93 protein-coding genes, 1 tRNA gene and 4 pseudogenes (2 of these 98 cut by a window edge) are annotated in these 115,343 nt (G+C 71.3%); 62 read left to right on the plus strand and 36 right to left on the minus strand.

The features are described from left to right. The 6 genes and pseudogenes from O7604_RS19590 to O7604_RS19615 form a co-directional block, all read left to right on the plus strand. On the plus strand, positions 1–2,400 hold the 3' portion of the coding sequence (locus tag O7604_RS19590) for a DNRLRE domain-containing protein (protein WP_281577301.1). Its footprint begins 6,732 nt before the window's first position; only the last 2,400 of its 9,132 coding nucleotides appear in the window; its start codon lies off the left edge, out of view; the stop codon is at positions 2,398–2,400. Positions 2,401–2,466: 66 nt separating this feature from the next. Then, positions 2,467–2,820, plus strand: coding sequence for a hypothetical protein (locus O7604_RS19595; RefSeq protein ID WP_269705178.1), 354 nt, complete (start codon positions 2,467–2,469; stop codon positions 2,818–2,820). A gap of 95 nt (positions 2,821–2,915) precedes the next feature. Continuing rightward, entirely contained in the window at positions 2,916–3,110 is a 195-nt protein-coding gene (locus O7604_RS19600; protein WP_269705179.1) for a hypothetical protein, read from the plus strand. A gap of 47 nt (positions 3,111–3,157) precedes the next feature. Further along, positions 3,158–3,349 (plus strand): annotated as a pseudogene (locus O7604_RS19605) (HAD family hydrolase); the annotation flags it as partial. 443 nt (positions 3,350–3,792) lie between these two features. Beyond that, positions 3,793–5,634: a BTAD domain-containing putative transcriptional regulator gene (locus O7604_RS19610; RefSeq protein ID WP_281577302.1), complete on the plus strand. Its 1,842-nt coding sequence runs from the start codon at positions 3,793–3,795 to the stop codon at positions 5,632–5,634. Positions 5,635–5,706: 72 nt separating this feature from the next. After that, positions 5,707–6,408, plus strand: coding sequence for a hypothetical protein (locus O7604_RS19615; protein WP_281577303.1), 702 nt, complete (start codon positions 5,707–5,709; stop codon positions 6,406–6,408). A gap of 12 nt (positions 6,409–6,420) precedes the next feature. On the opposite strand, the gene O7604_RS19620 is transcribed toward O7604_RS19615, so the two are convergent. From O7604_RS19620 to O7604_RS19630, 3 genes are all read right to left on the minus strand, one after another. After that, positions 6,421–6,702, minus strand: coding sequence for a hypothetical protein (locus O7604_RS19620; protein WP_281577304.1), 282 nt, complete (start codon positions 6,700–6,702; stop codon positions 6,421–6,423). Between the two features lie 70 nt (positions 6,703–6,772). Continuing rightward, complete coding sequence (locus O7604_RS19625) at positions 6,773–7,048, minus strand: hypothetical protein (protein ID WP_269705184.1); 276 nt, start codon at positions 7,046–7,048, stop codon at positions 6,773–6,775. Between the two features lie 47 nt (positions 7,049–7,095). Further along, positions 7,096–7,527 carry a hypothetical protein gene (locus O7604_RS19630; protein WP_269705185.1) on the minus strand — a complete coding sequence of 144 codons (432 nt, stop codon included), beginning with the start codon at positions 7,525–7,527 and terminating at the stop codon, positions 7,096–7,098. A 397-nt stretch (positions 7,528–7,924) separates the two neighbouring features. Between O7604_RS19630 and O7604_RS19635 the strand changes: the two genes are divergently transcribed. From O7604_RS19635 to ugpC, 4 genes are read left to right on the plus strand one after another with little or no spacing between them, the layout of a single operon-like run. Further along, positions 7,925–9,208 (plus strand): ABC transporter substrate-binding protein, encoded by a 1,284-nt coding sequence (locus O7604_RS19635; protein ID WP_281577305.1) that lies wholly within the window; start codon positions 7,925–7,927, stop codon positions 9,206–9,208. After that, positions 9,205–10,206, plus strand: a complete 1,002-nt coding sequence (locus O7604_RS19640) for a sugar ABC transporter permease (protein ID WP_269705187.1) — start codon at positions 9,205–9,207, stop codon at positions 10,204–10,206. Before O7604_RS19635 ends, O7604_RS19640 begins: the two co-directional genes overlap by 4 nt. Before the next feature lies 1 nt (position 10,207). Then, entirely contained in the window at positions 10,208–11,044 is an 837-nt protein-coding gene (locus tag O7604_RS19645; RefSeq protein ID WP_026268483.1) for a carbohydrate ABC transporter permease, read from the plus strand. Between the two features lie 9 nt (positions 11,045–11,053). Further along, positions 11,054–12,262 carry a sn-glycerol-3-phosphate ABC transporter ATP-binding protein UgpC gene (ugpC, locus tag O7604_RS19650; RefSeq protein WP_269705190.1) on the plus strand — a complete coding sequence of 403 codons (1,209 nt, stop codon included), beginning with the start codon at positions 11,054–11,056 and terminating at the stop codon, positions 12,260–12,262. 94 nt (positions 12,263–12,356) lie between these two features. On the opposite strand, the gene O7604_RS19655 is transcribed toward ugpC, so the two are convergent. Next, positions 12,357–13,460, minus strand: coding sequence for a winged helix DNA-binding domain-containing protein (locus O7604_RS19655; protein ID WP_281577306.1), 1,104 nt, complete (start codon positions 13,458–13,460; stop codon positions 12,357–12,359). Positions 13,461–13,663: 203 nt separating this feature from the next. Continuing rightward, complete coding sequence (locus O7604_RS19660; protein ID WP_281577307.1) at positions 13,664–14,155, minus strand: GNAT family N-acetyltransferase; 492 nt, start codon at positions 14,153–14,155, stop codon at positions 13,664–13,666. Positions 14,156–14,240: 85 nt separating this feature from the next. On the opposite strand from O7604_RS19660, the gene wrbA reads away from it, so the two are divergent. Further along, positions 14,241–14,858: an NAD(P)H:quinone oxidoreductase gene (gene wrbA / locus O7604_RS19665; RefSeq protein WP_281577308.1), complete on the plus strand. Its 618-nt coding sequence runs from the start codon at positions 14,241–14,243 to the stop codon at positions 14,856–14,858. Positions 14,859–14,924: 66 nt separating this feature from the next. Here the strand turns inward: wrbA and O7604_RS19670 are convergent, their stop codons facing one another. Next, positions 14,925–16,844, minus strand: coding sequence for a chorismate-binding protein (locus tag O7604_RS19670; RefSeq protein WP_281577309.1), 1,920 nt, complete (start codon positions 16,842–16,844; stop codon positions 14,925–14,927). A gap of 259 nt (positions 16,845–17,103) precedes the next feature. On the opposite strand from O7604_RS19670, the gene O7604_RS19675 reads away from it, so the two are divergent. The 3 genes from O7604_RS19675 to O7604_RS19685 all read left to right on the plus strand — a co-directional run bounded on the left by O7604_RS19675 (position 17,104) and on the right by O7604_RS19685 (position 21,591). Beyond that, positions 17,104–18,474: a gluconokinase gene (locus O7604_RS19675; RefSeq protein ID WP_269705194.1), complete on the plus strand. Its 1,371-nt coding sequence runs from the start codon at positions 17,104–17,106 to the stop codon at positions 18,472–18,474. Positions 18,475–18,595: 121 nt separating this feature from the next. Then, positions 18,596–21,172 (plus strand): nitrate- and nitrite sensing domain-containing protein, encoded by a 2,577-nt coding sequence (locus tag O7604_RS19680; protein ID WP_281577310.1) that lies wholly within the window; start codon positions 18,596–18,598, stop codon positions 21,170–21,172. 5 nt (positions 21,173–21,177) lie between these two features. Further along, the gene (locus tag O7604_RS19685; protein ID WP_196806755.1) at positions 21,178–21,591 is read left to right on the plus strand and encodes a roadblock/LC7 domain-containing protein; all 414 of its coding nucleotides are present in this window, start codon (positions 21,178–21,180) and stop codon (positions 21,589–21,591) included. Positions 21,592–21,637: 46 nt separating this feature from the next. Here the strand turns inward: O7604_RS19685 and O7604_RS19690 are convergent, their stop codons facing one another. Further along, positions 21,638–23,131, minus strand: coding sequence for a GH1 family beta-glucosidase (locus tag O7604_RS19690; RefSeq protein WP_281577311.1), 1,494 nt, complete (start codon positions 23,129–23,131; stop codon positions 21,638–21,640). A gap of 851 nt (positions 23,132–23,982) precedes the next feature. On the opposite strand from O7604_RS19690, the gene O7604_RS19695 reads away from it, so the two are divergent. Further along, positions 23,983–26,880, plus strand: coding sequence for a glycoside hydrolase family 48 protein (locus O7604_RS19695; protein WP_281579985.1), 2,898 nt, complete (start codon positions 23,983–23,985; stop codon positions 26,878–26,880). 288 nt (positions 26,881–27,168) lie between these two features. On the opposite strand, the gene O7604_RS19700 is transcribed toward O7604_RS19695, so the two are convergent. Beyond that, entirely contained in the window at positions 27,169–27,858 is a 690-nt protein-coding gene (locus O7604_RS19700) for a DUF3159 domain-containing protein (RefSeq protein ID WP_281577312.1), read from the minus strand. 92 nt (positions 27,859–27,950) lie between these two features. Between O7604_RS19700 and O7604_RS19705 the strand changes: the two genes are divergently transcribed. Together O7604_RS19705 and O7604_RS19710 are read left to right on the plus strand one after the other, a co-directional pair. Continuing rightward, entirely contained in the window at positions 27,951–28,832 is an 882-nt protein-coding gene (locus tag O7604_RS19705; protein ID WP_269705198.1) for a phosphatase PAP2 family protein, read from the plus strand. Positions 28,833–28,838: 6 nt separating this feature from the next. Then, positions 28,839–29,510, plus strand: coding sequence for a maleylpyruvate isomerase N-terminal domain-containing protein (locus O7604_RS19710; RefSeq protein ID WP_281577313.1), 672 nt, complete (start codon positions 28,839–28,841; stop codon positions 29,508–29,510). A gap of 2 nt (positions 29,511–29,512) precedes the next feature. Here O7604_RS19710 and O7604_RS19715 read toward each other — a convergent pair whose 3' ends face one another. Further along, complete coding sequence (locus tag O7604_RS19715) at positions 29,513–30,352, minus strand: DUF1028 domain-containing protein (protein WP_281577314.1); 840 nt, start codon at positions 30,350–30,352, stop codon at positions 29,513–29,515. A gap of 53 nt (positions 30,353–30,405) precedes the next feature. After that, a complete protein-coding gene (locus O7604_RS19720) occupies positions 30,406–31,617 on the minus strand; it encodes a low temperature requirement protein A (protein ID WP_281577315.1) in 1,212 nt (403 codons plus the stop codon). Between the two features lie 144 nt (positions 31,618–31,761). Here O7604_RS19720 and O7604_RS19725 point away from each other — a divergent pair, with 144 nt between their 5' ends. Further along, positions 31,762–32,736 (plus strand): LLM class F420-dependent oxidoreductase, encoded by a 975-nt coding sequence (locus tag O7604_RS19725; RefSeq protein WP_269707066.1) that lies wholly within the window; start codon positions 31,762–31,764, stop codon positions 32,734–32,736. 1 nt (position 32,737) lies between these two features. Beyond that, entirely contained in the window at positions 32,738–33,538 is an 801-nt protein-coding gene (locus tag O7604_RS19730; protein WP_281577316.1) for an SDR family oxidoreductase, read from the plus strand. 28 nt (positions 33,539–33,566) lie between these two features. On the opposite strand, the gene O7604_RS19735 is transcribed toward O7604_RS19730, so the two are convergent. From O7604_RS19735 to O7604_RS19760, 6 genes and pseudogenes are all read right to left on the minus strand, one after another. Then, the gene (locus O7604_RS19735; protein WP_281577317.1) at positions 33,567–35,852 is read right to left on the minus strand and encodes a transglutaminase domain-containing protein; all 2,286 of its coding nucleotides are present in this window, start codon (positions 35,850–35,852) and stop codon (positions 33,567–33,569) included. Beyond that, positions 35,846–37,000 carry a DUF58 domain-containing protein gene (locus O7604_RS19740; protein WP_281577318.1) on the minus strand — a complete coding sequence of 385 codons (1,155 nt, stop codon included), beginning with the start codon at positions 36,998–37,000 and terminating at the stop codon, positions 35,846–35,848. Before O7604_RS19740 ends, O7604_RS19735 begins: the two co-directional genes overlap by 7 nt. A gap of 2 nt (positions 37,001–37,002) precedes the next feature. Then, positions 37,003–37,998, minus strand: coding sequence for a MoxR family ATPase (locus tag O7604_RS19745; RefSeq protein WP_269705207.1), 996 nt, complete (start codon positions 37,996–37,998; stop codon positions 37,003–37,005). A 24-nt stretch (positions 37,999–38,022) separates the two neighbouring features. After that, the gene (locus O7604_RS19750) at positions 38,023–40,587 is read right to left on the minus strand and encodes a fibronectin type III domain-containing protein (protein WP_281579986.1); all 2,565 of its coding nucleotides are present in this window, start codon (positions 40,585–40,587) and stop codon (positions 38,023–38,025) included. A gap of 206 nt (positions 40,588–40,793) precedes the next feature. Continuing rightward, positions 40,794–41,234: pseudogene (locus tag O7604_RS29595) on the minus strand (fibronectin type III domain-containing protein); the annotation flags it as partial. Between the two features lie 2,628 nt (positions 41,235–43,862). Continuing rightward, a pseudogene (locus O7604_RS19760) lies at positions 43,863–44,318 on the minus strand (tetratricopeptide repeat protein); the annotation flags it as partial. A 200-nt stretch (positions 44,319–44,518) separates the two neighbouring features. Between O7604_RS19760 and O7604_RS19765 the strand changes: the two are divergent. Next, positions 44,519–44,602: transfer RNA gene (locus O7604_RS19765), tRNA-Leu, on the plus strand. A gap of 536 nt (positions 44,603–45,138) precedes the next feature. Here the strand turns inward: O7604_RS19765 and O7604_RS19770 are convergent. Then, entirely contained in the window at positions 45,139–45,897 is a 759-nt protein-coding gene (locus tag O7604_RS19770; protein WP_281577319.1) for a recombinase family protein, read from the minus strand. Positions 45,898–46,376: 479 nt separating this feature from the next. On the opposite strand from O7604_RS19770, the gene O7604_RS19775 reads away from it, so the two are divergent. Continuing rightward, the gene (locus O7604_RS19775; protein WP_281577320.1) at positions 46,377–47,756 is read left to right on the plus strand and encodes an aspartate aminotransferase family protein; all 1,380 of its coding nucleotides are present in this window, start codon (positions 46,377–46,379) and stop codon (positions 47,754–47,756) included. A 103-nt stretch (positions 47,757–47,859) separates the two neighbouring features. Here the strand turns inward: O7604_RS19775 and O7604_RS19780 are convergent, their stop codons facing one another. Together O7604_RS19780 and O7604_RS19785 are read right to left on the minus strand one after the other, a co-directional pair. Continuing rightward, complete coding sequence (locus O7604_RS19780) at positions 47,860–48,720, minus strand: ester cyclase family protein (RefSeq protein ID WP_281577321.1); 861 nt, start codon at positions 48,718–48,720, stop codon at positions 47,860–47,862. Between the two features lie 236 nt (positions 48,721–48,956). Next, positions 48,957–49,397, minus strand: a complete 441-nt coding sequence (locus O7604_RS19785; RefSeq protein ID WP_281577322.1) for a MerR family transcriptional regulator — start codon at positions 49,395–49,397, stop codon at positions 48,957–48,959. A gap of 78 nt (positions 49,398–49,475) precedes the next feature. On the opposite strand from O7604_RS19785, the gene O7604_RS19790 reads away from it, so the two are divergent. The 4 genes from O7604_RS19790 (at position 49,476) to O7604_RS19805 (ending at position 54,639) form a co-directional block, all read left to right on the plus strand. After that, positions 49,476–50,423 carry an NAD(P)/FAD-dependent oxidoreductase gene (locus O7604_RS19790; RefSeq protein ID WP_281577323.1) on the plus strand — a complete coding sequence of 316 codons (948 nt, stop codon included), beginning with the start codon at positions 49,476–49,478 and terminating at the stop codon, positions 50,421–50,423. A 5-nt stretch (positions 50,424–50,428) separates the two neighbouring features. Next, positions 50,429–51,937, plus strand: a complete 1,509-nt coding sequence (locus O7604_RS19795) for an MDR family MFS transporter (RefSeq protein ID WP_281577324.1) — start codon at positions 50,429–50,431, stop codon at positions 51,935–51,937. Positions 51,938–52,138: 201 nt separating this feature from the next. Next, a complete protein-coding gene (locus O7604_RS19800) occupies positions 52,139–54,112 on the plus strand; it encodes an enoyl-CoA hydratase-related protein (protein ID WP_281577325.1) in 1,974 nt (657 codons plus the stop codon). Positions 54,113–54,183: 71 nt separating this feature from the next. Further along, complete coding sequence (locus O7604_RS19805) at positions 54,184–54,639, plus strand: hypothetical protein (protein WP_281577326.1); 456 nt, start codon at positions 54,184–54,186, stop codon at positions 54,637–54,639. Here O7604_RS19805 and O7604_RS19810 read toward each other — a convergent pair. Together O7604_RS19810 and O7604_RS19815 are read right to left on the minus strand one after the other, a co-directional pair. After that, entirely contained in the window at positions 54,636–55,559 is a 924-nt protein-coding gene (locus tag O7604_RS19810; RefSeq protein ID WP_281577327.1) for an alpha/beta hydrolase, read from the minus strand. The two genes, O7604_RS19805 and O7604_RS19810, sit on opposite strands and share 4 nt — an antisense overlap. Positions 55,560–55,705: 146 nt before the next feature. Next, positions 55,706–56,416, minus strand: a complete 711-nt coding sequence (locus tag O7604_RS19815; protein ID WP_281577328.1) for a response regulator transcription factor — start codon at positions 56,414–56,416, stop codon at positions 55,706–55,708. A 433-nt stretch (positions 56,417–56,849) separates the two neighbouring features. On the opposite strand from O7604_RS19815, the gene O7604_RS19820 reads away from it, so the two are divergent. Continuing rightward, complete coding sequence (locus O7604_RS19820; RefSeq protein ID WP_281577329.1) at positions 56,850–58,493, plus strand: AMP-binding protein; 1,644 nt, start codon at positions 56,850–56,852, stop codon at positions 58,491–58,493. 53 nt (positions 58,494–58,546) lie between these two features. Here O7604_RS19820 and O7604_RS19825 read toward each other — a convergent pair whose 3' ends face one another. Next, entirely contained in the window at positions 58,547–58,972 is a 426-nt protein-coding gene (locus O7604_RS19825) for an SCP2 sterol-binding domain-containing protein (RefSeq protein WP_281577330.1), read from the minus strand. Between the two features lie 210 nt (positions 58,973–59,182). Between O7604_RS19825 and O7604_RS19830 the strand changes: the two genes are divergently transcribed. The 3 genes from O7604_RS19830 to O7604_RS19840 are packed head-to-tail and all read left to right on the plus strand — an operon-like array spanning position 59,183 to position 61,711. Next, positions 59,183–60,190: an ATP-binding cassette domain-containing protein gene (locus O7604_RS19830; protein ID WP_281577331.1), complete on the plus strand. Its 1,008-nt coding sequence runs from the start codon at positions 59,183–59,185 to the stop codon at positions 60,188–60,190. Then, entirely contained in the window at positions 60,187–60,969 is a 783-nt protein-coding gene (locus O7604_RS19835; protein WP_281577332.1) for an ABC transporter permease, read from the plus strand. Before O7604_RS19830 ends, O7604_RS19835 begins: the two co-directional genes overlap by 4 nt. Before the next feature lie 25 nt (positions 60,970–60,994). Then, positions 60,995–61,711: an alpha/beta fold hydrolase gene (locus O7604_RS19840; protein ID WP_281577333.1), complete on the plus strand. Its 717-nt coding sequence runs from the start codon at positions 60,995–60,997 to the stop codon at positions 61,709–61,711. Between the two features lie 16 nt (positions 61,712–61,727). Here O7604_RS19840 and O7604_RS19845 read toward each other — a convergent pair whose 3' ends face one another. Then, on the minus strand, positions 61,728–62,594 hold the full coding sequence (locus tag O7604_RS19845) for a hypothetical protein (RefSeq protein ID WP_281577334.1): 867 nt from the start codon (positions 62,592–62,594) through the stop codon (positions 61,728–61,730). Between the two features lie 260 nt (positions 62,595–62,854). Here O7604_RS19845 and O7604_RS19850 point away from each other — a divergent pair, with 260 nt between their 5' ends. Then, positions 62,855–70,858: a non-ribosomal peptide synthetase gene (locus tag O7604_RS19850; RefSeq protein WP_281577335.1), complete on the plus strand. Its 8,004-nt coding sequence runs from the start codon at positions 62,855–62,857 to the stop codon at positions 70,856–70,858. 57 nt (positions 70,859–70,915) lie between these two features. Here the strand turns inward: O7604_RS19850 and O7604_RS19855 are convergent, their stop codons facing one another. Continuing rightward, on the minus strand, positions 70,916–72,034 hold the full coding sequence (locus O7604_RS19855; RefSeq protein WP_281577336.1) for a hypothetical protein: 1,119 nt from the start codon (positions 72,032–72,034) through the stop codon (positions 70,916–70,918). A 361-nt stretch (positions 72,035–72,395) separates the two neighbouring features. On the opposite strand from O7604_RS19855, the gene O7604_RS19860 reads away from it, so the two are divergent. From O7604_RS19860 to O7604_RS19870, 3 genes are all read left to right on the plus strand, one after another. After that, positions 72,396–72,818, plus strand: a complete 423-nt coding sequence (locus O7604_RS19860; protein WP_281577337.1) for a hypothetical protein — start codon at positions 72,396–72,398, stop codon at positions 72,816–72,818. Positions 72,819–72,890: 72 nt separating this feature from the next. After that, complete coding sequence (locus tag O7604_RS19865; protein WP_281579988.1) at positions 72,891–73,247, plus strand: BlaI/MecI/CopY family transcriptional regulator; 357 nt, start codon at positions 72,891–72,893, stop codon at positions 73,245–73,247. Between the two features lie 105 nt (positions 73,248–73,352). Beyond that, positions 73,353–74,189 carry a M56 family metallopeptidase gene (locus tag O7604_RS19870; protein WP_281577338.1) on the plus strand — a complete coding sequence of 279 codons (837 nt, stop codon included), beginning with the start codon at positions 73,353–73,355 and terminating at the stop codon, positions 74,187–74,189. Positions 74,190–74,240: 51 nt separating this feature from the next. On the opposite strand, the gene O7604_RS19875 is transcribed toward O7604_RS19870, so the two are convergent. The 4 genes from O7604_RS19875 to O7604_RS19890 form a co-directional block, all read right to left on the minus strand. Next, positions 74,241–75,737: an NAD(P)/FAD-dependent oxidoreductase gene (locus tag O7604_RS19875; protein WP_281577339.1), complete on the minus strand. Its 1,497-nt coding sequence runs from the start codon at positions 75,735–75,737 to the stop codon at positions 74,241–74,243. Positions 75,738–75,764: 27 nt separating this feature from the next. Then, complete coding sequence (locus tag O7604_RS19880) at positions 75,765–76,547, minus strand: class I SAM-dependent methyltransferase (protein WP_281577340.1); 783 nt, start codon at positions 76,545–76,547, stop codon at positions 75,765–75,767. Positions 76,548–76,625: 78 nt separating this feature from the next. Beyond that, entirely contained in the window at positions 76,626–77,198 is a 573-nt protein-coding gene (locus tag O7604_RS19885) for a class I SAM-dependent methyltransferase (protein WP_281577341.1), read from the minus strand. A gap of 219 nt (positions 77,199–77,417) precedes the next feature. Continuing rightward, positions 77,418–78,659 (minus strand): cytochrome P450, encoded by a 1,242-nt coding sequence (locus O7604_RS19890; RefSeq protein WP_281577342.1) that lies wholly within the window; start codon positions 78,657–78,659, stop codon positions 77,418–77,420. Positions 78,660–78,783: 124 nt separating this feature from the next. Between O7604_RS19890 and O7604_RS19895 the strand changes: the two genes are divergently transcribed. From O7604_RS19895 to O7604_RS19905, 3 genes are all read left to right on the plus strand, one after another. Further along, positions 78,784–79,872 carry a hypothetical protein gene (locus O7604_RS19895; protein WP_281577343.1) on the plus strand — a complete coding sequence of 363 codons (1,089 nt, stop codon included), beginning with the start codon at positions 78,784–78,786 and terminating at the stop codon, positions 79,870–79,872. Between the two features lie 51 nt (positions 79,873–79,923). Next, on the plus strand, positions 79,924–81,144 hold the full coding sequence (locus tag O7604_RS19900; protein ID WP_281577344.1) for an NAD(P)/FAD-dependent oxidoreductase: 1,221 nt from the start codon (positions 79,924–79,926) through the stop codon (positions 81,142–81,144). A gap of 336 nt (positions 81,145–81,480) precedes the next feature. Further along, positions 81,481–82,331, plus strand: a protein-coding gene (locus O7604_RS19905; protein WP_281577345.1) for an IS5 family transposase whose coding sequence is annotated in 2 segments (ribosomal slippage) — positions 81,481–81,816 and positions 81,819–82,331 — 849 coding nt in all. Because the reading frame shifts where the segments join, the coding sequence is not laid out codon by codon here. A gap of 17 nt (positions 82,332–82,348) precedes the next feature. Here the strand turns inward: O7604_RS19905 and O7604_RS19910 are convergent. Next, positions 82,349–83,593, minus strand: a complete 1,245-nt coding sequence (locus O7604_RS19910; protein ID WP_281577346.1) for a cytochrome P450 — start codon at positions 83,591–83,593, stop codon at positions 82,349–82,351. Between the two features lie 28 nt (positions 83,594–83,621). Then, on the minus strand, positions 83,622–84,866 hold the full coding sequence (locus tag O7604_RS19915) for an NAD(P)/FAD-dependent oxidoreductase (protein ID WP_281577347.1): 1,245 nt from the start codon (positions 84,864–84,866) through the stop codon (positions 83,622–83,624). Positions 84,867–85,148: 282 nt separating this feature from the next. On the opposite strand from O7604_RS19915, the gene O7604_RS19920 reads away from it, so the two are divergent. From O7604_RS19920 to O7604_RS20005, 18 genes are read left to right on the plus strand one after another with little or no spacing between them, the layout of a single operon-like run. Continuing rightward, positions 85,149–85,580 (plus strand): SCP2 sterol-binding domain-containing protein, encoded by a 432-nt coding sequence (locus tag O7604_RS19920; protein WP_203174977.1) that lies wholly within the window; start codon positions 85,149–85,151, stop codon positions 85,578–85,580. Positions 85,581–85,615: 35 nt separating this feature from the next. Continuing rightward, positions 85,616–86,422, plus strand: coding sequence for a hypothetical protein (locus tag O7604_RS19925; RefSeq protein ID WP_281577348.1), 807 nt, complete (start codon positions 85,616–85,618; stop codon positions 86,420–86,422). A 40-nt stretch (positions 86,423–86,462) separates the two neighbouring features. Further along, a complete protein-coding gene (locus tag O7604_RS19930; protein WP_281577349.1) occupies positions 86,463–87,437 on the plus strand; it encodes an LLM class F420-dependent oxidoreductase in 975 nt (324 codons plus the stop codon). After that, on the plus strand, positions 87,434–87,703 hold the full coding sequence (locus O7604_RS19935; protein ID WP_281577350.1) for an acyl carrier protein: 270 nt from the start codon (positions 87,434–87,436) through the stop codon (positions 87,701–87,703). Before O7604_RS19930 ends, O7604_RS19935 begins: the two co-directional genes overlap by 4 nt. A 35-nt stretch (positions 87,704–87,738) precedes the next feature. Continuing rightward, complete coding sequence (locus tag O7604_RS19940) at positions 87,739–88,992, plus strand: beta-ketoacyl-[acyl-carrier-protein] synthase family protein (RefSeq protein ID WP_281577351.1); 1,254 nt, start codon at positions 87,739–87,741, stop codon at positions 88,990–88,992. A 16-nt stretch (positions 88,993–89,008) separates the two neighbouring features. Continuing rightward, positions 89,009–90,151 (plus strand): beta-ketoacyl-[acyl-carrier-protein] synthase family protein, encoded by a 1,143-nt coding sequence (locus O7604_RS19945; RefSeq protein WP_281577352.1) that lies wholly within the window; start codon positions 89,009–89,011, stop codon positions 90,149–90,151. Next, on the plus strand, positions 90,152–91,174 hold the full coding sequence (locus O7604_RS19950; RefSeq protein ID WP_281577353.1) for a beta-ketoacyl synthase N-terminal-like domain-containing protein: 1,023 nt from the start codon (positions 90,152–90,154) through the stop codon (positions 91,172–91,174). After that, complete coding sequence (locus O7604_RS19955; protein WP_281577354.1) at positions 91,171–92,046, plus strand: alpha/beta hydrolase; 876 nt, start codon at positions 91,171–91,173, stop codon at positions 92,044–92,046. The genes O7604_RS19950 and O7604_RS19955 overlap by 4 nt, the downstream gene beginning before the upstream one ends. Continuing rightward, positions 92,043–93,017, plus strand: a complete 975-nt coding sequence (locus O7604_RS19960; RefSeq protein ID WP_281577355.1) for a thioesterase — start codon at positions 92,043–92,045, stop codon at positions 93,015–93,017. Before O7604_RS19955 ends, O7604_RS19960 begins: the two co-directional genes overlap by 4 nt. Next, positions 93,014–94,192: a beta-ketoacyl synthase N-terminal-like domain-containing protein gene (locus tag O7604_RS19965; protein ID WP_281577356.1), complete on the plus strand. Its 1,179-nt coding sequence runs from the start codon at positions 93,014–93,016 to the stop codon at positions 94,190–94,192. The genes O7604_RS19960 and O7604_RS19965 overlap by 4 nt, the downstream gene beginning before the upstream one ends. Beyond that, a complete protein-coding gene (locus tag O7604_RS19970; protein WP_281577357.1) occupies positions 94,189–95,193 on the plus strand; it encodes a beta-ketoacyl synthase N-terminal-like domain-containing protein in 1,005 nt (334 codons plus the stop codon). Before O7604_RS19965 ends, O7604_RS19970 begins: the two co-directional genes overlap by 4 nt. Position 95,194: 1 nt before the next feature. After that, positions 95,195–96,067 carry an SDR family oxidoreductase gene (locus tag O7604_RS19975; RefSeq protein ID WP_281577358.1) on the plus strand — a complete coding sequence of 291 codons (873 nt, stop codon included), beginning with the start codon at positions 95,195–95,197 and terminating at the stop codon, positions 96,065–96,067. A 37-nt stretch (positions 96,068–96,104) separates the two neighbouring features. Continuing rightward, on the plus strand, positions 96,105–97,283 hold the full coding sequence (locus O7604_RS19980; protein WP_281577359.1) for a beta-ketoacyl synthase N-terminal-like domain-containing protein: 1,179 nt from the start codon (positions 96,105–96,107) through the stop codon (positions 97,281–97,283). Then, on the plus strand, positions 97,280–97,543 hold the full coding sequence (locus O7604_RS19985; protein WP_281577360.1) for an acyl carrier protein: 264 nt from the start codon (positions 97,280–97,282) through the stop codon (positions 97,541–97,543). Before O7604_RS19980 ends, O7604_RS19985 begins: the two co-directional genes overlap by 4 nt. 32 nt (positions 97,544–97,575) lie before the next feature. After that, the gene (locus tag O7604_RS19990; RefSeq protein WP_281577361.1) at positions 97,576–97,956 is read left to right on the plus strand and encodes a MaoC/PaaZ C-terminal domain-containing protein; all 381 of its coding nucleotides are present in this window, start codon (positions 97,576–97,578) and stop codon (positions 97,954–97,956) included. Further along, entirely contained in the window at positions 97,953–98,480 is a 528-nt protein-coding gene (locus O7604_RS19995) for a 3-hydroxyacyl-ACP dehydratase FabZ family protein (protein ID WP_281577362.1), read from the plus strand. Before O7604_RS19990 ends, O7604_RS19995 begins: the two co-directional genes overlap by 4 nt. Then, entirely contained in the window at positions 98,477–99,223 is a 747-nt protein-coding gene (fabG, locus tag O7604_RS20000) for a 3-oxoacyl-[acyl-carrier-protein] reductase (RefSeq protein ID WP_281577363.1), read from the plus strand. The genes O7604_RS19995 and fabG overlap by 4 nt, the downstream gene beginning before the upstream one ends. A gap of 27 nt (positions 99,224–99,250) precedes the next feature. Beyond that, a complete protein-coding gene (locus O7604_RS20005) occupies positions 99,251–99,976 on the plus strand; it encodes a DsbA family protein (RefSeq protein WP_281577364.1) in 726 nt (241 codons plus the stop codon). 949 nt (positions 99,977–100,925) lie between these two features. On the opposite strand, the gene O7604_RS20010 is transcribed toward O7604_RS20005, so the two are convergent. Together O7604_RS20010 and O7604_RS20015 are read right to left on the minus strand one after the other, a co-directional pair. Further along, a protein-coding gene (locus tag O7604_RS20010) for an IS5 family transposase (RefSeq protein ID WP_281577345.1) occupies positions 100,926–101,776 on the minus strand; the annotation gives its coding sequence in 2 pieces (ribosomal slippage) (positions 100,926–101,438 and positions 101,441–101,776; 849 coding nt in all). Positions 101,777–101,817: 41 nt separating this feature from the next. Then, positions 101,818–102,795 carry a YafY family protein gene (locus tag O7604_RS20015; RefSeq protein ID WP_281577365.1) on the minus strand — a complete coding sequence of 326 codons (978 nt, stop codon included), beginning with the start codon at positions 102,793–102,795 and terminating at the stop codon, positions 101,818–101,820. Positions 102,796–102,858: 63 nt separating this feature from the next. Between O7604_RS20015 and O7604_RS20020 the strand changes: the two genes are divergently transcribed. From O7604_RS20020 to O7604_RS20035, 4 genes and pseudogenes are all read left to right on the plus strand, one after another. Continuing rightward, positions 102,859–104,043 (plus strand): epoxide hydrolase family protein, encoded by a 1,185-nt coding sequence (locus O7604_RS20020; protein ID WP_281577366.1) that lies wholly within the window; start codon positions 102,859–102,861, stop codon positions 104,041–104,043. A 62-nt stretch (positions 104,044–104,105) separates the two neighbouring features. After that, positions 104,106–104,948: an NAD(P)H-binding protein gene (locus O7604_RS20025; RefSeq protein WP_281577367.1), complete on the plus strand. Its 843-nt coding sequence runs from the start codon at positions 104,106–104,108 to the stop codon at positions 104,946–104,948. A 55-nt stretch (positions 104,949–105,003) separates the two neighbouring features. Continuing rightward, positions 105,004–105,303 carry a hypothetical protein gene (locus O7604_RS20030; protein ID WP_281577368.1) on the plus strand — a complete coding sequence of 100 codons (300 nt, stop codon included), beginning with the start codon at positions 105,004–105,006 and terminating at the stop codon, positions 105,301–105,303. Beyond that, positions 105,224–105,985: pseudogene (locus O7604_RS20035) on the plus strand (winged helix DNA-binding domain-containing protein); the annotation flags it as partial. The gene O7604_RS20030 and the pseudogene O7604_RS20035, both read left to right, overlap by 80 nt. A gap of 262 nt (positions 105,986–106,247) precedes the next feature. On the opposite strand, the gene O7604_RS20040 reads toward O7604_RS20035, so the two are convergent. From O7604_RS20040 to O7604_RS20055, 4 genes are all read right to left on the minus strand, one after another. Beyond that, entirely contained in the window at positions 106,248–107,690 is a 1,443-nt protein-coding gene (locus O7604_RS20040) for a GH1 family beta-glucosidase (protein WP_281577369.1), read from the minus strand. Continuing rightward, complete coding sequence (locus O7604_RS20045) at positions 107,687–108,466, minus strand: carbohydrate ABC transporter permease (protein WP_269707068.1); 780 nt, start codon at positions 108,464–108,466, stop codon at positions 107,687–107,689. The genes O7604_RS20040 and O7604_RS20045 overlap by 4 nt, the downstream gene beginning before the upstream one ends. A 130-nt stretch (positions 108,467–108,596) precedes the next feature. After that, positions 108,597–109,529 carry a sugar ABC transporter permease gene (locus tag O7604_RS20050; protein WP_030500465.1) on the minus strand — a complete coding sequence of 311 codons (933 nt, stop codon included), beginning with the start codon at positions 109,527–109,529 and terminating at the stop codon, positions 108,597–108,599. A 64-nt stretch (positions 109,530–109,593) separates the two neighbouring features. Then, positions 109,594–110,865, minus strand: a complete 1,272-nt coding sequence (locus O7604_RS20055; RefSeq protein ID WP_281577370.1) for an ABC transporter substrate-binding protein — start codon at positions 110,863–110,865, stop codon at positions 109,594–109,596. A 206-nt stretch (positions 110,866–111,071) separates the two neighbouring features. On the opposite strand from O7604_RS20055, the gene O7604_RS20060 reads away from it, so the two are divergent. The 4 genes from O7604_RS20060 to O7604_RS20075 form a co-directional block, all read left to right on the plus strand. Next, positions 111,072–112,145 (plus strand): LacI family DNA-binding transcriptional regulator, encoded by a 1,074-nt coding sequence (locus O7604_RS20060; protein WP_281577371.1) that lies wholly within the window; start codon positions 111,072–111,074, stop codon positions 112,143–112,145. 564 nt (positions 112,146–112,709) lie between these two features. Beyond that, entirely contained in the window at positions 112,710–113,936 is a 1,227-nt protein-coding gene (istA, locus tag O7604_RS20065; protein ID WP_269704654.1) for an IS21 family transposase, read from the plus strand. Further along, a complete protein-coding gene (gene istB / locus O7604_RS20070; RefSeq protein WP_242796383.1) occupies positions 113,936–114,724 on the plus strand; it encodes an IS21-like element helper ATPase IstB in 789 nt (262 codons plus the stop codon). Before istA ends, istB begins: the two co-directional genes overlap by 1 nt. A gap of 285 nt (positions 114,725–115,009) precedes the next feature. After that, a protein-coding gene (locus O7604_RS20075; RefSeq protein ID WP_281577372.1) for a hypothetical protein crosses the window boundary here: on the plus strand, positions 115,010–115,343 show its 5' portion. It continues 1,280 nt past the right edge of the window; only the first 334 of its 1,614 coding nucleotides appear in the window; it begins with the start codon at positions 115,010–115,012; its stop codon lies beyond the right edge, outside the window.

Raw genomic sequence — 115,343 nt, forward strand, 5'->3', positions numbered from 1 at the left:
ACCAACGCCGACTCGCCGACGGCCGGCAACCAGCAGATCTCGTCGTTCACCTACACCAACCGCGGGCAGCTGCTCAAGCAGACCAAGCCCAACGGCAACACGGTGGACTTCGAGTACTACCTCGACGGCGCCACCAAGCGTCAGCTGGAGAAGACGTCCGGCGGCGCGACGGTCGCCGAGCACAACCTCCAGTACCAGGCCAACGGGCACCCGTCGCGGGACGTGCTGAAGCTGATGAACGCCGACAACTCGTCGGACTACATCGACAACACGTACGTCTTCAGCTACGACCCGCAGGACCGGATCGCCAAGCTGGACAAGACCGGTGACAGCACCTCGACGGAGACCTACACCTACGACGCCAACGGCAACACGGTGTCGCAGACCGTCGGGGGGACGACAAGCACCAGCAAGTACGACCGCAACCGGCTGCACTCGACCACCACGGCGGGTGTGACCTCGACGTACAACTACGACCCGCTGGGGCGCCTCGACACGGTGTCGGTCGGCGGCCAGCGGGCGCAGAAGTACTACTACGACGGCTTCGACCGGACCGCGAAGACCACCGCGGGCATCGGCGCCAACGCCAAGTCGACCACCTACGTGTACGACCCGTTCGACCGGACGGTGTCGCAGACGACGGCCGGCAAGACCACCCTGTTCACGTACCTGGGGATGGACAACCAGGTGCTGCGCGAGGAGGTCGCGGGCAAGGCGACGAAGTCGTACCAGTACGCGCCGTGGGGTCAGCAGCTGACCCAGATCAAGCACAAGGACGACGGCGCGCGGGAGTACTCGCAGTTCATCTACCGGCCGCGCGGCGACGTCATCGGCATCACGAAGGAGGACGGCAAGACCCGGGCGACGTACGGGTACACGGCCTACGGCAAGGACGACTCTTCGCAGTTCACCGGTGTGGACAAGCCGGGTGCTCAGCCGGAGGGTGAGGAGCCGTACAACGCGTTCCGGTTCAACGCCTCCCGGTGGGACGCGGGCTCGGGCACGTACGACATGGGGTTCCGCAACTACGACCCGGGCCTGAACCGGTTCCTGACGCGGGACACCTACGGCGGGGCGATGGCGGACATGGGTCTGGCCATGGATCCGTTCACCGGTAACAGGTACGCGTTCGCCGGCGGGAACCCGATCAGCTTCATCGAGCTGGACGGGCACCTGTTCGGGATGTCGTGGTCGGACATCGGCCACGCCACGCTGGACGTGGTCGGCATGGTGCCGGTGGTCGGTGAGGTAGCCGACGTCGCCAACGGCATCTGGTACGCGGCCGAGGGCAACTACGTCGACGCGGCGTTGTCGATGGCCTCGGCGATTCCGCTGGCGGGCAACGCGGTGACTGCGGCGAAGCTCGCAAAGACCGGCAAGAAGATCGCCGACGGCATCGACACCGCCAACGACGTCAAGAAGGGCGTCGAGGCGACCACCGACGCCTCGAAGGCGCTGCCCACCAACACACCGAAGCCGAAGACCGAGACCCCGGCGAAGCCGACCAAGTGCAACAGCTTCGTCCCGGGCACCAAGGTGCTCCTGGCCGACGGCTCGACCAAGGCGATCGAGGACGTCAAGGTCGGGGACCGGGTCCTCGCCTCCGACGTCGAGTCGGGCGACCGGCAGGTCCGTCCGGTCACCCAGCTCATCCGGGGTGACGGGGTCAAGAAGCTGGTCACCATCGTCGTGGACACCGACGGCAACTCGGGTGACGACACCAGCACGATCGTGGCCACTGACGGTCACCGGTTCTACCTGCCGGACTCCGGGGTCTGGGTGACCGCCGGCCAGCTCAAGGCCGGCGCCTGGCTTCAGACGTCGTCGGGCACCTGGGTCCAGATCGCTGCCATCCGGCACAAGACCCAGGTCCAGCGAGTACACAACTTCACCGTCGACGGACAGCACACCTACTACGTCCTCGCTGGCGAAACCCCCGTACTCGCCCACAACGACGCCTGCCCGGTCGGCAATGAGGTTCGCTACAACAGCGACGAGTTGAGTTCCGCGGCGTACAACGCCCGGGTCGATGCGAACTCCGCACACTTCCCGAGTGGACCGCGCACCTCGTCACCAGGAGGAAACGTTGCCGTAGCCAAGGTTGAGGGACACGACGGGCTCATCGTGGGATTCAGTAAGGGCGACGGATACCACGCCGAAGACCACATCATGGACCAGATCGACGCTCTGAAGGCGAACAACAAGGGAATCGGTAGGATTACCGACCTCTACAGTGAGCGTCAGCCGTGTTCGGTGTGCGCCGGGAAGCTGCCCGGCCATCTGGCGGACAATGCGAGAATTACCTGGTCCGTGCCATGGACCAACAACGGACTGATGAATTCGGTTTCCAATGAGATGCTTGCGAGAATGATCCGGCTGGCCGGCGGAGGTAGAGGCTAGCTGACAGGAGGTGGGGCGGTCGCCCCGCCCCACCTCCTGCCTCCGTCTTGCGGCTACAATAGGGCAATGTCTGGCTTTGATGAGTTCTCTGAATCGGTGGACCGAGAGCTCCGTGCCGCAGGTTTGCGCTCAGCCGACCTGGAAACAGGGGAAGGCGGCTATGCGATCCAGGCCGGCGAGGTGAGTAATACGGGTGAGCCTTGTCTGATCGTGATCTGGTCCGCGTCTGCGGAGTTGACAGATCGAGCGTTCGAGGAAATGCGGAGCGGCCAGCAGGGTGCCGGAACTGTCTTGCACGTGGGTCGAATCAAGCACTCGATGGCGGACGCCGTCTCGGAAATCCTCGTATCGGCCGGGATGGTCGCCCGGATCAGTTCTGACGACCTGGCCCCGGCAGTTGTCGAGGTCCTGCCCTCCTGACCTCACGAACCGCCACCGAGGCGTTTGCCCGGAATGGCTGATGGCTCACTGCGCCATGGCCCGCAGAACTCGTCGTGTTGATCTAGGGTGATGCGATGACCGCCGGGCGCGTGACGACGGTACTGTTCGACTTCACCTGGACTCCGTTCGCCAGAGAATCGGAACGTTGGGTGGGCAACGCGGAGGCATCGATCGACCAGACATTGACTGCCGGCGAGGCGCACCGTATTGTCGGCGACTTCGCGGGATCGGGCGATCCTCACCGTGCTGGAACAGATTCCTGGGGTTGACCAGGCGCTGGCGTCGGTCCTGCACGCGACACGCCGAAGCAATCGAGCCGTACGCCGACACCGTCGCCACCCTGTCCGCACTGCGTGACAGCGGTGTTCGCATCGGCGTCGTCAGCAACGTCGGCCGGGACATCCGCAAATGCTTTGCCCGGCACGGACTCGACGGTTATGTCGATGCGTTCGTCCTGTCGTACGAGGTCGGTCTCGTCAAACCGGACCCTCGGATCTGGGGCGTCGCCCTCGAAGCCCTCCATGCCGCACCGGGCCAGACCCTGATGGCCGATGATCATCCCACCTTCCCGGTGCTCGTCCATGCGGCAGAGCCTCGAAGGCATGCGCGAGACGCGTGTCGGTGAGGAGCTGTCAGGGCGGGCTGGGTGACCCGATCCGCGTCGGCGCGACCTGTGCGCGGTGCTGAGGCGTACCAGGCGGGCGGTATGTACGCTGCGGGATGCCGGTACCGCGACGGCACCCGGGCCTCCGCAGACCGGAACGGACGGCCTCGGCCTCCCGTCACCCGGCGTGATCAACCCGAAGCGTCCTCAGCGGGATTTCTGTTACCTCGACACACCGCCAACCACATTGACATTCATCACGCTTAGTTGTCCGGTTCGACCCTTGTTGGCCGCGATCCGCACCCCTAGCGTGGGCTGCGCGTCTAGGGTTCACGGGGAGCGGCGCGATGGAACTTCAGATTCGGCTTCTGGGCACAGTGGAGCTGTGCGTCGACGGCGAGACCGTCACGCCCGGCGCGGCGAAGAGACGGGCCGTCCTGGCCGGGCTGGCGATCGAGGCGAACCACTCGGTCTCCCTGCCCCGGCTGGCCCGGATGGTCTGGTCCGACCACCCGCCGACGTCCGCCACCGCGAACCTCCGTACCCACGCCGCCGGCCTGCGGCGCACGGTTGGTGACCGGCTGGTCGCCCGGCCGCAGGCCTACGAGTTGCGGCTGGCACCGCACGAGCTGGACGTGACCGAGTTCCAGCGCCTGGCGGCGCAGGGGAGGTCGCTGCTCGCATCGGCCGATCCCGCCGGCGCGATCGAGACGCTGAGTTCCGCCCTGGCCTGGTGGCGGGGCCCGTCCGGTGACGGCCTGCCCCGGGGCACCGCGCTGGACAACCGGTGGGCCGCCCTCGACGAGCAGCGGCTCCAGGTCTTCGAGGAACTGGCCGAGGCGCGACTTGCCGCCGGTGAACACGCCCACCTCCTTCCCGACCTGCGCGCGCACCTGGCCGCGCACCCGCTGCGGGAGCGGGCCTGGGGCCACCTGATGCTCGCCCTCTACCGCTGTGGGGACGTGCCGGCCGCGCTCACCGTCTACCGGGACGCCCGCGCCGTCCTCGACGAGCAGCTCGGCCTGGAACCCGGCGCGGAACTGGCCCGGCTGCACCGGTCGATGCTCGACCGCGCGCCGGAGCTGTCGTACGTCGAGCCGGGAAGCGCGATCGTGACCGCCTCGGTGCCGGTCGCGGACCTTCGTCCCGCCGTCGGCTGGGCGGTGCCGCGGGAACTGCCGGCGGACCCGCTCACCTACGTCGCGCGTACCGGGGAGACCGCCGACGTGGTGGCGGCGCTGACCGCGGAGACCCCGGCCGCGGTGGTCGTCACCGGCGCCCCGGGCAGCGGCAAGACCACCCTCGCGGTACGCGCCGGGCATGCCGTCTCCGCCCTGTTCCCCGAGGGGCAGGTCTTCGTGGACCTCGGCTACCGGACCTCGGTGACGGCGGGGGAGGTGCTGGCCCGGGTGCTGCGTGCGCTCGGCGTACCGGCCGCGGACGTCCCCGAGAAGACCGACGAGCGGGCCGGCTGGTTCCGGTCGCTGGTGGCCGGCCGCCGGCTGCTGCTCGTCGTCGACGGGGTCACCCGGGCGGCTCAGGTGCGCCCGCTGCTGCCCGCCGGCCCCGGCCCGGCGCTGATCACCGTCGCTCAGCGGCACCTGGGCAGCCTGGACGGCGTACGCCGGGTGGCGCTGCGCCCGGTCGGGGGCGCGCAGGCCCGCGACCTGCTGGCGACCCTCGCCGGGCCGGAGCGGCTGGCCGCAGAGCCGGCGGCCACCGTCGACCTGCTGCGGATCTGTGGCGGATCGCTGCTCGCCCTGCGCATCGCCGGCGCCCGGCTGGGGCGGCGGTCCGGCGCGTCGGTGTCCACCCTCGTCGCCGAGCTGGGTGACGGGCGGGCCCGGCTGGACCTGCTGGCCTACGAGGACCTGTCGGTACGGGCGAGCCTGGCCACCGGCGTGGCGGTGGTCCGCTCCGACGACGAGCTGGCCGGCCGGATGCTCGAACTGCTCGCCGCGCGGCCGGGCACACCGGTGCACACCGCCGCGGATCAGCTCGGCGTCTCCCCGCAGCGGGTGCACCGTGCCCTGGACGACCTTGTGGACGCGCACCTGGCGCAGCGGGACCGGCACGGCGCCTACCGGCTGCCGACGCTGGTGAGCGACTACGCCGCCGAACTGGCCGCGGTGGGCCACGTGTCCGTCCGCGAGGCGGCCGAGCAGCGGTTCGACCCGCGCGCCGCCTGAGGACCGGGACCGGCGCGAAATCGGGGTGGGACGCCTCTGGTGCGCGAGCCGGTCACGGGCTGACACTGAGTCATGACTCCTCAGCGCGTACCGCTGCTCGCCGGCCTGGTCGTGCTGTTCGCGGCGGCCTGCACGGCGACCGGCCACGACGGTGCGTCCACGGCGCCCACCCCGACGGCCGCGGCGGCGTCCGCGCCGGCCGGGACCGAGGCGCCGCAAGCCACGCCCACCCCACCCGTGCCGACGGAAGCCGAGCCGACCGCCGGATCCTGGCGCGTCACCTGGGGCTGGGGAGTGCCCGGCGGCCCGGCCCGGGTGACCCATCGGGTACGGGTGCCGGTCACCCCGCCGCCCGGGGAACCACTGCCCGTCCTGGTGGCTGTCGACGTCGGCGACCATCCGGCGGAGGGGTACAGCCGGATCACGTTCGCCTTCCGTGGCCCCACCCCGTCCTACGAGGTCTCCTACGTGCCGCAGGTGGTGACCGAGGGGCGCGGGGCGCCGGTCGCGCTGCCCGGCACCGCGTACCTGTCGGTGCGGTTCGATCCGGCCCAGGCGCACGACGCCCGTGGCCGCGGGACGGCGGAGCTGCCGCCCGCGGCCATCCGCTTCCCCACGCTGCGCGGATGGGCGGTGGCCGGCGACTTCGAGGGGCACCTGGGCTTCGGGCTGGGCCTGCGGCCGCCCGAGGGCGGCCGGCTGCCCGTACGGCTGGGGGAGGGCGACCGCCCGGACGGCACCCACGTCGTCTCGGTCGACGTTCGGCGCAGCTGACGCGGGCCCGCGTCAGCGGTCGATGATGGTGTTGTTCTCGTCGATGCCGTGGGTGCGCCAGTAGACGTCCCACTCGTCGTCGACGTGCTTCGGCACCTTGCCCTCCGGGTAGCGCACGTACGGCGGCGCCGGTTCCTCCCCGTCCGGTACGCAGGAGCTGCCGCCCTGCGGGCCGACCGCGATCACTGGGTACTCGTCGCTGCCGCAGATGCTCTGCCGCAGGGAACACCCGGTGGTCGCCATCAGCCCGGTCAGCCCGAGCACGGCAAGAACGATCATGATTCGAGTTCGCACGGGAGAATTCTCGTCGCCGCGGGCGCGCCCGCCATCGGTACGCGTACTCAGTTCCCGTGCCGTCGCCGGCTCAGGTCAGCTCGCCCCGCACGATCGCCACCGCCACCCGGCAGAACTCGTCCATGTCCGGGTTGAACCCGGCGGCGATGTCCGGGTGCAGGCCGGAGCGGGTCTCGTCGAGCAGCCGACGGCAGACGTCCTCCACCGGCTCGCCCGCGTACCCCGCGCGGACCCGGTCGGCGGCCGCCTGCAGGGCCGAGGTCAGCTGATCCTCCAGCGGGCCGCGCAGCTTCTGCTGCACCGGGTCGAGCCCGCTCGGATCGAGCGTGACATGTGGCTCCGACATCGGCACTCCCTTCCTCGGCGTCCGCGGTACCCCACCGCGGACGTCGGTCAAACCATCGTCGGTACGGCCGACACCCGGACCAGATACGAGAACTCCTCCGCCGGCTCCTCGGCGTACGACAGCCGGCGGATCTGCCGGTCGTCGGACCAGAGCGCGACGTCGACAAGCACCCCGAGGTGGGCGAGACCGATGGAGGAGACCCGCTTCTTGTCCTGGAGCACCGCGCACACGCCGCCCAGCAGCGTGCTGGCGTCGGAGGTGCGGTGCCCGGGCGGACAGCGCAGGGTCAGGTCCACCTCGACCGGCCCGGTCAGCGGGGTCCACCCGGTGCGCTGGGCCGCCGTGCAGGCGGCCTGGAGCAGGGTACGGACCCTCGTGGCCTGCCGGTGCCCGGCGGCGAAGATGGACAGGGCCTCGGTCTTGACCGGGGGCAGGCCGCTCACCTCGAACGTCAGGGCGAGAGCGCGGGTGTCCTGCACGACGGCACCTCCTCGGGGGAATCCTGCCCAACCGGGGAACGCGCGCACGGCACTTCCCTGCAGAACCAACCGATCGGGCGGGCGATGGGGGACGGCCGGAGGCGCATCGGCGTCGACGGCGACGCGCCGGCTACGGAGCCAGCCCCACGCTAGTGCAGACCGCTGACGCTGGGTAGCCTCCCCGTTTCACTACGTGGGACGAGCTGTCGGTCGTCCCGGTCGGGTTGGTGCCGTCGCCGTCACATGTCCGTGATGTTTCGCTCCGTCGCAGGTCGGGCACGTTCAGCCGCACGACACGCCCGGGGCGTCGGGCGATCGGGCCGATGCCCCGGTCGTCTCGCCGTGCGCCGGGGCGCGGGTCACTCCCCGGTTCTTCGCCGAAGAGAGGGGGAGGGTGATGACGACAGTCCCCGACACGGCCGCACGGCGGCCGGCCGGACGCGCGGCGGCGGCAGCCGCCGCGCTGGCGTTGGTGGCCCCACTGGCCGCCTGCGGATCCGGCGGCGACGGCGGCGTCCCCACGATCAACCTGTACTACCCGCCGGAGCAGAACCTGCAGAAGGTCGTCGACACCTGCAACACGGCGGCGCAGGGGCGGTACCGGATCGACTACCGGGTGCTGCCGCGCGAGGCCGACGAGCAGCGGGTGCAGATGGTGCGGCGGCTCGCCGCGCAGGACAGCGGGATGGACGTGCTCGGCCTGGACGTCACGTGGACCCAGGAGTTCGCCAGCGCGAAGTGGATCCGGGAGTGGACCGGCCAGGACAAGGCCGAGGTCGAGCAGGGCACGCTGACCGGCCCGCTGGACACCGCCCGGTACGAGGACAAGCTCTACGCCGCGCCCAAGAACACCAACGTGCAGCTGCTCTGGTACCGGTCCGACCTGGTGTCGCAGCCGCCGGAGACCTGGGACGAGATGATCTCCGCCGCCCAGCAGCTCAAGGAGCAGGGCAAGCCGTACCAGGTGCTCACCATGGGCGCCCAGTACGAGGGCCTGGTGGTCCTCTACAACACGCTCGCCGAGAGCGCCGGGGGCAAGATCCTCAGTGACGACGGCAAGAAGGCGGAGATGGACGCCGGCGCGGTACGCGCGCTCGACCAGCTCCAGAAGTTCGCCACCTCGGGCGTGACCTCGCCGTCGTTCAGCAACGCGCTGGAGGACCCGGTGCGGCTGGAGTTCCAGTCCGGCAAGGGCGCGTTCCAGGTGAACTGGCCGTTCGTGTATCCGGCGCTCCAGGAGGCCAACCCCGACCTGGCGAAGAACGTGAAGTGGGCCCGGGTGCCGGGCATCGACCCGGGCACACCCAGCAAGGTCACCATCGGCGGGGTCAACCTGGCGGTCAGCAGCTACTCCAAGCACCCGGAGGAGGCGTTCGAGGTGGCGCGCTGCCTGCGCAACGCCGAGAACCAGAAGTTCTCCGCCGTCAACGACGGCGTGCCGCCGACCATCGAGGCCGTCTACGACGACCCGGAGATGACCGAGGCGTACCCGATGAAGGAGACCATCCTCGAGGAGCTGAAGGAGCCGGCGGTCCGGCCGCTGACCCCGGCGTACCAGAGCATCTCCACGGTGATGTCGGCGATCCTGTCGCCGCCGTCGGCGATCCGGCCCGAGCAGACCGCTGACGAACTGCGCAAGGCGATCTCCGACGCGTTGGAGTCCAAGGGAGTTCTGCCATGAGCGTGAACGCCACCCCGGCCGGCGCGCAGGCCGCCGCCGAGGCCGAGGCCGAGCAGCCGGGCGGCCGGCACGCCGCCGTGCCGGAACAACGGTCCCGGCGCGGCTCCCGCGCCCCGCTGAGTGAGAACAAGCGCGCCGAGCGGCGCCTCGGCCTGCTGCTGTGCGCACCGGCCGCGCTGGTCATGGTGCTGGTCACCGCGTACCCGATCCTGTACTCGGTCTGGCTGTCGCTGCAGCGGTTCGACCTGCGCTTCCCCGACGAGCGGGAGTTCGTCGGGCTGGAGAACTACGTCACCGTGCTGACGAACGACTTCTGGTGGACCGCGTTCGGGGTCACCGCGCTGATCACCGTGGTCACCGTCGCGATCGAGCTGGTGCTCGGCATGGGACTGGCGCTGATCATGCACCGGACGCTCGTCGGCCGGGGCATCGTGCGGACCGCGGCGCTGATCCCGTACGGCATCGTCACCGTCGTCGCGGCGTTCTCCTGGCGGTACGCCTGGACGCCGGGCACCGGCTACCTGGCGAACCTGTTCGACGGCAGCGCCCCGCTGACCGAGCGGGCCAGCTCGCTGGCGATCATCATGCTGGCGGAGATCTGGAAGACCACCCCGTTCATGGCGCTGCTGCTGATGGCCGGGCTGGCGCTGGTGCCGGAGGACCTGCTCAAGGCGGCCTCTACCGACGGCGCGACGGCGTGGCAGCGGTTCACCAAGGTGATGCTGCCGGTGATGAAGCCGGCGATCCTCGTCGCGCTGCTGTTCCGCACGCTCGACGCGTTCCGGGTCTTCGACAACATCTTCGTGCTCACCAACGGCGGCAACGAGACGTCGTCGGTGTCGATGCTCGCCTACAACAACCTGATCCGGGGCCTGAACCTCGGCATCGGCTCCACGATGTCGGTGCTGATCTTCATCACCGTGGCGATCATCGCCTTCGTGTTCGTGAAGCTGTTCGGCACCGCTGCCCCGGGCAGCGACGATGGGGAGAGGCGCTGACATGGCAGTGGAAACCACCACGCGGGCGAAGGTGCGCTGGGGCCTGCTGGACGTCGTGGTCGTCGTCTTCGCGCTGGTCCCCGTGCTCTGGATCGCCTCGCTGTCGTTCAAGACCCCGGCCACGCTCACCGACGGCAAGTTCTGGCCGCGCGAGTGGACCCTGGACAACTACCGGACCATCTTCGACACCGACCAGTTCGTGCGCGCCCTGGTCAACTCCATCGGCATCGCGCTGATCGCCACCACCATCGCGGTGGTGCTCGGGGCGATGGCCGCGTACGCGATCTCCCGGCTGGACTTCCCGGGCAAGAAGCTGCTTGTCGGCGTCTCGCTGCTGATCGCGATGTTCCCGCAGGTGTCGCTGGTGTCGCCGCTGTTCGAGATCGAACGGCAGCTCGGCCTGTTCGACACCTGGCCCGGTCTGATCCTGCCGTACATCACGTTCGCGCTGCCGCTGGCGATCTACACGCTGTCGGCCTTCTTCAAGCAGATCCCGTGGGACCTGGAGAAGGCGGCGAAGATGGACGGCGCCACGCAGGCCCAGGCGTTCCGGCGGGTGATCGCGCCGCTGGCCGCGCCGGGCGTGTTCACCACGGCCATCCTGGTCTTCATCTTCTGCTGGAACGACTTCCTGTTCGCGATCACGCTCACCTCGACCGAGCGGTCCCGCACGGTCCCGGTGGCGCTGCAGTTCTTCACCGGCGAGTCGCAGTTCGAGGACCCCACCGGGGCGATCTGCGCCGCCGCCGTGGTGATCACCGTGCCGATCATCCTGTTCGTGCTCTTCTTCCAGCGCCGCATCGTCTCCGGTCTGACCTCCGGCGCAGTCAAGGGATAGGTGGTAGCAATGGCCGACATCGTGCTGGACAAGGTGAGCAAGCGGTTCCCGGACGGGACCACCGCCGTACAGGACGTCGACCTGGAGATCGCCGACGGCGAGTTCGTCATCCTGGTCGGCCCGTCCGGCTGCGGGAAGTCCACCACGCTCAACATGATCGCCGGGCTGGAGGACATCAGCTCCGGTGAGCTGCGCATCGGCGGCGAGCGGGTCAACGACAAGGCGCCGCGGGACCGCGACATCGCGATGGTCTTCCAGTCGTACGCGCTCTACCCGAACATGACGGTGCGGGAGAACATGGCGTTCCCGCTGCGGCTGGCGAAGCTGGACAAGGAGACCATCAACCAGAAGGTCGACGAGGCGGCGAAGGTGCTGGAGCTGACCGCGCTGCTGGACCGCAAGCCGGCGAACCTGTCCGGCGGCCAGCGGCAGCGGGTGGCGATGGGACGGGCGATCGTCCGCCAGCCCAAGGCGTTCCTGATGGACGAGCCGCTGTCGAACCTGGACGCCAAGCTGCGGGTGCAGATGCGCACTGTGGTGTCCCGGCTGCAGAAGCAGCTCGGCACCACCACCGTCTACGTCACCCACGACCAGACCGAGGCGATGACGCTCGGCGACCGGGTGGTCATCATGCGGGGCGGCGCGGTGCAGCAGGTCGGCCCGCCGCAGGAGCTGTACGACCACCCGCGCAACCTGTTCGTCGCCGGGTTCATCGGCTCGCCCTCGATGAACTTCGTGCACGCCGTCGTGGAGGACGGCCGGCTGCGGACCGCGCTCGGCGACGTGCCGGTCGGCGACCGGATCCGCCGCGAGCTGGAAGGCGGCGACGCGCCCCGGGAGCTGATCCTCGGCATCCGCCCGGAGCACTTCGAGGACGCGGCCCTGATCGACGACGAGACCCGCCGCCGGGGCATGGAGTTCGAGGCGCCCGTCGACATCGTCGAGTCGATGGGCTCGGACAAGTACGTCTACTTCACCGTCGAGGGGGAGCGGGCCACCGCCGCCGAGCTGGAGGAACTGGCCGCCGACACCGGTGCCGCGGACTTCGCCGGCGGCGGGTCGAACCTGGTCACCCGGCTGTCGGCGGAGTCGCCGGTACGCGAGGGCGAGTCGCGCCGGGTGTGGTTCAACCTGGAGAAGATCCACCTGTTCGACCCGGGCAGCGGCCGCAACCTGACGCTGCACGAGGGCCGGTCGGCCGGAGCGCTCGCCGACTGAGCGCGCCCTCCGGAGGGGAGTGGAACGCCGTGGGTGCCTCAGTGCGGTTCTGACACCCATGGCGTTCCACTCCACGCTCCGCACCCGTCCGGAGCTACCAGGAGTGGCGCAACTCCAGCCCGAGGAAGCGGGCGTAAACCGTCAGCGCGGCGTCCACCCGCTCACGCAACGCGGCGTCGAACGGCACGAGCTGCTGCACCCTGACGGTCACCGCCCGCGCGCCCGGCGTCCGCGTCCAGGTGCCCACCACCCGGCCACCGCGCACCACCGTGGACCGGAACATCCCGTTGTTGCCGGGGACCACGGCGGCGGCGTGCGCCGGGTCGAGCATCAGCGACCGGTCCTTGACGCCGAGCAGGTATTCGTCGAAGCCGGGCAGCGTGTGCACGTCGTCGACTGGTGCCCGGGGCGCGTCCAGCAGCGCGGCGTCGGCCACCGCGGCCTCGCCGTCGACCTCGACCGGGGCAAGCAGGTCACCGGCCAGCGTGATCGCCCGCGTCGCGTCGGTGACGGTCAGGCCGGTCCACCGGGCCAGCTCGTGCCGGGACACCGGGCCGTGCCCGCGCACGTAGCGGTGCGCCAGCAACGCCAGCGCCTCGTCGCGCTCGAGGCGGCGCGGCTCGGGCGCCCACTCGTCGAGCAGGGCGAACGTCTGCTCGGTGCCGACGTGCGGGGCGATGCAGGTGACGCCGCGCTGGCTGGCGTACCAGAGCAGGTGGTAGCCGCGCTGGCCGTCCGTGGCCAGCCCGGCGGCGCGCAACGCGGCCACGCACTCGGCGCGGGTCAGCCGCCCGCCGCCGGTCAGCGCCGCACCCAGTACGTCGCAGGCCCGCTCGCCGTCGGCGACTGTCAGCTCGAGTTGCCGCCACCGCCCGGCGATGCCGGCGAGCGTCCGTACCCCGGTCAGCTCCAGCATCCACCGCGCGTCGCGTGACGGGACGAGATGCACGGTGCCGCGCATCGGCCAGGTGCGCAGCGCCTCACGCCGTTCCAGCGCCGCGCGGATGTCGTCCTGGGTGGTGCCGGGAAGGCGGACGCCGAGCGACCACAGCCCGCTCGCCGCGTCCTGCGCCTGCATCGCGCCGAACCACTCGACCACGTCGGCGACGCCCTGCGGACGGGTGGTGGGGTGCGGGCGCAGCAGCAGGCCGGTCATGCGCAGCGCGAGCGCCTCGGCGCGGCTGAGGCGTACGGTCACGGGCGTCAGCGTAGGCCTGGGGTACGACACCCCGGCCCCTGATCGCGCTGCGCCGGCGACGTTGCCGACCCCAGCGCGATCCCCCGTTCAGGTTCCCGGCGCGGGGGCGGCCGGTGCGGCCGGCGCCGGTCCGCTCAGCATCCCGCGCGAGCTGAGCGGAGACAGCGGTTACGCACGGAACTTGCGCAAATCTTGAGCCACGCTCAGCCCAGGCGCCGGTGCATGACCAGCAGGTCGACGTACCCCTCGGCCGGGTGCCGGAAGCCCTCCGGCACCCGGCCGACCACCTCGAAACCCAGCGACCGCCACAGCGCGACGGCCCGGGTGTTCGTCGCCACCACGGCGTTGAACTGCATGGCCCGGTAGCCGTCGGCCCGGGCCGCGTTGAGCACGTGCGCGGCCAGCGCCCGGCCGACGCCGCGCCCGGCGGCGGCCGGGGCGACCATGAACGAGGCGTTCGCCACGTGGTCGCCCGGACCGGCCTGGTTCGGCGCCAGCTTGGCCGAGCCGAGCACCGTGCCGTCCGGCGCCACCGCGACCACCGTCCGCGCCGGCGGGCCCGGCATCCACAGCTCGCGGGCCCGCTCCTCCGGGACGTCGCGGGGCCAGGTGTACGTCTCGCCGGCCGCCACGATCTCGCGCAGGAACGGCCAGATCAGCGGCCAGTCGGCGGGCGTGGCGGTGCGGATCTCCACCCGCAGAGCATGCCACGCCCGGCGTTTGACGGAACAAGTAACGGGTAGTCGCCGGAGCTGACCCGAAACGAGGAGGGAACGTCTGATGGATGGCCAGGTCAAGGTCGCGGTGATCTACTACAGCGCGACCGGCATCACCTACCAGATGGCGCAGGCGGCGGTCGAGGCGGCGGGGGAGGCCGGCGCCGAGGTGCGTCTGCGCAAGGTGCGTGAGCTGGCGCCCGACGAGGCGATCCGCTCCAACTCCGGCTGGCAGGCGCACCGGCTGGAGACCCAGGACGTGATGGAGGCGCAGCCGGACGACCTGTCCTGGGCCGACGTGATCATCATGGGCTCGCCGACCCGGTACGGCATGATCGCCGCCCAGCTCAAGCAGTTCATCGACACCACCGGACCGCTCTGGGCCGCCGGCGCGCTCGCGGACAAGATCTACAGCGGGTTCACCTCGACCGCCACGTCGCACGGCGGCCAGGAGGCGACGCTGCTGTCGCTGTACACGGTCTTCTACCACTGGGGCGGCATCGTGGTGACCCCCGGCTACACCGACCCGAGCCAGTTCGTCGCCGGCAACCCGTACGGCGCCTCGCACACGAGCAACAACGGCGAGGTCGCCCCGGACCACGTGGCGCTGGCCGCCACCGCGCTGACCGCCAAGCGGGCCGTGCTGATGGGTGCCGCGCTGAAGCGGGGCATGGCCGGCTGACCCGACTGGCGACCGGTGGCCGGACGGGGGCTCTCGAACCCGTCCGGACCACCGGTCGCCAGTGCCCTACCCGCGTTCGGCCGCTCCATGCGCGCTCAGCGCCGGCCGGTCGAGCAGATGTCCGAGCAGATCCGCCAGGACCCGCGTGCCGTCCTGACTCAGCACCGACTCCGGGTGGAACTGCACCCCGGCGAAGCCCGCGCCGCGCAGCGCGTGCACCGCGCCGTCGGCCGGGTCGCGGGACACCTCGACCGGGCCGTACGGGCCGGGAACCCGGTCGGCGTCGGCGAGGGCGGTGAAGCTGGCGTAGAACCCGACCCGCCGGGTCGTCCCGAACACCGGCACGTCCCGCGGCAACCCCTGGTACGGCGCGTCGCGGCGGTGCAGCGGCAGGCCCAGCAGCCCGGCCAGCAACTGGTGGCCCAGGCACACCGCGAGCGTCGGCCGGCCGGACGCGAGCAGCTCGGTCAGCAGCGCCCGCAGCGCCACCATCTTCGGCGCGGTCGCGTCCCGTGGGTCACCCGGGCCGGGGCCGACCACCACCAGGTCGTAGCCGTCCAGCGGGCCCGGGTCCGGCCAGTCCCGCCGGGTCACCGCCAGGCCCAGCGCGCCGAGCTGGTGGGCGAGCATGCCGGTGAACGTGTCCTCGCCGTCGACGATCAGCGCCCGGCGCCCGGCCAGCCCGCGCAGCGCGAGCGCCCCCGGCTCCCGCTGCTCCAGCCAGAACCGGGCCAGCGGGACGTTGCGGGCGGCCAGCGCCGCGCGTACCTCCGGGTCGTCGGCGTACCGGACGGCCGCCCCGGCGCCGGCGTGCGGCGCGTCCGGGCCGAGACCGAGCGCGGCCAGCACCCCGGCGGCCTTCGCGTGCGTCTCGGCCACCTCCCCGGCGGTGGTCGAGTGCCGGACCAGCGTCGCGCCGACCGGCACTCGCAGCGCGCCGGTGGGGGAGATCTCGGCGGTACGGATCAGGATCGGCGCGTCGAGCGTCTGCCGGCCCTGGTCGTCGCGGCCGAGCAGCGCGAGCACCCCGGCGTAGTAGCGCCGCCCGGTGCGCTCGTGCCGGGCGATCACCCGGCAGGCGTTCTCCATCGGGCTGCCGGTGACGGTGGGCGCGAACATGGTCTCCCGCAGCACGTCGCGCACGTCCCGGGAGCAGCGCCCGGCCAGCAGGTACTCGGTGTGCGCCAGATGCGCCATCTCCTTCAGGTACGGCCCGACCACCTGACCGCCGTGCTCGGCGACCACGGCCATCATCTTCAGCTCCTCGTCCAGCACCATGTACAGCTCCTCCACCTCCTTCGGGTCCTGCAGGAAGCGCAGCAGCTCGGCCCGGTCGACGGTCGCGCCGCTGTGCCGGAACGTGCCGCTGATCGGGTTCATCTCGACCAGCCCGTCGGCGACGCTGACGTGCCGCTCCGGGCTGGCGCCGACCAGGATCCGGGTGCCGGTGTGCACCAGGAACGTCCAGTACGCGCCCCGCTCGCGCATCAGCAGCCGGCGCAGCGCGGCGAGGGCCGCGGCCAGCGGGTCGCCCTGCACCGTGGCCCGCATGGTGCGGTGGATGACGAAGTTCGCCCCCTCGCCCCGGCCGATCTCGTCGGTCAGCACCCGTTCCACGATCGCCGCGTACTCGTCGTCGGCGATGTCGAAACCGGCGTCGCGGGTACGCACCTCGGCGTCGGGCAGGTCGTCGAGCAGGTCGGCCAGGGGTATCCGCCGATGCTCCTCGACCGCCAGGAACTCCAGCGGCAGCCCGTCGTCGACGCACTCGAAACCGCGTTCGGTGACCTGCCGGAACGGCACCAGGGCCAGCGTGCGCGGACCGGCGCCGTGCTCGGGCAGCGGCAGGTCGGCGAGCCGGCCGGCGGTGCGTACCGGGCCGGTGAACAGGTCGACGTGGTCGGCGCCCTCGCGGCGGACGAGCGCGAACGGGCCGGGGTCGCGGCCGGCCGCGACGGCGGCGAGCGGGTCGGACAGGCGGGTCATCGGGTCTCCTCGGTGTGCCGGTGGCCGCCGGTGAAGGCGACCCGGGATGCCGGGAGAGACCGGCGGCCGCCTCGTCGGGCGGCCGCGTGGGGAAGCTACGCGCGGGGATGGGCCGCCGGGTCGGCGGGCCACCAGCAGGACAGGTGCGCGGGCATGACGGTGACTGTACGCGATCGGCAGGCACCGTGGAACCCGATCGCGCGGCACCGGCTACGGATCTTGGCGTGACCACCGGTCACGGCGGGTAGGTTGACCGGCGATGGACATTCTCGCTCTGGATCTGGGCACCTCCTCGGTGCGCGGCCTGGTGCTCGACGCGGACGCCGCACCGCGCCCGGGCGCGCTGGCCCGGCGCCGGGTGCACCTGGTCACCGGGGACGACGGCAGCGGGACGCTCGACGGCCCGGCCTACCTGGCGTGCCTGGTGGAGTGCCTGGACGAGCTGGCCGCCGGCGGGCACCTGTCCGACGTCGGCCTGGTGGCCACCTCCGCGCAGTGGCACTCGGTGCTGCCGGTGGCGCCCGACGGCACGCCGTCGGGGCCGGTGCTGACCTGGCTGGACACCCGGCCGGAGCCACTCGCCGGGATGACCGGGCCGGCCGACCCGGCGGACTTCCACAGGCGTACCGGAACGTGGTGGCACCGCTGCTACTGGTCGGTGCGGCTGCCCTGGCTGCGGGAGCGCGCCGACCGGTCCGCCCGCTTCACCGGGCTCGCCGAGTACGCGCTCGGCACGCTGCTCGACGAGGCGCCGATGTCCATGTCGCTGGCCTCCGGCACCGGGCTGCTCGACCTGTGCCGGTTGGACTGGGATCCCGAGGCGTGCGAGCTGGCCGGCGTCCGCCCGGACCGGTTGCCGCCGCTGGCCCCGGTCGGCTGGCACGGCCGGCTGAACGCGGCGTACGCGCGGCGCTGGCCGCAGCTGGCCGGCGCGCGGTGGGCGCCGCCGGTCGGCGACGGCGCGGCCGCCAACGTCGGGTCGGGATGCGTCGACCCGACCCGCGCGGCGGTGACCGTCGGCACCTCCGCGGCGGTCCGCATGATCGAGGCCGTGCCGGTCGGCGCGGAGCCGCCGCCGCTGCCGGAGCAGCTCTGGCGTTACCGGGTCGACCACGAGCACGTGGTGACCGGCGCGGCGTACTCCAGCGGCGGCAACCTGTTCGCCTGGGCGGCCCGCGAGCTGCGGCTGCCGGCGGGCAGGGAGCTGGAGATGGCGCTCGATCGCGTCTCCGGCTCGGTGCGGGCCAACCCCCGCTTCGGCGGCGACCGGCCACCCGGAACCGCCCCGGCGGGCTCGGGGGAGCTGCGCGGACTGAGCTTCGGCACCACCGCCGTGGACATCCTCGCCGGCCTGATGACCGGCCTGTGCCGGCTCGTCGCCGACGACCTGACCCTGCTGGAGGCCGGCATCGGCGAGCCGATGGAGGTGATCCTCGGCGGTGGGGCGCTGACCGCCTCGCCGTGGTGGCGCGGGGCGTTCCTCGACGTGCTCGCGCCCCGCCGGGTGTGCTGGCAACGCAACCCGGAGATCGGCGCGACCGGCGCGGCGCTCGTCGCGCTCGGCCGGGTGGCGGAGGCGGGCGACATCGCCGGGGTCGGCCGGACGGACGAGGCCGCCTCGCACGCGTGACCGTCCACCCGAGGCGCTGACCGTCCTGGTCACACCGTCCGGGCGGCCGTTGACACGGACCGACGGCCTGATTGGATGGACTCCGCTCCCCGACGTGGTGGGGCGGGACGAGGAGGCAACCGTGGGCGCAGGTCCCGACCCGGTTCGCGGTGCGGCCCCTCAGCCGCACCGGCGGCGCTCCGGGTTCCGGCTGCGGGACTGGCGGATGGGCACCAAGCTCGCCACGGTGCTGGTGATCCCCTCACTGGCGTTCCTGGTGCTGGCCGGCATCCAGACCCGGGGGCTGGTCGGGCAGACCACCACGCTGAGCGCCTTCGCCGAGCAGGTCGGCATCGGGCGGCAGATCGCGACCGCCGTCGACCGGCTGCAGCACGAGCGGGACCGCACCGCCGGGGAACTGGCCGCGTTGCGCCGGGCCGGCACCGGCGCGGACCGGGACGCCGCCGTCGCCGCGCTCCGGCCGCTGCAGGAGGCCACCGACCGTGCGGTGGCCGAGCTGCGCGCCGCGGCGGCACCGCTGGCCGACGCCGACGCCGCCTGGCGCGTCTCCTACTCCGAAGCGATCGAGGCGTACGACCAGGTGGTGAACATCCGGGCGGCGGTGGCGCCGGCGGTGCTCTCCGCCGACACCGTGCTGAGCAACTACCACAGGTCGATCGCGTCGCTGCTGAACCTGCTGGCCGAGCCGTCGCCCGGCGGTGGCCGGCAGGAGCTGACCGAGGCGGTGCTGCGGTACGTGCAGCTCTCCCGGGTCAAGGAGCTGTCCTCGCGCGTCCGTGCGGAGCTCTACGCCGCCGCGCGGGCCGGCCGGTACGAGCCGGACGCGCAGGTGACGCTCAGCGACCTGCGGGCCCAGCAGCTCACCGCGCTCGGCGCGTTCCGGGTCGCCGCGACCTCCGACCAGATCCGCCGGTACGACCGGACCTCGGTCGACCCGGCCTTCGTCGCCGCCACCCAGCTGGAGGAGCGGACGCTGCCCGCCGGCGATGCCCGGCCGGCCCTGCTCGACGCGACCCAGTGGTGGGCGGCGAGTGAGCAGCGGCAGGAATTGTTCCGCCAGATGGAGAGCGAGATCGTCGCCGACGCGGTCCGCCAGGCCGACGACGCCAGCGCCCGCCAGCTGCGTGACACGCTGCTGGTGGGCGGCGCGATCGCCACCGTGCTCCTGTCCGCGGTGCTGATCTCGCTGCTGGTCGGCCGGTCGGTGGCCCGCTCCATGCGGCAGCTGCGCGGGCAGGCGCTGCGGATCGCGCAGGTGGACCTGCCGTTGACGCTGCAACGGCTGCGGACGGTGGACCGTCCGATCGGCGCGATCGACGTACCGCCCGCGGTGATCGACTCGCAGGACGAGATCGGCGAGCTGGCCGAGGCGTTCGTGGCGGTGCACCGCAGCGCCGTCGACGTGGCGGTCGAGCAGGCGATGATGCGGCGCAACGTCAACGCCATGTTCGTCAACCTGGCCCGGCGCAGCCAAGTGCTCGTCGAACGGCAGCTGGAGCTGCTCGACGACCTCGAACGCGAGGAGAGCGACCCGGACCAGCTGGAGAACCTGTTCAAGCTCGACCACCTGGCCGCCCGGATGCGCCGTAACGACGAGAGCCTGCTGGTGCTCGCCGGCACCGAGTCGACCCGGCGGTGGAACCGCCCGGTGGGCCTGGGCGCCGTGCTGCTGGCCGCGAGCGCGGAGATCGAGCAGTACCAGCGGGTACGCCACGAGAACCGGACCGACCTGCACGTCGTCGGGCACGCGGTGGGCGACCTGGTGCACCTGTTCGCGGAGCTGCTGGAGAACGCCACCGCCTTCTCCCGTCCGGAGACCGCGGTACGCGTGGTCGTCGAGCCGGACGGCCGGGGTGCGCTCGTGCAGATCGTCGACGAGGGGCTGGGCATGAGCCCGTCGGCGCTGGCCGAGGCGAACGCCGTGCTCGCCGAGCCGCCGGCCGCCGACGTGTCGGCCTCGGAACGGATGGGCCTGTTCGTGGTGAGCCACCTCAGCGCCCGCCACGGCGTACGGGTGCGGTTGAGCGCCGGCCGGGAGGGCCTGGTGGCCCGGGTGCGGATCCCTGTCGAGCTGCTCGCCGAGGCGCCCGCGCCGGAGGTGGGCCAGCCGGCGCCGGTCCGGCTGGCGCGCGGTACGGCGCAGCCGGCGCTCACCGGCCCGGTCTCCGCGTCCGGGGCGCTGGCCGGGGCGACCGCCGAGCTGCCGGTGGCCGGATGGCGGCCGGCGCCGGGCCGGCCCGCGGCGCTGCCGGTGTCCCCGCTGACCGGCCGTCCGCTGGGTGACGGGACGGATGCCGGAGCCGGTGCGCCGGTGCCGGCCGCCGCGCCGGTGACGGTGCCGCGTCCCCGTCCGGGCCGGGCCGAGGACGTGCTCACGCCGGACGCCGGGGCGGCGGGCGGCGGCTGGTTCAGCCGGCAGGGGCCGGCCACGTCGTCGCTGGGTGTGACGCCGGCACCGGCGGCGACGCCGGTGACCGGAGGGACGAACGAGCGGGGCCTGCCGGTACGCGTGCCGATGGCCCAGCTCACCTCGGTCGCCCCGGCCGACCGCCCGGACCGACCGGTGGTGCGGCACGAGCCGGACCCGGAGGCGGTCGGCGGCATGCTGTCGCGCCTCTACAGCGGCGTACGGCGGGCCGAGGCCGAGGAGACCACCGAGATGTACCTGCCGCGCGACGAAGGAGGACGACGACAGTGACGACGTTGAGCCAGGAGGCACGCGACCTGAGCTGGCTGGTGAACGCGTTCGCCGAGCGCGTTCCGGGGGTGGCGCACGCGGTGGTGGTGTCCTCCGACGGCCTCCTGGTGGCGATCTCGGCGCACCTGCCGCGCGACCACGCGGACAAGCTCGCCGCGGTGACCTCCGGCCTGATGAGCATCACCGCCGGGGCGGCCCAGATGTTCGACGGTGACGTCGTCAAGCAGACGGTGGTCGAGATGGGGCGCGGCTACTTCCTGGTGATGCAGATCCGCGACGGCTCGATCCTGGCCACGCTGGCCGGGGCGGACGCCGACATCGGTGTGGTCGGCTACGAGATGGCGCGGCTGGCCAAGCAGGCGGGCGAGATGCTCACCCCGGCGCTGCGCGCCGAACTGCAGCAGGCGCTGCCGCGCTGATCCGCCGGCGTCCGGCCGGCCCACCACCGGCCGGACGCTCACCGGTTCACAGCCCGTTGCGGCGGATCACGTCGCGGTACCAGTGGGCGCTGCGCTTGAGCACCCGCCGCTGGCTCGCGTAGTCGACGTAGACCAGGCCCCAGCGCTGCTCGTATCCCTCGGCCCACTCGAAGTTGTCCAGCAGCGACCAGACGTGGTAGCTCTCCAGCGGCACCCCGTCGCCGATCGCCCGGTGGGCGGCGGCGAAGTGGTCGCGCAGGAAGGAGACCCGCCCGGGATCGTCGACGTTGCCGTCCGCCCCGGGCACGTCGGGGCAGGGCAGCCCGTTCTCGGTGATGGTGATCGGCACCCGGCCGTAGTCGCGGGTGACCCGGGTGAGGATGTCGTACATGCCCTCCGGGTAGATCTGCTGCCACTCCGCCTCGGAGGTCGGCCACTTGCGGACCGTGCTGCCGTCGCCGGTGACGTAGATCGGCGTGTAGTACTGCACGGCGAGCAGGTCGACCGGGCTGGAAATGATCTTCAGGTCGCCGTCGCGGACGCCGCGGACCATCCGGCTGTCCGGGCCGAGGTCGTCCAGCACGTCCTGCGGGTACGCGCCCTTGAAGATCGAGTCGAGGTAGAGGCGGTTCTCGTAGCCGTCGTAGAGCCGGGTCGCGGCTGCCGACTCGGCGGAGTCGTCGGCCGGGTAGCAGGGGTGCAGGTTGAGCGCCGGGCCGATCCGGCCGGTGAGGCCGGAGGCGCGCAGCGCCTGCACGGCGAGGCCGTGGGCGAGCTGGAGGTGGTGGGCGACCAGGTATGCCGCGTCCTCGTCCTGGAAGCCCGGGGCGTGGTGGCCCCAGATGTAGCCGTTCTGCACCACGGTCTTCGGCTCGTTGACTGTCAGCCAGACCGGCACCTGGTCACCGAGGGCGCGGAAGACCGCGTCGGCGTACTCGGCGAAGCGCTCGGCGGTGTCCCGGTTCTCCCAGCCGCCGTCGTCCTGAAGGGCCTGGGGGAGGTCCCAGTGGAACAGCGTGGCCATCGGCGCGATGCCGCGCTCGTGCAGCCCGTCCACCAGCCGGCGGTAGAAGTCGAGGCCCCGCTGGTTGGGACGGCCGGAGCCGTCGGCCTGGATGCGGGGCCAGGAGATGGAGAACCGGTAGCTGCGCAGCCCCAGGTCGCGCATCAGGTCCAGGTCCTGCGCGTACCGGTGGTAGTGGTCGGCCGCGACGTCGCCGGTGTCGCCGTTGCGGATCCGGCCCGGCGTGTGGCTGAAGGTGTCCCAGACGGACTCACCCCGCCCGTCCTCCTTCGCGGCCCCCTCGATCTGGTACGCCGAGGTCGCCGCCCCCCAGCCGAAGCCCTCGGGGAAGCGCAGCCCGCGGTCCGGCTCCGGGTCGGTGACGCGCTCGGGCGGGCTGTCGCAGCCGCCGAGGGCGGCGGTGGACGCGGCGATGCCCGCCGCGGTGGCGCCGGCGAGCCCGGTCCGGGCCGCGCCGGCCGCGGTCGCGGACAGGGCGGCGCGGCGGAGCAGGCGCCGTCGGGTGAGTAACGACATGAGGTTTCTCCTCGGAGTGACGGGCCGCCCTGGGCCGGGAGCGCTCCCATTCTAGCCAGGAAGCGGCCGGCCCCGATCCGGCGGTCGCGGCGAGGTGCGCGCGGCCGGCGGGCGGCCGGAAAGTGGGTGGGCGGGGGCGTCGCTCGGGAACACCGGGGGCGGCGTGAGCGGCGAGGGGTGGGGTGGATAGCGAGAAAGGCCGTCCGGGTGGCGTGTCACGCCTGTCCCGTCGGCCTCTTTTGCCGTCGACAACGGGGGTTTAGTGTGGGGACGGGGGAGGGCAACCCCCGTCCCCAACGATGGTGCACACACGCACGAAGTGGAATTGGCGTCCGTCGTGCGCGTCGCGCGGGAGCCGGGCCACGCGAGTGGCTCTGGTTCCACCTCCCTCCGTCTGGCGGGTGGCGGCCGGCGGCGGCGTCCGGGCTGGTCCGCCGTCGGCCTCTGGGCCGACGCGCCGGGCGCGGGTGCACCCGGCGATCCAGTACTTGTATCACCGTCGATGGAAGCGCTCCCATCGGCGATGCTGCGACTGTAACGCCCGTCACGGGTTTGGAAAAGCCCCTAAACGAGATCGAAACATGGAAGCGCGTATCTGCGCTGGCCGTTGTGGTGGGAGCGCTTCCATGTCACACTCTCGTCACGCCACGCGGAGCCAGTGAACGCGAGCGCGGGCCGCCGAGGGCACCCGGTGACGAACCGGTGCGGCGTCCCCATCCCCGGCACGGCCGGGACGACCACCTTTCCGGACGCCTCCGTCCCCCCGCGTACGCCCGTCGTCGCGTGGAGGCGCCCCGCCGGGACCCCGAGGTCCCGGCCCGGTCCGAGGAGACACCGCCCACATGAGACTTCTGGCCAGACGTCGCCGTACGGCGATGGTCGCCGCCACCGCCCTCGTCATAGGCGGGGTGGCCCTGCCCGCGGGCGCCGCCCAGGCCGCGCCCGCCTGTGACGTGACCTATGCGACGAGCGACTGGAACAACGGGTTCACCGCCACCGTCACCATCAAGAACCTGGGCGACGCGCTGAACAACTGGTCGCTGAAGTTCGCCTTCCCGAACAGCAGCCAGCGCGTGGTTCAGGGCTGGTCGGCCCGGTGGAGCCAGTCCGGCAGCGAGGTCACCGCGACGAACGAGTCGTGGAACGGCAGCCTGCCCACCGGCGCGTCCACCAGCATCGGCTTCAACGGCAGCTACAGCGGCAGCAACCCGAAGCCCACCGCGTTCACCCTCAACGGGGTCGCCTGCAACGGCGCGCAGACCAACCAGCCGCCGACGGTCTCCCTGAGCGTGCCGTCCGGCCCGTTCGAGGCGCCGGCGGACGTCCCGCTGACCGCGACCGCCGGCGACGCCGACGGCACCATCAGCAAGGTCGAGTTCTACCGCAACGGCCTGCTCGTCAACACCGACACCACCGCGCCGTACGGCTACGACCTGCTCGACCTGCCGGCCGGCAGCTACACGGTGCAGGCCAAGGCGTACGACAACGCGGGCGGCACCGCCGTCTCGGAGAAGTCGTTCACCGTCACCGCGGCGACCGGGCCCAGGCTGGTCGCCAGCCCGTCGGCGGTCACCGTGTCAGAGGGCGGCAGCGCCACGGTCCGGTACACGCTCAGCGCGGCGCCCACCGCCAACGTACCGGTGAGCCTCGCCGTCACCGGTGACAGCGACATCACCGTCTCGCCGTCCACGCTGACGCTCACCCCGAGCAACTGGAGCACCGGCGTCACCGCCACGGTGTCCGCCGCGGAGGACTCCGACACGGTCGGCGGCACCGCCACGATCACCGCGTCGGCCACCGGCTACGCCCCGATCTCGGTCGTCGCCACCGAGGCGGACAACGACACCCCCGGCGGCGACAACGACTACATCAAGAAGTTCCTCGACCAGTACGGCAAGATCAAGAACTCGGGCTACTTCAGCCCCGAGGGCGTGCCGTACCACTCGATCGAGACGCTGATCGTCGAGGCGCCCGACCACGGCCACGAGACCACCTCGGAGGCGTTCAGCTTCTGGCTCTGGCTGGAGGCGCAGTACGGCCGGGTCACCCAGAACTGGGCCCCGTTCAACAACGCCTGGACCGTGATGGAGAAGTACATCATCCCGTCGCACGCCGACCAGGCCACCGCCGGCTCGCCCGGCACCCCGCAGTACGCCGCCGAGCACAACCTGCCCAGCCAGTACCCGTCGACGCTGGACGCCAACGTCCCGGTCGGCCAGGACCCGCTGCGCTCGGAGCTGCAGTCCACCTACGGCACCGGTGACATCTACGGCATGCACTGGCTGCTCGACGTGGACAACACCTACGGCTACGGCCGCTGCGGCGACGGCACCACCCGGCCCGCGTACATCAACACCTTCCAGCGGGGCACCCAGGAGTCGGTGTGGGAGACCGTGCCGCAGCCGTCCTGCGACACGTTCAAGCACGGCGGCCCGAACGGCTACCTGGACCTGTTCGTCAAGGAGTCCAGCGCCCCGGCCAAGCAGTGGAAGTACACGAACGCCCCGGACGCCGACGCGCGTGCCGTCCAGGCCGCCTACTGGGCGCTGACCTGGGCCAAGGCGCAGGGCAAGCAGGCCGACGTGGCGGCCACCGTGGCCAAGGCCGCCAAGATGGGCGACTACCTGCGCTACGCGCTGTTCGACAAGTACTTCAAGAAGATCGGCAACTGTGTCGGCGCGACCACCTGCCCGGCCGCCAGCGGTCGTGACTCGGCGCACTACCTGCTGTCCTGGTACTACGCCTGGGGCGGCGCGTACGACGCCTCGCAGAACTGGTCGTGGCGGATCGGCTCCAGCCACAGCCACTTCGGCTACCAGAACCCGTTCGCGGCCTGGGTGATGACCAACGTCTCGGAGCTGAAGCCGAAGTCGCCGACCGCGGCCTCCGACTGGCAGAAGAGCCTCGACCGGCAGCTGGAGTTCTACACCTGGCTCCAGTCGGCCGAGGGCGGCATCGCCGGTGGCGCCACGAACAGCTGGGACGGCAGCTACGCCCAGCCGCCGGCCGGCACCGCCACCTTCTACGGCATGTTCTACGACGTCGACCCGGTCTACAACGACCCGCCGTCGAACCAGTGGTTCGGCATGCAGGCCTGGTCGATGCAGCGCATCGCCGAGCTGTACCTGGAGACCGGCAACGCGAAGGCCAAGGCGCTGCTGGACAAGTGGGTGCCGTGGGCGATCGCCAACACCACGCTCGGCACCAACTGGTCGATCCCGTCGGACATGAAGTGGACGGGCCAGCCGGCCAACTGGAACCCGAGCAGCCCGCAGCCGAACACCAACCTGCACGTCGAGGTGACGGTCAAGGGCCAGGACGTCGGCGTCGCCGGCGCCTACGCCCGCACGCTCATCGCGTACGCGGCGAAGTCCGGCAACACCGCGGCGAAGGACACCGCCAAGGGCCTGCTGGACGCGCTCTCGGCGTCCGCCGACAGCAAGGGCGTCTCGACGCCGGAGAAGCGCGGCGACTACAAGCGTTTCGACGACGTCTACAACGCCGCCGACGGCCAGGGTCTCTACGTCCCCAACGGCTGGACCGGGAAGATGCCCAACGGCGACGCGATCGCCCCGGGCAAGAGCTTCCTGGACATCCGCTCGTTCTACAAGAACGACCCGGACTGGCCGAAGGTGCAGGCGTACCTGGACGGCGGTCCCGAGCCGGTCTTCAACTACCACCGGTTCTGGGCGCAGGCGGACATCGCCATGGCGTACGCCGACTACGGCACCTACTTCCCGCAGGGGTGAGGTGACCCCTCCTCCGTGGGCGGGCGCGAGCCCGCCCGCGGAGGAGGCCGACCCGGCCGATGGGGGAACGGAGCGGCCGGGTCGGCGAACGGCCTGACGCCCACGGTCAGGCCGGGTGGGCCGGCCGTCCGGCCGACGCAGCGGACCGGCCGGCCCACCACTCCGCCCGGCGACGACCCATGGCGCGAAAAGGCACGCAAAAATCAGCGGTCCACGGGATCACATCCGGGCCCTGGACGGAGTAACGTATTTGACGGAGAGGCCGCTCCCCCCGTGGCGGCCTCTCCATTATTCTGTGCGCGCCGCCACACCGTCCGCGCCCGCCGCGTCCACCGGGTGCCGCAGCCCCGGATGACCGGCCGGCAGCGAGCGCCGGATCACCATCCAGCTCCCCGCCAGCGCCGCCGCGATCAGCGGCCAGGTCAGCGCCGCCCGCGCCACGGTGAGCGCGACCACCTGCCCGTACAGCCACAGCGGGATGAACACCGCGACCCGCAGCACGTAGGTGGCGGCCCACACCCAGCTGCCCCGGCCGTACGCCCGCAGCAGCGCCGGGTCGCGCCGCCACCGGGTCCGCTGGCCCAGCGCCGTGCCGACCACCACACCCAGCAGCGGCCACCGCACCACGATGCTCACCACCCAGGCCAGCGCGCTCGCCGTGTTCGCGGCGATCTGGAGCAGGAAGAAGTCGGCCGCCCGGCCGGTGCGCAACGCGATGAGCGCCGCCACGCAGACCGCGAGCAGCCCGACCAGTACCGAGCGGGGACGGTCGCCGCGCCGCCACCGCCAGCCGGCCACCGCCGTACCGGTCAGCACCGCCGCGAGCACTCCGCCGCCCAGCCCGCCGAGCACCCAGCCGAGCCCGAACGCCAGCGGCGGGAGCGTCGCGTCCACCGCCCCGCGCCGGCCGCCGAGCAGGTCGGCCAGCGACTCCGGCCGCGGCCCGTCCGCCGGTTGCCGCTGCGGCGTGCCGGTCACGCGCCACCTCCTCGAATCGCCCGCCTCACCGTACGCCGCCACCGATGGCGCTCCGCCGCGCGCGTCAGCGGTCCTACCGTTAAGTTGTCCGGGTGCGGGAGACGGCGAGGGGTTGGACGGCGGTCTGGTTGGTCGTACTGGCACTGTTCCAGACAGCCGTGTTCGGGCTGGTGTGGCGCTTCGCCGTACACACCGAACTGGGCCAGTGGCTGGACACGGTGGCGCTCACCGGCAACCGGATCGGCCAGGACCGCATCGACGGTCCGGTGGACACCCTCCTCAACGCCATGTCGGTGGTGTCGCTGCTGGCCGCGACCGCGGTGATCGGCTTCATCGCGCTGATCCGGGGGCGCAAGGCGCTCGCCGTCACCGCGACGCTGCTGATCGGCGGCGCGAACGTGACCACCCAGGTGCTCAAGCACTACCTGGTCCGCCCCGACTTCGGCATCGATCCGGAACGGGCCGCCGCCGGCAACAGCCTGCCCAGCGGGCACACCGCCGTGGCGGCCTCGGTCGCGATCGCGCTGATCCTGGTGCTGCCGCGCAAGCTGCGGGTGACCGGAGCGTTCCTCGGCGCCGGGTACGCCGCCGCCGCCGGTGTCGCCACGCTCTCCGCCGGCTGGCACCGGCCCAGCGACGCGGTCGCCGCGTACCTGGTGGTCGGCGCGTGGGCCGCCGTCGCCGGGCTGGTGCTGCTGTTCTTCCAGCGGGAGCAGGCCGTGGTGGAGCCGGGCGACGCGCACCGGATGGCCGGCGCCGTGCTCGCCGGCCTCGGCGTCGTCGCCCTGCTGGCCTCCGCGGTGGCGCTGTCCTGGCTGGTCGACCGTTCCACCATCCCCGTCGAGGCGCTCGGCCGCCGTCCGCTGTTCATCGGGTACGCGGGCAGCGCGGCCGGCATCGGCGGCACGATCGCGGTGGTCGCCGCGCTGGTGCTGGTCGTGGTGCACCGGCTGGTGCCCCGCTGGAAGGGCTGACCGCCGGTGGAGCACGTGCGGGAGGCGTTCCGGGCCGAGTGCGAGCGCCTGGAGCGGGTGCTGCGCGACCTGGACGACGCGGCGCTGGACCGGCCCACCCCGTGCCCGCCCTGGCGGGTACGCGACCTGGTCGCGCACGTGAGCACCGGAGCCGGGCGCCTGGCCGGGATGCTCGCCGAGCCCGCGCCGCCGCGGGCCGAGGTCGACGCGGCCGCCTACTTCGGCGCGGCCAAGTTCAGCCCGCCGGTCGACCGGGACCGCGTCGAGTCCGCCCGGCGGGCGGCCCGGGAGCACCCGGGCGCGGCCGAGGTGGCCGACGAGTTCGCCCGGGCCTGGTGCGCCACCGACGAGGCGGTCGCCGGCGCGCCGCCCGGCCGGGTGGTACGCACCCGGCACGGTGACGCGATGGCGCTGCCGGAGTTCCTGCGTACCCGCGTGGTGGAGGTCGCGGTGCACGGCCTGGACCTGGCCGACGCGCTGGACCGGGCACCGTGGCTGACCCCGGCCGCGGCGGACGTGGTGGTGGGTGTGCTCACCGGCGGCGTGCCGGTGCCGCCGGTCCTGCACTGGGACGCGCTCACCGTGCTGCGCAAGGCCACCGGGCGGCTGCCGCTGACCGGTGGCGAGCGGGCCGAGCTGAGGCGGGCGGGCATCGGCCGGCTGGCCTTCGGCGGCTGACCTCAGCGTCCCGCGCACCGCCGCAGGTGCGCCAGCACGATCGGGTCGATCCGGCCGGGTACGAACCGTTCCTCCAGGTTCTCCAGGCCGGTCCAGGCCGCCAGCGCCTCGTCCAGTCCGTCCGGGCCGACCGGGTGACCGGTGGCGGCGAGCAGTTCCGCGACCTCGGCCGCGAGCGGACCGGCCAGGTCCCGCAGCGTGGCCGGCTCGGGGCGGCCGAACAGCATGTGGTGGATGCCGAGCAGGCGGCCCAGCTCGGCGACCGGGTCCGGATGGTCGTCCACGCGCAGGTCCACCAGTTCGTCGCCGGTGCCGGCGTAGCCGCCGTGGCGCTGCACGACGAGCATCGCGGCGCTCTGCCGGCCGCGCCGGTCACCGCCGGCCGCGTCGCCGGCGGTGAGCGCGGCCAGCAGGCGCTGCGGGAACGGCAGGTCGTCGCGGGCCAGCCAGGCGTCGCGCAGCGCGTCGATCACCTGCGGGCCGGTCAGGATGTTGCCCTGCGCGGCCCAGCCGTCGCCCGCCTGCCCGCCCGCCCAGGGGTGGCAGCGCGGCCCGGTCCAGGTGGCCCCGTCGCCGGTCGCGCCGACCACGGCGAGCTGCCGGTCGTCGCGTCCCGGGTCGGCGGCCACCAGCCCGGCCACCGCGTCGGTGGCGGTCACCCCGGTCCGCAGCAGCGCGAGCGCCTGCGCCCGGTAGGCGAGGTTGGCGTGGGCCTGGGTGGCGACCGCCCCCACCAGCGCCTCGGCGGCCGGCACCAGCGCCCCGGCGGCGAGGAACCGGCTGGCCACCGCCACTCCGAACAGGCGCCCGTCGGCGGAGCGGGCGACGAGCGAGAAGGTCACGCGCGGATCGTAGCCCGGAGGGCGGGCGCGGGACCCCGCTCCGGCGGCACCGCTCAGAACGGCGGCGCGGCGTCCTCCGGCGGGCGGCCCCAGGCGCGGTGCGCGTCGGCGACCGCCACCGCCGTCAGGACCGCCGCGGCGAAGCCCGCCGCGGCGACCGGCGCGAGGCGCACCAGCAGCGGTACGGGCAGCAGCAGCGCGGCGATCCCCACCAGCCGGGACGGGGAGATCCGGCCGAACACCTCGTACTCGAAGCGGGCCCGGCCGGCCAGGAACACGGCCGGCCCGCCGAGGATCATGGCCAGCCAGGGCAGTTCGTTGTGCCCGACCGGGTGCTCGATGACCAGTTCGTAGCCGATCGCGGTGGCGACCACGCCGATCACCATGACCAGGTGGGTGTCGGCGGCGGACCGGCCGACGGTGGCCGGATGCGCGGCCCGGGTCACCGCCTCGCCCAGGATCTGCCCGGCCCGCTGCACGTAGATCCGCCACAGCAGCACCGAGGTGGCGAGCGCGACGGCGAACGCGGTGACCATGCCCCGGCTGGTCGGGGAGCGGGTGAACGACAGGCCGGCGAGCAGGATCGTCTCGCCGAGCGCGACCAGGAAGATCTGCTGGTAGCGCTCGGCCAGGTGCTCGCCGTGGACGTCCCACCGGGAGACCGTGGAGCGGCCCAGCCCCGGCACCGGCCAGCCGAACCGGGCGGCGAGGTACTCCAGCAGCAGCGCCGCGGCCCACAACACCACGCGGGCGCTGCCCGGTAGCAGCGCGCCGGCCAGCCAGAGCACGCCCGTGGCGCAGAACGTGATCAGCATGCGCAGCTTGAGCCGGCGGTACTGCTGCTTGTGCAGCACCAGCACGAGGATCGCCGGCCGGCTGACCTGTGCCACCACGTACGCGGCGGCGAACATCAGGCCGCCGTGGCTGAACGCGCGCGGGATCGCCACCCCCATCACCATGGCCGAGATCAGCGCGGTGATCACGATGACCTGCAACCACAGGTGGTGCGGGTCGTAGCGGCTGGTCGTCCACGCCGTGCCCTGCCAGACGGCCCAGAGCGCGACCAGCAACAGCAGTGTCTTGCCGCCGCCGGTCACCGCCTCCCAGCCGGTCTGCCCGCCCTCCAGCACCAGGTCCTCGAAGGCGCGCGCCGAGATCCGGGTCAGCGCGAACACGTACACCAGGTCGAAGAAGAGCTCCAGGAACGTGGCCCGGTCGGGCCCGCCGCCGGACGTGCGCAGCGCGGCCGGCTCGGCGGTCCTCACCGCCGCGCTCCGTCCCCGGTCCGACTCATGCGGCAGTCGTAACACTCTTTCCCGGCACCTCGGTGCGGATCACCCATATCTGCCTGGATCTTGCTCCGGGCGCTGCCCGACGGGCACCATCGACGGGTGACGAACCGATGGGGCATGACCGTGCCATTGGGCGGAATTCCGCTCGCCGACCACGCCGCTGTCTACGCGGCCCTGGACGACGCCGGGTTCACCGACGTGTGGTCGTCGGAGGTGGCCGGCGCCGACGCGTTCACCCCGCTGGCCCTGGCCGCCGCGTGGTCGCCGCGGCTGCGCCTCGGCACCGCGATCACACCGGTGTTCACCAGAGGACCCGGACTGCTCGCGATGAGCGCCGCCGCGCTGGCCGAGGCCGCGCCGGGCCGTTTCGCGCTCGGCGTCGGCGCCTCCTCGCCGGTGCTGGTACGCGACTGGAACGCGATCGCGTTCGACGAGCCGTTCAAGCGCACCCGGGACGTGCTGCGGTTCCTGCGGGCCGCGTTGCGCGGCGAGACCGTCGACGGGGAGTTCGACACGTTCACCGTCCGGCGGTTCACGCTGGAGCGCCCGCCCAGCGTGCCGCCGCCGGTCGTGCTGGCCGCGCTGCGCCCCGGCATGCTGCGCCTGGCCGCCGCCGAGGCCGACGGGGTGATCCTCAACTGGCTGGCCGCCGACGACGTGCCGACCGCGCTCGCCGAGGTGGGGGAGCGCCGGCCCGGCTTCGAGGTCGCCGCCCGCATCTTCGTCTGCCCCACCGAGGACGCCGCCTACGCCCGCGCACTGGGCCGCCGCATGATCACCGGCTACCTGACCGTGCCCGCGTACGCCGCCTTCCACAGGTGGCTGGGCCGCCAGGACTCACTCGGCCCGATGTGGGAGGCCTGGGCCGCGGGGGACCGGCGGGGCGCCTCCGCCGCCGTACCGGACGAGGTGGTCGACGCGCTGGTGCTGCACGGCTCGCCCGAGCAGTGCGTGGCATCCGTCCGCCGGTACGCCGACAACGGCGTCGACGTGCCGGTGGTCGCGGTGCTGCCCACCCCCGAGATCACCGAAGGTGGCGCGGCGGCCTGGATGGATCTGCTGCCCCGACTCGGCCCCGGAAAGGTGGCCTGAGATGAACCTGACCGACCGGGTGGTGGTGATCACCGGAGGGGCCGGCGGGATCGGCGCGGCACTGGGCCGCCGGTTCGCCGCCGAGGGCGCCGCCGCGATCGTCCTGGCCGACCTGGCCGCCGACGCGGCCCGCGCCGCCGCCGACGCGATCGGCCCGGTGGCCGGCGGCGTCGGACTGGACGTCACCGACGAGGCGGCGGTGCACGCGCTGGTCGACGAGACCGAGCGCCGTCACGGCCGGATCGACCTGTTCTGCGCCAACGCCGGCGTGGCCACCGGTGGTGGCATCGAGGCGCCCGACGCCGACTGGGACCGGGCCTGGAAGGTGAACGTGCTCGGGCACCTGCACAGCGCCCGCGCCGCGCTGCCCGGGATGCTCAGCCGGGGCCAGGGACACCTGCTGCTCACCTGCTCCGCGGCCGGACTGCTGACCGCCGTCGGCGACGCCCCGTACACCGCCACCAAGCACGCCGCCGTCGGTCTCGCCGAGTGGCTGGCGATCACCTACCGGGACGCCGGCATCCGGGTCAGCGCGCTGTGCCCGCAGGGCGTGGACACCCCGATGCTCGCCGACGGCCTCGCCGAGGGACACCTGGGCGCCCGGGTGATCGCGGCGTCCGGGACGATCCTCACCCCGGACCAGGTCGCCGACGCGGTGGTCGCCGGTCTGGCCGAGGAGCGGTTCCTGATCCTGCCGCACCCCGAGGTGGCCGACTACGCGCGGCGCCGCGCCGAGGACCCGGACGGCTGGCAGGCCGGGCTGCGCAAACTCGTCCGGAAGCTGCGGGCCGCCGACCGCTGAGCCCGCCCTCACGACGCGGACGGTCCGGTCAGCGTCGCCACCGGAGCGGCCCCGGATGGACCGTCCACAGCACCTGCCGCCACCGTGACCGGGCCGCGCGCAGCGCGTCGGCGAAGCCGGCGCTCAGCCGTGCGGCCCGGTCCGCCTGTTCCGGCGTGACGCTGCCCGGCGCGAAGCCCGCCTGGTTGAGCAGACCGGCCAGCTCGTCCACCGCCGCGCCATCCGGGTCGCCGCTCGCCGCGCCCTCTCCGGGCCGCGCGGCGCGCGCCTCGGCGAGCGTCCGGCGGGCCTGCTCGGCGACCTCCGCCGCCGCCAGGTCCGGCCCGATCGGATGCCCGGCCAGGCGCAGCGCGTCGGTCAGCTCCCGCCAGGCGCCCGCGACCCGCTCGCCCGGATCGCCCACTGCCAGACGGGAGCGGGTCAACCGGCGGCGCAACGCGACCAGCACCGCCAGCACCGCCCCGACCACCAGCAGCAGGCCACCGGCGCCGCCGCCGACCAGCACCGGCGTGCCGAGCCCGCCCTCGTTCCGCGCGGGCGCGGGCGCGGCGGCCGGGGGAGTGGCGCTCGGCTCCTCGGTGGGCGCCGGCACCTCCGACGGTGGCGGGTCCTCCGGCTGCGGCCGGAAGTCCTCCTCCACCGGGCGGGGCTCGGAGTCGGGACGTGGCATCGGGTCGAACGGCACCCAGCCGACGCCGTCGAACAGCACCTCCGGCCAGGCGTACGCGTCGGCGGCCCGCACCGGCCCGTCGCCCCTCGGCTCGAACCCGACCACCACCCGGGTCGGCAGGCCGGCGAGGCGGCCGAGCACCGCGAACGCGGCGGCGAACTGCTCCGAGGTGCCCCGCTGCCCACCGCCGTTACGCGGTCCGAACAGGAAGAACGCCAGGTTCGGGTACGCGTGCCCGCTCGGCGCGTCGGCGGTCACCCGGTAGTGCTCGGCCAGGAACGTGGCGATCGCGTCGGCGCGCGCGTACGGGGCGCCGTTCGACTCGGCGAGCTGGGCGGCGAGCCGGCGCAACGGCTCCGGTGCCCCGTCGGCCACCCGCAGCACCCGGGCGACCTCGTCACCGGCGGGCACGTTCGCCGTGCTCAGCAGGTTCACGTCCGGGCGCTCCCGCACCGAGGACACCGCGTACCGCAGCCCCGGCGCGAGCCCTTCCGGGCGGATCAGCGTCCCGGTCGCCGGGTCGTACGCCACCCGCGCACCCGTGACCTCGCGCGGCGTGGGCACCGCCGGCAGCAGCCGCCCGGTCAGGTCGCCGACGGTGATCTCCTGGCGCACCTCGTCGGTGGCCGCGTTCGGGGCGGGCTCGGCGGCGGGCAGGATCCGCCCCGCGTTGCGGTACGTGGCACCGACCCGCCAGGTCACGCCGTCGTAGTCGCTGAGCACCGCCAGCCGGATCCGCGGCGGCCCGCCGTCGCCCGCGCCCGCGACGGTACGCACGTCGAGCAGCCGCTGGTCCGGGTTCAACGCCCACCCGGAGATCCGGATCAGCGGGTTCTCGTCCAGCGACTCCACCCGGGGCGGTTCCACGTACCGGCGCGGGTCGACGGGCCGCTCGTCGACCTGGGCGGCCACCACCGGGGCGAGCAGCGCCGCCAGCGCCACCACCACTGCGAGCCCGGCCGCGCTCGCCGCGACCAGCCGCAGCCGCACCGCCGCGCGTACCGCCGGATTGAGACCGGCGACCGGATCGGGCGCCGGGCCGTCGCGGCGCCCGGGTGTCGCCAGGCCGGCCGCCGCGACCGCCGCGAACAGCACCGTCGGGCCGATCGCCGGATCCGCGTTCGGCCCGACCACGTAGAGCGCGCCGGCGTACAGCAGCGCCGGCGGCAGGTAACCCAGCAGCACCCGCCCGGCCCGCAGCGCCACCTCGGCGGCGGTCAGCCCGGTCAGCCACGCCGCCACCACCGGGACCAGCACCGTGTCCGGGGCCGGCTCGACCGGGATCATCGCGGTGAGCAGCCGGGGAATCGCGTTACGGGCCGCGTCGGCGGTCACCTCGCCGAGCCCGCCCGGCAGCGCCGCGTGCGCGGCGGCCAGCCGCAGCGACAGCAGCGTCCACCCGGCCATCGCGGCCACCGACAGCGGCGCCACCAGCCAGGACGGCAGCCGCCGGGCGGCCACGCCGACCAGCACCGACCCGACGGCCGCGCCGGTCATGAGCCGGGTCAGCAGCGGGTCCGCGTACACCCGGCCCAGCACCACACCGGAGAGCGCGACCAGCACGATCAGCGCGGCCGGCACCGGCACGGCCCGCAACACGCGGGCCACCCGCTCCGCCGGTTCGGCCCGGGGCGGCGTCACCACCGGCGGACCCCGTCCCACTCGGCGGCGAACGCCGCGCCGTCCGCCGCGTCCAGCACCGTGAGGCCCGCCGCGCCGGCCGGCGTCGGTCCGTCCGCGCCGAACATACCGACCACCACCGACGGGTACGCGCCGCGCAGCGCGCCGACGTGCCCCAGGTCGTCGCGGCCACCCGGCCCGGTCAGGAAGACGAGCGTGTCGCCGAGCCGGTCCCGGCGCAGCCGGCCCGTCGCGGCGGGCAGCACGTCCGGCCCGGCGTCCGTCAGCTCCACCGCTGCGAGCCGGTCCAGCGGCCCGGCCGCGCCCGCCGGTTCCACCTCGGCCGGTACGACGAGCAGCAGTTGCACCGGCAGGTCCTCCCGCACCGCGGCGGCCACCACCGACGCCGCCGCCTCGCACGCCGACTCGAACGACTCCGCGACTCCGCCGGCCCGGCCCGGATGCGCCGACGCCCGGTTGTCCAGCACCACCACCAGGCGCGGCAGGCTCGTGTCCACGTTCTCCCGCACCATCAGCTCACCCACCCGGGCGCTGGTGCGCCAGTGCACGCGGCGCAACTCGTCGCCCACCACGTACTCCCGCAACGAGTCGAACGTGATCGACCCGTGCGGCACGCTGTCGGTACGCCCGTCCAGGCTGCGTCCCGCGCCCGTGGGCACCGCGGAGAGCGGGTGGATGCGCGGGTGCACCCACACCGGCACCGTGCCGCCGTAGCCACGAGCCAGCGCCACCAGCCCCAGCGGATCCCGGCGCACCACGCGCAGCGGCCCGACCGGCACCACCCCGCGCCGGTGCGTCGGCACCTCGTACCGCACCACCGTGTCCGCGCCCGGCCGCAACCGCAGCAGCGGCACCGGCACCATCGCCCCGGCGCAGCGGTCCTCGGCCACCAGGTTCGCCGCCCGCAGCCGCCCGGTGTTGCGCACCGTCAGCTCCATCGCCGCCGGCTCACCCCGGGCCACCCGGTCCGGGTCAACCCGCCGCGCCACGCTCAGCCGGGGCCGCCAGGCCGCGTTCACCACGGCGTAGCCGACCGCCACCGCGGCCGCCGCGCCGAGCACCGTCAGTTCCGGGTACGCGTACCGGAACCCCACGCCGAGCAGCACCAGGGCGGCGACGAGCAGCCCGATGCCACGGGCGGTGATCCCCACGCTCAGCCGTGCACCGTGGCGGCCTGGCCCGACGGCAGCGGCACCGGCACCGACGCGACCGCCTGACGCAGCACCTCGGCGGGCGTCACGCCCCGCACCTGCGCGTCGGGGGTGAGCAGCAGCCGGTGCGCGAACACCGGCTCGACGAGCGCCTTCAGGTCCTCCGGCATGATCCAGCCCCGGCCGTCGATCAGCGCGTACGCGCACGCCGCGCGGGTCAGCGCGATCACCCCACGCGGGCTCACCCCGACCCGTACCTGCGGATGCGTACGCGTCGCCGCCGCCAGCCGCACCGCGTACGCGTAGAGCGGCTCGGCGATGTGCACCCGCCGGGCCATCTTCACCATCTCGCCCACGGTGGCGGTGTCGGTGACGGCGGTCAGCGAGTCGGGGGAGCGGACCGTGGCGCCGCGCAGCACCTCCACCTCGACCGCCTCGTCCGGATAGCCGACGGAGAGCTTCACCAGGAACCGGTCGAGCTGGGCCTCGGGCAGCCGGTAGGTGCCGTCCATCTCCACCGGGTTCTGCGTCGCCACCACCAGGAACGGCTGCGGCACCGGATGCCGGACGCCGTCCACGGTGACGGTCCGCTCCTCCATCACCTCCAGCAGCGCCGACTGGGTCTTGGGCGACGCCCTGTTGATCTCGTCGGCGATCACGATGTTGGCGAACACCGGCCCCGGGTGGAACTCGAAGCCCCGGCTGGCCTGGTTGAAGATGGTCACCCCGGACACGTCGGAGGGGAGCAGGTCCGGCGTGAACTGGATCCGCCGCCACTGCCCCTTCACCGTCGCCGCCACGGCCCGCGCCAGCGTCGTCTTGCCGACGCCCGGTACGTCCTCCAGCAACACGTGCCCCTGCGCGAACAAGGCGGTCAACGCCAGCCGCACCACCTGCGGCTTACCCAGCACGACCGCGTTGACGTTGTCGGCCAGGCGGGCGGCCAGGGCAGCGAAGCCCTGGACCTCCGGCTGGCTGAGCGGTTCGTGCGTGTTCACGGATGCGCCTCTCGGATGGTGCGGTCAGCAGGCGGGCAGGACGCCGAGGTCGTCGCCGCCCTCCAGGTTGAGCCAGGCCCACGGGATGTAGGTCTTGCCCTTGTAGTCCACCTGGACCCACCAGGTGCTCTGCTTGTTGTTGTTGTAGATCCAGGCGTCCACGTCCTCGCCCTTCACCTTGCAGTAGGTGCGCAGCCGGTGGCCGTCCGGCACCCAGCCCGCCTGCCTGTCGTTGTCCTGCCGGGGAACCTCGAAGATCTCGTTGCCGTTGCGGCCCGGCACGTCCTTGTCGCAGTACGTCCGCTGGTCACCCGACGGGCCGTTCTTGCAGGTGGCGACGCCGTACACCGGGTCGGTGGTCTGGGCGCGGGACGCGGTGCCCTTCCCGGCGGCGTTGCTCGCGGTCAGCGTCACCGTGTACGCCGTACCCGGCGTCAGCCCGGTCACCCGCAGACTGGAACAACTGCCGCTCGCCGTCTTCCCGCCGGTCGCCGCCGTGCAGGAGGCGCGGCCACCGCCCGCGTCCACAGTGAACGTCACCGTCACCGACGTGGCGTCCGCCGACGAGCCGGTCACCGTGATCCGGGGCTGCGCCACCGTCCGCGCGGTGGTGCTCGCCTCCGGTCCCGGCCCGGCCTCGTTCACCGCCTTGACCTTCACCGTCACGTTCTGCCCGTTGCCCAGGCCACCCACAGTGGCCTGGACGTCGGTCACCTCGACGGACTTCCCGGCGGCCTCCACCACGTACTTCGTCACCGGGCGGCCGTTGTCCACCGCCGGGGACCACTGCACCGCGATCGTGCCCGGCTGGTCGGCGACCGTGGACGCGCGCAGCTCCGTCGGCGCCTTCGGCGTGGTGAACGGCACCACCGTGTTGCTCACCGGCGACGCCTTCGACCCGGCGCCCTTTTCGCTGACCGCGGTCACCGTGAACGCGTACTGCGTGCCGTACTCCAGTTGCCCGGCCGGCACCACCAGCTCCGTCTTCGCCGACTCACCGGCCGGGGCGCTCGCGCCGGCCGAGGTCGCCGTCACCGCGTACTTCGCGATCGTGTTGCCCTGGCCGTCGGCCTCCGGCCAGCTCACCCGCACCGTGCCGTCCGGTCGCGCCTCGGCGGCCACCGACGCCGGCGGGTCCGGCACCTCAGCGGTCGGCACCACCGGGTTGCTGCGCCGCGACGGCCCCTCACCCTTGGCGTTCACCGCGTGCACCGAGAACGTGTACGTCTCACCGTTGGTCAGGCCGGTGATCTCCAGGGCACGCTGGTTCGCGCCGACCTGGTGGGTCTGACCGGCGCCCTCCACCACGTACCGGGTGATCTCGGCGCCGTTGGACGCGGCGGCCTGCCAGCTCACCCGCGCCGACGCGTCACCGGCGGCGGCGGTGACCGACTTCGGCGCACCCGGCTTGCCGACCTTGGGCTTCTTCGGCGGGGGCGGCGGCGGAGCGACCGGCGGCGGGTCGCCGCCGAGCACGTCGTTGGCGTACTTGTCGACCTCACGCACCTGGTTGCGGTCGTCGACCACCTGCGCGGTGGACGAGTCCGGCGGGTTGATGAACAGGTGGTTCTCGCGCACCTCCAGCTCGACCGGACCGGGGCGGCCGGAGCCCTTGACGGTCTGCACGAGCTGCCCCTCGCCGTCGAAGGCGTACACCGTGCCGGTGGTCTCGTCGGCGCAGTAGAACCGGCCCGCCCACGCCACCGCCGGGCTCAGCCGGGCACCCGTTCCGGGCACCGTGAACCGCTTGACCTCGCGGCTGTCCCGCACCACGTGCACCGACCGGTCACCGGAAACCGTGACCGGCACCTGCGGCCCGCTGGTCCGCGTCGGCAGGTTGCCCGGCGCGGACATGCTCAGCTGCGCCCGCCGGGTCTGCCCGCCGGTCACCGTCACCAGCGACGCCGAGGTACGGTCCAGCACCGCGACGCCGTCGTCCAGCGTGGACACCACGAGGTCGTGCGCCGGCTCGGCCACGTCGTACGTCTCGACCCGCTTCGGGCTCAACCCCGCGGGCGGCGCGTCACCGGGCGTCTCGGGCAGCTCAGCGGCGGTGACCGCCGAGACGGTGCCCTCGCTCGGCACCGCGACCCACAGCTTGCCGGTGCCGTCGAACGCGCCGCCGGTGATGCCCGGCGGGTAGCGGACCGGCTCGCCCACCGGAGTCAGCGCACGCGGGTCGAGCTGGCGGACGATGCCCTGCACCGCGTCCACCACGAACGCCGCGTCCTCGTGCAACGCCACGCTCACCCCGAGCCCCGGCGCGGTCGGCGTGGTCGCGGTGATCTGCAACGTCGCCAGGTCCAGCGAGCTGACCCGGCCGGTGTTGAGGTCCCGCAGGATCAGCAGCCGGTCGGTCTGGGCCACCTGCATCTGGTGCCGCCGCCCACCCGGCACCTCCATCCGGGTGTCCACCCGCGCCGTGACGCCGTTGACCCGGGCCAGCTCACTGCGGGTGGTGCTCCACAGCCAGGAGGACGCGTCGAAACTCGCCACCGCGTTGTCGGCCGCGCCCAGCCCGAGCACCGTGAGGCCCATCGCGGCCAGCAGAGCGGCCACCGTACCGATGGTGACCAGCCCACCCCGCATCCGCGATCGTGGACGAGCCTGCTCCGGCCCGGTGCCCGTGACGTCCTCGATGGTGGTCACTGCCGGCTGCCTCCCCGTGTCGGTGGGGGAGGGGCGATGCGCACGGCCGAACCTCCCCAGAGCCGGGAGCCATCATAGGTGCCGCCCGGAGCCGGTGAAACCCGCACCGTCCTCCTGTGGACACCGAGCGTGTCGCCCGTGGACCGTCAGTTCGGGGTGCCGCCGCCCTCCCGGTCCGTGCAGACCTGACCCGAGGTGGCGTACGAGTCGGTCGAGTAGACCGCCAGCACCGTGAAGCAGTAGTCCAGCTTCGCGCTCAGCCCGTTCACCGTGTACCGGGTCTGCCCGGCGTCCACAGTCGCCATCACCCCGAGCTTCTGCCCGGCCCGGCCGCCCGCCACCACGAACGGCACCCCGCCGTTCGTCGGGTCGGTCCAGGTCACCGTGACGGTCGTACTGTCGTCGCGCAACGCCAGGTCCCCCGGCGGCGGCCCGGCCACCTTCGGCGACGCGGCGCCGGACGCGGGCACGGGGGCGGGCGGCGGCGCCGCCTCCCGGTTCAGCAACACCGCGCCGACACCGACCGCCGCCACCACCGCGAGCACCGCACCCCCGACCACGAGGGCCAGCACCGTGCGGTTCCGGCCGCGCGCCGGTTCCTCCGTCCCGGGGTACGCGGCCGGCGGCTGGTGGAACATCGGCGGGGTCGCTGGCCAGGCGCTCTGCTCGGGCTGGGCCGGCGGCTCCGGTCGCGTGGACTCGGGGAAGTCCAGCAGGTCCTCGTAGATCGTCATCGGCCGGTTCGGCTCGGCCTCACCTGCCGCCTCGGCCGGTGCCGGCTCGCCTGCCGCGTCGACGGGTGCCGGCTCGTCCCCCTCCGGGTCGGAGTCGGTGGGCCGGTCGACCGGCTGGGACGGGGCGACGCTGCTCCACGGCGGCGCGACCATGCCCCACGGCGGTACGGAGGAGCCGCTCACCGGTGCGGCGCTGACCGGTGCCGCGGGTGGTCCGCTGACGGGCGGTGGATAGGTGCCGGGGGGAGCGCTGACCGGTGGGTGTCCCGCTGGTGGTCCGCTGGCCGTCGGAGGGTAGCCGGGTCCGGGCGGCGCGCTGACCGGCGGGCCGGGAGGGCCGCTGACGGGTGGCCCGCCGGCCAGCGACGGGTAGACGGGTGCCGGTGGTCCGCTGACCGGCGTCGGGTGGCCAGGTGCGGGCGATCCGCTGACCGGGGTCGGGTGACCGGATGCGGGTCCGCTCGCCGGTGGGGAGTAGCCCACCGCCGGTGCGGCAATGACCGGTGCGGCGGGGGGTCCACTGACCGGTGGTGGGTAGCCGGGTGCGGGTGGCCCGCTGACCGGTGGCTCTGGAGGCCCGCTGACGGACTGCCCGGAGGGCCCGCTGACCGGGTGCACAGGAGGCGCGCTGACCGGAGACGCCGAGGGCGATCCGATCGGCGGTGCGCTGACCGGCGTTGCGCCGGCGGGTGACTGGCCGGCCGGCGCGGCGCTGCTGGGCGGCGTGCTGACCTGGGGGGCGACGGGCGGTGGTGCGGCGTCTGCCGTCGGCGCACCGGTGGCGGGTGCGCTGGGGGCGCCTGCTGAGGGCGAGCTCGGCCGCGTCACGCTCGCGGCAGCATCGCCTCCACCCGTAGCCGACGGGCTCACCGGCGGTCCGTCGACCGGGGGTTCGCCGGCGGCGCCGGTCGCTGCGGGCTTCACCGGGGTGCTGGGGGCAGCCGCTGCGGCGTTGCGCGCTGCCTCCTCTTCCAGCAGCGGACCGATCTGCTGCACCTGGATGGTCGGCTTGTCCCAGCCCGGTCCACCGGGGACAGACGGTGTCGTACCCCGGCCGGATGCGCTCGGCTCGGCGCCGATGGCCCGGTCCACGGCGGGCCGCGGGGGAGCGGTTGCCTCGGCCGTCGGTGTCGCCTGCGGGGCGGGCGCCGGCCGGGGCGGAACAGGCACCGAAGTCGGCGTCGGTGCGGCGGCGGTCGGCGCCCGTTCGGCCGTCGGCTGGGAGGTGGGCGCCGGTGGGGCTGCCGAGGCCGCAGGGGTGACCGGTGGCGGGGCGGGCGGGGAAGACACGGGCGGTACGACCGGAACGGCCGGGGGTGGTGGCAGGACGCCGCTCGCCGGAGCCGGCACGCGCGGCGCCGGTGGCAGGACGGTCGGAGGTGGCGGCACGAGGCCCGTCGAGGGCGTCCGCGACGGTGGCGGGGTGATCCCGGCGGAGGGCGGCGCGGTGACCGGCGTCGCGGGCGGGGGTGGGATGACCGGCGGGGGCGGCAGCGGGGGCGTACCCGCGGTTCCGGGCATCCGCTGCTGCAGCGGCGGGGGCGTGCCGGCCGTTCCGGGCATCGGCGAGGGCGGTAGCGGTGGCTTGCCGGCGGTTCCGGGCGCCGGCGTCCCCGCCGCCGGAACCCTCGTCGGCGTCCCGGCGGTCGGTGCTGTCGTCGGAGTGCCAGGCGCCGTCGCGGAGGTTTCCGGTGTCGGGCCGGGCATCGACGTGCCGGTGGTTGCCGGGTGCGGGGGCGTGACGGGGGCGCGGGGCGGCACCGGGGTCACCCCGGGAGCGGCGGCCGGCCGGCCGTACGTTGCCGGTGGAGCCTGGGTGGCGCGTTGGGCCGGGGGAACCGGGATGACGCCTTGGGCCGGGGGCACCGGGCGGACCCCGGGAACCTGCGGGGCTGCCCCGGCAGTCGGCGGCTTCGCTGGGGCGGGTGCGACGGGCACTGCCGGGAACCGGGAGGTGGCCTCTTCCGTGATGGGCGCAAACCGGGAGGTGGGCTCCTCTGCGATGGGCGCGAACCGGGAGGTGGCTTCCTCCGTGACCGGCGCGAACCGCGTCGTCGCCTCCGAGGCGGGCGGCGATGGCGGTGCCCACGGACTCGCGGGTCCGTTCGGCCCGGCGGCGGGAGGCTGGTGCGGCGGGGCGGGCGCCACCGGAGGCGGCGGCGCCACGATCCGCGGGTCCGGCGCGGACTGAGGCGGCTGCCCGGCGTGGGGCGCATGCGGTGCCGGGCCCGGGCGGGGAGCCCACTGCGAACCGGGTACCGGCGCACTCGCGGCGGGTGGCCCCGGGGTGACCGGTCCGGGCGGGGCCGGAGTGTGCGGGTGCGGCGGCGTGACCGCCCGCAGCGAGACGGTGGGCTCGGACACTCCGTGCCCGGGGTACCCGGAGGAGGCGGGACCGGGCTGCCCGGGTCGGCCCGGATGCGGGTAGCCGGGAAGGGGCGGAGCGGGGACCGGGCCGGCAGCGGCGGCGGAGCCGCCGTGGGAGGGGCCATAGCCTGCGGGAGCGGCGGCGGAGCCGCCGAGGTACTGGCGGGCTGCGCGTACCGCGGGGTGGTCCGGACCGAGCACGGCGGCCCCGGCGGTCGCCACGCGGCTGTAGTTGCGGCGGGCCTCGTGCCGGTTGCCGAGCTCCTCGGACACCCCGGCGAGGTCGAAGCTGAGCGCGAGCATCAGCGGGTCGGTCTCGCCGCGGCGGCGCTCGCCGGCCGCGTAGGTCTCCTCGAGGACGCGGCGGGCGGCGGCCGGGTCGTCGGCCTCCCGGTGCAGCCGGGCCAGCAGGTGACCGGTGGCCAGGACGTCCTGGTGGTCCTCGCCGTACGCCGGGCGGGCCGCGACGATCGCGTCGGCGAGCAGGCGGCGGGCGCTTGTCAGATCACCCGCGGCGCGCAGCGCGAGAGCCTGGTGCTGAGTGGCGATCAACGGGGAGGGGTGGGACACGCAAGCAATGCTGCCCGGAATCGCCTGTTGCGCGCTACCCACCCGATCTTTATGGGTGCTGACCTGCGCAAACATGCCGCGCTGGAGCTGATGTGCATGATCGTTCCGGGCCGTGTACAGTAATGCCCCGTGCGGCCCGCCAGGCCGACCGATGCGGTGAGTAGCTCACATTGGTCGACCGGGTAGGCTGATACGTGCAGGTCCGGGTGGCGGAATGGCAGACGCGCTAGCTTGAGGTGCTAGTGCCCGTATAGGGCGTGGGGGTTCAAGTCCCCCCTCGGACACGACCCATAGGCCCACGGTGCGCGCTGAGATCGGTTTCAGCGTTCACCGTTTGCGCCTCCGGGTGGTACGACAGCCGTAGGCCCAGCTGGCGGTAGACCTCGGCTTTGTCGGCGGGGTCCGCGTCGCGGAGCACGATGACGATGTTCCCAAGGGCCTCGACCAGCGTGGTGATCTATGCCTGGGCCATCCGGCGTGGTGCGGCGGAGTTCCCTGCGTGCAGCTCCGTTTCGGCTCGGGTCCGTTCGGCCTGTGTCTGGGCTATCCACTTACTGACGACCGAGGGGTCGGCTCCGGCGTTGAGGGCCGCCCGATAGCGCTGAAGTTTCGTGTCGCACTCGGTGATGGTCGCGCTGGCGGCGGTGATGGTGGGGGATGGGTGGTCGCCTAGCTGGGCGTCTGCTATCGCGGTGATCGTGTTCTGGATGTGGTCGGGGTGGAACGCGGTGATGAGCCAGGTGTCGAGTGGGTCGGTGAGGGTTTCATCGCGGAGGTAGACGTTGCGGGGGTGGGTGACGTCGTTGGCGAGGGCGTATTCCTAGGGGAAGCGGCAGCGGTAGTAGGCGGCGCCGTGGTTGTACTGGCCCTGCATCCGGCGGTTGCAGGCGGCGCAGTAGATCAGGCCGGGGAAGACGTACGGGTTGCGGGCGCGGCGTTGCCGTTGCGGAAGGTCCAGACCCAACCGGTGTCGTGCGAGCAGTGCCTGCGCCTGTTCGAAGGTGGCCTCGTCGATGATCGGTGGGTGGGTGATTTCTTTGGAGACGAGGACCTCCTCGGTGCGTTGTTTGTTCCAGACCTGTCGTCTGGTGTAGCGGGGGTTGGTGAGGATGACCCGCACGGCGCTCTTGGACCAGGCGATGCCGCTGCGGTGGGGGTTGCGGGCCCGGTCGTGTGCGGAGGGGCAGGGCACGTGGTTGCTGGTGAGTGCTTGGGCGATGGCGTACAGGCCGCTGCCGGTGAGGAACTCGTGGAAGATCTGGCGGACGATCGGGGCGGTCCGCGGGTCCGGGGTGAGGCCGCGTAGGTGTTTGCCGTCGGCTGCCTTCGCCGGGTTAAGGTGGGGTCCGAAGTCCTGCAGGGTGTAGCCGTATGGGGGACGCCCGCCGAGGTAGCGGCCTTCGAGGAGGGTCTGGGCGGCCATGGCGGTCCGGACGCGCAGCTTGATGCGGTTGCGTTCACCTTTGCTCATGCCGCCGAAGACGGACATGACCAGCTCGTGGGCCTCGTTGTCCGGGTCGATCGGGCCGCCGATCTCCGGTACCCACAGTTCGACGCCGTACTGGGCGAACAGTGGCACGGTGAGACCGAACTGGTTGCCGTAGAACGCTCGGTGGGGTTCGCCGACGACGACGGCGGAGAATCCGCGGTAGGCCGACCAGCGCGTCGACTGGGAGCGCCGCGACGCTCAGCAGCAGCGCCAGTACGACGGTCATCCGAGTCCAACGGCGCGGACAGGGATATACGACGGTGCCAGCAGCCAAGCTATCCAGACGACGATGCCGGTGGCCGCGAAGACGGTGACCTTCGCCAGGGGCGTACCAACAGCGCCGGCGACAAGCCGACCACCGGGATGCTCGGCAACTCATCAGCCGCCACCGGGGGATGAGCTTCCTGGTGTACCGCCGTATCCAGGCACTCCTCGAGAACGGCGGGATCGGAGTCTCGGAGCACGCGGTCACCGGGCGCGTCCGCCACGGCCGTGGGCGGTCGACGTGCCCAAACAGGTGGCCCGATCGGCGCTGGGAACGGGTGTGGCGGGTCCGTAACGTCATCGTCATGAGCGTTGTGGTCAAGCCGAGCGCCCCCGATCCCGATCGAGGTCGTAACGTCATCGAGGACGATTCCGCCCACATCTTCCGTCCCTGGGTCATCCAGGGGGGCTTCCAGCCGCTGGCTATCGCCGGGGGCGAGGGGTCCTGGGTCTGGGACTATCAGGGCAACCGCTTCCTCGACTTCTCCTCACAACTGGTCGTCGCTAACCTCGGTCACGGGCATCCGAAGGTGGTCGCCGCCATCAAGGCGCAGGCTGAGCAGCTGTGCCTGATCGCCCCCATGTTCACCACCGAAGCCCGGACCGAGGCAGCCCGGCTGATCGCGGAACTCGCGCCCGACGGCCTCAACCGGGTCCTGTTCACCACCAGCGGCAGCGAGGCCATCGAGAACGCGATCCGGATGGCGCGTCTGCACACCGGCAAACACAAGATCCTCTCCGCGTACCACTCGTTCCACGGCTCGACGAACACCGCCATCCAGATCACCGGCGATCCCCGCCGCTGGAGCACGGACACCGCCAGCGCGGGCGTGGCGCGCTTCTTCGGACCGTATCTGTACCGATCGCCCTTCCACGCCGACACCCCGCAGCAGGAGTGCGACCGCGCCCTGGCACATCTGGAGCAGGTCATCGTCCAGGAGGGTGCGAAGACTGTTGCCGCGGTGGTGCTGGAGACGGTGCCCGGCACCTCCGGAGGGGTCCTCGTACCACCGGACGGTTACCTGGCCGGGGTACGGGACCTCTGCGACAGGTACGGCATCATGCTGATCTTCGACGAGATCATGGTCGGGTTCGGCCGTACCGGACGATGGTTCGCCTTCGACCACTGGGGCGTCCGCCCCGATCTGGTGACCTTCGCCAAGGGCGTCAACTCCGGGTACGTGCCACTGGCGGGCGTGATCGTCGGCGATCACATCGTGGACACCTTCCGGCAGCGGCCGTACCCCGGCGGCGGCACCTACTCCGGGCACCCGCTGGCGTGCGCGAGCGCGGTCGCGGCGATCACCGCGATGAAGGAGGAGGGCGTGGTGGAGCACGCGGCCTGGCTCGGGGAGAACGTGTTCGGCCCGCGACTGGCGGAGATCGCCGAGCGGCACCCGTCGGTAGGAGAGGTCCGCGGACTCGGCGCGATGTGGGCGATCGAGCTGGTCCGCAACCGGCAGACCCGCCGGATGTGGGTCGACTACGAGAAGCCCGACAGGCTGGCCCCGCACGCCATGCAGCTCTTCGGCGCCTGCCTGGCGCAGGGCCTGCTGCCCAACCTCTATTTGAACCGACTGCACGTCACGCCGCCCTGCACGATCAGCGCGGACGACGCCGAGGACGGGCTCGCCCGGATCGACCGGGCCCTCGCCATGGCGGACCAGCAGTACGAGCACGAGTGACCCGGGGCGCGACCGAGGGACGAGGGTTGTTCCGGGCCGCGCCGGGAATCGACACGGAGCAGGGGGAGCGCCACACAGCGCTCCCCCTGCTCCCTGACGAGGTCTAACGGGCCGGCGGGATGATGCCGAACTGCGCCACCGCCGAATAGTCGAAGACGTCCCAGTGCTCGGCGATCCGTCCGTCCTCGATCCGCAGTAGGTCCGCGGTGTGCAGCTTCAGCTCGCGTCCGGAGGTGGCCTCCCGGCCGCGCCAGCGGGAGAAGAGCGCCACGAAGTCTTCCTGGACCAGAATGTGATCGATGGTGCCGGTCAGGTCAGGGGCGGCGACGAAGAGCCCGGCGAAGAACTGTTTCATGCCGGCGAGTCCTCTGCCGGACTGGGCCGCGAACCGGTTGTGCTGGATGTAGTCCGCGCGGTAGTGCGCGTCCGCGTACTCCAGGTTCTGCTTCTGCATCACCTCTTCCCATACCTTGAGCACCAACCGCAGGTTGTCCTGCTCGGCCGGTGACGCGTGCCAGTCCGGCTCGCTGGCCGGCTGCTCCTGGTCCGGCGGGGTGATGCCGAACGGCACCAGGGCCGAATAGTCGAAGACGCTCCAGTGCTCGGCGATCCGGTTGTCCCGGATCCGGTAGAGGTTGGCGGTCTGCGAGTTGAGTTCCTTGCCGGTACCCGCCATGTGGCCGTGCCAGGCCACGAAGACCATGGCCCGGTCGTTCTGCACCACCATGTGCTCGATGGTGCCGGTGAGGTCTGGAAACATTGTCAGCATGGTGGACGCCCACTGACGTAGTCCCGAGATGCCGGGTGCGGCGCCGGGCTGGTGGTTGACGTAGTCGTCGGCGAAGAGCTGCTCGGCAAGATCGAACGCCTGGCCGTTGTATACCTCACGAAACAGTCGCTCAACGACGGCGGCGGTGGCCCCCGCATCGCCGCTGGGCAGCGGAGGGTCTTGTGTCGGGATCATGTCGTCCTCTCTATTCGTCGGGCCGCACCGGGAACTGACGATCCGGCTCGGCGCGACGACGTCAGCGCCCGCCGCACCACTGGTCGCCGCGCGATGGCGGTCCGTGCCATTGGGCAATGGTGCGGCGCGGCTGCCGGGACCGGCAGCGCCCTTCGACCCCTGAACGTGAGGTACCCGATCGGCCAGCACCGTGCGTTGACCGTGGGAAGGCGGCACGGTGGATCGGACGTCGGGGCTCAGCCCCGGGGACCGCCGATCATCCCGATCGGGACCGTCCCGAGGCCCGCTTCGGCGAGATGGCGGAATGCGGGGCACTGGGTGAAGTCGTCCGCCGAGCATTCGAGGGCGTGCTCGATCAGTTCCTTGGCCGCGGCCGTCTCCCGTATCCGCCGTTCCAGCTCGGCATGATGTTCGGCCAGCAGCTTGCGCCGCATGACGCCGTTCGGCGCGGCGAGCACCTCGCGGAGCTGATCCAGGCTGAGCCCGGCGGACTTGCCGCGCAGGATCAGCGTCACCCGAGCGATGTGCTCGTGGTGGTAGAGGCGCCGACCGTTAACCCTGGCGGCCGGGGTGAGCAGACCCACCGCCTCCCAGTGCCGGAGCACATGGGTTGCCAACCTGAACCTCTCGGCCAACTGCCCAATGGTCATCATCTTCGGCGTGCCACTTGACTTCATGTTGACATGAGATTCCAGAGTAGGAGGGCAGTCAAGCCGACAACGGAGAACAACACCGCTGTACGAGGAGGACACGCTGTGTTTGATGTGATCGTGATCGGTGGTGGACCCGCTGGTCTATCCGCTGCGCTGTGCCTCGGCAGGACACACCGGAGCACGCTCGTTCTCGACACCGACGAGGGGCGCAACGCCCCGGCGCAGAACGTCCACAACTTCTTCACACAGGACGGCACGCCGCCGACCGAGATCCGGCGCGTCGGCGCCGAGCAGCTCGGTCATTACCCGAGCGTACGGCTGCGGGTGGCCGGGGTCTCGGGAGTTGAGCGGAACGGAGCCGAGGCTTTCGCCGTCGCCCTTGCTGACGGTAAGGTCGAACACGGGCGTCGACTGCTGCTGGCCACCGGGCTCGCCGACGAACTGCCCGCGATCGACGGCATCGCGCCGCTGTGGGGACGCTCCGCGTTCCACTGCCCCTACTGCCACGGGTACGAGATCAGCGGTCGACCCATCGCCGTGGTCGGAGCCACCCCGGACCGGGTGCGGCTGGCCGTGCACCTGAGCCGTTTCACCGACGACGTCGTCCTCTGCACCGACGGCCCGGCCGAGTGGCCGCCGCCGATTGCCGGCGCTCTGGAGAAGGCCGGTGTCGACGTCCGCACCGAACGGGTCACCGCGGTCCACGCGGAAGGCCCGGACCTGCGCGCGATCCGGTTCGAGACCGGCCCGGAGCTGGAGCGGTCGGCAATGTTCATCAAGACCGTCCTGCGGCAGCGCTCCCCGATCGCCGCGCAGCTCGGCTGCGCCATCTTCCCAGACAGCGCGGTCGAGGTGAACGAATTCGGCCAGACCAGCGTTCCCGGCGTCTACGCCGCGGGCGACATGGCCCGGCGTTCCACCGTCCCGATGCCGGTCTCCGCGGTGATCGTCGCGGCGGCCAGCGGCACGATCGCCGCCGGGATCATCGACCAGGACCTGCTCAGCGTCGAATTCGACCTGCCCAACCCGTTCGCCAACGCCCGGAGCTGATCACCGTGACCCGAGAAGAGACCGCGTCGCCTCCGAGCGACATGGTGGGAGACCAGGGCGCCGGAGCCGGCCGTAGCAACGTTCCGCTGGCCGTGATCGGTCTCGCGCTCGGCATCCTGGTCTCGGTGCTGGACCAGACGGTGGTGTCGATCGCCCTGCCCAACATTGCCGGCGACCTCGGCGGTATCGACAACATCAGTTGGGTGGTCACCGCGTACGTGCTGGCGTCCACGGCCACCGGCACCCTGTACGGCCGACTCAGCGACCGGTTCGGCCGCCGAGGCACGTTCATAATCGCGATGCTCGTCTTCACTGTGGCGTCGGCGCTCTGCGCGTTGGCCGACACCATGGGCCAGTTGATCGTGTACCGCGCCGTGCAGGGGGTGGGCGCCGGCGCGCTGTTCGCGATCCCCACCATCGCGCTCTCCGAACTGGTGAAGCCGGAGAGCCGAGGACGGATGCAGGGCGCGGTCGGTGCCCTGTTCGCCATCGCCAGCCTGGCCGGCCCGCTCGTCGGCGGCGCGCTCACGGATGCGGCCGGATGGCGGTGGATCTTCTACATCAACCTGCCGCTGGGCGTGCTCTCGATGCTGCTGGTGGCCTTCGCTCTGCGGCTGCCCCGGCCGACCAGCCGGCCGAGCATCGACTTCCTGGGCTCCGCGCTCCTGGTCGGCGCCGTCGTGGCGCTGCTGTTGACCACCGAATGGGGCGGTCGTACCTACGACTGGCTGTCCGGCACGATTCTGAGCCTGGCGGTCGGCGCGGCGGCGCTGTTCGCGCTGTTCGTCTTCTGGGAGCGGCGGGCGGTATCTCCGGTCGTGCCGATGCGTCTGTTCAGCAACCCGACCGTCCGGCTCATCCTGCCGGCCACGGCCGTGCTCGGCGCGCTGCTCTACGGATCGATCGTCTTCCTGCCGACCTATCTGCAGAGCGCGTTCGACATCAGCGCCACCGTGGCCGGGCTCGGCATCAACCCGTACATGCTGACCTTCGTGGTGGCCTCTTTCCTCTCAGGGAGCCGGGTCAGCGCCAACGGCAACGCACGTCCGTTCCTGATCGCCGGCCCGATCGCCATCGCCGTCGGCTTCGGGCTGCTGAGCCTGCTCGACGCCGACAGCAACTACGGCATGGTCGTCGTCGCGCTGCTCGTCATGGGCGTCGGCGTCGGCTTCATCATGCAGCTGCTCGTCACGGTCGCGCAGAACGCCGTGCAGCCCGCGGACCTTGCCGCCACGTCGGCGGCGATCCTCTCCATCCGGGGTCTCGGCATGTCCCTCGGCGTGGCGCTCTTCGGCAACCTGCTCAGCCGCCAACTCGGCCCGGACGCGCAGGCGGGCCCGGAAGTGGCCAACGCCATCCCCGACGTGATGGTGTGGGGCATCCCGCTGGCGCTGCTGCTGCTCGCGCTGACCGTGGCGGTGCCGGCCAAGACACTCGGCAGCAAGTCCATGCCGGCCGACGCAGGGCCCGCCGGGCCCGCCGACGCCGACGCGGACGTCCCGGCACGTGGCTGACCCGTACGGCCGTCGGCTGCACCATCCCGGAGCTGTCTCCCGCCGCGACCCCGTTCGTCGCGGCGGGAGGCAGATCGCGAGCTGTCCAGGTGACCGGGCCCGACCCGGGGACCAGCCATCTCGGGCGGCGCGTCGATGTACCCGTTCTGGTTACCCGATCGGCGCTGGGAACGACTGGACTGGCTCCGTAGCGTCACCGACATGACCACACTGGACGCACCTCCGCTGCCCACCGAGACCGTCACCACCACGGCGTTCGACCTCGTCGATCTGCCTGCCGACGCGGGCCGGGTGGCGCTGGTCCGGCTGGACAACGGCGACTCACCCGGCCCGGCGATGCGTCCCACCACCTTCGGTCCGCAAAGCCTGGCCAATCTCGAACAGACCCTGGACACGTTGGCGGCGATGGCGGTAGCGGGCGAGATAGCCGCGGTGGCGCTCACTGGGAAGGCGATGATGTTCGCCACCGGGGCGGACCTGGCCATGGTGCCGACCGTCACCACGCACGAGCAGGCGCTGGAGACCATCCGGCACGGCCAGACACTGTTCCGGCGTCTCGGCGACCTCGGCGTTCCGAGCTTCGCGTTCATCAACGGTCTGGCCATCGGAGGCGGCTTGGAGCTGTCCCTGCACTGCACCTACCGGACCGTCTCCGAGTCGGCACCCGCCCTCGGGCTGCCCGAGTGCGCGCTCGGCCTGGTGCCCGGTTGGGGTGGCACCCGGCTGCTCCCACACCTGATCGGACCGGAGGGGGCCGTACGGGTCATCGTGACGGATCCCCTGCAGGACCGCCGACTTCTCGACCCGCGGACCGCGCACGCCCTCGGCGTCGTCGACGCGGTGCTGCCCGCCGCCGACTTCGTCGGTGCCTCTCTCGGCTGGGCGGCCGAGGTGTTGCGGGGACGGACGGCGGTGCCACGGCGCGCGCCAGCGCCGGCGGAGGCATGGGAAGCCGCCGTCGCACAGGGCCACGATTTCCTCGGCGCTCGCCGGGGCGCCACGGCGGCGGCGGGCCGCGCGCTCGACCTCATCGCGCTGGCCGAGAAGACCCCCGCGGACGAGGCTTTCGCCGCCGCTGCCGGGACGACCGCCGAGTTGCTGATGACCGACGAGTTCCGGGCCGCCCTCTATGCGGTCGGTCTGGTGCGGGCCGCGACGGGACCCGCCCTCGACGGTCGACTGCCGACCCCCATCCGGCGCGTGGGCGTGCTCGGTACCGGCGTCGGGGCGGCCCGGCTCGCTGCTCTCTGCGCGCGGCGCCTGCAGGTGCCGGTGGTGATCTGCGGTGCCGACGAGGTCGCGGCCGAGGGTGCTTTGCGGCAGGCCGGCGAACTGGTCACGGCACACGTCGGGGCGGACCGTGCAGGCACCAGTTCCGCAGCGCGCCAGCGCGCACTGCTCAGCAGCGGCGACGTGAGGGCTCTCGCCGGCGCGGACGTGGTGCTGGAGTGCCTGGATGACCCGGCCGCCGTAGGCGGCCTCCTGGCTGCGGCGGAGGAGGCGCTCGGTGATGCCGGCGTGTTGGTCAGCACGACGGGAGCCGTCCGGGTGGCCGACCTGGCTGGGGGCTTGCAGCGTCCACAGCGGCTGGTGGCCATTCGGCTGGTGCCACCGGTGGACACCTCCGGTCTGGTCGAGGTCGCCCGAGGCGACCTGACAGACGACGCAACCGAAGCCGCGGTACGGACGCTGGCACGCCGGCTGGGCAAGGTGCCGGTGCGGGTCGGCGATACGGCGGGTGGTGTCGTCGTACGCCTGCTCACCCGCCTGGTGATCGCGTCGCTGGCGGCGGCCGGCGGCGCGGCGCGGGCCGACGCGGCGCTGGGTCCCCTGGGGCTGCCCGCACCGGTGGCCGTGCTGGCCGACCTCGTCGGGGTGGAACTGCCGGCCGAGGTGGCCGACGCCCCCCGGGGCTCCGGTGACAAGGTGCGGCGAAGCGTCGCGGTCGCGCTCGCCGAGGAGGTGCACGCGATGCTCGCCGAGGGAATCGTCGGTACTCCGACGGACGTGGACAGGTGCCTGCTGCTCGGCGCGGGCTGGCCCACGCACCTTGGCGGACTCACGCCGTACCTGGATCGCGTCGGAGCGTCCGCGCAGGCGCACGGCGAGCCGTTCCTCCCGCCCGGCGTGGCGAGCCGACCCCGGTCGGATGCCGACGCATCGGCGTCACGGTGAAGCGCCTCGGTACGTCCGGCGGTCCGGTCCCGGGCGCCGGTGCGCGCGGCGGTGGGGACGGGACCGCTCCGATGCGGGGTGCCACCGCCGGTTCCCCGTCGTCGCGGGCACGCGCGATCCGCGTCTTTCTCCGCCACCTGCTTGAGATGCTCGTCGCGATGGTTGCCGGCATGGTGGCGTTGGGTGCCGTCTGGTCTTTCGTCCTTGCCAGGCTGGGCTGGACGCCGTTGGACGAACTCCCGCTGCTGGCAGCGCTGGTGATGGCCATCGACATGACGATCGGCATGACCGTCGCGATGCGGTACCGCGGACACGGCTGGCCGGCGATCGCCGAAATGGCCGTCGCGATGTACCTCCCGTTCGCGCTGCTGGCCGGTCCGTACCTCCTGGGCCTGCTGGTGGCCAACACGATGCTGATGTTCGGCCACCTGCTGATGGTGGTGGCCATGGTCGCCGTCATGCTGCGGCGTCGCGCCGAGTTCGTCGTCCGGCACGACGCCGTCGGTGCCCGCGCGGCGCGCGATTAGACCGTCCCGTCTTGGCGGTTGGGCGGGAGCGAGGGCTCAGTCAGCCCGAGGTGGTGCGCCCCGGCGCGAATGGCGGCGTCGGCCGGGAAGGTGGTAGATCCGGTCACCCGGGCGACGAACTCGCGCAGCGCCGCGCCGAGCTCCGCGGGGCGCTCGCACGGCGGCGTGTGGCCAGTGTCCGCCAACACCAGGAGTTCCGCGTGGGGCAGTTCGGCGGCGTAGCGCTGCGCGACGGCGAGCCGGATGGGCACGTCGGCGGCGCCGTGCACCACAAGGACGGGCACGTCGATCCTCGGGAGTTGATCGGAGATGTCACCCCTGCGGTAGACCGAGTAGCAGGTCTGCGCGATGTCGTCGCCGACGAGCGTGCGGAAGTGCGTGGTCCAGTGCTGGGCGGTGTCGGTGCCGAGGAAGCCGCGGGCGAAGTTGAGCCGTGCCATCAGCCGGGCCAGGTCAGGGGAGACTCCGTCGGCGATCGCGACCTCCACCATCGCCTCGTACGGGTCGGCGGTGCTCTCCGGTTCCCGGTACGGCTGGGTGGAGATCAACACCAGTCCAGTGGTCAGGTCCGGTCGGCTCAGCGCGACCCGCATCGCCTTCATGCCGCCCATAGAGTGCCCGACCCAGACGGCGGGCTGGCCGTCGGTTAGGCTCTCCACCGCTTCCGCCAGCCGGGTGGACTCCTCCTCCAGCGAGTACGCGGCGGTGCGCGGTGGTGAGCTGCCGTGTCCGGGCGCGTCGATGGCGATCAACTGGTGGGTGGCGGGCAGGTCCTCGATGACCTGCTGCCATACACGGCTGTCGGTGAGCAGTCCGTGCAGGAGGACGACGGGTGGTCCCTCGCCGCGTCGGTGCACTCCGAGCGACCAGTCCTCGATTTTCACTACCGTGCTGTCACTGGCGTGGTCGGTGGCTGTCACCCTGTCAGCCTTGTCTCTGCGGGCATCGCCGGCGAGAGCCTGACGGGTGCCGAGGTTGAAGCGGGACATCGTCGTGCCCTGTTGGGCACCTCGGGCGGTGCTGGGCACGGTGCGACGAAGCCGCCATCATCGGCCGGCCGGGTGGTCTACTGCCTGTCGGTCCGCTCGGCGAGCAAGCCCTCCTTCAGGGCGATGGCGACCGCGAGTGTCCGGTTGGGACTGTTGAGCTTCGCCAGGACGTTCGCGACGTGGCGCTTGGCGCCGTGCTCGGAAATGCCGAGTCTCCGCGCGATCTGCTTGTTGCTGAGCCCGTCGGCGAGCAGGAGCAGCGCCTGGTGTTCGCGCGGCGTGAGGAGCACCGCGCGGCCGGGCTTCTCGCTGCGCCGCCGGCGGACATTCGAGAGCAGTTCACGAGCGAGGGTGGAGGGGATGGACATCTCACCGCTGGTTATCCGGTGCAACGCCTCGTGCAGCCGTTCGCGGGTCAGTTCGGTCTGGATGAGGAAACCGTCGGCGCGAAGGTTTGCCGCCTTCGAGACATCCTGCTGGTCGCTGGTGTCGAGTAGGACGAGAACCTTCGTCCCCTGTGCGGTCGCCGCCTGGGTGGCGAGACTGACCGAGCTGCAGTCGTCGCTCGGGCAGGGCAGGACCACCACGTCGATGTCGCGCCCGCCCAGGTCGTGCATGAGCTCGTCGACCGTGTCGAAGGTCAGGAGGTCGGAGATGGACGGAATTGACAGGAGCATGCTCGTCAGCCCGAGCTGGACGACCTGGTTGGGAATGGCGACCGCGACGATCAGGTCGTCGGTTGCGTTGATATGACGACGATCAATGTCGTTGATGAAACCTCGGGTCATGTCGTCCCCCGTTTGGTCGGCTTCCGTGCTTGCGGTGGTGTGGCGGCCCGGGGGAGGCGCACACACGCCAGCCAGCGGCGCGCGTTCCGTGGCCAAACGCGCACTCCCGCTGGTGGCCTGCCTCCCCAGGCGTGCCACAAAGCGCTGAACTACTAAGTTTGCCTAGTAGTACGTTACGAACGTAACGGGCTACTCCCCGTTACACAACCGCACAAATGGCAATTGCTGTCGATCCCCGCCCCGCACTCACCCGCTGGCTGGGGCAACCCTTCGGCAAATTCCAGACCGGTGTCCGAACGGGCACTCCGTTCGGAGCCGGACAGGCGGTCCGTCCAGTCACGTCGATGGAACGGCGGAAGTGGCTCTTGGCCGTGCCCACCCCGGCCCCTACCGTCGCAGCGGTGCCGCACGATCGGAACCACTCGGAGGCCGCATGCCCTACCAGTCGGTGATCTCCATTCCCCAGGCGATGCGCAGCGGGGCGGTGTACGGCGGCTCGCTGACCTTCCTCGACGCGCGGCTGCGGCCCACCCGCCACACCCTGCACGGACTCAACGTCCTCGCCGAGGGCCTGGCGGGTGGTCTGGCGAAGGCCGGCGTCTCACCCGGCGACCGGGTGGGCGTGCTGGCCCCGACATCCGATCGGATGATCGCCACGCTCTTCGCGCTGTGGCGCCTGGGCGCGGCCGTGGCGGTCCTGCCCCGGCCGTCGCGAAGCGACGACGACACCCTGGCACGCGAGGTGGGGGACCGGCTCGCCATCATCGATGCCGCCGCGCTCGTGACCGACTCGTCCACCGCGTCCACGCTCGGTGGCCGCCTCGCGCTGACTGTGCAGGCAATGGATGATATCCCGAACGCTCCCTCGGCCGCACCACCGCCGCCCCAGGGGGACCAGCTCGGACTGCTGCAGTTCACCTCAGGTACGACCGGTCGGTTCAAAGTGGTGGCGGTGCGGCAGGCGCAGCTCGTGGGCAACATCGCCCGGTGCGCCGAGGCTCTGCGGATGCGGCCCGGAGACACGTACGTCAGCTGGTTGCCCTTCTACCACGACATGGGAATCGTCTCGGTGGTCGGCCTGCTTTGCCAGGGCCTCGACGTCGTCGTGATGGAGCCGGAGACGTTCCTCCGGCGTCCGGCCACCTGGATGGAGATCGTCTCCCGCTACCGAGCCACGATCACCGCGGGCCCCAACACCGCCTATCGCCTGGCGGCACGTGCGCAGCAACTGCGTCCAGCCGCGCTCGACCTGTCCGCCCTGCGGGTGGCGATCAATGGTGCGGAACCGGTCACGGTCGACGTGGTGGAAGAGACCCTGGAGACGCTCGCCACGGTCGGGATGCGTCCGGAGGCGCTATGTCCCACCTACGGCATGGCCGAGACGACCCTCGTCGTGTCCACCGGCGACCCACGCCGTACCGTGCCCGTGTTCGACCCGACCGGCCTCGCGGTCGGCGCCGGCCTCGACCGCCCGGTCCGTCCGGTGGTCTCGTGTGGTCGGCCGTTGCCGGACACCGAGGTCGAGGTCCGTGACCCGGACGGCCGAACCCTGCCGGACGACGCCGTGGGGGAGGTCTTCGTCCGAGGGCCGGGCGTCGTCGACGGTTACTTGTCGCGTCCGGGTGACCGAGGCGACGTTTCCGACGGCGGGGTGCAGTTCCTCGACGGCTGGCTCCGGACCGGTGATCTCGGTTTCCTGCGTGCCGGGGAGGTGTACGTCTGTGGCCGGATCAAGGACATGATCATTATCGGTGGCCGCAACCTCTACCCGGAGGATTACGAGAACGCTGCGGAACGGGTCGACGGAGTACGGGCCGGCAACGTCATCGCCTTCGCCCTCAGCGAGCAGGAACGAATGGTGGTCGTCGCCGAAGGCATCGGCCGGGACGACTCGCTGAGCGGCCTGGCCCGCGAACTGTTCGACCGGCTCCGGGCAGACACGCAGTACGCCCCGCACGAGGTCGTGCTGGTGCGCGCCGGAACGCTGCCGAAGACGTCCTCCGGAAAGCGCCAGCGCCGCAGGTGCCGGGAGCAGTACCTCGCCGGCGAGCTGCGGGTCGTCTGCACGGTGAGCTGAGGCGGTGGCCGGGAAGCGGTTTCCCGAAGGGCGTCCGCTCCCCGACACCCGGATCAGCGTCGTTCGTCGACGAAGGAGCTGGACACCTTGGCCGCGAGGTTGACCAGCTCGTCGGTCGCGCGCACGTAGCGCAGCAGGGTCGGCAGGTGGCCGGTCACCACCAGGTCGCCGTCGAGCATGCCTTCGATGGGGTCGATGCGACCCTGGATGACGTCCTTCCACCGGGAGTACGGTGCCCGGATGACGAACGTGGCGCCGGCGGCACGCTCCTGCTCGACGTCGTAGTCCGCCTGCTGGCACTTGCCGTCGCCGAAGGTGGCGAGGCACCAGATGTCCGCGGCGACACCGTTCTCCGACTCGGCCTCGAACACGAAGGCGATGTCGGCCTCGAAGGTCCGTGCGGCGTCCTCGAACTCCTCCGACGAATTGATCCGCTCGACGTATCCGTCGAGCCACTCGGCGCTGGGAAATACGGGCATCAGATTCCCTCCGTAGGCTGCCACCCGACGTGGCCGCTGCCCGTTGTGTAACCGGTGAGCGGGCCGTCCCGAAGACCCGGCCGGAGCTGTCGACCGCCCGCGGAGACCGGGATGACCGAACGGGCAGGCCGACCAGTTCCCCCCATCCACCGCATAAGGCGCGGTCGATGGAGGCTTGGCGTCACGCGCTGCCGTCGACAGGCTGGTCCGGTGTCCGTCATCGAGCTCCACGACCTGCGCAAGATGTACCCCGACGACGTCGTCGCACTGGACGGCCTGACCTTCGACGTGTCGGCTGGTGAGATCTTCGGCTGCCTCGGTCGCAACGGCGCCGGCAAGACCACCACGGTACGCATCCTCACCGCCCTCACCCGGCCGACCTCCGGCTCCGTCCAGGTCCTCGGCCTGGACCCCCTACGCGCGCGGCGCCAGATCCAGGCCCAGGTCGGCGTCTCCCTCCAACAGGCCGCGCTCGACCAGCTGATGACGGGCCGGGAACACCTGGTCCTCATGGCGCGTCTGCGCGGTCTCGGCGCCGTCGAGGGACGGAAACGGACCGACGCCTTGCTCGAACGGTTCGGCCTCGGCACGGTCGCCGACCGGTACGTCGCCACCTACACCATCGGCATGCAACGCCGCCTGGACACCGCCATGGCGTTGCTGCACGAGCCCACGCTGCTCTTCCTCGACGAACCGACGACAGGGCTCGATCCGCAGAGCCGGCGCGCCCTGTGGAGTTTCGTGTCCGAGTTCCGCGCCGACGGTGGCACGGTCTTCCTCACCACCCAGTACCTCGACGAGGCCGACCAGCTCTGCGACCGGATCGCCATCCTGGACCACGGCCGGGTCAGTGTCCTCGACACACCGAGCGCCCTCAAGCGGGGCGTGGGCGGCAAGACCCTACGGGTCGAGGACGCCAGACCCGAGCACCTACCCGGCGTCATCGCCATCATCGGGGAGCAGGCATGCCGGATGGACGACTCCACCCTGGACGTCGACCTGTCGGGGCAGGAGGAACTGTTGCCCGACGTGCTCGCCGGGCTGCGTCGTGCCGGTGTGCCGATGGCCCGGGTCGATCTCGTCGACCCCAGCATCGAGGAGGTTTTCGTCCGGCTCACCGGCGAGGGCGTCGACACCCGTGGTCTGAGCGAGCAGGCGGCCGGTGTCGCCGCCATCGGACGCACCCTGGCAACCGGACGCAAAGGAGGCGCACGATGACCGCACTTGCCGGAACGACGTGGACCCTGTTGTTGCGCAATCTTCGCGAGGGCGGACGGAGCCCGGTCATCGCCTTCGTCTTCCCGGTGCTCTTCCCGCTGTTCGTCATCACCCTGGTCGCCTCCAGCTACGAGCGGATGGCTGTCATCCCCGGCTTCCCGGTCACGCCGTACGCCGCGTACATGGCTCCCGGCATGCTGCTCTTCACCGGCATGATGGGCTCGGGATACTCAGCCACCGCTCTCATGCTCGACGCGCAGACCGGCTTCCTGGACCGTCTGCGCCTCTCCCCGGCCCGCCCGATGGCGGTGCTGTTCTCCCGGGTGCTGTTCGACGCCGTCCGCGTGGTGCCGGCCGTCATCGTCGTGCTCGGCGTCGCCATCGCGCTCGGTGCCCGGGTCGAGTCCGGCCCGCTCGGCGTACTGGGCATCCTGCTGATCTGCTCTGGGTGGTCGGTGGCCTACGGCGGCCTCTTCTACGTCGTCGCGCTGCGCACCGGCAACCCGCAGGCGCCGCTGGCCATGGCCCCGCTCTCGGTGCTGCTGCTGTTCGCCAGCCCCGCCGCGGCCCCACCCCTGCTGTTGCAGGACTGGCTGGCCGGGCTCGTGGGCTGGAACCCCTTCACGTACGTAATCGAAGGAGTGCGCGCGCTGATGACCGGGCCGCTCGATGGGAGCACCCAGACCGCACTGCTCCGGGCCGTCGCGGTCATCGTCGCGTTGACCGTGGTCAGCCAGCTCGTCGTCGTACCGAGCTTCAAGAAGCTCGTCGAGGACTGACCGGATCGGCATCGAGGAGGACGCCGTGCTGCTCTACTGCTTCCCGCACGCAGGTGGCGCCAGCACCACGTACCGCTCGTGGCAGCGTCTGCTTCCGGTCGGCATCGTGGTGTGTCCGATGTCGTACGCGACGGTCGGCCTCAGTTCCGGGGCCGACCTGCCGGCCGCCGCCGCGGTGCTCGCCGACCGCATCGGCGCGGACCCGGCGGAGCCGGTGGCGTTCTTCGGGCACAGCATGGGCGCGCTCGTCGCCTTCGAAGTGGCCCGGACGCTGCGGGCAAGGGGTCGTCGCGGCCCGGTGGCGCTGGTCGCCGCCGGGCACGTCGCGCCTCATGTGCCCGCACCGGGGCCGGTGCTGCACGGACTTCCCTCCGACGACTTCTGGCGCGAGGTGCGCACCCTGGGCGGTGGCCGCGACGATCTCATCGACGATCCCGAGCTGCGTGCCGCCGTGGAGAGCCGGGTGCGCTCGGAGTTCCGGGCGGCCGAGACCTACCGGTACACGCCGTCCTATCCGCTCGACTGCGACGTGCTCGCGATCGTCGGCGCCGAGGACGACCGGAGCCCGGTCGAGGGGATGCGGGAGTGGCGGATGCACACGCTGGGCGGCTTCACCATGAACGTGCTCCCGGGTGGCCACTTCTTCGTCGACGCGTACCGCCACGAGGTCCTGATGATGATCCAGGCCGCGCTCGCGGCGACCGGTGCGACCGGCCGGACCGGCCGGACCGGCGTGGGCTGATCCGGCCGGTGGCAACTCAGGTCCGGGGTATCCTGGACTCGAGTTCGTAGGACGCCTGAATCTTGTAGGTGCCCTTGTTGCCGTCCCGGTCCACGGTCACATCCGCCTCGCGGACCAGCTTGAGGTACAGGCCGTCCACCACGTCGAACCAGGCGTCGGCCACCGCGGTGCCGTCGAGCCCCGCGCCCTTCACGTAGCTGTCGATCCGGACGTGATGCGTCGGCCGCGCTACCCCGTCCACGGTAACGCTCTCCTCGCCGATGTACTTGATCACGATCCGGGCTCTGTTGCCGTGTGCCTCGCAGACGGTCTCCTCCACCCCGCCGGCCGAGCTCGCCTTGCCGCCGACCTGGATCATCGCGGGATGGCAGTGGTGGGTCTCGTCCCCGCTGATGCCTGCGAAGCTCACCTTCTGCATGTGCGCCAGACAGAGGTACTCGCCGGGCGCGCTGCACTGTCGGTGGGCGTCCGTGTGTTCCTCGATCGGGGTGAAGTACAGCTCCCAGACGCAGCCGCCGGCATGGTGGACCCGGGCGTACGTCTCCGCGGGGAACGGTCGGACGTAGCTGTCCCCGTCGTACTCGATCGAGTCGTGGCCCTCGGTCCGGTAGCTGTAGACCCCGGCCGCCGGTACGGTGAAGCCCTTGATCTTGCTGCTGGCCGCCATCGGCAGGACGGGGCTACCCAGGTCGTCCCGGCGGGATCCCGGCTGCTTGTGGTATTCGTCAAGCGCCTGCTGGAAGCTGACCGGCGAGCCTTCCGGGGAAATCGCCTGGGTTCGGGTGGCGATCACGAAAGCGCCTGCGGCGAGTGCTATCGCGATGAGGGGTAGCAGGCTGAGCAGTCGTCGTCGGCGATTCGAGACCGGTGATGCGCGTTTCACAGGCTTCCTCCCATTTGACGTCGGTTCACTGTCGATCCCATCCGGCACGTCGTGGCGGCGGAAGCCCCGGGGAGGGCGTAGATGGGTCGACACCGGTGCCGTGCTCCAACGGGTACCAGGCAGGTAGCCGCCTAGTGCGTACGTTCTCGTGCGCTTACCGGGGATTACCTGCCCTCCCCGCGCGAGACACCGTGGGGAATTTGAGTGCCCCGCCAGCGCGACCGGCGGCGGCGACACAGACACCCGAAGGGGAAGACGCCGTGGATCGTGCCGGAACCGATGTGACCGTCTCCGTTGATCGCGCCATGCTGCTGGCCGCCGATCCCGCACAGCGCCGCCACCAACTCGTCCTGCACCTGGCCGAGCGCTACGAGGCGGTGACCCGCCGGCCGGCGCCGGACGATCCGAACGAGCCGATCTTCCTCGAGTCCCTTCAGGCCACCGAGCTTCAGGTGCTGCTGGAGGCCGACCTGGGCGTGTCCGTGTCCATGGTGGACCTTGCGGAGTCACCCAGCCTCGGCGGCTTGGCGCAGATGCTCGACGACGCGCTCACCGAGGACCGGGTCGGCGTCGGCGCCGATCTGCCGGTGGTGGTGGTGGATCGTGCGGGGTGGGGTGAGCCGTTTGGTTTGACTGATGTGCAGCAGGCGTATTGGTTGGGTCGGTCGGGGTTGTTTGAGTTGGGTGATGTGTCGACTCATTTGTATGTGCAGTTTGAGTCGGTGGATTTTGATGTGGTGCGGGCTGATGCGGTTTTGCGTCGGTTGGTGGATCGGCATCCTATGTTGCGGGCTGTGGTGCGGGGTGATGGTCGGCAGCAGGTGTTGGATGGTGTGGTGTTGGGTGTGGAGTGGGAGGATTTGTCGTCGCTGTCGGTGGAGGATGCGGCGGTGCGGGTGGGTGTGGTGCGGGATCGTTTGTCGCATGAGGTGCGGAAGGCTGATGCTTTTCCGTTGTTCGGGTTGGTGGCGCAGCGTTTGCCGGGTGGGGTGACGCGGGTTCATCTGAGTTTGGATTTGTTGATCGCGGATGCGACGTCGGTGCAGGTTTTCCTGAGTGAGTGGGCGGCGTTGTATGCGGATCCGGCGGTGGAGTTGGCGCCGTTGGAGTTGACGTTCCGGGATTATGTTCTGTCGTTGGGGCAGGTGGAGTCGGGGGAGACGTATCGGCGGGCGCGGGATTACTGGTTGGGGCGGGTGGAGGATTTGCCGCCGGCGCCGGAGTTGCCGGTGGTGGGGGTGTCGGGTCCGACTCGGTTCGTGCGTCGGGAGTTTCGGGTGGAGCCGGGTGTGTGGGGTGCGTTGCGGGATCGGGCGCAGTCGTCGGGGGTGACGCCGTCGGCGTTGTTGTGTGCGGCGTATGCGCAGGTGTTGTCGGTGTGGGCGCGTCAGCCGCGGTTCACGGTGAATGTGACGGTGGGGGATCGGTTGCCGGTGCATCCGGATGTTGAGCGGGTGATCGGTGATTTCACGGGGTTGGTGTTGTTGGAGGTGGACGCGGCCGGGGCGGGTGGTTTCGGGCAGCGGGTGCGTCGGTTGCAGGAGCAGTTGTGGCGGGATCTGGAGCATCGGGCGTTCGGTGGGGTGCGGGTGTTGCGGGAGTTGGCGCGGGTGCATGGTCCTGCGCGGGCGGCGATGCCGGTGGTGTTCACCAGTGTGTTGGGTCGGCCGATGCCCGGGGGCGCCGATGGTGTGGTTCCGGGGTTGGGTCGGTTCGTGGAGGCGGTGTCGCAGACGCCGCAGGTGCATGTGGATTGTCAGGTCTATGAGCAGGGCGACGCGTTGGTGGTGAGCTGGGACGCGGTGGAGGCGTTGTTCCCGGCGGGTCTGTTGGATGAGGCGTTCGCCGCCTATGAGGGGTTGTTGCGGCGGTTGGTTGCCGATCCGCAGGCGTGGGAGTCCCCGGGCGGGTTGGTGCCGTTGCCGGCGACGGTGAGTGAGGTGTATGCGCGGGCGAATGACGTGCCGGGGCCGGTGCCGTCGGGGTTGTTGCATCAGGTGGTGGCGGATCGGGCGTTGGCGCAGCCGCAGGCGTTGGCGGTGGTGTCGTCGTCGGGGTCGTTGACCTATGGCGAGTTGTTGCGGCGTGCCCGTCGGGTGGGTCGTCGGTTGCGGGCGGCGGGGGCGCGGCCGGGTGAGTTGGTCGCGGTGTGCATGGACAAGGGGTGGGAGCAGGTCGTCGCGGTGTTGGGGGTGCTGGAGTCGGGAGCGGCGTATGTGCCGGTGGATCCGGGGTTGCCGGGGCCGCGTCGGGAGCATCTGTTCGAGGTCACCGGGGTGCGGGTGGTGTTGACGCAGCAGGCGGTGGCTGGTCGGTTGTCGTGGCCGGACGGGTTGTCGGTGTTCTCGGTCGACGACGAGTCGCAGTGGGCCGATGGTGATGACGCGGCGTTGCCGGCGGTGCAGTCGGCCTCTGATCTGGCCTATGTCATCTTCACGTCCGGGTCCACGGGGTTGCCCAAGGGGGTGATGGTCGATCACCGGGCGGCGTTGAACACGGTGTTGGACGTCAACCGGCGGTGGGAGGTCGGTCCTGGTGACCGGGTCCTGGCGGTGTCGTCGCTGAGTTTCGACCTGTCGGTGTGGGACGTGTTCGGGATGCTGGCCGCCGGTGGTGTGGTGGTGATGCCCGATCCGGGCACCGGTCGGGATCCGGAGCGCTGGGCGCAGTTGGTGTCGCGGCATCGGGTGACGGTGTGGAATTCGGTTCCGGCCCTGTTCGAGTTGTTCGTCGAGCAGGTGGCGCAGCAGGGCGGGTCCGACGCGGCGTCGCTGCGGCTGGCGTTGCTCTCCGGTGACTGGATTCCGCTGTCGCTGCCCGAGCGGGCCCGTGAGGTGGTCGGGGACCTGTCGGTGATCAGTCTGGGTGGCGCCACCGAGGCGGCGATCTGGTCGATCCACCACCCGGTCGAGCGGGTCGATCCGTCCTGGAGCAGCATCCCCTATGGCCGGCCGCTGACCAATCAGAGCTTCCACGTGCTGGACCACGACCGGCAGCCCCGTCCGGTCTGGGTGCCCGGAGAGTTGTATATCGGTGGCGTCGGCGTCGCCCAGGGCTACTGGCGCGACCCGCAACGCACCGCCGCGAGTTTCGTCGTGCATCCGGACACCGGTGAACGGCTCTATCGCACCGGTGACCTCGGCCGTTACCTGCCCGACGGGACCATCGAGTTCCTCGGCCGTGAAGACTTCCAGGTCAAGATCGGCGGGTTCCGCATCGAGCTGGGTGAGATCGAAGCCACCCTGGCCGCGCACCCGGACATCACCGCCGCGGTGGTGACCGCCCACGGCGATCCCCGCGGCAACCGACGCCTCGTCGCTTACGTCGTGACGGACACCGCCACCGACCTGCCCGTCGAGGACATCCGCGACTGGCTGCGCAGCAGACTTCCCGAATACATGGTCCCCGCCACCGTCATCGAGCTGGACCACCTACCCCTGACCAGCAACGGCAAGATCAACCGCACCGCGCTACCCGACCCCAGCACCCACCGCGGCGGCCACGAACACGTCCCCCCACGCAACCCCACCGAGAACGCCCTGAGCACCATCTGGCGGAACCTCCTCAACCTCCCCAAGATCAGCATCAACGACAACCTCTTCGACCTCGGCGCCGACTCCCTCCTGGCCCTACGCGCCACCGCCGCCGCCGACAACGCCGGACTCCACCTCACCCTGCGACACATCTTCCAAAACCCCACCATCGCCCAACAAGCAACCACCACCACACCCGTCGGCCAGACCGATCTGCCGGTGGTGGTGGTGGATCGTGCGGGGTGGGGTGAGCCGTTTGGTTTGACTGATGTGCAGCAGGCGTATTGGTTGGGTCGGTCGGGGTTGTTTGAGTTGGGTGATGTGTCGACTCATTTGTATGTGCAGTTTGAGTCGGTGGATTTTGATGTGGTGCGGGCTGATGCGGTTTTGCGTCGGTTGGTGGATCGGCATCCTATGTTGCGGGCTGTGGTGCGGGGTGATGGTCGGCAGCAGGTGTTGGATGGTGTGGTGTTGGGTGTGGAGTGGGAGGATTTGTCGTCGCTGTCGGTGGAGGATGCGGCGGTGCGGGTGGGTGTGGTGCGGGATCGTTTGTCGCATGAGGTGCGGAAGGCTGATGCTTTTCCGTTGTTCGGGTTGGTGGCGCAGCGTTTGCCGGGTGGGGTGACGCGGGTTCATCTGAGTTTGGATTTGTTGATCGCGGATGCGACGTCGGTGCAGGTTTTCCTGAGTGAGTGGGCGGCGTTGTATGCGGATCCGGCGGTGGAGTTGGCGCCGTTGGAGTTGACGTTCCGGGATTATGTTCTGTCGTTGGGGCAGGTGGAGTCGGGGGAGACGTATCGGCGGGCGCGGGATTACTGGTTGGGGCGGGTGGAGGATTTGCCGCCGGCGCCGGAGTTGCCGGTGGTGGGGGTGTCGGGTCCGACTCGGTTCGTGCGTCGGGAGTTTCGGGTGGAGCCGGGTGTGTGGGGTGCGTTGCGGGATCGGGCGCAGTCGTCGGGGGTGACGCCGTCGGCGTTGTTGTGTGCGGCGTATGCGCAGGTGTTGTCGGTGTGGGCGCGTCAGCCGCGGTTCACGGTGAATGTGACGGTGGGGGATCGGTTGCCGGTGCATCCGGATGTTGAGCGGGTGATCGGTGATTTCACGGGGTTGGTGTTGTTGGAGGTGGACGCGGCCGGGGCGGGTGGTTTCGGGCAGCGGGTGCGTCGGTTGCAGGAGCAGTTGTGGCGGGATCTGGAGCATCGGGCGTTCGGTGGGGTGCGGGTGTTGCGGGAGTTGGCGCGGGTGCATGGTCCTGCGCGGGCGGCGATGCCGGTGGTGTTCACCAGTGTGTTGGGTCGGCCGATGCCCGGGGGCGCCGATGGTGTGGTTCCGGGGTTGGGTCGGTTCGTGGAGGCGGTGTCGCAGACGCCGCAGGTGCATGTGGATTGTCAGGTCTATGAGCAGGGCGACGCGTTGGTGGTGAGCTGGGACGCGGTGGAGGCGTTGTTCCCGGCGGGTCTGTTGGATGAGGCGTTCGCCGCCTATGAGGGGTTGTTGCGGCGGTTGGTTGCCGATCCGCAGGCGTGGGAGTCCCCGGGCGGGTTGGTGCCGTTGCCGGCGACGGTGAGTGAGGTGTATGCGCGGGCGAATGACGTGCCGGGGCCGGTGCCGTCGGGGTTGTTGCATCAGGTGGTGGCGGATCGGGCGTTGGCGCAGCCGCAGGCGTTGGCGGTGGTGTCGTCGTCGGGGTCGTTGACCTATGGCGAGTTGTTGCGGCGTGCCCGTCGGGTGGGTCGTCGGTTGCGGGCGGCGGGGGCGCGGCCGGGTGAGTTGGTCGCGGTGTGCATGGACAAGGGGTGGGAGCAGGTCGTCGCGGTGTTGGGGGTGCTGGAGTCGGGAGCGGCGTATGTGCCGGTGGATCCGGGGTTGCCGGGGCCGCGTCGGGAGCATCTGTTCGAGGTCACCGGGGTGCGGGTGGTGTTGACGCAGCAGGCGGTGGCTGGTCGGTTGTCGTGGCCGGACGGGTTGTCGGTGTTCTCGGTCGACGACGAGTCGCAGTGGGCCGATGGTGATGACGCGGCGTTGCCGGCGGTGCAGTCGGCCTCTGATCTGGCCTATGTCATCTTCACGTCCGGGTCCACGGGGTTGCCCAAGGGGGTGATGGTCGATCACCGGGCGGCGTTGAACACGGTGTTGGACGTCAACCGGCGGTGGGAGGTCGGTCCTGGTGACCGGGTCCTGGCGGTGTCGTCGCTGAGTTTCGACCTGTCGGTGTGGGACGTGTTCGGGATGCTGGCCGCCGGTGGTGTGGTGGTGATGCCCGATCCGGGCACCGGTCGGGATCCGGAGCGCTGGGCGCAGTTGGTGTCGCGGCATCGGGTGACGGTGTGGAATTCGGTTCCGGCCCTGTTCGAGTTGTTCGTCGAGCAGGTGGCGCAGCAGGGCGGGTCCGACGCGGCGTCGCTGCGGCTGGCGTTGCTCTCCGGTGACTGGATTCCGCTGTCGCTGCCCGAGCGGGCCCGTGAGGTGGTCGGGGACCTGTCGGTGATCAGTCTGGGTGGCGCCACCGAGGCGGCGATCTGGTCGATCCACCACCCGGTCGAGCGGGTCGATCCGTCCTGGAGCAGCATCCCCTATGGCCGGCCGCTGACCAATCAGAGCTTCCACGTGCTGGACCACGACCGGCAGCCCCGTCCGGTCTGGGTGCCCGGAGAGTTGTATATCGGTGGCGTCGGCGTCGCCCAGGGCTACTGGCGCGACCCGCAACGCACCGCCGCGAGTTTCGTCGTGCATCCGGACACCGGTGAACGGCTCTATCGCACCGGTGACCTCGGCCGTTACCTGCCCGACGGGACCATCGAGTTCCTCGGCCGTGAAGACTTCCAGGTCAAGATCGGCGGGTTCCGCATCGAGCTGGGTGAGATCGAAGCCACCCTGGCCGCGCACCCGGACATCACCGCCGCGGTGGTGACCGCCCACGGCGATCCCCGCGGCAACCGACGCCTCGTCGCTTACGTCGTGACGGACACCGCCACCGACCTGCCCGTCGAGGACATCCGCGACTGGCTGCGCAGCAGACTTCCCGAATACATGGTCCCCGCCACCGTCATCGAGCTGGACCACCTACCCCTGACCAGCAACGGCAAGATCAACCGCACCGCGCTACCCGACCCCAGCACCCACCGCGGCGGCCACGAACACGTCCCCCCACGCAACCCCACCGAGAACGCCCTGAGCACCATCTGGCGGAACCTCCTCAACCTCCCCAAGATCAGCATCAACGACAACCTCTTCGACCTCGGCGCCGACTCCCTCCTGGCCCTACGCGCCACCGCCGCCGCCGACAACGCCGGACTCCACCTCACCCTGCGACACATCTTCCAAAACCCCACCATCGCCCAACAAGCAACCACCACCACACCCGTCGGCCAGACGGGGCCGGAGGAGCCGATCGGACGAAGTGACCTGACTCCGTCGCAGCAGTGGTTCCTCGCCCAGGACCTGCCGGAGCGGCACCACTGGAACGACGCCTCGTTCCTGCTGTCCCTCCAGCGGCCGCTCGACCTGGGACTGCTGCGTACCGCCCTGGCCAAGGTCATCGAACACCACGACGCGCTGCGGCTTCGGTTCAGCGACTCGGACGGCGACTGGCAGGCGGAGGTCGCCCCCTTCGATCCGGCGGCCGAGCTCCCGTTCGCCGTGCACGACCTCGCGGCACTGGGCACCGCGGACCAGAAGGACGCGGTGATCAAGATCAGTGACGGGTGGCAGCGCAGCCTGGACCTGCGCTCCGGCCCGCTGCTGCGGGTGGCCTACTTCGACATGGGGCCGCGTCCGCACTGCCTCCTCTTCCTCGCGCACTGGCTGGCCGTCGACCACTACTCCGGGCGTACGGTCATCGAGGACCTGCTCGCCTGCTACGCGGAGCTGGAAGCGGGCGGTGCGGCGGCGTTGCCGCGCAAGACGAGTCCGTTCCGGGCCTGGACGCGGGAACTGCGGGCGTTCGCCCAGAGTGCGCCGGTGCGTGCCGAGATCGACTACTGGACGGCTCCGGAGCGACGCGACGTCGACTCCGTCCGGTGCGACCAGACCGAGGGTGCCAACGACCTGACCTCGCTGCGTACGGCCACCGTGCGGGTCGCCCACCGCACCACCGAATCGCTGGTCCGCCTCCTCGCACGACGCACCTCGGTGGATTTCGGCGAGGCGCTGACGGCCGCGGTGCTGCGGGCACTGCCGGTGACCGGACGCGACGCCCAGGGCGACACCCGTCGCGTGCTCATGGACCTGGAGTGGCACGGACGCGACCTGCCTCTGGGGGAGCTGAACGTGAGCCGTACCGTCGGTCGGTTCTCCACCCTGGCTCCCGTGCTGGTGGAGATGGACGTCGCGGCGCCCGTGCTGTCCGGCGTCGCCGAGGTCAGCCGGCAGCTCCGCGTGGTGCCCGCCCACGGCGGCCACTACGGGTTGCTGCGTTACTTGGGCACCGACCAGGACGCCGAGGCGCTCGCCGCGATGCCGCAGGCCGAGGTGGGCGTCAACTACCTGGGTCAGGTCGACGAGGTGTTCCTGCGCAGCGACCTGCTCAGCGTGCCACGGATGTCCTACGGCCAGCAGCGCAGCGACGTGGGCGCCCGCGTCCGGCTGCTCGACGTCGTGGGGTACGTCGTCGCCGGCCGGCTCAGTCTCACCGTCGGGTACAGCGTCAACCGGCACACCGCGGAGACCATCGGTCTCTTCGTCGACCGACTGGTCTCGACCCTCGAGGAGATCGCCGAGCAGGTCCGGTGAATTCCGGTGGCGCCCGGGCGACCGGGCGCCACCGGGCCCCGGCGGCCACCGCGCGGGTCAGGCCGCCCAGAGCAGTGCGAGGCCGGTGAAGGTGATCGCCACCATGCACACCAGCATGGGCACCATCGCCCGGGTGAGTCGTGCCGGCGGCAGGACGCCGGCCGCGTGGACGTGCGCTGCGACGCTGCCTACCACATGCCCGACGATCACCGCCGCCACCTGCACCAGAGAGACGAGCAGTTGCGGGGGCACCCACGCGGTTGCCTCCGCAGCCTCGCCGTCGCCGCTGTGACCCGCACCGCCGAGGCTCTGGACCTGGACGACGAACAGGGTGAAGTAGTGCGCGACGACGTAGCCGGCCGCGATGGGCACCAGACTGGGCGTGAGCCGTCCGGTGAGGACGGCGGGGGAGACCCCGCCGAGCCGGGCGGCCACCCCGGTCGCGGCGACGAACAGCGCGTACACCGCGGCTGCCGTGCCGAGCAGGGCCAGCGTGGACCACAGCATCGGTAGCGAGGCGTCTTCCAGGCGCGTCCGCATCCAGGCGCCGGAGCTGAGGCTGTCGTAGAAGGTGGCGCCGAGCAGCATCGCCACGGTGGCGAGGAGCCCGGGGGCGACGGGGACGGACGCCAGACCGACGAGTGGGCGCCGCAGCACCAGCACGCCGTCCACGTCCCGCCCGATCGGGGACATCCGTCCGACGAGGTCGGAGTAGACCTCGAACGCGTCCCCCTTCTCGAACCAGCGGTTGCCGAACAGCAGGCCGGCGGCGAGCTGCACGAGGGCGTACCCGGTGAGCCAGGCGGCCACCGACGAGGGTTGCTGCCGTGCCGGCGAGACAAGCTCCCACCAGGTGAAGCCGAACAGGCCGACGGCGGCCGGCCAGTGACCCAGCCGGTCGGGCAGGCGGAGCCTTCCCCGCGTGGGGTCGATCCGGACGACCCGACAGATGAGCGTCTGCGCGGTCCGGATCGGGTTCAGCTGCCGCCACACCCCGCCGAACAGCAGCGACAGCGGCACCAGGCCGACCCAGAAGACGCCGAACACCGCCCCGAGCGCCGGGTTGTCCGGGCCCGCCGGGCCGGCCCAGAGCGTACCGAGTGTCCACGTCGCGGCACCGACGCCGAGCAGCGCCGCCGCCACGCGCAACGGGGGCTCGTCGACGATGGACCGCACCAGGTCGGGCAGCGGACGTTCCGCGTGTTCCGCAGGGGCTCTGCGTCCGCTCAGACGTAGAACGTCGAAGGAGGCGTAGAGGGCTGCGCACGCGGCGACCAACGCATACGAAAGTGGGATCGGGTCGTCCACGGAGCCGGTGACGTGTGCGAGATTGATGACACCGTCCATCGGGGCAGCGTGGTTTCCCGGCCGCCGTCATGCCAGCCTCGGACTGTGCTGCCACCGGGTCAGGGTGGGGTGTGCCCGACCGGAGTGGCCTTCTCGCTGGACCGATCGTGGTGGTCGTCGGAGCGTGTCCACGGGCCGTTCGTGCTGCGAGGCTCGATGTGTTCCTACGCCCCTGGAAGGGAGTGCCGCTGTGCCGACCGTTCCCGCGCTCGGTCGTGCCGCCGTCTTCGCCGGTGTCGTCGTGTTCCTTTTCGGACAGGCGTTCGACACCTACTGGCACGCCCGCAACGTCTCATTCGTCCCAGAACCACCGCGGGAGCTGTGGAAGATCCACCTTGGCATCTACCTGGGTGCCGCCATGCTGACCGCACTCGGCGCCTGGCTGCTGACCCGGCCCGGGCTTCGGATCGCCGGCCTGCTGATGCTGGTGGGCGGGGGCGCCCAGCTCCTCGGCTTCGGGTGGGACATGTACCTGCACGGACAGGGCCGGTCGAGGGAGATCTGGCACGACCTGCTCTGGTACGGATTCGCGGTCGCCGTTCTCGGCGTGGTGCGTCTGGAGGCGCTCATGCGTCGCCAACCGGTCGTCGCCAACATGCAGAACGCCGGCTGAAGCGGCTACCTTTGTCGGCAAGGTATATCCGGTACGAAGGGTGGGGTGCTCATGTCGTCCCAGCTGAGCAGGATGCTAGGAACCCTGGGTGCCGAGGTGCTGGAAACCCTGTGGGATGCGCCGAGGCCGCTCACGGTGCGGGAGGTGCAGGAGCGTCTCAACCGCGCCCGCCCGGAACCGCTCGCCTACACGACGATCATGACCGTGCTGGCGAGGCTCGCCGAGCGGGACATCCTGGTCCGCGAGATGAATGGCCGGGCGTACGTCTACCAGGCGGTCGTGGCCGACGCGGCGGAGCTGGCGGTGCGCGACGTGATCCGCGACCATGGCGAGATGGCCGTCGCCCACTTCGTCGACATGTACTCCGCCGAACTCGGCATCCGGTCCCGCCTGAGTCGCTTGATACGCGATGAGGACGCCGGCGGATAAGCGCTCTGAGCGACCCGTCCGCCACCTGCGGCAAACGGCGACCAGACCTGAGGGAGGCAGCTGAGGATGTGCTGCTCGGGCCGGTGGAGATACCCGCTGACGCGGGTGGCCCAGTTGACGACGGTGCTCGTCGTGCTCGGCTACCTGGTGACCGAGATGAGCCGGGCGGTGGCCTCGTTCGAGCCGGGGGCCGCGGGTGACAGCGGCGGGCTGCCGAGGTTGGCCGTCGAGATCCTCACCGCCGTCGGCATCGTGCTGACGGTGTCGGGGATCGTCCGCTGCGCGTTCACCCTGGTGCGTCAGTGCATGGGGATGTTGAGCCTGTCCGGGTGGGTGGCCGTGCACCGGATGGCGCCGGCTCCCCGGCTGCTGCGCGCCGCTGAGGGCGTCCTGCCTACCAATCGGATCGTGCAGGTCGACTCGCGCGGCGCGTTCGCGCTGACCTACGGTCTCCTACGGCCCCGGGTGTTGTTGAGCAGCGGATTCGTCGCGGTCGCCACCGAGGCCGAACTTGCCGTGGTGCTCCGGCACGAATGGCACCACGCCGAGCGGCTCGACCCTCTGAACCGGTTGGTGCTCGGGCTGTTCTCCGCCCTGGTGTGGTACCTGCCCGGTAGCCGACGCATGCTCCGGCACCACCTGCTCTGCCAGGAACTGGCCGCCGACCGTGCGGCGCTGTCCCGATCCCGGCGCCAGGTGCTCGCGGGCGCGCTGTTGAAGGTCGCCTCGGCGCCGAAGTTCAATGCGGCCGTCGCCGGCATGCACACCGCGGAGATCCTCGAAGCCCGGGTACGGCAACTCGAGGGGCGGGTGGCCCGCCACGACGGGCGGCAGGCGGTGTACCGGCACATGCCCTGCGCACTGCTGATCGCCGCCGGACTGGTCGGTGACGTGACCCTGGCGACGGTCATCGAGCAGCTCTGCCGGCAGACCGGAGGATGACCGTCCCGGCCGGAGTTCCGTCGGCCGCCGCCGCAGCGGTGGGCCAGCAGGCTACGTCGCCGGCTCCACGGTCCGCCGCGCGTGTCGGAGCCGGAAGTCGTCGGGGTTGCGTCGGCGCACCATCCGCTGGTAGCGGGGTGTCCGGTAGGGCCAGTTCGTGGAGACCCGTCCGCTGGCGTCCTTGAACCAGCTGGTGCAGCGGTCGCCCCACACCATCCCGTCGAGGGCGCTGTCGACCAAGCGGCGCCACTCGGCCATCCGTTCCGGACGGACGTCCCACGCGCCGGCGCGCTGGTCGCGCGACGCCACCACCGACTGGGCGATGTAGTCCGCCTGCGACTCGAGCGCGAGCACCACTGAGTTGTGCCCGAGGTTGGTGTGCGGGCCGTACATGAGGAACATGTTCGGAAAGCCGTCGACCATCATGCCGAGGTAGGCGTACGCCCCCTGCTTCCACCTGTCGCGCAGCCGGACCCCGTCGGCGCCGGTCACCTCGACGGAGGCGAGGAACTCGGTGCTGCGGAAGCCGGTGGCGTAGATGATGGTGTCGACGCGGCGCTCCCGTCCGTCGGCCGTGTGGATGCCGTCCGCGGTGATCCGGGTGATCGCGTCTCGGACGACATCGACGTGCGGTTTGCTCAGGGCCGGATAGTAGTCGCTGGCGAGCAGGAGCCGCTTGCACCCGATGGGGTAGTCGGGGGTGAGCTTTTCGCGCAGGATGGGGTCGCTGACCTGGTCGTGCAGGTGCTTACGGGTCGCGGCGGCGAGGACACCGGCGATGCGGTGCCGGCGCAGCGCCGAGAAGAGGACCAGCTCCGAGCGCCAGAACAGCATCGACCGGTACGCCTGGTGCAACCCGGGCAGCACGCGCAGCGCGGAGCGTAACGACGGGCGGAACTCCGGCGACGGTTTCGGCATGACGTACGCGGCCGACCGGTGGAACACGTGCAACTCGGCCACCTCGTCGACGATGCCGGGCACGATCTGTGCCGCGCTGGACCCGTTTCCGATGACCGCGACGCGTTGACCGGTCAGGTCCACCCGGGGGTCCCACTTCGCCGAGTGGAACGAGGTGCCCGCGAAGTCGTCCTGCCCGGGAATGGCCGGAACGTTGGGCAGGTGTAGCTGCCCGAGGGCGAAGACCGCCGCGTCGGCCTCGAAGCGCGTACCGTCGGTCGCGCTGAAGCTCCACGTGCAGGTGCCGTCGTCGTAGCTGGCGGACTCGATCTCCACGCCGGTGCGCATATGCGGCCGTAGGCCGTACCGGTCGGCGCAGCTTCGCAGGTAGTCGAGGATCTGCGGCTGGGCCGGGTAGCGCACCGACGCGTCGCGGTACGGCGCGAAGGAGTACGAGTAGAGGTGCGACGGGATGTCGCAGCTCGCACCCGGGTAGACGTTGTCGCGCCAGGTGCCGCCCAGGTCGTCACCCTTGTCGAGAATGAGGAACGAGTCGATCCCGCGCCGCTTCAGTTGGATGCCCACGGCCAGGCCCGCGAAGCCGGCGCCGACGACGATGACGGTGTGCCGTGACGGTCGATTGCCCTGCACTGGTGCGCCTCCTGGTGGTCGGCGGGGTCAGTTGACCCGGCGGTAGACCGACACGTGCCAAGGCGACTCACCGGTAAACTCCTGGCCCTCCCAGCCGCCCCACCGGCCTTCCGGCTTCAGGCCGGCCAGCCGAGCCATGAGGTCCAGCTCGCTGGGCCAGACGTAGCGGAACTGAAGGGGGTACTCCTGGACGCCGTCCTCCTTCTTGAGCCCGTAGCGCGGCCACATGCGTTGCGTCACCGGGTCGTGGTTGGCGACGCTCAGCAGCAGGCTGGTGCTCTCCTTGCGGGCGACCTCCATCGCCTGACCGCTGCTGCGGCCGGCTTCGAACCGGGCCACGTCGGGGACGAACGCCTGCACCACCAGGGCGCCCCCTCTGACCAGGTGCTCGGCCGCGTTGCGGAGACACTGCACCTGGTCCTCTTGGCTGGGCAGGCTCAGAAGGGTGTTGAAGACGATGTAGACGACGCCGAACTTCCGGTCGACACGCACGTCGGTGAAGTCACCCAGCACCCGCTCGATCTGCTGGCCGCCGGGCTTGCCCGCCAGCAGGTTCAGCATCTGCACCGAGGCGTCCACTCCGGTGACGGACAACCCCTTGGCGGCCAGCGGGAGCGCCACCCGGCCGGTGCCCACGCCGAGTTCGAGCAGGTCCCCGGCGCCGGTCTCGGCGGCCGTCTGCTTGGACAGGTCGGCGAGGAAGGTGACCGTCTGCTCGGTGTCGTCCTGCAGCTGTACCACCCAGTCGTCGTAGATCTCCGCCATGCGCTCGCCGTACGACTCTGGTCCGAATTCACTGTGATCAGTCATGGCCGACATTCAACTTTCGGTCAAGGGGTGGGAGCCAGACGCGGATAACCGGGTCGGCAGGGGTAGCCGACAGGTCACCTAGTGATCTGTCGGCGAATTGTCCGGCTGGGTCTCGGCGCTCAGCCGGGCGAAGAGTGGCACGGGAAGCCACCGACTCAGGGGTACCGGGTCGAGCGTGACCCGCGACGTGGCGGACGCGTCGGTGCCGATGAGGCGTGCCGCCTGTTCCATCTGCGCCGACCGGAAGTCGTAGATGAGCAGGCGACCGCCGGGCCGCAGCACCCGCAGCAGTTCGCTGACCGCCGCGATGAGGACCGGCCAGTGGTGCATGCTCAGGGTGGAGACCACCACCGCGAACGAGCCGTCCGGATAGGGCAGGGCGGTGGCGTCGGCCACGTCGACGGTGACCCGGTCGGTCAGGTCGGCCTCGGTGACCCGCTCCCGCGCGGCGGCGACCATCTGCGGTGAGACGTCCACCCCGGTGAGGCGCAGGTCGGACCGTCGGGACGCCACCGTCCGCAGCAGCCGTGCCGGCCCGGTGCCGACGTCCAGGACGGGGCCGGTGGCCACCTCGCACACGTCACGGGCCACCCGGTCGTAGAGCCCGGCGAGCATCCGACCGCTCAGGCGGTCGTAGGTTTCGGCATTCATCCCCATTCCACTGGGGTCCGCCGCCCCGTGCTGGTGGCGGCCGCCGAGCAGCCGCGTAGAGCGATGTACGAAGTCACGCAGCGTTGCCATTGGACACCTCGACTCACCTGCGGGCCCGGTGGATCCGGCCGTCTGCGGACAGTCTTGCAGTTCAGGCCAACATGAAGTAAAGGGGTGACTCGCGTGGGTGCCGTCCGGCCGGCCCGGTACCCAGGGCCGTCAGCGGATGGCCGAGAAGGACACCTGCATGCGTTCCGGCCCGCGCAGGATGACGTGCGGGCGGTACTCCAGCGACTCCTCTACCAGCTGCGCGTTCTCGAACCTGGTCACGAAGGCCTCGATCGCCACCTCCGCTTCGAGCCTCCCCAGATTCGCGCCGAGGCAGAAGTGCGGACCGGCGGAGAAGGAGAGGTGGTTAAGCCGGTTCTCTCCACGGCGGGTGATGTCGAAGCGCTCCGGGTCCTCGAACACGTCCGGGTCGCGATTCGCGGCGGCCGTGAGCAGCAGCAGGTCCATCCCCTCGGGCACCGTGAGGTCGTCGAAGGTCATCTCGGAGCCGGCCATCCGGTGCAACATCTGCACCGACGGCTCGTACCGCAGGATCTCGTCGACCGCGCCCGGGATGAGGCTGACGTCCTCGCGCAGCATCGCGAGCTGGTCGGGGTGGCGCAGCAGGGTCAGGATGGCGTGCGAGATGAGGTTGGCCGTGGTCTCGTGGCCGGCCATGACCAGCAGGGCCAGGGTCGCGAGCAGTTCCGTCTCGGTCAGCCGGTCACCCTCGGCCTCGGCGCGCACGAGCCGGGGCAGGAGGTGTTCCTCCGACCATTCGCCCTTGGCGATGAGATCGCGGAAGTACTGGTAGAACGCGGCGCGCGTCTCCACGTCCTCCCGGTCCACGTCCTCGTCCCGGTTGGCCGCCATCAGCGGATCCAGTGCCCGACCCAGGATCGACGACCACTGGCCGAACACCCGGTGGTCCTCCGGCGGTACCCCGAGCAGCTCGCAGATCACCTTCACCGGGACCGGATACGCGAAGACGCTCGGCACGTCGACCGGCGACCCGTGCGCCGCCACATCGCGGACCAGCTCGTCGACCACGGCGCGTACCCGGGGCTCCAGGTTGGTGACCATGCGCGGGGTGAACGCCTTGGAGACCAGCCCTCGGAGGCGGGTGTGATCGGGCGGGTCCAGGAAGGTCATGACCTCCCGCCGGGACTCGACGGCCTGGCTGCTCAGGATCTTCGACCGGCTCCGGTCGGCGCTGGCGGCGGGATGCCGCAGCACGCGCTCGACGTCCTGGTGCCGGGCGAGCACCATCAGGTTGCCGTTCATCGCCATGAAGGGGGACGCCTCGCGGATCTGGCGCAACGACGGGTAGGGGTTGGGTCGGGACTCAGGATCGAAGAACTTCATCAGGTGCAGTTCCGGCGCATCCGTGTCGTCGATTACCGTGTCAGTCATCCCCCCACTCTTGGAGATTCCCGCACGTCCGGACAGGGCCACCCGCGCTGACCGATCGGGTACCCCACGTTCGCGGCCTGAAGGGCGTTGCCGGTGACCGGCACGACCGCGCAGTGTTGCTGCTATGGATCTCACGGCGCTCAATCCAGCACAGCCTGAGCGAGGCTCCCCGTTCACGCCCTGGCAGACCTGGCGCGACGAGCAGGGACCGGCCGTGCTGGTCGCGGCGGCGATCCTCGCGGCGAACGCACGCAACGTCCAACCATGGTCATTCCGCGTGGCCCCCGACCGGATCGACCTCTTCGCCGACCTCACCCGACGCCAGGGCGCGCTCGATCCGTTCGACCGCGAGCTGGACGTCGGCCTCGGCTGCGCGCTGGAGAACATGGTCCTGGCGGCGCGGGCCAGCGGATGGTCGCCCGAAATCCAACTCCGTCCGGACCCGGACCAACCCGAACACGCCGCGACCATGCTGCTGCGCCCGGGGACGCCGGACGTCTCCGAACTGTACCAGGCGATACCCGCCAGGCACACCAACCGGGGGCCGTTCCGGAACGCGGCGCTCCCCGACGAACTGATCGCCGAGATCAGCGGCCTGGGCGCCGTCGACCTGCCGCGCACCGGAATCCGCTGGTTCACCACGGCGCAACAGCGCCGTCGTGTCGGCAACGCGCTGGTGGCGGCGACCGAGGCGGTCATCGAGGACGACGAGCAGTCCCGCGCCGGGCACGTCTGGTTCCGCGGCACCGACGCCGAGGTGCAACGCCACGCCGACGGGCTGACCACGGCGACGCAGGGAATGCACCCGCTGCTCGCCCGCATCGGCGGGTGGCTGCCCGCACCCTCCCGCCGGATGGCCGATCGCTTCTGGCTGCGCCAGACGAGAAAGGTGCACGTACCCACGGCGGCGGCGTTCGCGATCGTCACCGTGCCCGACGCCAGCGACGTCGTCGACCGGATCAACGGTGGCCGGCTGCTGCAGCGTATCCACCTCTTCGCCACCTCGCGCGGGCTGGCCGTTGGGCACCTCAACATGCTCACCGTGCGGGCCGACCGCGAGCGGCAGACCGGGGCGCCCGCGCGGTTCGGGCGGATCCTCGCCGACCTGGTCGACGACCCGGCTGCCCAGGCGCTAGTCACCTTCCGCATCGGATACCCCACGAGGCCGGCGGCGGCGAGCCCTCGTCGGCCGGTCGCCGCCGTTCTGCGCTGACGACGGACATCCGATCCGGACCATCCCCGCTTATCGGCAGGAGGACCACCCATGTACGACGCGATCGTGGTCGGCGCCCGGTGCGCCGGATCCACCACGGCCATGCTCCTCGCCCGAGCCGGCCACCGCGTGCTGCTGCTCGATCGCGCCACCTTCCCAAGCGACACCATGTCGACGCACTACGTCCACCAGCCCACGATCGCTCGGCTGGCCCGCTGGGGTCTCCTCGACGAGCTGCAGCAGAGTGGCTGTCCGCCGCTGGAGGTGGCCCGCTGGACGCTGTCCGGTTTCTCGGTGACCGGCTGCGCGCCGCCGGTCGACGGCATCCGCGCCGCCTACGGACCCCGTCGGTACGTGCTCGACACGATGTTGGTCAGGGCCGCCGGCGCGGCGGGCGCCGAGGTGCGCGAAGGGGTCAACGTCAACGGTCTGTTCTGGGAGGACGGGCGGGTTGTCGGCGTGATCGGTAGCAGCGACCGGGGCACCCCCTTCACCGAGCGGGCCCGCGTGGTGATCGGGGCGGACGGCATCGACTCCGTGGTGGCCCGCAGCGTCGAGGCGCCGATGTACGAGGAGGTGCCCACCCTCTGCTGCCTGTACTACACGTACTGGAGTGGGGTGCCCGCCGACTACGAGGTCTACGTCAACCAGCGGCGCGCCGTCGGGGTCGTACCCACCAACGACGGGCGCGTCATGGTCGGCATCCAGTGGCCGCGCGAGGAGTTCGAGGACGTCCGCAAGGACGTCGAGGGCAACTACTGGAAGGCGCTGGAGGTGGCCTCTCCCGCGTTTGCGGAGCGGCTGCGCGAGGGGCGTCGCGAGGAGCGGTTCGTCGGGACCGGCCGGCTGCCGAACTTCTTCCGGCAGGCCACCGGTCCGGGCTGGGCGCTCGTCGGTGACGCCGGATTCCACAAGGACCCCGTGGGGGCGTTCGGCATCAGCGACGCCGTCCGTCATGCCGACCTGCTCGCCGAGCACCTGATCCCGGCCCTGTCGCAGGACGGTCCGCTCGAACCGGCCCTCGAGCGGTTCGGCGTCCGCCGTGACGAGGACGCCATGCCCGAGTACTACTTCAACCTCCAGGCGGCCCGCCTCGAGCCCATGCCCGAGCTGCTCGACGTGCTGCGGGTCATCGAGGGCGACCAGGAGCAGGTCGACAGGTTCTTCGGGCTGATCGCCGGAATGTACACCTGGCAGGAGTTCTTCACCGACGACCTGATCGCCCGCACCGAGGCCGCGCGCGCCCGCTCCGGCGGCGACCAGCCGATCTGACCGCCGAGGTGCGTACGACCTGATTCCCCCGCCCGCGACATCGTGGGCGGGGGAAGGCGTTTGGGTGACCGCCCACCGCCACCGGCGGGCCGGCCGCCACGAGGTCGACTGACCGGTCCGGGTGGGGGTACGCCCAGGGCCCGTTGCACAAGAACTGGCCGGCCTGCGGCGGCCCCGAACGACGACACGCGGCGTCGCGGTTGCGTCCGGTGTCGTGTCCGGACGCAACCGCGTCTTGTTGGATCGCCGCCCGGGCTCCGCCTCGGCCCGACCGCCGTTGGAGAACAGGCTCTAGGCGGTGTCTTCAAAGGATCTTGGTGTCGGATGATGTAGCGCGTGGGTCGTCGCTACGAGTTGTCTGACGTCGAGTGGGAAGCCCTGTCGAGGTATCTGCCGTCGGCGGTGACGGGTGGTCGGCCGCGGGTCGATGACCGGCGGGTGCTCAACGGGATCGTGTGGAAGATCCGGGCCGGGGCGGCGTGGCGTGATGTGCCGGCCCGGTACGGGTCGTGGCAGTCGATCTATACGCGTTTCCGCAGGTGGGCGCTCGATGGCACGTTCGAGCGGATGCTCGCCGGGATCCAGGCCGACGCGGACGCCGCCGGGGACATCGACTGGCTGGTGTCGGTCGACTCGACCATCGTGCGAGCCCACCAGCATGCCGCCGGCGCTAAAGGGGGCGCGGAGAATCGGACGAACCACAAGATCACGCCCTCGGTCGAAGTCGAGGTGGACTGACCACCAAGATTCACCTCGCCTGCGACGGCCTCGGGCGGACCCTGGCCTTCGTGCTCTCCGGCGGCAACGTCAACGACTGCACCCGCTTCATCCACGTCATGGCCGCCATCCGTGTCGAGCGACCAGGTCCCGGCCGGCCCCGGGTCCGCCCGGACCACGTCATTGCCGACAAGGGCTACAGCTCCAAGGCCATCCGGGCGGCCCTGCGCCGGCGCGGCATCGGGCACACCATCCCTGAGCGCGCCGACCAGCAGGCCAACCGCCGCCGACGAGGCAACCGCGGCGGCCGGCCACCGGCCTTCGACAAGCAGCTCTACAAGCGGCGCAACGTCGTCGAACGCTGCTTCAACCGGCTCAAGCAGTGCCGCAGCGTCGCCACCCGATACGACAAGACCGCGACCTCGTACCAGGCCACCGTCACCATCGCCGCCCTACTCCAATGGTTGTGAACCTTTGAAGACACGGCCTAGCGCGGGTGGACCCGCAGCGGCAGCGTCGCCAGCCGGCGTTGCATGAACAACGGCATCCAGCTCAACTCGGTCAGCCCTGCCTCGAACTCGGCCCGCGTCGCGGCCAGCTCCTCCATGATCATGCTGCCCTGCTGCCTGGCGAGCACGGCGCCCACACAGAAGTGCAGCCCGTGCCCGAGGGCGAGGTGGCGGTAGCCGGGTCGCAGGATGTCGAAGCGGTGCGGGTCGGTGTAGACGGCCGGATCGCGGTTCGCGGCGGCCAGCAGGACGAGCACCCGTTGCCCGGCCGGGATGACGTGGTCGCCGACCACGAGGTCCTCCCGCGTCCACCGACCTCCGCCGGCGGTCGCCAGCTGGAGCGGGCTCTCGTACCGGAGCACCTCGTCCACCGTGTTGGCGGCCAGCTCCGGCCGCTCGCGCAGCAGGGTGAGCTGGTCCGGACGACGCAGGAAGCAGAGGAACGCGCTGGCGGCGAAGGCGACAAGCGTCTCGTGCCCCGAAATGAACGTCAGGATCGCGTTGGCGTGCAGCTCCGCACGGGAAATGACCCCCTCGGTCTCGGCCTGGACCAGGGCGGTGAAGAGGTCCTCGCCCGGGTCCCGGCGGCGACGCTCGGCCAGCCGGCCGAAGTAGTCGTCGAATGCCTGGAAGCCTTCCAGGGCCCGCTCGAGTGAGCCGGCCGCGGCCGGGATGTCCGCAGCCGGGGAGAGCGCCTGCCCCCACTCCTTGAGCAGCGGCAGGTCCGACCGGGGCACCCCGAGCAGGTCGCCGATCACCTGGAGGGAGACCGGGAAGGCGAGCTCGTCGACCACCTCCAGCCTGCCCGACCGCACCGCCCGGTCGAGGATCGTCCGGGCGGTGCGCCGAGCCTCGGCGAGCGCACCGGCGATCGCCGACGACGAGAACGCCCGCCGGGTCAAGTTCCGCAGCCGGGTGTGGTCCGGCGGGTCCTGGAACAGCAGGGTCTGCTGCATCGGGTGCAGTTCGGTCGGCACCATGGAGAGCAGCATCTCGGCCACCTCGGGTGGCGGTTGGACCCGCAGACCCGGCTCGGCCAGCACCGCTGTCGCGTCCGCGTGCGAGGCGACGAGGTACGAGTCGAGGTACTCCCAGTAGACGGGGCCTCCCATTTCGCGGATGCGGTCGTACTCGGGGTACGGATCCGCGCGGAAGACCGGGTTGTACGGGTCGAAATCATCGAGGACGGGCGGGGTCAGCTGCGACGTCGGGGTGCCGCTCACGGTCGTCTCCCTGGTTGCGGGTGGGGCTTCAACCGACCAGGTCGCCCTCGTCGGCGAAGGTGTCCTCCGGCAGCCGCCCGAGCATGTCCAGCAGGCTGTCGGGCGAGAAGAAGTCCTCCGGCGTCACGGTTCCGGCGATGACGCCGAAGAAGCGGTTCGCGTGCTCCGGCGACGTGGCGAGGACCTGGACGAGATGCTTGGTCATCGGGTCGAACTCGAAGCTCGCCGCCTCGCAGGTGAAGTCGTACATCATCGCCGACTCGGCGTTGCGCCGGCGCTCGTACTCCGACATCACCTGGTCCCATTCCTGGGCGCCGGTCAGTGTCGCGTGCAGTGCCGCGCTGAGCGCCTCGGCGTCCCGCCACGCGTCGCTGATGCCCTGGCCGGTCAGCGGATCCTTGTGGAAGCCGGCGTCACCGAGCAGCGCCCAACCGGGTCCGTACGGGCGGCGGTAGTAGTTCTGCAGCGCTGCCGTCCCCTGGAACCGCGACACCCGGGTGGCGCCGTCCAGCTCCCGGTCCAGGGCGGGAGCCGCGGCGCGGATCGCTCGGCGGTAGTGCCCCTCGATGTCGGTGCGGTAGGTCGCGGCGAACGAGTGCGGCCGGGCCGCCTGGATCAGGTAGGCGTCGTCGTGGGTGGGAATCACCCCGACCTGGGTGTCCTCGTGGATGAACACCTCGTTGCGGTTCCGGCGGTGCGCGGACAGCCCGTGCCAGTAGGTGTAGTAGACGACCGTGTAGGCGGGCCGCTCGTCGTAGCTCTCCGCGCCCACCGCGCGGGCCACCATCGAGTGCCGGCCGTCCGCGCCCACGACCACGGTGGCCCGGATCGTCTCGTCCGCCCCGCCCGCGCTCCGGCCGCGGACGCCGCAGACCTGGTCGCCGTCGAACAGCAGCTCCCGTACCGTGAACCCCTCGCGTACCTCGACACCCCGGTCGCGTGCCGCGCCGACCAGCAGCGCGTCGAGCACCGTGCGTCGCGGGGCGTACGCCATGTCGATGCCGTCGACCGGCGGCGCGAAACCGCTGACCAGCGTGTCATCGAACCACCAACGGGCCTCCCTGATCGGCGGACAGCCGCTCGCGGCGAGCTGGTCCAGCAGCCCCCAGCGCCGCAGTCGGGCGAGCCCGCTGGGCTGGACGTAGTGGGTCGACAGCCGATCGCTGGGGAAGTGGGACCGGTCCAGTACGAGCACCCGGTGCCCGCGTTGGGCCAGCAGCATCGCGAGCGGGGATCCAGCGCAGCGTCCCCCGATGACGATGACGTCGTACATCGTGCCTCCGCTCCGGTGCGTTCCGCCCGCCCCGGCGCCATCCACCGGAGTGCTGTCGGGTGCGTGCTGACCATTGGCAGCCAACCAGCGTCGGCAGAGGGGCGTGAACCCCGAAGAGGGGGGCCGATCGGGTGCCCTCTTCGGTGTCCCGGACCGTTCAGCACGGGGGGCGCGGAAGCACTGCCCTCTCGGCGCTGTGCCCCGCCCGCCGCTGATGGTGGTCTTCAGTAACCAGGGGTCGCCGACCCCGAACCGGAACCGAGCGGAAGGAGTTCCTCTTCGATGGCTATCGACACGACGAGGTTCGAGCGGATCAGGCAGGCGGCCGGTTCCCGGTCGGAGTCGGACGTCTTCGCCTTCGCCCAGGAGCACGAGGGCGGCGTCGGCGGGCTGCTCGACGAGGTCTTCGGCAACATGCCCGACGTGTTCCGCGCCGACCGGGCGAAGGGCCAGCAGGCGGACTTCCAGTATGTCATCAAGACGCCGGACGGCCCGCACGAGTACTTCGTCCGGATCCACGACGGCGTCTGCGAATCCGGTCGGGGGCAGGTGGAGTCTCCGCAGCTCACCACGACGGTGGAGCTTCCCACGTTCCTGCGGCTGGTGACCGGACGGATCAACGGCATGCAGGCGTTCCTGCGCGGCAAGGTCAAGCTCTCCGGCAACACGCTCTACGCGGCCAAATTCGAGCACTGGTTCGAACGTCCGTCCTGACGGGCGGCGGGCGGCGGTGTGTAGGAGGAGGGGTGATGGGTTCCTGGCCGGAGAGCGGACGGGTGGCGTTGGCGTCACCGCGTACGTTGCGCTTCGCGGACACGCCTGTCGGGCTGCTGGCCGGTGGCATACGTCCGACGTCGCCGCCCCTGCTCACGACGCCGCTGCTGCTCTGGGACCTCGCCACCCTCGTGCCCACGCCCGAACTGGACCGCGAAGTGCACCGTACGGCGCTGGCCCGGGAGCTCGGTCGGCCGGCGCCGAGGATTTTGTACCGCCCGGACCGGCGCACCGACCCGGTGGTGGCCGTCGACCTGCTGGATCGGTCGGGACGCGACGGTGAACGGGCCAGCAGCCTGCCCAGGCTTCTGGCAGCCCTCGCTCTCGTCCTGCGTCAACGGGGACTGCGCCCGGCGGACGTCGACGGGCCACCGGGTGTCGGACTCGAGACTGTCGAGCTGGTCTCGCGGCACTGTCCAGGGCTGAAGCAGGGGGTCGTGGCCGCCTCGGTGCGACCCAACGCGCTGCTCAAGCTCCGTGCGACGGGCCTCGACCGGCACCTGTCGGACGCTCGGGCCTACGGCTCGGACGACTGCCGGTGGGACGTCCTGATCGGGCTGGCTCTGGCCCGCTCGGGGACGGCGGCCGGTGTCGTGGTGGCCACCGGCGGCGCGGAACTCGGTGCCGCCGCACGTCGGGCCGGGGCGACGGTGGTGGCGGTCGCGCCCACCACCCCAGATGCCGGGCGCTGGGCGGATCTGGTCGTACCCGGGCCGTTCGACGTCGTCACCGCACTGCGGCCGATGGTCGCCCCCGGAAAACGCCGGCCCGTCCGGTGCTGACCGTGACCATGCCGAGCCACCCGACCTTTGAGGAGTGATGATGCAGCTGGGCCTGTCGTTGCCGACGGTCGGACCGCCCGGACGCCGTCGGTACCTGATCGACGTCGCCGAAGCGGCCGACGAACTCGGCTTCCACTCGCTCTGGATCAGCAGCCACGTGGCACTTCCGAAGCAGCGTGACGGCAGCTGTCTGTATCCCCGGGCGAAGACCGCCGACGCGTACAACTGGGGCGTCGCGTGGCTGGAGCCGCTCACGCTGATGGGCCTGGTGGCCGGGGTGACCGAGCGGATTAAGGTGGGCACCCACGTGCTCGCCCTGCCCTACCGCAACCCGGTCATCCTCGCCTCCGAGCTGGCCACCCTCGACCAGCTCTCGCTGGGCCGGATCATCCTGGGGGCCGGATTGGGCTGGATGGACGAGGAGTTCGCCATCGTCGGCGTACCCCGTCGCCAGCGGGGGGCTCGCACCGACGAGTACATCGAGGTGATGCGGACGCTGTGGCGCGGCAAGCGGCCGGTCTCCTTCCACGGACGTTTCGTCGACTTCGACGACATGTGGCTCGCGGCCCGCCCGCACAGCGAGGCCGGCCCGCCCGTCTTCGTCGGCGGGAACACCGAGCACGCGCTGCGTCGCGTCGCCCGGCTCGGCGAGGGCTGGCTGGCCCACGAGCTGTACCCGGACGAGATCTTGGCCGCTCGCGAGACGCTGGCCCGGTTGAGCCACGAGGCGGGACGGGACCCGGCGGAGATCATGGTGACGGTCCGTCGGGGCCTGGTGCCTCCGTTCCCGGTCATGGACTTCATGTCCGACCGGATCAGCATCACCGGATCGGCGGAGGAAGTCGCCGCCCAGTTCGACGCCTACCGCGACGCCGGTGTCTCGCTTCTGGTCCTGGATCTCTCCATGCGACCGGCAGAAATGATCAAAACGATGGAGTGGCTGGTCGAAGAGGTCGCCACTGTTCAGCCGGGGAACGACCTGTCGACCCCGTCAGGATCCAGGGAGGGAATGTGAGCACTTCACCGGAGATCGTCGGGGACAGCCGCCGCGATCAGCAGATCAAGGAGATCGTCTGCGACGTCCTCGAGATGGAACCCGCCGACGTGACCGACACCAGCCTGTTCAAGGAGGACCACGGCGCCGATTCTCTGCGCGCCATCGAGATCCTGGCGGCGCTGGAACGCGAGTTCGACATCACCATCGACCAGGCCGAGCTGAGCCGGATGGTCAACCTCAACGGAGTACGCGCCGTCGTCGCCGAGGCGGAAGCGAGCCGCTGATCCGAGCTGCCGGGGCACGAGTGGACGGGGAGGCCATGGAGAACCCTGAAGATCGCAGCGGACCCACCCAGGTGGTGGTGACCGGGCTGGGGGTCGTCAGCAGCATCGGCATCGGTGCGGCGGACTTCCTGGCCGGCCTGCGTAACGGCCGGACCGGTGCCAAGCCGATCACGGCCTTCGACACCGAGGGTTTCGCGTACGCCAACGGGTGTCAGATCGAGGACTTCGACGCCAGTCGGTGGTTGCGGCATACTCCGGCCGACAGTCTGGGCCGGGCGAGTCAGTTCTCGGTCGCGGCGGCCCGGATGGCGGTCGAGGACGCCGGTCTGCCCCTCGACGTGCTCCAGGGTAGGCGGGCGCTCGTCTCGGTGGGGACCACCGACGGGGAGTCCCACGACCTGGACCGGCTCACCGAGACCGAGGTGCGGGAGGGCTATCCACAGCTGGATCCCGTCGTCGCCGCCCGCGTGCCCGCGGTGCGCCTCTCCACGAGCATCGTGCGGGAACTGGACCTGAGTGACGTGGAGACTCTGACCATCCCCACCGCGTGTGCCGCCGGCAACTACGCGGTGGGACACGGCTACGACGCGATCCGCCTCGGTGACGCGGACGTCGCGCTGGTGGGCGGTGCGGACGCCCTCTGCCGCAAGACCTTCACCGGCTTCTACCGCCTGGGCACCATCGCTCCTGAAGCATGTCAGCCGTTCGACCGCAACCGGCGGGGCATCCTCACCGGGGAGGGCGCCGGCATCCTGCTGCTGGAGAGCTTGGAGTCGGCGCGGGCGCGGGGCGCCCGCATCTACGCCGAGGTACTCGGGTACGGCCTGAACTGCGACGCCCACCACCCGGTCGCCCCGGATCGGGACAGCATCGCGCGGTGCATGGAGCTGGCGCAGCACAACGCGGGGGTCAAGCCCGAGGAGATTGACTTCATCTCCGCCCACGGCACCGGCACCCGCGCCAACGACGTGACCGAGGCCGCGGCCATCCGGCGGGTCTTCGGTGACAGCCCTCCGCCCACCATCTCGGTCAAGGCGATGATCGGCCACACCATGGGCGCGGCGAGCGCCCTCGCCGCGGCCGCCTGCGCCCTGGCGATCTCGGAGAGCTTCATCCCGCCGACGGTGAACCACGTCGAGACCGACCCGGAGTGTGGCCTGGACTGCGTGCCCAACCAGGCCCGGGAAGCGGAATTGCGGGTGGTGCAGAACAACGCGCTCGCCTTCGGCGGCAACAACGCGGTGCTCATCCTCGGCCGTTGCCGACCGGACGCCGGAGTAGCGGCGTGAACGCGGGAGGTCGCAGGTGAGTGCACTGATCACGGGAATGGGCGCGGTAGCCGCGGTCGGCGACGACGTCCCCGCCATCTTCGACGCGCTCTGCGCCGGGCGGAGCGGAGTCGGCCCACTGCGCGGGTTCGACCCGACCCGCTTCAGGGCCCAGCACGCCTACGAGATCGACGACCGCCCACCGTCGGGGGAGGACCTGACGCTGCGGGCGACCCGATGGCTGGAACAGGCGGTGCAGCAGGCACTAACCGACGCCGGCCTCGACGACGACCTGTCGGACGTGCCGGTGCTGATCGGCACCACCCTGCGGGAGCTGCGCTCGGTCGAACTGTGCTGGCGGGACGACGTCCCCTTCGACCTACGGGACCTGCACTTCGGCACCGCCCTGCGCCGCCGCTTCGGCGCGACCCGGACCTACACCGTCGCCAACGCCTGCTCGGCGTCGCTCTACGCGCTGGGGTTGGCCGCCGACATGATCGACCTCGGTGAGGCCGACACCGTCGTGGTCGCCGGTGTGGACACCATCACCGAGAGCACCTACGGCATGCTCGACCGGGTCTACCCGCTCCCTCCCGAAGCGGTGCGCCCGTTCGACCGGGACCGTCGGGGCATGTTGCAGGGCGACGGCGCGGTGGCGGTCGTGCTGCGCCGCGAGGCCGACGGCCCGGGCGGCGGCCAGCGCCACGCCAGGGTCCGGGGCGTGGGGCTGAACTGCGACGCCTATCACCCGTCCGCCCCGGACGCGGAGAGCATCGCAACGGTCATCGCCGACGCCCACCGTCGGGCCGGCACCAAACCCGCCGAGATCGATCTGGTCATGCTTCACGGCACCGGTACCCCCCGCAACGACGAGGCGGAGGCGGAGGCGCTGCGGTCGGTCTTCGCCGACGACGTCCGATCCTGCCGGATGACCGCGATCAAGTCGATGACCGGGCACACCGCGGGCGCCTCCGGGCTGCACAGCCTCGTCGTCGCCGTCCGCGCGATGCGGGAGAGCCGGATACCGCCCGTCGTCGGCCTGGTCCGACCAATCGAGGAGGTCGCCGGGTTCGGACTGGTGGCCGACCGCGAACTGCGTGCGCCGGTACGCACCGCGCAGGTCCACTCCTTCGGATTCGGCGGCTTGAACGCCGTCGCCATCGTGGAGAAGGTGAGCTAGATGTCCGATCCCGTGGTGGTGACCGGCATCGGTACCGCCATCGCCGGTGTGGGTGGCGTCGGTGACCTGCTCGGCCCCGACCCGGTGCGCGGCGACGACGACCCGGCCGAGCGCATCACCGGTCGCGGACATCGCTACAAGGACCGTGCGACCCGGCTCGGGCTCGTCGCCGGCGAGGCCGCGCTCCGCGACGCCGGACTGCCGTCCGATCGGGCAATACCGCCGCAGCTCAGCACCGGCGTCGTGGTCAGCTCGAACCTGGGAAACGTGGACACTGTCTGCGACACCGTGCGGACCATCGCGGACGAGACGTACCTCGCCACCAGTCCGATGCTGCTGCCCAACACGGCCAGCAATGTCATCGCGTCCTGGCTGGCGATCACCTACGGCCTGCGCGGGGTCAACCTGACCTTCTGCAACGGCCCCACCTCCGGGCTGGACGCCGTCCACTGGGCGCGCACGATGATCCGCTCCGGGCGCGTCGAGCGGATGCTGGTGGTCGGGGTCGAGCCGGTGACCGAGCCGGTGCGCCGGCTGGCCGCGGCGGATCGCGGGGACGCCGTCGGACCCGGGCCGTCCGGATCGGCCCTGCTCTTCGACGGCGCGGTCGGGCTGGTCGTGGAGGACGCCCGTGTCGCGGCCGCCCGGCAGGCCCGCGTCCTCGCTACCGTCGACCGGTACGCCCGTGCCGGCTCCCACGACGAGGCGACCCGCGCGGTGTGCCCGCCAGACGCGCGGTTGGGACTGTGGTGTCCGCCGGAGCAACCCGACGGCCTGCCCCACAACCCGGGCACGCTGCCGTCGGCGGTACTTGCCGCGGCGCGGCTGGACCTGACCGCCGTGCTCGGGCGCAGCTCCGGCGCCCTCGGCGTCCTGCAGTGCGCGGCCGGCGCGGCCTGGCTGGCGGACGGGACACCCGGATCGGTTCTGGCCACCGCCGGCGTCGGTGCGCCCACCACCGCCCCCGGCCGCTTCGACGACGCCACGTCCGCCCTGGTCCTCACCGCCGGAGCTTTCCGATGACCGTCCCGCGGTGGCCCGGCGATCCGGCGATGGCGCCCGTGTCCGGGCCGGTGGCCACAGCCCGGCAACCGGTCCGCGTGCACCGGATGCGGCCCGCACGGGGCCTCTCGTGTCAGCGGGTGCTGCTGCTCAACGGCCTCGCCGGCAGCCCGACGATCTGGCGACCGTTCGCCCAGCGGGTGCCCGCCGAGATCGAACTGTGGGGCGCCGAGCTGCCCTGGGCATCCGGGGGAGACCCACGCTGGCAGGCCGCCGGCGGCACCACGACCGACGTGGTGGCCGAGGCGCTCGCCGGGGTGCCGCGTGGCGCGGACGTGGTCATCGCCCACTCGTTCGCCGCGAACGCGCTGCTGGAGCTGCTCTGCCGACGGGTACCGGACCGGTTGCAGGCGGTCGTTCTGGTCTCACCGTTCTACCGGGCCACACCAGACCGCTTCGACTGGTCGGACATCAGCTTCTACCTCAACAACTTCCACCGCATCCTCGCCGAAGGGATCCGGGTCTCCGCCGCCCAACCTCCGGCCGACGAGGTGGTGGAGCGGATGGCCCTGCGGCTTCGGGAAAGGATCGGCCCGTACGGGTGGATGCGGTTCTTCGACGCCTACCTGCGTACCCCGTTCCTGGATCTGACCGGGGTGCTGGTCCCGGTCCTGGTGATCGGCGGCCGGCGGGACATCGCCGTGCCCATCGAGGACGTCGAGGCGCTGGCCCAGGCCCTACCGGCGGGCCGGCTCGCCCGGGTCGCCGCGAGCGGCCATTTCGCCATGGCGGAACACCCGCCCTGGTTCACCTCCGTCGTCCAGGACTTCCTCGCGGTGAACGCGCCGCCGTCCCCCCTGCCCATCGTCGACGTACCCCTGGAGTTGCTGTGACCACGACGCACATCGCCGGACCGAACCTCGCCGCTGTACTGCGCGAGCGGACACGGACGCGGCTGCGACCCCGGTACGAAGGGGCCAACATCTGTACCTGGATCGGCTTCAAGCACGTCAACTACCTGGTCGAGGAGGCGGTGCTGGAGCATCTGCGCAGCGGTGGGTTGGCACCCGGCGAGCTCTACGAGCGGTACGGCCTCGGCGTGGATCTCGTCGACCTGGACACCCGCGTGCTGCACGCCTTCCACATCGACGACGTGGTGCTGGCGGATGTGACCCCGCTCGACCCGGTCGACGGTGAACTTGCCTTCTCCGTCGTCCTGCACGTGGACGGCGACGAGCCGATCCGGGCGGCCACCGCGCGGGTCCGGGTCGTGCTCCGCCGCGACAGCGGCGACACGCCCGAGGCGCCGCCGGAGCTGCGACCGATCACCACGCCGGCGATCCGTCGAACCGAACGGAAATTCGCGACCGCGCCGGGCGGCAACGAGTTCCACTGGAGCTGGCGCATCCCGTACTTCTACTGCCACTTCACCGAGCGGCTGCAGATGTCGGGTTACCTGCGGCTGATGGAGGAGGCCGTGGACCTCTTCCTCGAGCAGCGCGGCATCTCGATCCGGACGCTGCTCGACGAGCAGGACTGGATTCCCGTCGTGCCCCGCTCGCGCGTCACCATCCTCGACGAGGTCCGCATGGAGCAGGAACTCGACCTCGTCTTCACCGTGCAGAACGTCTTCAAGGGCCTCACCTACGACGCCCGACTCGACTGGTACGTCCAGGACCAACACGGCCGGCGACTCGTCGCGGTGGGACACATCACCCACGGGTACGCCCTGATCGAGAACCGACGGGACTGGCACCTGGTCGAGTTCGACGAGCGCATGCTGAACGCACTGTCATCGCCGCCCGCCGGGGCCACCGCCGTGCGGGATCGGGGCCGTACGGCCACCGGGGAGCCACGGGGATGAGCGATGTCGTCATCACCGGCGTGGGCGCCGTCACCTGCCACGGTGTCGGCTCCGCGGCGCTGTGGCAGGCCATGTGTCGGGCGCCAGTTCGCCTGCCGGACCGGCTCCCCGACCCGTACGCTCCGGGCCAGCATCCGTACATGTACCTCGCGCCGACCGACTCGCTGCCGCCGGCGCCCGGTGTGGCGTCCGGGCTTGCCGTCGCGGCGGCGACGGAGGCTCTGGCCGACGCGGGCCTGCCCGCCGGTACCCGGCCCCCCACGCCGCTCAATGTCGTCGTCGGCACCTGCATGGGGGAGACGGGCCGGGAGGAGCAGACGCGCGCGGCCGGCGGCACTCCGGGTCCGGAACCGATCTTCTCGGTGGCGGCTTATCTCGGCGACCGGTTGAGGGCCACCGGCGCCAACACCAGCGTCAGCAACGCCTGCTCCGCCAGTGGCTACGCGTTGGGCATCGCGGCGGACATGATCCGGGTCGGCGAGGCGGACCTGGTGCTCGCCGGTGGCGCCGACGCGTACTCCCGGGTCGCGGTCGGGTGTTTCGACCGGATGCGGGCGGCGGACCCGGTCCGGTGCCGGCCCTTCGACCGGAACCGCCGGGGCACGGTCTTCGGCGAGGGCGCCGCCATGCTGGTGCTGGAGTCGGCCGAGCACGCCGCGGCCCGCGACGCCGTGCCGCTGGCGACGCTCGGCCGCTCGGGGTGGAGCTGCGACGCCTACCACCCGACCGCCCCGGAACCGAGCGCCGAACAGATCGTTCGCGCGATGCGCGAGGCGCTGGACAGCGACGCGCCCAACGACGCCGGTGTGACCGGGGGACGGCTCGGGTGCGTCATCCCGCACGGCACCGGGACCCAGCTCAACGACGTGGTCGAGAGTCAGGCGCTGCGACAGCTGCTCGGCGCGGCGACGCTGGACGTGCCGCTGTACAGCCTCAAGGCCCTGATCGGGCACACCGGTGGCGCCGCCGCCGCGCTGGCCGCCGTCGCCGCGACGCTGATCCTGCGCCACGGCACCGTGCCGTCCAACGTGCCACTGGACGACCAGGACCCGGAGTGCAAGGTGTTCCTGCCGCACACCCCCGCACCGCTGGCCGCCCGACGACTCCTGGTCAACGCGTACGCGTTCGGCGGGAACAACACGTCCTTCGTGATCGAGTCCGGGGCGTCGGCATGAACCCCGTCGGCTGGATCGCCGTCACCGGCGTCGGCGTGGTCACCCCGGGAGGTGACGATCCGCTGACGGCCCGGCCCGACGATCCCGCCCCGGGTCCCTGGTTCGACACGAACTCCGAACTCGGGCGCCGCGGCTACCGCTACCTGCCGCCGGCGGCGCAGTACCTGCTGGCGGCGGCGCGACGTGCCGTACCCGACGTGGTCGGGCTCACGGATGTGCCCGCCGCCCGGCGGGCCGCGGCGGTGGGTTCCAACAACGGCGCTGCTGCGCTTCTCGCCGGGATGGACCACACCCTGGTCGAGCAGGGCGCCGAAGCGTTGAGCCCGGCCACGGCGCCGCTCTTCGCGGTCAACGTCCTCGCCAGTCGGCTGTGCGCGGAGCACGGTCTCAAGGGGTTCAGCCTGACGCTCACCTCGCCGCTGGTCGCCGGTCTCGAGGCGGTGGAGGTGGGCGGGCGGGCACTCGCGGTCGGACGGGCCGACGTGGTGCTCGCCGCGGCCACCGAGGAGCGGCTGTCCGACGACGCGCCCCGGGTCGGCCAGAGTGAGCAGGGCGCCGTGGTGCTCGTCCTGCAACAGGTCGCCTCCGGTTCCCCCGCCCCGCCCGGCACCGTCGGTGGCTGCCGCGTCCGGACCGGGTTCGTGCCCCCGGACCTCGTCCGCGAGTCGGGTGGCGCGCCCGAGATCGGCCGCCGGATCACCTCGCTGGTCGAGGCGGTCACCGGAGCCGAACGACCGGACCTGCCCGTGCATCTCGTCGGCGACGGCTCGGCCGTGGCCGGGGCCGTGGTGACGGCGGTGGGACGGGACAGCGTCAGCAGTGTGCAGCCGTCCGGCGCCGGGTGCGTCGCGCCGATGCTACGGCTGGCGCGTCAGCTGTGCGACAGGCCGCGCGGTGACGGCGACGGGCGGTCGTTGCTGCTGGCCGCCGACGAGGGGGGAAACCTCGCCGCCGCCTACGTCCGGCCCGGTCCGGATGCCTTTCACGAGCTGAGGGAGTGACATGTTGATCCCGTTGGGCGGTAGCTGGTCGATGATTCTCGGCGCGTCCAGCGGCATGGGACGGGCCGCCGCCCTGGCCCTGTCGCGCGCCGGCAGCAACATCATCGGCGTCCACTTCGATCACGGTCCCGCGGCCGACTCCGTGGCGGCCCTGGTCAAGGAGATCGAGGGGTACGGGGTCCAGGCGCGGTTCTGGAACATGAACGCCGCGAGCGTCCGCACCCGGGCCGAGGTGGTTCCGATGGTCGCCGAGCTGACCGACGGGGCGGGGCCACGTGTCGTCATGCACTCGCTGGCTTTCGGCTCCCTCGTGCCCTACCTGCCGCGGACCGGCCACGGATCGACGCTGGCCCAGCGCCAGCTGGAGATGACTGTCGACGTGATGGCGCACAGCCTCGTCTACTGGGTGCAGGACCTGGTGGCGGCGGGGCTGCTGCGCAGGGGCGCGAAGATCTTCGCGATGACCAGTGCCGGTGTCGTGCAGGCGCTGCCGAGCTACGGCGCGGTGTCGGCGGCGAAGGCGGCGCTGGAGTCGCACGTCCGGCAACTCGCCTGCGAGCTGGCGCCGCGCGGGGTCGCGGTCAACGCGCTGCGCGCCGGCGTCACGGTGACGCCCTCTCTGCGGCGGATCCCGGAGCACGCCGAGTTCGTGGCCCGGGCCGGCAGGGGCAATCCGCACGGCCGGCTGACCGAGCCGGAGGACGTGGCCGAGACCGTGGTGCTGCTGTCCGGAACGGATTCGTCCTGGCTGACCGGCAACACGATCGGCGTGGACGGCGGCGAGCTCCTCGCCGCGGGCGACGCGTGGGAGTTGGGCGACGACACGGCCGCGAACGGCGCGACGAGCGTCACCGCTGTGGCGGTCGACCGGTGATCGGGCGGCCACATCGATCGGGCGAGAGGAGACGATCATGAGCAGGCAGGCGGGAGTCGACGACCGACTCGTGTTGACCGATTGGGCCGCGCTGTCACCCTGGGGTGTCGGTGCGGAGAGCCTGGCGACGGGGATCAGGTCCGGTGGGACGGCTGTGGCCGAGCTGGACCCGACCGGCTGGCAGACGCCGTACCGGCAGGGCGCGCTGATCACGGACCTGGACCTGCCCGGTCTGCTGGGCAACAAGGGCATCCGGTCGATGGACCGGGCGACCGGCATCGCCGTGGCGACCGTCGGGCTGCTGCTGGCCAAACATCCCATCGACCGGTTGGCGGAGACCCGCTCCGACGTCGGGCTCGTACTCGGCACGACCTCGGGCAGCGTGCAAAGCATGATGCGCTTCACCCGTGACTCGCTGACCGGGGCGAAGCCGTACCACGTCGATCCGGCGCGCTTCCCGAACACGGTGATGAACCGCGCGGCAGGGCAGTGCGCCATCTGGCACGGACTGAAGGGTCCGAACACGACTGTGGCCGGCGGCGCGGTCACCGGGCTGCTGGCCCTGAGCTACGCGATGCGGCTGCAACGCGGGGGTCACTGCGCCGTCGTCGTGTGTGGCGCGGTCGAGGAGTTCTCCGAACAGCGTGCCTGGCTGGAGTGGCATGCCCGCGGCGAGGGCGTCGATCCGGCGCCGCTTGGTGAGGGCGCGGTGGTCTTCCTCACCGAGTGGGAGAGTTCAGCCACCGCGCGCGGTCGGGAGCCGGTCGCGGATCTGCTGGCCACGGAGTTCGGCGCGTTCACGGACCCGGAGTCGGCGCGTTTCGCGTTGGGGCGCTGCGTCAACCGGGCACTGCGTCGCGCGGGCGTACACGCCGAAGATGTCGAGCTCGTCGTGCCCGCCGCTCCGGCCGGCCCGCTCGGCGAGGCCGAGCAGTGGGCGCTCGACGACGCGTTCAGCGGCAACCGGGTGGTCCGGTTGCGCCACCGAGAGCTGCTCGGAGACGCCGCCTCGGTGTCGGCGAACGTCCAGATCGCGGTGGCGTTGGTGGCGGACGTACCGGGTCCGGCTGCCGGGCGTCTGGCGCTCGTCACGTCCGTCGACCGCGAGGGCATCGCCGGCTGCCTGTTGATGAGACTGCGTGACAACCGGCAGAGGGTCGGACAGCCGCCGGCGGATGCCGGGGCGCCGACTGGAGGAAGGGAGACCCAGAGATGACGGAGAACGGCACCGGCCTGGTCGACAAGGAGGATCTGCGGGAGACCCTGGCGGAGATCCTCGACATCGACTCCGACGAGATCACCGACGACGCAAACTTCGTCGACGACCTCGGGGTCGACTCGCTGATGGCGCTGGAGATCACCGTACAACTGGAGAAGAAGTACGGCGTCCGGATGCAGGAGGACGAACTCGTCGAGGTGACGAGCCTGAACAAGACCTGTCGACTGTTGACGGAGAAGCTGGGCGGGCGGCCGTGACCGCCGGGCTTCGGACACCACCGCAAACCGTGGTGCCCACGCTGCCTCCGAGCCGCCTGGGGCTTACTCCCACCGCGGTACGCGGCGCCGACGACCGCCTCTGGTTCAGCGTCGAGGTCCCGGCCGACCTGCCCCTGCTGGACGGGCACTTCCCCGGGCTGCCGATCGTGCCGGGCGTCTGCCTGATCGACGTGTTGCAACGGGTGGTCGCCGCGGCCGTCGCCGACGCTTACGCGTCCCGACTGTCGCACATCCATCGCTGCCGGTTCCTATCCCCGGTCTGGCCCGGCGATCGGCTGGACTACGAGCTGACCCTCGCCCCGGACGAGGGAGGGCTCAACTGCCACGCCGTGGTGCGGGGCCCGGGTGGGCCGGTCGCCGAGATCCGGTTGCGCTACGAGGAGGACGAATGACGGCAAGCGTGGTGGCGGAGGCGACCGAGGTGACGCGCGTCATCCCGCACCGCTTTCCCGTCCTGCTGGTCGACCAGGTTACCGAGATGGTGGTGGGACGCACCCTCTCGGCACGCAAGGCCGTGAGCGCCAACGAGCCCTGCTACCGCCACTTCGGGCCGGACCAGCCCGCCAGCGAGCTGGACTATCCGTCGATGCTGCTGGTCGAGTCCTGGGGCCAGGCGGCCGTGTTGCTCGCGGCCTGGGACCACCCGACGTCGGACGTGCGGTCCGGACGGATCGATCTGGCCGGCGCCATCGAACGGGTGCGGTTCCTGCGCCCAGTGCGGCCGGGCAGCGTACTGGAGCACCGGGTGCGGATGGTCCGTGCCGTCGGCGACACGGCGATCCTGGCCGGCGAAACCCTGGTCGACGGCGAGACGGTGCTGGAGATCGGCCACTTCGTCGTGGCGCTGCGGCCGGTGGCCGAGCTGACCCCCGCCGTCGTGGCGTCACCCAGGACCGATGAGGGGACGCCGACATGACCACGCAGGAACGCCCCGTCGCGCTGGTCAGCGGGGGGTCGCGGGGCATCGGGAGCGCGGTAGTGCGCCGGCTGGCGGCCGACGGGTTCGACGTCGCCTTCTGCTACCGGCGGCGGCGCGAGACCGCCGAGGAACTGGCCAAGGCAGCCGAGGAGGGCGGGGCGCGGATCTTCAGGGCGCAGGTCGACGTGGCCGACGGCGACGCGGTGCGCGAGTTCGTGGCGGGTGCGGAGAACGAGTTGGGGCCCCTGGCGGCGGTGGTCACCTCCGCCGGCATCGTTCGGGACCGGCCGCTGGTCATGATGTCCGACGAGGAGTGGCGGGAGGTTCGCCAGGTCAATCTCGACGGCACCTACCATGTCTGCCGCGCGGCCATCTTCTCGATGATGAAGCGGCGCAGTGGCCGGATCGTCACGCTGTCCTCGGTCGCCGGCGTCTACGGCAATGCCACGCAGGCGAACTACGCCGCGTCCAAGGCAGGGATCATCGGCTTCACCCGTTCGATCGCCAAGGAGGTGGGGCGGTACGGCATCCGGGCGAACGTGGTGGCGCCGGGGTTCATTGAGACCGACATGACCACGGACCTGCCGGAGAAGGTGCGTTCGGAGATGCGGGGACAAATCCCTCTAGGCCGTTTCGGCCAGCCGGAGGACGTCGCCGACCTTGTCTCCTTCCTCGTCTCCGACCAGGCCCGCTACATCACCGGCCAGGTGTTCCAGGTCGATGGTGGAATCACCGTCTGACCGGCTTATCCTCGAATGGAGGGGACTATGCCGCAGCAACCGGGTACCCGCCCGCGCCAGGCGACGTTCTTCTTCTCGTTCCGCAGTCCGTACTCATGGCTGACCTATCTCGACCTGCGCGACCGGTACGCCGACGTCGCCGACGCGGTGCATTGGTTGCCGTTCTGGGAGCCGGACGAGTGGACGACCCGCCTCATAGCGGATCAGGGCGGGCGGTTCGACTACTCGCCGATGTCGCGGGCCAAGCACCTCTACATCCTGCGCGACATCCGACGGCTCAGCCGGGAGCGGGACCTGGAGATGACGTGGCCGGTGGACCGCGATCCGCACTGGGAGGTTTCCCACCTGCCGTTCTTCGCGGCGGAACGGCAGGGTGTCGCCCGCCGTTATGTCGACCGCGTGTACCAGGCTCGCTGGCAGGAGGGGCGGGACATCTCCGACCCCGCCACCATCGTCGCCATTGGTGACGAGATCGGGCTTCCGGGCACCGCCGACGTCGTCGACGATCCGGTGGTTCGCAAGGAGGGCGCGGCGGCGCTGGCGGCGGCCGGCCGGGTCGGCGCCTTCGGGGTGCCGTTCTTCGTGGTCGACCGCGATGCCTTCTGGGGCCTGGACCGGCTGCCCCTAGCCGTCGCGGCTCTCCGCGGGTCGGTTCCGCGGCCGGCGGACGACCAGGTCCCCGACGAGGCGACGGTGGGGATGGCCAGCGGTGTCGCGTCCACCGACGGCGGCCACGCGGGAGGGTGCGGCTGACCTCGGCGGCTCTGGGACGTCAGGCGCGGACGATGCTCGTGCCGTCGACCTCGATGGGGATCTCCGTCAGGCCGTGGTGTCGGGGCCGACAGCCGGACTTGTCCCGGCGCGAGCGGCCGCGCGCGCAGTCCGAGGGCTGAGGCAGGTCCGCCCATACCTCGTCCGGCCCACGCCGAGGCACAGGTGTACTGCGGCGCTCCGCCATCGGGGCTTTCCAGCGCGGTCAACGCTTCCAGCGTTGCCGTAGCGGAGCGATGAGCATCGGGGTGCGGCACGAGCGTCTCAGTGACCCCGTCAGCCAAACAATCGTAGATCTCGCCGTAGTCGACCGTCGATCCTGGACCGCTGGTCCCAACAGGATGACAGGGACGGTTCGACGTCGGCATCGGTGCCGGGAAGCGCGTGCTCGGCAGCTTCCCGGCCCCACCGGGCCGCTCAACTGCCACGCAGCAGATCGTCCCTTGTTGAGCATCCGTCCCATTGCCGCGGCCGGATTCAAGAACAGCGGACGATCAGCCGCACGGACAGGGCCGCCGTCCAGCCCGTACAAGTCCGTACAGGTCGCCGTACGGGCTGGACAGAGGGAAAGCCCGACGTGCTGCTACACAAGCAGCGGATTTAACCGGGCTTCGTTTCGCGGGACCTGGGTCGCCGGCCCGGAACCGACCGGGCATGATTTTCTACACACCGAACCCGCCGGGCGCTTCGTCCCGTGCGGGAAGCTGTACGATACCCAGCTCATCTGGCCTGACGAAGGCTTGACTGCGCCCGCTTAGGAGACCCCTTGCACTGCACGAAATGCGGGATCGAACTCGAACATCCCGGCCAAGGCCACATGTGCCGGTCCCCGACGCCGCCGCCCGCGCCAGAGACGGCAAGTTGGGACGTCGCGGCCTGGTTCGTCGTCGGGTTCGCCCTCCTTAATGTGCTAGGCCGTGTCTTCAAAGGTTCACAACCATTGGAGTAGGGCGGCGATGGTGACGGTGGCCTGGTACGAGGTCGCGGTCTTGTCGTATCGGGTGGCGACGCTGCGGCACTGCTTGAGCCGGTTGAAGCAGCGTTCGACGACGTTGCGCCGCTTGTAGAGCTGCTTGTCGAAGGCCGGTGGCCGGCCGCCGCGGTTGCCTCGTCGGCGGCGGTTGGCCTGCTGGTCGGCGCGCTCAGGGATGGTGTGCCCGATGCCGCGCCGGCGCAGGGCCGCCCGGATGGCCTTGGAGCTGTAGCCCTTGTCGGCAATGACGTGGTCCGGGCGGACCCGGGGCCGGCCGGGACCTGGTCGCTCGACACGGATGGCGGCCATGACGTGGATGAAGCGGGTGCAGTCGTTGACGTTGCCGCCGGAGAGCACGAAGGCCAGGGTCCGCCCGAGGCCGTCGCAGGCGAGGTGAATCTTGGTGGTCAGTCCACCTCGACTTCGACCGAGGGCGTGATCTTGTGGTTCGTCCGATTCTCCGCGCCCCCTTTAGCGCCGGCGGCATGCTGGTGGGCTCGCACGATGGTCGAGTCGACCGACACCAGCCAGTCGATGTCCCCGGCGGCGTCCGCGTCGGCCTGGATCCCGGCGAGCATCCGCTCGAACGTGCCATCGAGCGCCCACCTGCGGAAACGCGTATAGATCGACTGCCACGACCCGTACCGGGCCGGCACATCACGCCACGCCGCCCCGGCCCGGATCTTCCACACGATCCCGTTGAGCACCCGCCGGTCATCGACCCGCGGCCGACCACCCGTCACCGCCGACGGCAGATACCTCGACAGGGCTTCCCACTCGACGTCAGACAACTCGTAGCGACGACCCACGCGCTACATCATCCGACACCAAGATCCTTTGAAGACACCGCCTAGGTGTCCTGCGGACGCGGTTCGGTGGTGGCGCGGTGGTAGCGGCCGGCGAGCGTACGCACGAGTTCGACGAGTTCCGCGGGTTCCGTCACGGTGAAGTCGACGCCGAGCAGGCCGAGGTGGACGGCGAGCGCCTCGATGCTGTCCGCGCCGGTGTCCAGCAGACAGTGGGTGTCGTCGACCGGAGTGATGGCGCCGATGGCGGCGTTGATTTGCTCGATGAGCTGTTCGGCCGGTGCGTGTACGACGACTTGGGCCCGGTACCGCCATGCGGCCGACGACACGCCCCGGCGTACCTGGTCGACGGCTTCCTCGGGGAGATCGCGGGGGATGAATCGGGGGCCCGTCGGGGTACGTGGGTGGAGCCGGTCCACCCGGAACGTTCGCCAGTCGGCCCGCTCGACGTCGAACCCGACGAGATACCACCGTCGTCCCCAGTTGACCAGCCGGTACGGTTCCACCTCGCGCCGGCTCTCGGAGCCGTCGTGGCTTCGGTAGCCGAATCGCAGGCGCTCGTGGTCCCGGCAGGCTGCGGCGAGGACACTCAGCCTGTCCGCGTCCACCCGCGGGCCAAGGTCGTCCCGCGGCACCACGACGGCGTACCGCTTGAGGGCGTCAACGCGACGCTGGAGTCGCGTCGGTAGCACCTGCTCCAGCTTGGCCAGCGCGCGCAACGAGGTCTCCTCGACCCCGGTGATCGTGCCCCCGGCGGCAGTGCGCAGCCCGATCGCCACCGCGACCGCTTCCTCGTCGTCGAGCAGCAGCGGCGGCAGCTTGGCCCCGGCGCCGAGTCGGTAGCCGCCCACCGCGCCCCGGCTGCCGTGCACCGGATAGCCGAGGTTCCGCAGGCGGTCCACGTCGTTGCGAACGGTCCGGGTGCTGACCGACAGCCGTTCGGCCAGTTCGGCGCCGGTCCACTCGCGGGGTGTCTGGAGTAGCGAGAGCAGGCGCAGCAGCCGCGCCGCGGTTTCCAACATTCTTCGCAGTATGCCAGTTTATTAGGAACGAACCTTGCCTAATCTCCTCCTACGCTGATGACCATGACGAACGACAGCACGATCGCACCGTTCCGGATCGACATCCCCCAGGCCGAGCTCGACGATCTCCAGCAGCGGCTGGCCCACACTCGGTGGGCGGAGGAACTGCCCGCGGACGAGTCGGCGCCGGCTGGTCCGGTGCCGCCCGGTTGGGAGTACGGCGTCCCGGTGGGCTACGTGAGGCAGCTGGTCGAGCGGTGGCGCACCGGGTACGACTGGCGGGCCTGGGAGGCGAGGCTGAACGCGTACCCGCAGTTCACCACCGAGATCGACGGCCAGAACATCCACTTCCTGCACGTGCGGTCGCCGGAGCCGGACGCGACGCCGCTGATACTGACCCACGGTTGGCCGACCTCGGTGGTCGAGTGGCTGGATGTGATCGGCCCGCTCACCGAGCCACGAACGCACGGCGGCGACCCAGCGGACGCGTTCCACCTGGTCATCCCGTCGGTGCCGGGTTTCGGCTTCTCCGGGCCGACCCGGGAGCGCGGCTGGGACCGGTACCGGGTGGCCCGGGCCTGGGCCGAGCTGATGCAGCGGCTCGGCTACGACCGGTACGGCGCGGCCGGCAACGACGGCGGATCGCTGATCTCGCCCGAGGTGGGCCGGGTCGACCCCGAGCACGTCTGCGGCGTGCACGTGACACAGGTCTTCTCGTTCCCGTCGGGCGACCCCGCCGAACTGGCCGGCCTCTCCGAGGAGGAGCGCGGCAAGCTCGCGTTCGCCGAGTGGTTCACCCAGAACCGGGGCGCGTACGACAAGCTCCAGTCCACCGAGCCGCAGAATCTGGCGCACGCCCTGGCCGACTCCCCGGCCGGCCTGCTGGGCTGGCACGCGCAGCTGCTCGGCGCTTCGCTCGACCCGGACTACGTACTCACCAACGTGATGATCTACTGGCTGACCAACACAGCCGCCTCAGCCGCCCGGTTCTACTACGAGGACGCGGCGGCGGCCCCCGTACAGCAGAAGTCGAACGGCCGGGGCACCACCGTGCCGAAACCGACCACCGTGCCCCTCGGCCTGGCCAACTTCGCCTGGGACTACCAGTCGATCCGGACGTTCGCCGATCGCGACCACGAAAACATCGTCTCCTGGAACGTCTACGACCGGGGCAGCCACTTCGCCGCCCACGACGCGCCCGATCTGCTCGTCCACGACATCCAGCAGTTCTTCCGCAAGGTTCGCTGATCCGCCGCCGGTTGTAGGCGGACCCCATCAGACCCCCAGTCTTCACACGAAGGGAAACCCTCATGTATCTCGTCATTGGTGCCACGGCTCAGTTCGGACGTCAGGCAGTAGAAGAGCTGGTCGCCGCGGGTGCGCCGGTACGGGCGCTGACCCGTACCCCGGAACAGGCCAGGCTCCCGGCGGAAGTCGACGTCGTCCAGGGCGATCTGACCAAGCCCGAGACGCTGCCGGCGGCGCTGGCCGGCGTCGAAGCCGCCTTCCTGGTTCTGCAGTACGGGATGGATGTCGCTCCGCTACTGGCGGCCGCGGGGCGGGCCGGGGTGCGGCGGCTGGTGTTCCTGTCCTCGGGGGCGATCGTCCCGGGCGCCGAGCGGCAGCCCGACGTAATCGCCCAGTACCACCGCGACGTCGAGCAGGCCATCGAGGCATCTGGGATCGAGTGGACGTTCCTGCGGCTACTCTTCCCCGCCATCAACTCGTTGACGTTCGCGATGCAGCTCCAGGGCGGTGACGTCATTCGCGCGCCGTACGCCGAAGCCGCGTTCAGCGCCGCGCACGAGAGGGACGTCGCCGAGGTGGCCGCGCGGATCCTGACCGGCGGCGGGCAGGCGGGGCGGGCCTACGACCTGACCGGCCCCGAGTCGCTGACCCAGGCGCAGCAGGTCCGCATCCTCGGCGAGACGTTGGGGCGCCCGCTCACCGCCGAGGACCTCGACCCGGAGCCCGTGCTGGAGCAGATGAGCCAGTTCATGGACCCCGAGTTCCTGGCGGCGCTGTTCGGTCTCATGGCGCAGGCGGTCGGCAGGCCCGCGCCGGTCAACGACGTCATCGAGCAGATCACCGGGCACCCCGCGCGTACCTACGCTCGGTGGGCCGCGGATCACCGGGCCGACTTCGGCGGCTGATCGACGAGGCAGGGGCGGCATCCGCCGCCCTGCCATACGATGAAAGGACGGCACGGTGGCACAGGTGCTGCGGCGACGGGTGCTGGGGCGAGCCCTGCTGGCCCGTCAGATGCTGCTGGAACGGGCCGACGCGACCGCCGAGGAGGCGGTCACCCGGCTGGTCGGCATGCAGGCGCAGGCGCCCTACTTCGGGCTCTGGAGCAGATTGCGGAAGTTCGGCACTGCCCACCTGACGGACGCGCTGACCAAAGCGCCGCCTGGTGCGGGTCGCGCTGATGCGCAGCACCGTCCACCTGGTCACCACGGCGGACTACCGCTCGTTGCGGCCATGGGCGCAGCCCGCGCTCGACCGTGAGCTGGACACCGCGTTCAAGACGATCCTGACCGGTCTGGACCGTGCGGCCGTGGCGGAGTCGGGCCGGGCACTGCTCGGCGCACGACACCTCACCCCCAAGGAACTCGTCGCGGCGCTGCACGAGCGGTGGCCCGATCGCGAGCCCCGGGCACTCGCCACCGTGGTGCGGAACCTGGTACCGCTGGTGCAGGTGCCGCCACGCGCCGTCTGGGGCGTCGGCGGCACCACCCGGTACGCGACGGCGGCCTGCTGGACCGGAGCCGAGCCCGCCTCCGCCGCCGACTCCGAACACATCGTGCTGCGCTACCTCGCCGCGTTCGGCCCGGCGTCGGTCGCCGACATGCAGACGTGGGCCGGCCGAACCCGGCTGCGGCCCGTCCTGGAGAGGCTGCGGCCACGGCTGGCGGTCTTCCGCGACGAGCACGGGGTGGAGCTGTTCGACCTCCCGGATGCGCCACGCCCCGACGCCGACGCCCGCGCGCCGGTTCGCTTCCTGCCCGAATACGACAACCTCCTGGCCTCCCATGCCGACCGCACCCGCGTGATCTCAGAGGAGGCCCGCAAACGGGTCATGACGCGCAACGGGATGCGCGCCACCTTCCTCGTGGACGGGCAGGTGACGGGCGCCTGGAAGCTCCATCCAGGCACGGCGTCAGCGACTCTGGAGATCGACCCGTTCCGGCCGCTGACCGCCATCGAGCGCGCCGAGATCGAGGCCGAAGGCGCCCGGCTGCTGGAGTTCGCCGTGCCCGGCGCCGCCCACGACCTCCGCGACGGCACGGGCGTAGTAGGTCGAGCAGGCAGCCGCACGATGAGTCGCTCTTACCACTCGCGGGGCGCGCCACGGGCGCCGACAACCAGGGCAGCCCGGACGGCGGGATCGGCGTGGGCAACCGGCCGGGTGACCGCGCATGCCGTTGCCGCCACGAGCCGCGGGCGGCGCTTCAGGTGGAGGTGCGTTCCCGCCACGCCCGCAAGCGGTCACGCAGCCAGTGGTAGCTGGCCTTGGGCGTACGGGATCCGGTGCCGTAGTCGACGTGGGCCAGACCGAAGCGGGGCCCGTACCCGCGGGCCCACTCGAAGTTGTCGATGAGCGACCAGTAGAAGTACCCCCGCAGATCGAGCCGGTCGTCGACGGCGGCCGCACGGGCCGCCGCCGCCAGGTGCCCGGCCACGAACGAGATCCGTTCCGGGTCCGGCTCGGGTCCGTCCCGCAGGTCGGCGCAGCCGTTCTCCGTCACGTACACGGCAGGCAGGCCCGGGTAACGGTCCGCGAGCCCGGTCAGGGTGTCGAACAGCCCTTGCGGCTCCACCGGCCAGCCCAGGTCGGTGGTGGGCAACCCGTCCGGCCGTAGATGCCGGACCCCGATGTCGAACGCGCTGCGCAGCGCCGGGTCGGGCTGCTCGTACGGGGCGTCGGCGACGTGCACCCGGTAGTAGTAGTTGACACCGAGGAAGTCCAGCGGCGTGGAGATCACCGCCAGGTCACCGTCGCGGCGGAACGACAGATCGCTCACCCCGGCGTAGAGCCGCTCAAATCCGGACGGGTACGCGCCGCCCAGCACCGGATCCGTGAACTGCCGGTTGAGCATGAGGTCCTGCCGATCCGCCGCCGCCCGGTCGGCCTCGGTGTCGCTGGCTGGCACGGCGGGGGAGAGGTTGAGCGTGATGCCGACGCGCGACCGCGGGCCGGCGGCGGACCGGACTGCGGCGACCGCCCTGCCGTGCCCGAGCAGCAGGTGGTGGGCGGCGGCCAGGGCACCATGTCCTTCGGCGGCGCCGGGAGCGTGCCGGCCCTCCGCGTAGCCGACCATCGACGAGCAGTACGGCTCGTTCAGCGTGATCCAGTCCTGGACCCGGTCGCCGAGGACGCCCGCCACCGCGGCGGCGTACTCGGCGAACCACTCGGCGGTGTCCCGTACCCGCCAGCCACCCTCGTCCTCGAGCGCCTGGGGCAGATCCCAGTGGTACAGCGTCACGAACGGCCGGATGCCGTGCCCGCACAGGGCGTCGACGAGCCGGTCGTAGTAGTCGAGGCCTCGCCGGTTCACCGCGCCCCGCCCGGTCGGCATGACCCGTGGCCAGGCGACCGAGAAACGGTAGGCGTCCACGCCGAGGCCGGCCAGCAGGTCCACGTCCTCCCGCCAGCGGTGGTAGCTGTCACAGGCGACCGAGCCGGAGGTGCCGTCGTCGACGGCACCGGGGCGGCGGCAGAAGGTGTCCCAGATCGACGGCCCGCGGCCGTCCTCGTCGACCGCCCCCTCGATCTGGTACGCCGCGGTGGCGGCGCCCCAGCTGAAGCCGGCCGGCAGGTCCGGCAGGTCCGGCAGCTCGGGCAGGTCCGGCCGGGTTGAGGCCGCGGCGGCACCTTCGGATGTGGTGGTCATCCCTTCACCGCACCCTGCATGATGCCGTCGACGAGATGCCGGCCGAGGAGCATGAAGACGACGAGGATCGGCAGCGTGGCGAGCAACGTGCCGGTCAGCGTCAGGGTGTAGTCGGTGGTGTAGCCGCTGGCCAGTGCGGAGAGCGCCACCTGCACGGTCGCGTTGTTCTGCAGCACGACCAGCGGCCAGAAGAAGTCGTTCCACGCCTGCATGAAGGTGAACAGCCCGAGCACCGCCGCGGCGGGGCGGGCCGCCGGCAGGACGATGTGCCAGTACAGGCCGAACGTGCTGGACCCGTCGACGCGGCCGGCCTCCAGCAGTTCGTCGGGTACGGCGCGGCCGAGGTACTGGGTCATGAAGAAGACGCCGAACGCGGTTACCAGCCCGGGCACGATCACGGCGGTGAGGCGCCCGGTCCAGCCGAGGTCGGCCATCAGGATGTACAGCGGGATGATGCCGAGCTGGTGCGGCACCATCGAGGTCGCGATGGCCACGACGAGAAGCGCCTTTCGGCCTCGGAACCGCAGTTTGGCGAAGGCGAACCCGGCCAGGGTCGAGAAGAACACCACGGAGACGGTGATCGAGCCGCTGACGATGAAGGAGTTCACCAGGGCTCGGCCGAAGTCGGTCGTGTCGAACACGCGCGCGATGTTGTCGAAGAGGTGCCCGCCCGGCACCAGGGCCGGCGGCACCTTCGTGACGGCGTCGCTGGTCTGCGAGGACACGACGACGGACCAGTAGAGCGGGAAGACCGACCCGGCCACGACCGCCAGCAGGGCGCCGTAGCTCCAGACCGAGCCCTTGCGTGGGTACCCGAAGCTCCGGCGCCGGTGGGACCGGCGTGGCGGCGGCGAGGGTGTGGTGCCGGTCTGAATGGGGTCCGCGAGGGTGGTCACGGCGTTCTCCTCAGTCCTCGTCCTTGGCGATGCGCCGGGTGAGCAGGAAGTTGATGATCGCGAAGATGGCGATGACCAGACAGAGCGTCCAGGCGACCGCCGAGGCGTAGCCGAAGCGGAACTCCCGGAACCCCTGCTCGTACATGAACAGGGCAACGGTCTGGAACTGCCGGTCGGAGCCGCCGGTGGGCGTCTGGGAGCTGGCGAACAGCAGGGGTTCGGCCATGATCTGCAGGCCGCCGATCGTCGAGATCACCGTGGTGAAGATGATCGTCGGCCGCAGCATCGGGACGGTGATCCGCCTGAACTGCTGAGCCTGCGACGCGCCGTCGAGGTCGGCGGCCTCGTACAGGTGATGCGGAATCGCCTGCATCGAGGCGAGGTAGATGAGGGCGTTGTAGCCGGTCCACCGCCAGGCGACGATGAACGAGATGGCCAGGTGGGAGCTCCAGGTGTTGGCCTGCCAGTCGATCGGGCCGATGCCGACGAGGCCGAGCGCCCAGTTGACCATGCCGAAGTCGCGGCCGAAAAGCTGGGTGAAGACGATCGTCACCGCCACGATCGAGGTGACGTTGGGCAGCAGCACACCCATCCGTAGCGCGGTGCGGGCCCGCAGCCGGTGGTTGAGCAGGTGGGCGATCCAGAGCGCGGCGAGCAGTTGCGGCACGGTGGACAGCACCCAGATGCTGAGTGTGTTGCCCAGGGCGTTCCAGAAGTACGCGTCCTGCAGCATCTCGCGGTAGTTCGCGAGGCCGACCCAGCGGTGCGACCCGGAGTCGAGCAGGTCCCAGTCATTGAACGAGACGTACGCCGTGTACAGCAGCGGGAACAGCCCGAACGCGCCGAACAGCAGGAAGAACGGCAGGATGTAGAGGTAGGGCGAGCCCTTGGTGTCGAGCCGGCTCAGGCCGGCCCGCCGGGCCTGGTGGAGGTAGGTGGCCATCGTCGATCCTTCGTCGCCGGGAGCCGCCGGCGGTCAGGGGCGACCGCCGGCGGCGCGGGTCGAGTTACTTGGCGAGTCGCTCGACGTCGCTGACCATCTGCTTCCAGGACTCGTCGGAGCTTTGCTTGCCCTGTTCGATGCGGACGAGGGCGTCGCGGATGGTGGTCTGCACGTCTCCGGCTCGCGGGCCCTGGTACTGGGGCTTGAGCTGCTTCGCCGCGGTGGTGAAGAGCTGGCCCACCGGTGCGTTGTTGAAGAAGGCGTCCTTGTACTGGGCAATGTCGGGCTTGTCGTACAGAGCCGGGATGGACGGCAGGTTGCCCCGCGCGGTGAACACCTTGGCCTGCTGTTCCGGGGCGGTCAGCCACGCCGCGAGCTTCTTGGCCTCCTCGGTGTGCTTGCCCTGCTTGGGAACGGTGAGGTAAGAGCCGCCCCAGTTGCCGCCGCCGCCCGGGACGCTCGCCACGTCCCACTTGCCGGCGGCGTGCTTCGCCTGGTCCTTGATCTTGGTCATCATCCAGGCCGGACACGCGATGGTGGCGAACTGGTCCTTCGCGAAGCCGTTGTTCCACTCCTGCGAGCTGCCGATCAGCTTGGCCGACAGGTTGCTCTGGATCGCCTTCACCGTCAGGTCCCAGGCCTTTCGGACATCGGGGCTGGTGCCCACGACGATGGCGTTGTCCTCGTTGTAGTACCCGACCGGGGCCTGGCCGATGATGGCGTTGAACAGTTGGCCTCCGCCGTCGAAGAAGGCGCTGCCGGCCGGGGCCTTCGCCGCGTACCGCTTGCCGAACTCGATGTACTGGTCCCAGCTGCTGCCCCAGGCGGCCGACACCTGGTCGCGGTCGAACGGCATGCCGGCCTTCTCGAACAGGTCACGCCGATAGCAGATGGCCAGGCCGCCGACGTCGGTGCCGTACCCGATCTGCTTGCCGTCCTTCGCCAGCGACGCCGCCCACTTCCAGTCGAGGTACTCGGACTGGCGGTCCTTGCCCAGGTCGACGAAGAGGTTGCCCCGCTCGCGCATCTGCGCGATGAAGCCCGTGTCGACGCCCTCGATGTCGCCCGCGCCGGAGCCGGTGGCCAGGTGGGTGATCAGGTCGCGATGATGGTCGTTGTAGGCGGCCGTGCGCTCCTGGATCGTGATGTTCGGATGCGCCTTCTGGTACTCGGCGTACAGGTCCTGGTACCCGAAGTTGCCGAACAGGTTGACGTTCAGGGTGATCTTTTCGTTGCCGCCGCCGGAGCCTCCCTCGGTGCCGGTGCCACACGCGGTCAGCAGTACTCCGGCGGCCAGGGTGGCCGCCGCCAGTCGCAACAGTCGGTTTGGGTGCATGCCAGGGAACCCTTTCGTGCGATGTAACCGGTTACCTGAAACCGGTTACATTGTCGGCGAGCCATGGTGGTGGGGGTGGGTGGAGTTGGATGAAGATCGGATGCCGGCCGAGTTGCGGGTGACCGCCGGCGAGCGCCTTTCCTGGGAAGTGTGAACGGGTTCGGCTATGGGGTGTCAAGTTACGAAAAGGTAACGGTCGATGCGGGTTGACCGGCGGACATCGCTGGCGCTACGGTCGTGAAACCGGTTACAGAGAAGGCACCACATTGACCACTATCAGGGAGCTGGCGCGCCGCTCCGGCGTGTCCGTCGCCACCGTGTCCCGCGTCTTCAACACCCCCGAGGTCGTCAGCCAGCACACCCGCCAGCGCATCCTCGACCTGGCCGCCGAGATCGGCTACCTGCCGAACGGGTCGGCCCGGACGCTCGCCACGAAGAAGTCCAACATGGTGGGCCTGGTATGGGACACCGACCATCGCCGCCCTGGGTGGCGCCACCCATTCCTGCAGGAGATCCTCGTCGCGCTCAAGACGGCGCTCAGCGCGCACGGGCTGAACCTGCTCATGCTCGCCGGCCACGACGCGGCGGGGCCCGACGACGGGCAGCGATACGTGCGCGCCGTCCGCCAGCACAACCTCGACGGCGCGGTCATCATCGACAACGGCACCCGGGACCCGGCCGTGCTCGCCCTCGTCGAAGCCCAGGTGCCGTGCGTCGCTCTCGACCTGCGGGTCGACGGTCCGACGTCGACCTACATCACCTCGGACAATGCCGGCGGCGCGGCGCTCGCCGTGCGCCACCTCGTCGAACGCGGCCACCGGCGCATCGCCACCATCACCGGCCCGCTGCGAACCTGGCCGGGAGCCGAACGGCTCGTCGGCTTCCGGGCCGCGCTGGCCGGGGCCGGCCTGCCGCTCACCGACGGCCACGTCGTCGAGGGAGACTTCTATCTCGACGGCGGTCACGCCGCGATGGACCGGCTGCTCGCCCTCGACGACCGCCCTACCGCAGTGTTCGTCGCCGGTGACGAGATGGCTGTCGGCGCGATGCGGGCGGCCCAGGCGGCCGGCCTACGGATCCCCGACGACATTGCGATTGTCGGCTTCGACGACATCGAGGTGGCCGCGCTGATCCCGCCCGGGCTCAGCACCGTCGCCCAGAACAAGCCCGGCTTCGGCACGGCCGCCGCCGATGCGCTGGTCGCCATGCTGCACGGCGGCGACGACCCGCCCAAGCCGACCGTGCTGCCGACGACGCTCGTCGTCCGCGGCACCACCTGACCCGAAACGCGACGTCGGCGCCGTCCCGCTCTGGATCGTGCTGCTGCTCGCGGTCGCTGTTGCCGGAGCCGCTGTCACCGACCCCGCAACCGGGCCTGCCTCGAGCGTCACACCCGTGCCTGGGCGAGGTCGGGGCCGGCGGTGGCTCGAATGATCCGGGGCCAGGTCCATGCGGCGCGCAGGATGAAGGCCAGAGGAGCGGGTCCCACAGTTCGAAGTCTTGATGGCGGCCATCGGGCGATGGAACGACGGGGTCTCGTCGCCCGCCCGAAGTGGTCACCGAGGCCGGGCAGAACGGAAGGCTTTGGCCTGCGGTGATGTGGGCGATGAATCCGGTGCGACCTCCCAGAGAACTCCGAAGTGGTCACGAGCATCGCTCCCCGCTTGACTGGTGTCGGCTGTTGTCTCGAAGCTCGTTGACGTCAGCCAACAGGGCTCGTCGCGTCACCGCATGGCACCGGATGCCATCGCGGTGACGTCGGCATGCATCCCGGTGTCGGCTCCGCCTGAAAACTGACCCCGTGGTTCCGGCTGAATTTTGACCCCTTCCGGAAGCATCGGGAGGTGCTGAGCGTGGAGGACTGGGCGGAGATCCGTCGGTTGCACCGGGCGGAGCGGATGGCGATCAAGGCGATCTGTCGTCGGCTGGGGGTATCGCGGAACACGGTGCGCAAGGCCTTGGCCAGTCATGAGCCGCCTCGTTATCAGCGGGCGGCGAAGGGTTCGATCGTGGACGCGGTCGAGCCGCAGATCAGGGCGTTGTTGGCGGAGTTCCCGGATATGCCGACGACGGTGATCATGGAGCGGGTCGGGTGGACTCGCGGCAAGACGGTGTTCTCTGATCGGGTGCAGCAGCTGCGGCCGTTGTTCCGCCGGCCGGATCCGGCCCAGCGGACGGAGTATCTGCCGGGTGAGCTGGCGCAGTGTGATCTGTGGTTCCCGCCGGCGGACGTGCCGTTGGGCTTCGGGCAGGTCGGTCGGCCGCCGGTGCTGGTGATGGTGTCGGGGTATTCGCGGTGGCTGTCTGCGGTGATGATCCCGTCGCGGCAGTCGCCGGACCTGCTGGTCGGACACTGGACGCTGATCTCCGGCTGGGGGCGGGTGCCCAAGGCGTTGGTGTGGGACAACGAGTCCGCCGTCGGGCAGTGGCGGGCCGGCAGGCCGCAGCTGACCGAGGCGATGAACGCCTTCCGCGGCACCCTCGGCATCAAGGTGATCCAGTGCCGGCCGGCGGACCCCGAATCGAAGGGCCTGGTCGAACGGGCCAACGGCTATCTGGAGACGTCGTTCCTGCCCGGACGCCGCTTCGCCTCACCCGGCGACTTCAACGCTCAGCTCACCGAGTGGTTGGTGCGGGCGAACAACCGCCAGCACCGGATGCTGGGCTGCCGCCCGGCGGAGCGGTGGGACGCCGACCGGCAGGTGATGCTGCCGCTGCCGCCGGTCGCGCCGGTGGTCGGGTGGCGGCAGGCCACCCGGCTGCCCCGCGATCACTACGTCCGCTTGGACGGCAACGACTACTCGGTGCACCCGTCAGTGGTCGGCCGGCGGGTCGAGGTCACCGCCGACTGCGACCACGTGACGGTGCTCTGCGACGGCCGACCGGTGGCCCGGCACGACCGTTGCTGGGCCAAGCATCAGAGCATCACCGACCTCGCACACCGGCAAGCCGCCGCCGATCTGCGCATCGCCGCCCAACGCACCCCGACGGCCGCCGTCGACGCCCAGGTCGAACGCCGGCCGTTGAGCGACTACGACCGGATGTTCGGCCTGGACGAGGTGGCTGCGTGATGGCCGCCAAGACCAGCCGCAACGTCGCATCCGAGATCGCGTTCCTCACCCGTGCCCTGAAGGCGCCGTCCCTGGCCGCGTCGGTGGAACGCCTGGCGGAGCGGGCCCGGGCAGAGTCGTGGACGCATGAGGAGTTCCTCGCCGCCTGCCTGCAACGCGAGGTCGCCGCCCGCGAAGCCCACGGCGGAGAAGGACGCATCCGGGCAGCCAGGTTCCCGGCCCGCAAGAGCCTGGAGGAGTTCGACTTCGACCACCAACGGTCGTTGAAGCGGGAGACCATCGCCCATCTGGGAACCCTCGACTTCATCACCGGCCGAGAGAACGTCGTCTTCCTGGGCCCGCCCGGCACCGGCAAAACCCACCTGTCCATCGGCCTCGGGATCCGGGCCTGCCAGGCCGGGCACCGGGTCGCGTTCGCCACCGCCGCCCAGTGGGTGTCTCGCCTGGCTGACGCCCACCATGCCGGCCGGCTGCAGGACGAACTGGTCAAACTCGGCCGGATCCCGCTGCTGATCGTCGACGAGGTCGGCTACATCCCCTTCGAAGCCGAAGCCGCGAACCTGTTCTTCCAGCTCGTCTCCAACCGCTACGAACGAGCCTCGCTGATCGTCACCAGCAACAAGCCCTTCGGCCGCTGGGGCGAAGTGTTCGGCGACGATGTCGTCGCCGCGGCCATGATCGACCGCCTCGTCCACCACGCCGAGGTCATCTCGATGAAGGGCGACAGCTACCGCCTCAAAGACCGCGACCTCGGCCGCGTCCCCGCAGCAACCAAGACCAACGACTGAACATCAACAACCAGCGAGGGGGTCAACATTCGGCCGGAACAGAGGGGTCAAAGTTCAGCCGGCGTTGACACCCGGGGGTTGAGACTCGAATCCCACCCGAAGCCTGCTGACCAGGGCATCGTGCTCGGTGACCGCTTCGGCGAGCCCGAAGGTTCATGCAGCCGGGTTTGCTGATCGACGCGACGTTGTCCGGGCGGGGGAGGTCAGCTCGACCTCGGGTCCCTAAAGTCTCTGGCAGGCGCTGCCGCGCAGATGGTCAACCGGTGCTCTCAGACACGGGTGCGGATGGCCCTGACACTTGCCATCACTACCGAGGCCGCGATTGCAGGGGTTGGGATGGATCGGGGAGACAGACGCACACGCGGAGCGGCTCGGGCAGTTGTTGCCGTACTTGCGTCCGCGCTGCTCGGGCTGGCTGGCAATTTAGTCACCAACCGCGTCGACCTGCCCGGTGAGCGGTGGCTGCTCGTGGTGCTGGGCGCCTTCCTGTTGCTGCTTGTGGTGGTTGCGACGGTAGAGGTGCGTTCTCGCAGCGACGGGTCGGCCGTGGCTCCAACGGCGACCGCTGAAGATTCCGCAGGGCGCCAGACCTCCGATGGTTGTACTTGTGAGGCGCCGC

It is taken from the genome of Micromonospora sp. WMMA1947 (genome assembly GCF_027497355.1).
GTDB lineage: Bacteria > Actinomycetota > Actinomycetes > Mycobacteriales > Micromonosporaceae > Micromonospora.

Excerpts from the sequence above, each read along its gene's own strand:
- O7604_RS19930 (WP_281577349.1), top strand. The coding sequence starts at position 86,463 with ATGCAGCTGGGCCTGTCGTTGCCGACGGTCGGACCGCCCGGACGCCGT.
- O7604_RS19920 (WP_203174977.1), top strand. The coding sequence starts at position 85,149 with ATGGCTATCGACACGACGAGGTTCGAGCGGATCAGGCAGGCGGCCGGT.
- O7604_RS19750 (WP_281579986.1), bottom strand. The coding sequence starts at position 40,587 with ATGCGGGGTGGGCTGGTCACCATCGGTACGGTGGCCGCTCTGCTGGCC.
- O7604_RS20040 (WP_281577369.1), bottom strand. The coding sequence starts at position 107,690 with ATGACCACCACATCCGAAGGTGCCGCCGCGGCCTCAACCCGGCCGGAC.
- O7604_RS19825 (WP_281577330.1), bottom strand. The coding sequence starts at position 58,972 with ATGCCCGTATTTCCCAGCGCCGAGTGGCTCGACGGATACGTCGAGCGG.
- O7604_RS19940 (WP_281577351.1), top strand. The coding sequence starts at position 87,739 with ATGGAGAACCCTGAAGATCGCAGCGGACCCACCCAGGTGGTGGTGACC.
- O7604_RS19985 (WP_281577360.1), top strand. The coding sequence starts at position 97,280 with ATGACGGAGAACGGCACCGGCCTGGTCGACAAGGAGGATCTGCGGGAG.
- O7604_RS19785 (WP_281577322.1), bottom strand. The coding sequence starts at position 49,397 with ATGAAGTCAAGTGGCACGCCGAAGATGATGACCATTGGGCAGTTGGCC.
- O7604_RS19615 (WP_281577303.1), top strand. The coding sequence starts at position 5,707 with ATGACTCCTCAGCGCGTACCGCTGCTCGCCGGCCTGGTCGTGCTGTTC.
- O7604_RS19610 (WP_281577302.1), top strand. The coding sequence starts at position 3,793 with ATGGAACTTCAGATTCGGCTTCTGGGCACAGTGGAGCTGTGCGTCGAC.
- O7604_RS19595 (WP_269705178.1), top strand. The coding sequence starts at position 2,467 with ATGTCTGGCTTTGATGAGTTCTCTGAATCGGTGGACCGAGAGCTCCGT.
- O7604_RS19675 (WP_269705194.1), top strand. The coding sequence starts at position 17,104 with ATGGACATTCTCGCTCTGGATCTGGGCACCTCCTCGGTGCGCGGCCTG.
- O7604_RS19835 (WP_281577332.1), top strand. The coding sequence starts at position 60,187 with ATGACCGCACTTGCCGGAACGACGTGGACCCTGTTGTTGCGCAATCTT.
- O7604_RS19890 (WP_281577342.1), bottom strand. The coding sequence starts at position 78,659 with ATGACTGACACGGTAATCGACGACACGGATGCGCCGGAACTGCACCTG.
- O7604_RS19815 (WP_281577328.1), bottom strand. The coding sequence starts at position 56,416 with ATGACCCGAGGTTTCATCAACGACATTGATCGTCGTCATATCAACGCA.
- O7604_RS19975 (WP_281577358.1), top strand. The coding sequence starts at position 95,195 with ATGTTGATCCCGTTGGGCGGTAGCTGGTCGATGATTCTCGGCGCGTCC.
- O7604_RS19965 (WP_281577356.1), top strand. The coding sequence starts at position 93,014 with ATGAGCGATGTCGTCATCACCGGCGTGGGCGCCGTCACCTGCCACGGT.
- wrbA (WP_281577308.1), top strand. The coding sequence starts at position 14,241 with ATGGATGGCCAGGTCAAGGTCGCGGTGATCTACTACAGCGCGACCGGC.
- O7604_RS19995 (WP_281577362.1), top strand. The coding sequence starts at position 97,953 with ATGACGGCAAGCGTGGTGGCGGAGGCGACCGAGGTGACGCGCGTCATC.
- O7604_RS20020 (WP_281577366.1), top strand. The coding sequence starts at position 102,859 with ATGACGAACGACAGCACGATCGCACCGTTCCGGATCGACATCCCCCAG.
- ugpC (WP_269705190.1), top strand. The coding sequence starts at position 11,054 with ATGGCCGACATCGTGCTGGACAAGGTGAGCAAGCGGTTCCCGGACGGG.
- O7604_RS20055 (WP_281577370.1), bottom strand. The coding sequence starts at position 110,865 with ATGCACCCAAACCGACTGTTGCGACTGGCGGCGGCCACCCTGGCCGCC.
- O7604_RS19885 (WP_281577341.1), bottom strand. The coding sequence starts at position 77,198 with ATGAATGCCGAAACCTACGACCGCCTGAGCGGTCGGATGCTCGCCGGG.
- O7604_RS19780 (WP_281577321.1), bottom strand. The coding sequence starts at position 48,720 with ATGATCCCGACACAAGACCCTCCGCTGCCCAGCGGCGATGCGGGGGCC.
- O7604_RS19600 (WP_269705179.1), top strand. The coding sequence starts at position 2,916 with ATGACCGCCGGGCGCGTGACGACGGTACTGTTCGACTTCACCTGGACT.
- O7604_RS19895 (WP_281577343.1), top strand. The coding sequence starts at position 78,784 with ATGGATCTCACGGCGCTCAATCCAGCACAGCCTGAGCGAGGCTCCCCG.
- O7604_RS19925 (WP_281577348.1), top strand. The coding sequence starts at position 85,616 with ATGGGTTCCTGGCCGGAGAGCGGACGGGTGGCGTTGGCGTCACCGCGT.
- O7604_RS19635 (WP_281577305.1), top strand. The coding sequence starts at position 7,925 with ATGACGACAGTCCCCGACACGGCCGCACGGCGGCCGGCCGGACGCGCG.
- O7604_RS19730 (WP_281577316.1), top strand. The coding sequence starts at position 32,738 with ATGAACCTGACCGACCGGGTGGTGGTGATCACCGGAGGGGCCGGCGGG.
- O7604_RS19880 (WP_281577340.1), bottom strand. The coding sequence starts at position 76,547 with ATGACTGATCACAGTGAATTCGGACCAGAGTCGTACGGCGAGCGCATG.
- O7604_RS19640 (WP_269705187.1), top strand. The coding sequence starts at position 9,205 with ATGAGCGTGAACGCCACCCCGGCCGGCGCGCAGGCCGCCGCCGAGGCC.
- O7604_RS19950 (WP_281577353.1), top strand. The coding sequence starts at position 90,152 with ATGTCCGATCCCGTGGTGGTGACCGGCATCGGTACCGCCATCGCCGGT.
- O7604_RS19820 (WP_281577329.1), top strand. The coding sequence starts at position 56,850 with ATGCCCTACCAGTCGGTGATCTCCATTCCCCAGGCGATGCGCAGCGGG.
- istB (WP_242796383.1), top strand. The coding sequence starts at position 113,936 with ATGGCCGCCAAGACCAGCCGCAACGTCGCATCCGAGATCGCGTTCCTC.
- O7604_RS20005 (WP_281577364.1), top strand. The coding sequence starts at position 99,251 with ATGCCGCAGCAACCGGGTACCCGCCCGCGCCAGGCGACGTTCTTCTTC.
- O7604_RS19670 (WP_281577309.1), bottom strand. The coding sequence starts at position 16,844 with ATGACCCGCCTGTCCGACCCGCTCGCCGCCGTCGCGGCCGGCCGCGAC.
- O7604_RS19915 (WP_281577347.1), bottom strand. The coding sequence starts at position 84,866 with ATGTACGACGTCATCGTCATCGGGGGACGCTGCGCTGGATCCCCGCTC.
- O7604_RS20025 (WP_281577367.1), top strand. The coding sequence starts at position 104,106 with ATGTATCTCGTCATTGGTGCCACGGCTCAGTTCGGACGTCAGGCAGTA.
- O7604_RS19980 (WP_281577359.1), top strand. The coding sequence starts at position 96,105 with ATGAGCAGGCAGGCGGGAGTCGACGACCGACTCGTGTTGACCGATTGG.
- O7604_RS20050 (WP_030500465.1), bottom strand. The coding sequence starts at position 109,529 with ATGGCCACCTACCTCCACCAGGCCCGGCGGGCCGGCCTGAGCCGGCTC.
- O7604_RS19805 (WP_281577326.1), top strand. The coding sequence starts at position 54,184 with ATGCGGGGTGCCACCGCCGGTTCCCCGTCGTCGCGGGCACGCGCGATC.
- O7604_RS20015 (WP_281577365.1), bottom strand. The coding sequence starts at position 102,795 with ATGTTGGAAACCGCGGCGCGGCTGCTGCGCCTGCTCTCGCTACTCCAG.
- O7604_RS19645 (WP_026268483.1), top strand. The coding sequence starts at position 10,208 with ATGGCAGTGGAAACCACCACGCGGGCGAAGGTGCGCTGGGGCCTGCTG.
- O7604_RS19690 (WP_281577311.1), bottom strand. The coding sequence starts at position 23,131 with ATGTCGTTACTCACCCGACGGCGCCTGCTCCGCCGCGCCGCCCTGTCC.
- O7604_RS19900 (WP_281577344.1), top strand. The coding sequence starts at position 79,924 with ATGTACGACGCGATCGTGGTCGGCGCCCGGTGCGCCGGATCCACCACG.
- O7604_RS19775 (WP_281577320.1), top strand. The coding sequence starts at position 46,377 with ATGAGCGTTGTGGTCAAGCCGAGCGCCCCCGATCCCGATCGAGGTCGT.
- O7604_RS19865 (WP_281579988.1), top strand. The coding sequence starts at position 72,891 with ATGCTAGGAACCCTGGGTGCCGAGGTGCTGGAAACCCTGTGGGATGCG.
- O7604_RS19955 (WP_281577354.1), top strand. The coding sequence starts at position 91,171 with ATGACCGTCCCGCGGTGGCCCGGCGATCCGGCGATGGCGCCCGTGTCC.
- O7604_RS19725 (WP_269707066.1), top strand. The coding sequence starts at position 31,762 with ATGACCGTGCCATTGGGCGGAATTCCGCTCGCCGACCACGCCGCTGTC.
- O7604_RS19800 (WP_281577325.1), top strand. The coding sequence starts at position 52,139 with ATGACCACACTGGACGCACCTCCGCTGCCCACCGAGACCGTCACCACC.
- fabG (WP_281577363.1), top strand. The coding sequence starts at position 98,477 with ATGACCACGCAGGAACGCCCCGTCGCGCTGGTCAGCGGGGGGTCGCGG.
- O7604_RS19970 (WP_281577357.1), top strand. The coding sequence starts at position 94,189 with ATGAACCCCGTCGGCTGGATCGCCGTCACCGGCGTCGGCGTGGTCACC.
- O7604_RS19625 (WP_269705184.1), bottom strand. The coding sequence starts at position 7,048 with ATGTCGGAGCCACATGTCACGCTCGATCCGAGCGGGCTCGACCCGGTG.